This window comes from Streptomyces sp. NPDC005962 (assembly GCF_040629205.1).
Classification (GTDB): Bacteria; Actinomycetota; Actinomycetes; order Streptomycetales; family Streptomycetaceae; genus Streptomyces.
In genome coordinates, this window is sequence record NZ_JBEXVE010000002.1 from 460,367 (window position 1) to 574,599 (window position 114,233).

At 72.0% G+C, this 114,233-nt stretch carries 93 protein-coding genes, 4 pseudogenes and 1 riboswitch (2 of these 98 running past the window's edge); of the genes and pseudogenes, 50 read left to right on the forward strand and 47 right to left on the reverse strand.

The annotated features are described in order from the left end of the window. Positions 1-366, reverse strand: partial view of a SpoIIE family protein phosphatase gene (locus ABZ370_RS05575; RefSeq protein WP_358616833.1) — the 5' end (the start) only. It extends 2,334 nt beyond the left edge of the window; 366 of the gene's 2,700 nt are visible here — the first part of the coding sequence; it begins with the start codon at positions 364-366; its stop codon lies beyond the left edge, outside the window. A gap of 46 nt (positions 367-412) precedes the next feature. Further along, positions 413-1,144, reverse strand: coding sequence for a 2OG-Fe(II) oxygenase (locus ABZ370_RS05580; protein WP_358616835.1), 732 nt, complete (start codon positions 1,142-1,144; stop codon positions 413-415). A 355-nt stretch (positions 1,145-1,499) separates the two neighbouring features. Between ABZ370_RS05580 and ABZ370_RS05585 the strand changes: the two genes are divergently transcribed. From ABZ370_RS05585 to ABZ370_RS05605, 5 genes are all read left to right on the forward strand, one after another. Further along, positions 1,500-1,967: a hypothetical protein gene (locus ABZ370_RS05585; protein WP_358616839.1), complete on the forward strand. Its 468-nt coding sequence runs from the start codon at positions 1,500-1,502 to the stop codon at positions 1,965-1,967. 294 nt (positions 1,968-2,261) lie between these two features. Continuing rightward, complete coding sequence (locus tag ABZ370_RS05590; protein ID WP_358616841.1) at positions 2,262-2,627, forward strand: hypothetical protein; 366 nt, start codon at positions 2,262-2,264, stop codon at positions 2,625-2,627. Positions 2,628-2,757: 130 nt separating this feature from the next. Further along, positions 2,758-3,885 (forward strand): PLP-dependent cysteine synthase family protein, encoded by a 1,128-nt coding sequence (locus ABZ370_RS05595; protein WP_358616843.1) that lies wholly within the window; start codon positions 2,758-2,760, stop codon positions 3,883-3,885. Next, positions 3,882-5,180: an MFS transporter gene (locus ABZ370_RS05600; RefSeq protein WP_358616846.1), complete on the forward strand. Its 1,299-nt coding sequence runs from the start codon at positions 3,882-3,884 to the stop codon at positions 5,178-5,180. The genes ABZ370_RS05595 and ABZ370_RS05600 overlap by 4 nt, the downstream gene beginning before the upstream one ends. Before the next feature lie 238 nt (positions 5,181-5,418). Continuing rightward, positions 5,419-6,297: an SDR family oxidoreductase gene (locus ABZ370_RS05605; protein ID WP_358616848.1), complete on the forward strand. Its 879-nt coding sequence runs from the start codon at positions 5,419-5,421 to the stop codon at positions 6,295-6,297. Positions 6,298-6,310: 13 nt separating this feature from the next. Here the strand turns inward: ABZ370_RS05605 and ABZ370_RS05610 are convergent, their stop codons facing one another. Then, entirely contained in the window at positions 6,311-7,330 is a 1,020-nt protein-coding gene (locus ABZ370_RS05610; protein ID WP_358616850.1) for a DUF5954 family protein, read from the reverse strand. A 264-nt stretch (positions 7,331-7,594) separates the two neighbouring features. On the opposite strand from ABZ370_RS05610, the gene ABZ370_RS05615 reads away from it, so the two are divergent. Together ABZ370_RS05615 and ABZ370_RS05620 are read left to right on the forward strand one after the other, a co-directional pair. Beyond that, on the forward strand, positions 7,595-9,103 hold the full coding sequence (locus ABZ370_RS05615; protein ID WP_358616852.1) for a cryptochrome/photolyase family protein: 1,509 nt from the start codon (positions 7,595-7,597) through the stop codon (positions 9,101-9,103). Between the two features lie 106 nt (positions 9,104-9,209). Continuing rightward, on the forward strand, positions 9,210-10,004 hold the full coding sequence (locus ABZ370_RS05620; RefSeq protein WP_358616854.1) for an SDR family oxidoreductase: 795 nt from the start codon (positions 9,210-9,212) through the stop codon (positions 10,002-10,004). Positions 10,005-10,019: 15 nt separating this feature from the next. Here the strand turns inward: ABZ370_RS05620 and ABZ370_RS05625 are convergent, their stop codons facing one another. The 4 genes from ABZ370_RS05625 to ABZ370_RS05640 all read right to left on the reverse strand — a co-directional run bounded on the left by ABZ370_RS05625 (position 10,020) and on the right by ABZ370_RS05640 (position 17,600). Continuing rightward, a complete protein-coding gene (locus ABZ370_RS05625; protein ID WP_358616856.1) occupies positions 10,020-11,225 on the reverse strand; it encodes an alpha/beta hydrolase fold domain-containing protein in 1,206 nt (401 codons plus the stop codon). A 143-nt stretch (positions 11,226-11,368) separates the two neighbouring features. Next, positions 11,369-12,625 carry an alginate lyase family protein gene (locus tag ABZ370_RS05630; protein WP_358616859.1) on the reverse strand — a complete coding sequence of 419 codons (1,257 nt, stop codon included), beginning with the start codon at positions 12,623-12,625 and terminating at the stop codon, positions 11,369-11,371. Continuing rightward, positions 12,622-16,062 carry an alginate lyase family protein gene (locus ABZ370_RS05635; protein ID WP_358616861.1) on the reverse strand — a complete coding sequence of 1,147 codons (3,441 nt, stop codon included), beginning with the start codon at positions 16,060-16,062 and terminating at the stop codon, positions 12,622-12,624. The genes ABZ370_RS05630 and ABZ370_RS05635 overlap by 4 nt, the downstream gene beginning before the upstream one ends. After that, complete coding sequence (locus ABZ370_RS05640) at positions 16,059-17,600, reverse strand: glycosyl hydrolase family 28 protein (protein WP_358616864.1); 1,542 nt, start codon at positions 17,598-17,600, stop codon at positions 16,059-16,061. Before ABZ370_RS05640 ends, ABZ370_RS05635 begins: the two co-directional genes overlap by 4 nt. A gap of 231 nt (positions 17,601-17,831) precedes the next feature. Between ABZ370_RS05640 and ABZ370_RS05645 the strand changes: the two genes are divergently transcribed. The 6 genes from ABZ370_RS05645 (at position 17,832) to ABZ370_RS05670 (ending at position 24,560) form a co-directional block, all read left to right on the forward strand. Next, entirely contained in the window at positions 17,832-18,845 is a 1,014-nt protein-coding gene (locus ABZ370_RS05645) for a hydroxyacid dehydrogenase (RefSeq protein ID WP_358616866.1), read from the forward strand. Positions 18,846-18,962: 117 nt separating this feature from the next. Beyond that, complete coding sequence (locus tag ABZ370_RS05650) at positions 18,963-20,051, forward strand: LacI family DNA-binding transcriptional regulator (RefSeq protein WP_358616869.1); 1,089 nt, start codon at positions 18,963-18,965, stop codon at positions 20,049-20,051. Between the two features lie 207 nt (positions 20,052-20,258). Further along, positions 20,259-21,590, forward strand: a complete 1,332-nt coding sequence (locus ABZ370_RS05655; protein ID WP_358616872.1) for an extracellular solute-binding protein — start codon at positions 20,259-20,261, stop codon at positions 21,588-21,590. Positions 21,591-21,599: 9 nt separating this feature from the next. Then, positions 21,600-22,484 carry a sugar ABC transporter permease gene (locus ABZ370_RS05660; protein WP_358616874.1) on the forward strand — a complete coding sequence of 295 codons (885 nt, stop codon included), beginning with the start codon at positions 21,600-21,602 and terminating at the stop codon, positions 22,482-22,484. Then, positions 22,484-23,398: a carbohydrate ABC transporter permease gene (locus ABZ370_RS05665; RefSeq protein ID WP_358616877.1), complete on the forward strand. Its 915-nt coding sequence runs from the start codon at positions 22,484-22,486 to the stop codon at positions 23,396-23,398. The genes ABZ370_RS05660 and ABZ370_RS05665 overlap by 1 nt, the downstream gene beginning before the upstream one ends. 64 nt (positions 23,399-23,462) lie before the next feature. Next, a complete protein-coding gene (locus tag ABZ370_RS05670) occupies positions 23,463-24,560 on the forward strand; it encodes a LacI family DNA-binding transcriptional regulator (RefSeq protein WP_358616879.1) in 1,098 nt (365 codons plus the stop codon). Here ABZ370_RS05670 and ABZ370_RS05675 read toward each other — a convergent pair. Genes ABZ370_RS05675 through ABZ370_RS05690 form a run of 4 tightly spaced genes read right to left on the reverse strand, consistent with a single transcriptional unit; the run spans position 24,554 to position 29,653 of the window. Next, positions 24,554-25,444 (reverse strand): carbohydrate ABC transporter permease, encoded by an 891-nt coding sequence (locus tag ABZ370_RS05675; protein ID WP_358617429.1) that lies wholly within the window; start codon positions 25,442-25,444, stop codon positions 24,554-24,556. The genes ABZ370_RS05670 and ABZ370_RS05675 overlap by 7 nt on opposite strands. Positions 25,445-25,501: 57 nt before the next feature. Further along, complete coding sequence (locus ABZ370_RS05680; protein WP_358616881.1) at positions 25,502-26,422, reverse strand: sugar ABC transporter permease; 921 nt, start codon at positions 26,420-26,422, stop codon at positions 25,502-25,504. A gap of 34 nt (positions 26,423-26,456) precedes the next feature. After that, complete coding sequence (locus ABZ370_RS05685) at positions 26,457-27,761, reverse strand: extracellular solute-binding protein (RefSeq protein ID WP_358616884.1); 1,305 nt, start codon at positions 27,759-27,761, stop codon at positions 26,457-26,459. Beyond that, entirely contained in the window at positions 27,758-29,653 is a 1,896-nt protein-coding gene (locus ABZ370_RS05690) for a sugar-binding domain-containing protein (RefSeq protein ID WP_358616887.1), read from the reverse strand. Before ABZ370_RS05690 ends, ABZ370_RS05685 begins: the two co-directional genes overlap by 4 nt. 211 nt (positions 29,654-29,864) lie before the next feature. Between ABZ370_RS05690 and ABZ370_RS05695 the strand changes: the two genes are divergently transcribed. Beyond that, on the forward strand, positions 29,865-30,341 hold the full coding sequence (locus ABZ370_RS05695; protein ID WP_358616889.1) for a hypothetical protein: 477 nt from the start codon (positions 29,865-29,867) through the stop codon (positions 30,339-30,341). Between the two features lie 4 nt (positions 30,342-30,345). Here the strand turns inward: ABZ370_RS05695 and ABZ370_RS05700 are convergent, their stop codons facing one another. Further along, entirely contained in the window at positions 30,346-30,579 is a 234-nt protein-coding gene (locus ABZ370_RS05700; protein WP_358616891.1) for a hypothetical protein, read from the reverse strand. A gap of 171 nt (positions 30,580-30,750) precedes the next feature. Here ABZ370_RS05700 and ABZ370_RS05705 point away from each other — a divergent pair, with 171 nt between their 5' ends. From ABZ370_RS05705 to ABZ370_RS05725, 5 genes and pseudogenes are all read left to right on the forward strand, one after another. Further along, positions 30,751-31,401 (forward strand): GntR family transcriptional regulator, encoded by a 651-nt coding sequence (locus ABZ370_RS05705; protein ID WP_358616894.1) that lies wholly within the window; start codon positions 30,751-30,753, stop codon positions 31,399-31,401. An 88-nt stretch (positions 31,402-31,489) separates the two neighbouring features. Next, a pseudogene (locus ABZ370_RS05710) lies at positions 31,490-31,669 on the forward strand (PIG-L family deacetylase); the annotation flags it as partial. A 2-nt stretch (positions 31,670-31,671) separates the two neighbouring features. Continuing rightward, positions 31,672-31,998 (forward strand): annotated as a pseudogene (locus tag ABZ370_RS05715) (PrpF domain-containing protein); the annotation flags it as partial. A gap of 70 nt (positions 31,999-32,068) precedes the next feature. Further along, positions 32,069-33,019, forward strand: a complete 951-nt coding sequence (locus ABZ370_RS05720; protein ID WP_358616896.1) for a catechol 2,3-dioxygenase — start codon at positions 32,069-32,071, stop codon at positions 33,017-33,019. Between the two features lie 55 nt (positions 33,020-33,074). Continuing rightward, positions 33,075-34,376, forward strand: a complete 1,302-nt coding sequence (locus tag ABZ370_RS05725) for an MFS transporter (protein WP_358616898.1) — start codon at positions 33,075-33,077, stop codon at positions 34,374-34,376. A 7-nt stretch (positions 34,377-34,383) separates the two neighbouring features. Here the strand turns inward: ABZ370_RS05725 and ABZ370_RS05730 are convergent, their stop codons facing one another. The 8 genes from ABZ370_RS05730 to ABZ370_RS05765 form a co-directional block, all read right to left on the reverse strand. Continuing rightward, the gene (locus ABZ370_RS05730; RefSeq protein ID WP_358616901.1) at positions 34,384-35,313 is read right to left on the reverse strand and encodes an NADP-dependent oxidoreductase; all 930 of its coding nucleotides are present in this window, start codon (positions 35,311-35,313) and stop codon (positions 34,384-34,386) included. A gap of 31 nt (positions 35,314-35,344) precedes the next feature. Beyond that, positions 35,345-36,169, reverse strand: coding sequence for an IclR family transcriptional regulator (locus ABZ370_RS05735; protein ID WP_358616903.1), 825 nt, complete (start codon positions 36,167-36,169; stop codon positions 35,345-35,347). A 125-nt stretch (positions 36,170-36,294) separates the two neighbouring features. Next, entirely contained in the window at positions 36,295-37,341 is a 1,047-nt protein-coding gene (locus tag ABZ370_RS05740; protein ID WP_358616906.1) for an LLM class flavin-dependent oxidoreductase, read from the reverse strand. Then, positions 37,338-38,360, reverse strand: coding sequence for a 4-hydroxy-2-oxovalerate aldolase (gene dmpG, locus ABZ370_RS05745; RefSeq protein WP_358616909.1), 1,023 nt, complete (start codon positions 38,358-38,360; stop codon positions 37,338-37,340). Before dmpG ends, ABZ370_RS05740 begins: the two co-directional genes overlap by 4 nt. Continuing rightward, positions 38,357-39,304, reverse strand: a complete 948-nt coding sequence (locus ABZ370_RS05750) for an acetaldehyde dehydrogenase (acetylating) (protein ID WP_358616912.1) — start codon at positions 39,302-39,304, stop codon at positions 38,357-38,359. The genes dmpG and ABZ370_RS05750 overlap by 4 nt, the downstream gene beginning before the upstream one ends. Positions 39,305-39,307: 3 nt before the next feature. Next, the gene (locus ABZ370_RS05755; RefSeq protein WP_358616914.1) at positions 39,308-40,114 is read right to left on the reverse strand and encodes a fumarylacetoacetate hydrolase family protein; all 807 of its coding nucleotides are present in this window, start codon (positions 40,112-40,114) and stop codon (positions 39,308-39,310) included. Then, complete coding sequence (fdxA, locus tag ABZ370_RS05760) at positions 40,111-40,437, reverse strand: ferredoxin (RefSeq protein WP_358616917.1); 327 nt, start codon at positions 40,435-40,437, stop codon at positions 40,111-40,113. The genes ABZ370_RS05755 and fdxA overlap by 4 nt, the downstream gene beginning before the upstream one ends. A gap of 1 nt (position 40,438) precedes the next feature. Next, positions 40,439-41,461 carry an NAD(P)/FAD-dependent oxidoreductase gene (locus tag ABZ370_RS05765; protein WP_358616919.1) on the reverse strand — a complete coding sequence of 341 codons (1,023 nt, stop codon included), beginning with the start codon at positions 41,459-41,461 and terminating at the stop codon, positions 40,439-40,441. 135 nt (positions 41,462-41,596) lie between these two features. On the opposite strand from ABZ370_RS05765, the gene ABZ370_RS05770 reads away from it, so the two are divergent. Further along, positions 41,597-42,574 carry an ABC transporter substrate-binding protein gene (locus tag ABZ370_RS05770; protein WP_358616921.1) on the forward strand — a complete coding sequence of 326 codons (978 nt, stop codon included), beginning with the start codon at positions 41,597-41,599 and terminating at the stop codon, positions 42,572-42,574. Here ABZ370_RS05770 and ABZ370_RS05775 read toward each other — a convergent pair. The 7 genes from ABZ370_RS05775 to ABZ370_RS05805 all read right to left on the reverse strand — a co-directional run bounded on the left by ABZ370_RS05775 (position 42,571) and on the right by ABZ370_RS05805 (position 48,853). Beyond that, the gene (locus ABZ370_RS05775) at positions 42,571-42,996 is read right to left on the reverse strand and encodes an acyl dehydratase (protein WP_358616923.1); all 426 of its coding nucleotides are present in this window, start codon (positions 42,994-42,996) and stop codon (positions 42,571-42,573) included. The two genes, ABZ370_RS05770 and ABZ370_RS05775, sit on opposite strands and share 4 nt — an antisense overlap. Then, entirely contained in the window at positions 42,993-43,520 is a 528-nt protein-coding gene (locus ABZ370_RS05780) for a MaoC family dehydratase N-terminal domain-containing protein (RefSeq protein WP_358616925.1), read from the reverse strand. Before ABZ370_RS05780 ends, ABZ370_RS05775 begins: the two co-directional genes overlap by 4 nt. Beyond that, positions 43,517-44,302, reverse strand: coding sequence for an IclR family transcriptional regulator (locus ABZ370_RS05785; protein ID WP_358616927.1), 786 nt, complete (start codon positions 44,300-44,302; stop codon positions 43,517-43,519). The genes ABZ370_RS05780 and ABZ370_RS05785 overlap by 4 nt, the downstream gene beginning before the upstream one ends. Before the next feature lie 13 nt (positions 44,303-44,315). Further along, positions 44,316-45,179: an alpha/beta fold hydrolase gene (locus ABZ370_RS05790; RefSeq protein WP_358616929.1), complete on the reverse strand. Its 864-nt coding sequence runs from the start codon at positions 45,177-45,179 to the stop codon at positions 44,316-44,318. Continuing rightward, on the reverse strand, positions 45,176-46,138 hold the full coding sequence (locus ABZ370_RS05795) for a catechol 1,2-dioxygenase (protein WP_358616932.1): 963 nt from the start codon (positions 46,136-46,138) through the stop codon (positions 45,176-45,178). The genes ABZ370_RS05790 and ABZ370_RS05795 overlap by 4 nt, the downstream gene beginning before the upstream one ends. Beyond that, positions 46,135-47,496 carry a deacylase gene (locus tag ABZ370_RS05800; RefSeq protein WP_358616935.1) on the reverse strand — a complete coding sequence of 454 codons (1,362 nt, stop codon included), beginning with the start codon at positions 47,494-47,496 and terminating at the stop codon, positions 46,135-46,137. The genes ABZ370_RS05795 and ABZ370_RS05800 overlap by 4 nt, the downstream gene beginning before the upstream one ends. 115 nt (positions 47,497-47,611) lie before the next feature. Next, positions 47,612-48,853: a Rieske 2Fe-2S domain-containing protein gene (locus tag ABZ370_RS05805; protein ID WP_358616938.1), complete on the reverse strand. Its 1,242-nt coding sequence runs from the start codon at positions 48,851-48,853 to the stop codon at positions 47,612-47,614. A gap of 259 nt (positions 48,854-49,112) precedes the next feature. Here ABZ370_RS05805 and ABZ370_RS05810 point away from each other — a divergent pair, with 259 nt between their 5' ends. The 6 genes from ABZ370_RS05810 to ABZ370_RS05835 all read left to right on the forward strand — a co-directional run bounded on the left by ABZ370_RS05810 (position 49,113) and on the right by ABZ370_RS05835 (position 56,675). Next, entirely contained in the window at positions 49,113-49,967 is an 855-nt protein-coding gene (locus ABZ370_RS05810) for an ABC transporter ATP-binding protein (RefSeq protein ID WP_358616941.1), read from the forward strand. 31 nt (positions 49,968-49,998) lie between these two features. Continuing rightward, entirely contained in the window at positions 49,999-50,832 is an 834-nt protein-coding gene (locus ABZ370_RS05815; protein ID WP_358616944.1) for an ABC transporter permease, read from the forward strand. Then, on the forward strand, positions 50,829-51,782 hold the full coding sequence (locus ABZ370_RS05820) for a zinc-binding dehydrogenase (RefSeq protein ID WP_358616946.1): 954 nt from the start codon (positions 50,829-50,831) through the stop codon (positions 51,780-51,782). The genes ABZ370_RS05815 and ABZ370_RS05820 overlap by 4 nt, the downstream gene beginning before the upstream one ends. Positions 51,783-51,875: 93 nt before the next feature. After that, positions 51,876-52,742 (forward strand): alpha/beta hydrolase, encoded by an 867-nt coding sequence (locus tag ABZ370_RS05825; protein WP_358616948.1) that lies wholly within the window; start codon positions 51,876-51,878, stop codon positions 52,740-52,742. 34 nt (positions 52,743-52,776) lie between these two features. After that, positions 52,777-55,128: a CoA transferase gene (locus ABZ370_RS05830; RefSeq protein ID WP_358616950.1), complete on the forward strand. Its 2,352-nt coding sequence runs from the start codon at positions 52,777-52,779 to the stop codon at positions 55,126-55,128. Further along, positions 55,125-56,675, forward strand: coding sequence for an AMP-binding protein (locus ABZ370_RS05835; protein WP_358616953.1), 1,551 nt, complete (start codon positions 55,125-55,127; stop codon positions 56,673-56,675). The genes ABZ370_RS05830 and ABZ370_RS05835 overlap by 4 nt, the downstream gene beginning before the upstream one ends. On the opposite strand, the gene ABZ370_RS05840 is transcribed toward ABZ370_RS05835, so the two are convergent. Continuing rightward, positions 56,650-57,444, reverse strand: a complete 795-nt coding sequence (locus ABZ370_RS05840; protein ID WP_358616955.1) for an alpha/beta fold hydrolase — start codon at positions 57,442-57,444, stop codon at positions 56,650-56,652. The genes ABZ370_RS05835 and ABZ370_RS05840 overlap by 26 nt on opposite strands. A gap of 219 nt (positions 57,445-57,663) precedes the next feature. Between ABZ370_RS05840 and ABZ370_RS05845 the strand changes: the two genes are divergently transcribed. Together ABZ370_RS05845 and ABZ370_RS05850 are read left to right on the forward strand one after the other, a co-directional pair. After that, the gene (locus tag ABZ370_RS05845; protein WP_358616957.1) at positions 57,664-60,636 is read left to right on the forward strand and encodes a SpoIIE family protein phosphatase; all 2,973 of its coding nucleotides are present in this window, start codon (positions 57,664-57,666) and stop codon (positions 60,634-60,636) included. A gap of 79 nt (positions 60,637-60,715) precedes the next feature. Then, positions 60,716-61,471: an NPP1 family protein gene (locus ABZ370_RS05850; protein WP_358616960.1), complete on the forward strand. Its 756-nt coding sequence runs from the start codon at positions 60,716-60,718 to the stop codon at positions 61,469-61,471. A gap of 15 nt (positions 61,472-61,486) precedes the next feature. On the opposite strand, the gene ABZ370_RS05855 is transcribed toward ABZ370_RS05850, so the two are convergent. Both ABZ370_RS05855 and ABZ370_RS05860 read right to left on the reverse strand, forming a co-directional pair. Continuing rightward, positions 61,487-63,325, reverse strand: coding sequence for a glycoside hydrolase family 15 protein (locus ABZ370_RS05855; protein ID WP_358616963.1), 1,839 nt, complete (start codon positions 63,323-63,325; stop codon positions 61,487-61,489). A 106-nt stretch (positions 63,326-63,431) separates the two neighbouring features. Continuing rightward, on the reverse strand, positions 63,432-65,927 hold the full coding sequence (locus tag ABZ370_RS05860) for an FtsX-like permease family protein (RefSeq protein WP_358616965.1): 2,496 nt from the start codon (positions 65,925-65,927) through the stop codon (positions 63,432-63,434). Between the two features lie 205 nt (positions 65,928-66,132). Between ABZ370_RS05860 and ABZ370_RS05865 the strand changes: the two genes are divergently transcribed. Next, positions 66,133-67,326, forward strand: coding sequence for a histidine kinase (locus ABZ370_RS05865; protein ID WP_358616968.1), 1,194 nt, complete (start codon positions 66,133-66,135; stop codon positions 67,324-67,326). 43 nt (positions 67,327-67,369) lie between these two features. Next, a complete protein-coding gene (locus ABZ370_RS05870; protein WP_358616971.1) occupies positions 67,370-68,080 on the forward strand; it encodes a response regulator transcription factor in 711 nt (236 codons plus the stop codon). 11 nt (positions 68,081-68,091) lie between these two features. Here the strand turns inward: ABZ370_RS05870 and ABZ370_RS05875 are convergent, their stop codons facing one another. Genes ABZ370_RS05875 through ABZ370_RS05885 form a run of 3 tightly spaced genes read right to left on the reverse strand, consistent with a single transcriptional unit; the run spans position 68,092 to position 71,641 of the window. Next, positions 68,092-70,626: an ABC transporter permease gene (locus tag ABZ370_RS05875; RefSeq protein ID WP_358616973.1), complete on the reverse strand. Its 2,535-nt coding sequence runs from the start codon at positions 70,624-70,626 to the stop codon at positions 68,092-68,094. A gap of 2 nt (positions 70,627-70,628) precedes the next feature. After that, entirely contained in the window at positions 70,629-71,393 is a 765-nt protein-coding gene (locus ABZ370_RS05880) for an ABC transporter ATP-binding protein (protein ID WP_358616976.1), read from the reverse strand. Further along, positions 71,390-71,641 carry a hypothetical protein gene (locus ABZ370_RS05885; RefSeq protein WP_358616978.1) on the reverse strand — a complete coding sequence of 84 codons (252 nt, stop codon included), beginning with the start codon at positions 71,639-71,641 and terminating at the stop codon, positions 71,390-71,392. Before ABZ370_RS05885 ends, ABZ370_RS05880 begins: the two co-directional genes overlap by 4 nt. A 170-nt stretch (positions 71,642-71,811) precedes the next feature. Here ABZ370_RS05885 and ABZ370_RS05890 point away from each other — a divergent pair, with 170 nt between their 5' ends. The 8 genes and pseudogenes from ABZ370_RS05890 to ABZ370_RS05925 form a co-directional block, all read left to right on the forward strand. Further along, a complete protein-coding gene (locus ABZ370_RS05890; protein ID WP_358616981.1) occupies positions 71,812-73,128 on the forward strand; it encodes a sensor histidine kinase in 1,317 nt (438 codons plus the stop codon). After that, complete coding sequence (locus ABZ370_RS05895) at positions 73,116-73,775, forward strand: response regulator transcription factor (RefSeq protein WP_358616983.1); 660 nt, start codon at positions 73,116-73,118, stop codon at positions 73,773-73,775. The genes ABZ370_RS05890 and ABZ370_RS05895 overlap by 13 nt, the downstream gene beginning before the upstream one ends. Before the next feature lie 90 nt (positions 73,776-73,865). After that, a complete protein-coding gene (locus ABZ370_RS05900) occupies positions 73,866-75,572 on the forward strand; it encodes an IlvD/Edd family dehydratase (RefSeq protein WP_358616986.1) in 1,707 nt (568 codons plus the stop codon). 118 nt (positions 75,573-75,690) lie between these two features. Further along, complete coding sequence (locus ABZ370_RS05905) at positions 75,691-76,593, forward strand: triphosphoribosyl-dephospho-CoA synthase (protein WP_358616989.1); 903 nt, start codon at positions 75,691-75,693, stop codon at positions 76,591-76,593. Positions 76,594-76,605: 12 nt separating this feature from the next. Then, positions 76,606-76,701: riboswitch (TPP riboswitch) on the forward strand. Between the two features lie 57 nt (positions 76,702-76,758). Further along, on the forward strand, positions 76,759-78,099 hold the full coding sequence (locus ABZ370_RS05910; protein ID WP_358617431.1) for a cytosine permease: 1,341 nt from the start codon (positions 76,759-76,761) through the stop codon (positions 78,097-78,099). A 113-nt stretch (positions 78,100-78,212) separates the two neighbouring features. Next, positions 78,213-79,835, forward strand: coding sequence for an APC family permease (locus tag ABZ370_RS05915; protein WP_358616992.1), 1,623 nt, complete (start codon positions 78,213-78,215; stop codon positions 79,833-79,835). A gap of 122 nt (positions 79,836-79,957) precedes the next feature. After that, complete coding sequence (locus ABZ370_RS05920; protein ID WP_358616995.1) at positions 79,958-81,418, forward strand: serine hydrolase domain-containing protein; 1,461 nt, start codon at positions 79,958-79,960, stop codon at positions 81,416-81,418. A gap of 86 nt (positions 81,419-81,504) precedes the next feature. Beyond that, positions 81,505-82,566 (forward strand): annotated as a pseudogene (locus ABZ370_RS05925) (pectin esterase); the annotation flags it as partial. 43 nt (positions 82,567-82,609) lie between these two features. Here ABZ370_RS05925 and ABZ370_RS05930 read toward each other — a convergent pair. Then, complete coding sequence (locus ABZ370_RS05930) at positions 82,610-83,608, reverse strand: LacI family DNA-binding transcriptional regulator (protein WP_358616997.1); 999 nt, start codon at positions 83,606-83,608, stop codon at positions 82,610-82,612. Continuing rightward, the gene (locus ABZ370_RS05935) at positions 83,605-84,675 is read right to left on the reverse strand and encodes a LacI family DNA-binding transcriptional regulator (protein ID WP_358616999.1); all 1,071 of its coding nucleotides are present in this window, start codon (positions 84,673-84,675) and stop codon (positions 83,605-83,607) included. Before ABZ370_RS05935 ends, ABZ370_RS05930 begins: the two co-directional genes overlap by 4 nt. Positions 84,676-85,020: 345 nt before the next feature. On the opposite strand from ABZ370_RS05935, the gene ABZ370_RS05940 reads away from it, so the two are divergent. From ABZ370_RS05940 to ABZ370_RS05955, 4 genes are read left to right on the forward strand one after another with little or no spacing between them, the layout of a single operon-like run. Beyond that, positions 85,021-86,163 (forward strand): extracellular solute-binding protein, encoded by a 1,143-nt coding sequence (locus tag ABZ370_RS05940; RefSeq protein ID WP_358617002.1) that lies wholly within the window; start codon positions 85,021-85,023, stop codon positions 86,161-86,163. Beyond that, positions 86,160-87,092 carry a sugar ABC transporter permease gene (locus ABZ370_RS05945; protein ID WP_358617005.1) on the forward strand — a complete coding sequence of 311 codons (933 nt, stop codon included), beginning with the start codon at positions 86,160-86,162 and terminating at the stop codon, positions 87,090-87,092. The genes ABZ370_RS05940 and ABZ370_RS05945 overlap by 4 nt, the downstream gene beginning before the upstream one ends. Continuing rightward, positions 87,085-87,954 carry a carbohydrate ABC transporter permease gene (locus ABZ370_RS05950; protein ID WP_358617008.1) on the forward strand — a complete coding sequence of 290 codons (870 nt, stop codon included), beginning with the start codon at positions 87,085-87,087 and terminating at the stop codon, positions 87,952-87,954. Before ABZ370_RS05945 ends, ABZ370_RS05950 begins: the two co-directional genes overlap by 8 nt. Positions 87,955-87,956: 2 nt before the next feature. Next, positions 87,957-90,029, forward strand: coding sequence for a beta-galactosidase (locus tag ABZ370_RS05955; RefSeq protein WP_358617011.1), 2,073 nt, complete (start codon positions 87,957-87,959; stop codon positions 90,027-90,029). Positions 90,030-90,049: 20 nt separating this feature from the next. Here the strand turns inward: ABZ370_RS05955 and ABZ370_RS05960 are convergent. From ABZ370_RS05960 to ABZ370_RS05975, 4 genes and pseudogenes are all read right to left on the reverse strand, one after another. Then, positions 90,050-90,664: pseudogene (locus tag ABZ370_RS05960) on the reverse strand (calcium-binding protein); the annotation flags it as partial. Further along, positions 90,661-91,911 (reverse strand): UDP-N-acetylglucosamine 2-epimerase (non-hydrolyzing), encoded by a 1,251-nt coding sequence (gene wecB / locus ABZ370_RS05965; RefSeq protein WP_358617014.1) that lies wholly within the window; start codon positions 91,909-91,911, stop codon positions 90,661-90,663. The pseudogene ABZ370_RS05960 and the gene wecB, both read right to left, overlap by 4 nt. Positions 91,912-92,005: 94 nt before the next feature. Next, positions 92,006-93,247: a glycosyltransferase family 2 protein gene (locus ABZ370_RS05970; protein ID WP_358617017.1), complete on the reverse strand. Its 1,242-nt coding sequence runs from the start codon at positions 93,245-93,247 to the stop codon at positions 92,006-92,008. Beyond that, complete coding sequence (locus ABZ370_RS05975; protein ID WP_358617019.1) at positions 93,244-93,459, reverse strand: hypothetical protein; 216 nt, start codon at positions 93,457-93,459, stop codon at positions 93,244-93,246. Before ABZ370_RS05975 ends, ABZ370_RS05970 begins: the two co-directional genes overlap by 4 nt. A 397-nt stretch (positions 93,460-93,856) precedes the next feature. On the opposite strand from ABZ370_RS05975, the gene ABZ370_RS05980 reads away from it, so the two are divergent. The 3 genes from ABZ370_RS05980 to ABZ370_RS05990 all read left to right on the forward strand — a co-directional run bounded on the left by ABZ370_RS05980 (position 93,857) and on the right by ABZ370_RS05990 (position 97,118). Continuing rightward, complete coding sequence (locus ABZ370_RS05980) at positions 93,857-95,719, forward strand: polysaccharide deacetylase family protein (protein WP_358617022.1); 1,863 nt, start codon at positions 93,857-93,859, stop codon at positions 95,717-95,719. Positions 95,720-95,816: 97 nt separating this feature from the next. Continuing rightward, a complete protein-coding gene (locus tag ABZ370_RS05985; RefSeq protein WP_358617024.1) occupies positions 95,817-96,839 on the forward strand; it encodes a hypothetical protein in 1,023 nt (340 codons plus the stop codon). Between the two features lie 156 nt (positions 96,840-96,995). After that, on the forward strand, positions 96,996-97,118 hold the full coding sequence (locus ABZ370_RS05990) for a hypothetical protein (protein WP_358617027.1): 123 nt from the start codon (positions 96,996-96,998) through the stop codon (positions 97,116-97,118). On the opposite strand, the gene ABZ370_RS05995 is transcribed toward ABZ370_RS05990, so the two are convergent. Next, complete coding sequence (locus ABZ370_RS05995) at positions 97,115-97,960, reverse strand: LLM class F420-dependent oxidoreductase (RefSeq protein WP_358617030.1); 846 nt, start codon at positions 97,958-97,960, stop codon at positions 97,115-97,117. The genes ABZ370_RS05990 and ABZ370_RS05995 overlap by 4 nt on opposite strands. A gap of 561 nt (positions 97,961-98,521) precedes the next feature. On the opposite strand from ABZ370_RS05995, the gene ABZ370_RS06000 reads away from it, so the two are divergent. The 4 genes from ABZ370_RS06000 (at position 98,522) to ABZ370_RS06015 (ending at position 104,950) form a co-directional block, all read left to right on the forward strand. After that, positions 98,522-98,746 carry a type A2 lantipeptide gene (locus ABZ370_RS06000; protein ID WP_358617033.1) on the forward strand — a complete coding sequence of 75 codons (225 nt, stop codon included), beginning with the start codon at positions 98,522-98,524 and terminating at the stop codon, positions 98,744-98,746. Positions 98,747-98,881: 135 nt separating this feature from the next. After that, on the forward strand, positions 98,882-99,691 hold the full coding sequence (locus ABZ370_RS06005; protein WP_358617036.1) for an HlyD family efflux transporter periplasmic adaptor subunit: 810 nt from the start codon (positions 98,882-98,884) through the stop codon (positions 99,689-99,691). Between the two features lie 200 nt (positions 99,692-99,891). Then, a complete protein-coding gene (locus ABZ370_RS06010) occupies positions 99,892-102,021 on the forward strand; it encodes an NHLP family bacteriocin export ABC transporter peptidase/permease/ATPase subunit (protein WP_358617433.1) in 2,130 nt (709 codons plus the stop codon). A 1-nt stretch (position 102,022) separates the two neighbouring features. Beyond that, positions 102,023-104,950, forward strand: a complete 2,928-nt coding sequence (locus tag ABZ370_RS06015) for an NHLP bacteriocin export ABC transporter permease/ATPase subunit (protein WP_358617039.1) — start codon at positions 102,023-102,025, stop codon at positions 104,948-104,950. A 36-nt stretch (positions 104,951-104,986) separates the two neighbouring features. Here ABZ370_RS06015 and ABZ370_RS06020 read toward each other — a convergent pair whose 3' ends face one another. Then, a complete protein-coding gene (locus ABZ370_RS06020; RefSeq protein ID WP_358617436.1) occupies positions 104,987-105,802 on the reverse strand; it encodes an SAM-dependent methyltransferase in 816 nt (271 codons plus the stop codon). A 45-nt stretch (positions 105,803-105,847) separates the two neighbouring features. Further along, positions 105,848-106,723 carry a helix-turn-helix transcriptional regulator gene (locus tag ABZ370_RS06025; protein WP_358617042.1) on the reverse strand — a complete coding sequence of 292 codons (876 nt, stop codon included), beginning with the start codon at positions 106,721-106,723 and terminating at the stop codon, positions 105,848-105,850. A 351-nt stretch (positions 106,724-107,074) separates the two neighbouring features. Here ABZ370_RS06025 and ABZ370_RS06030 point away from each other — a divergent pair, with 351 nt between their 5' ends. Next, a complete protein-coding gene (locus tag ABZ370_RS06030) occupies positions 107,075-107,509 on the forward strand; it encodes a hypothetical protein (protein ID WP_358617045.1) in 435 nt (144 codons plus the stop codon). An 18-nt stretch (positions 107,510-107,527) separates the two neighbouring features. Here ABZ370_RS06030 and ABZ370_RS06035 read toward each other — a convergent pair whose 3' ends face one another. The 5 genes from ABZ370_RS06035 to ABZ370_RS06055 form a co-directional block, all read right to left on the reverse strand. After that, positions 107,528-108,883 carry a sugar ABC transporter substrate-binding protein gene (locus ABZ370_RS06035; protein ID WP_358617048.1) on the reverse strand — a complete coding sequence of 452 codons (1,356 nt, stop codon included), beginning with the start codon at positions 108,881-108,883 and terminating at the stop codon, positions 107,528-107,530. Between the two features lie 125 nt (positions 108,884-109,008). After that, positions 109,009-110,247, reverse strand: coding sequence for a sugar ABC transporter permease (locus ABZ370_RS06040; RefSeq protein ID WP_358617051.1), 1,239 nt, complete (start codon positions 110,245-110,247; stop codon positions 109,009-109,011). Beyond that, the gene (locus ABZ370_RS06045; RefSeq protein WP_358617054.1) at positions 110,238-111,017 is read right to left on the reverse strand and encodes an ATP-binding cassette domain-containing protein; all 780 of its coding nucleotides are present in this window, start codon (positions 111,015-111,017) and stop codon (positions 110,238-110,240) included. Before ABZ370_RS06045 ends, ABZ370_RS06040 begins: the two co-directional genes overlap by 10 nt. A gap of 15 nt (positions 111,018-111,032) precedes the next feature. After that, positions 111,033-112,136 (reverse strand): substrate-binding domain-containing protein, encoded by a 1,104-nt coding sequence (locus tag ABZ370_RS06050; protein WP_358617057.1) that lies wholly within the window; start codon positions 112,134-112,136, stop codon positions 111,033-111,035. Between the two features lies 1 nt (position 112,137). Next, positions 112,138-114,233, reverse strand: the 3' portion of a protein-coding gene (locus ABZ370_RS06055; RefSeq protein WP_358617059.1) for a SpoIIE family protein phosphatase. Its footprint extends 415 nt past the window's final position; 2,096 of the gene's 2,511 nt are visible here — the last part of the coding sequence; its start codon lies beyond the right edge, outside the window — the gene reads right to left on this strand; it ends in the stop codon at positions 112,138-112,140.

The following is a 114,233-nucleotide window of genomic DNA, read 5'->3' on the forward strand; positions in this document are numbered from 1 at the left end:
CTTGCCGATCAGTGCCGTCTGGGGGTGGGTGAGGCGCATTCCGTGCCGGTCGAAGACCACGATGCTGTCGACGCCGGTGCGCTTGCGCACCTCCTCGGCGCGGGGCTGGAGCAGCGATGTCGGGTGAGTACCGGTCATGGCCGCGCCGATCCCGGGCCCCTCCGCGAACGTTCTGGCGACGCTCAGAGAGCGCTCGCGAGCCTCTTCCGAGGCGTGGGCCCGCGCTTGCAGCGCAAGCGCGGCCACCGCCAGGGAGACCAGTACGAGGGTCAGCAGGACCTGCAGGATGAAGACCTGTCCGGCGACGCTCGGCGCCCGTGACAGCGCCCGTATACGGTCCCGGACCGTACGAGCAAAATTGCTCATGTCAGCATGTATAACATCTCTTTTCGGTCAGTCGACAGGGCCGGCCTCATGAGGCGTCGTGGAAGACCAGCCCGAGCGTGCGGCGGCGCCCGGAACGGACGGTGCTCACACCGTGCCGCATAGGGGTGGTCGACCAGCCTCGGCTGGAGGCCACGGGGCGGTCCCGGGTGGTGAAGACCAGCCCGTGGCCCTGGGGCAGGGTGGTGGACGAGCCCCTCGACTGCGCGCGGGGGCGCTGCTCGGTCATCAGGAACTCACCGCCCGTGAAGTCCTTGCCGGGGACGTCGAGGCCGACGACCACCTGGAGCGGGAAGAGCATGTCGCCGAACACGTCCCGGTGCAGTGCGTTCCAGTCGCCGGGTCCGTAACGCAGCAGGATCTGGGCGGACTTGGTCTGCCCCGCCTCGTGGCACATCGCCAGCCACGCGTCCAGGGTGTCGGGCCACGGTGCGGGCCGGTCCAGTGTGCGGGCCCAGTCGCGGGCGATGGGCAGCAGTCGCGGATAGAACGCCTCGCGCAGCTCGCGCACCGGGTCCGGGAGGTCGTGGGTGAAGTAGCGGTATTGCCCCGAACCGAAGCGGTGGCGGGCCATGTCGACGGTCGTGCGGAAGCGCTCGGTGTCGTCGTACAGCGCCGCGACGCGGCGGCACGCGCCGGGGGTGAGGAGGGGGCCGGTGAGCGCGCTGCCGTACGCGTTCAGCTCGTCGATGAGCGCGTCCCAGTCGACCGCCGCGACGCGGTCGGCCGCCTGGCCGGTGGGGTGGGTGGTAGCGGTCATGGTGGTGCGGTTCCTTCGCGGTGGCGGGCCGTGTGCGCTGGGGCTTTTCTGTGCGGTGGTGTCCCGTGCGCTTTCGTTCCGCTGTCCACGATGGGGTCCCGCCGCCCGGATCGCTGGCGGGATTCGGACGTCATGCTGGGCGCCTGCCCGCTGCGTCCGGAGGATCATGTTCCGGCCGATCCGTGGACGAGGGCGATCTGCCTGGTCATCCGGCGGATCGCCGCCGGTGCGTTCCGTCCGCCGCCCGGAGAGGTGCCGCGCTCCGCCTATCGCGCGTGTGCCGTGTCTGGCTTGTTAACGACATGTTCCCGAGCGGTGCCGCAGCGTAGCCATGTGAAGCGCTTAGGATCACCACATGATCACGGCCCGGTCGCTTTTCGGCATCCGGTGGGCCCGCGTGACGGCGAGCCCGCTGCGTTTGCTGTGCCTGGCCGCGCTCCTGTTCGGCTTCGTCTCCATGCACGCGGTGAGCGCCGAAGCCGTATCCGGCCACCTGACCGGCTGCGCGTCCGCTCCGGTGGCGTCCGCCGAGTCCGCCTCGTACGCCGAGACCGGCGAGACCGCAGAGACCGCCGCGTCGGCCGCGACCGCGGGGCCCGGGGCCGCGGGGGGTCATCACGACGACGAGGCGGCCCATTCCACGCACGAATGCGTCCTCGCCCAGCCGGAGCAGGGGCCCGAGATGACAGCCCCGTGTCCGGCCCTTTGGGATCAGGCCGTATCCGGTGGCGCGCCGCACACCTTGTCCGCGCACCCGGCCGCGACCACGGCAGCCGGTTCCCCGCCGCCCGACGCACAGAGGGCCGCGGTTCTGCGTATCTAGCACCGGCCGGTATCGGACCCGATCGACGCCCTCGCCACGTTTCCGGTCACCGCAGTCATCGCTGTTGTCGCTGCTGCCACCGCTGTCACCGGAAAACGATGCCCGGCGTGACGAGTCCCGCGCCGTGATGGCGTCGTAGCCCCACAGGCGCCCGTCTTCCGTCTCCTTGCCGATTCCTGTCCGCCCCTTCCCGCCCCCGCGGCGGGAGGGCGGCCGCCGTGCGGAGAACACGTGCCGATCCTCGCCCTACGTCCCCAGCCCCCGGCCGCTCGCGGTCCGTGGTGGCCTCGCCGGATGCTGGCGTTCGTCCTGAGCGCCCTGCTGCTGACCGGACCCACCTGCGTCGGCCACCTGGCCGGTGCCGAACAGACCCAGGGAGTGCGGGTCGCGGACGACGCACGGCAGTCCGCCGCCACCGGACCTGCCGCGCGGCCGTCCGCCGAGGGCCCGGCGGGCGCCGAGCACTGTGCGCCCACTCCCCGTGAAACGTCCGGCCGGGCCGCCCAGCCGTCGGCGCGTGCCCTGCCCGCCTCCGCTGTCGCCGCCGAGGCCGCCCGGACCGTGGTGCTCGAGGCGGTTCCGGACCGCCCGCGCACGCTCTCCCCACGAGCGCCGACGGTCAGATCCACCCTCTGCTCGACCAGTCGGTGGCGCATATAGAGGACGCCGTCGTGGCCCGCGCACCGGCTGCCGCCCAGCGGCACCGGACGCGGATCGGTGCCCGCGCCAGCGCGCCGCACCGTGCCCGAGATGAGCATCCGATGAGCCATCAACCACCGAAAGCGGACAGATGCGATCTCTGACCCTCAACGACGCCACCCCCACCGTCCCCGGCCTGTCCGGACTGGTCGGCAACACGCCCGTCCTGCGGGTGTCCGAGCCCCTGGCCCCGGCCGGCCGTGGCTTCTGGGCCAAGCTGGAGGGCTTCAACCCCGGCGGCATCAAGGACCGGCCCGGTCTGCACATGGTCGAACGGGCGCGCGCCCGGGGAGATCTGCGCCCCGGCGCGCCGATCGTCGAGTCGACCAGCGGCACGCTGGGGCTCGGCCTCGCCCTGGCCGGTCTGGTGTACGGCCATCCCGTCACCCTCGTCACCGACCCCGGTCTGGAGCCGTCGATGACCCGGCTGCTCACCGCCTACGGCGCCTGGGTCGACATGGTCACCGAACCGCATCCGGAGGGCGGGTGGCAGCAGGCCCGCCGCGAGCGGGTGACCGAACTTCTCGCCCTCCACGCCGGTTCCTGGTGCCCCGACCAGTACAACAACCCCGACAACACCGCCGCGTACACCCCGCTCGCCCTCGAACTGGCCTCCCGGTTCGGCCACATCGACATCCTGGTGTGCAGCGTGGGCACCGGCGGACACTCCGCCGGAATCTCCCGCGTGCTGCGCCAGCTCTACCCCGAGATCACGGTGGTCGGCGTGGACACCATCGGCTCGACCATCTTCGGGCAGCCCGCCCGCACCCGGCTGATGCGCGGCCTGGGGTCGAGCATCTACCCCCGCAACGTCGCCTACGACAACTTCAGCGAGGTGCACTGGGTCGCCCCGCACGAGGCGGTGTGGACCTGCCGCCAACTTGCCTCGTCGCACTACGCCACCGGCGGCTGGAGCGTGGGCGCGGTCGCGATGGTCGCCGGGTGGCTGGCCCGTACCCACCCCGTGGACGCCCGCATCGTCGCGGTGTTCCCGGACGGCCCGCAGCGGTATCTGGACACCGTGTACAACGACGACTACTGCGCCGCCAACGGCCTGCTGGACCAGCCGCCCGCGTCCGAACCCGACACGGTGGGACACCACGGCGAGCGCGAAGTGGCCCGCTGGACCCGCTGCACCGCCGTGGTCGACCCCCTCACCGGCCCGCTCACCGACCCGCTCACCGCGGGCGCCCCGGCCGCACCGGAGGCCGCCCGATGAAGGCGACACTCACCCAAGTGCGGTCGTACGAGCGCAGTGTCCAGCTGTTGATGGTGAACCAGTTCACCATCAACCTCGGCTTCTACATGCTCATGCCCTACCTGGCCGCGCATCTGTCCGGCACGCTCGGGCTCGCCGGGTGGCTGGTCGGACTCGTCCTGGGCGTACGGAACTTCAGTCAGCAGGGCATGTTCCTGGTCGGCGGTGCCCTCGCCGACCGGTTCGGCTACAAGCCGCTGATCGTGGCGGGCTGTGTGCTGCGCACCGCCGGTTTCACGACGCTCGGGCTCGTGGAGTCGCTGCCCGCGCTGCTGGCCGCCTCGGCGGCCACCGGACTCGCCGGGGCCCTGTTCAACCCGGCGGTCAGGGCCTATCTGGCCGCGGACGCGGGGGAGCGCCGGGTGGAGGCGTTCGCCCTGTTCAACATCTTCTACCAGGCGGGCATTCTGCTCGGCCCGCTGGTGGGCATGGTGCTGACCGGCGTCGACTTCCAGGTCACCTGTCTGGTCTCGGCCGGGATCTTCGCCGTGCTGAGCGTCGTACAGATCCGGGCGCTGCCCGCCCGCCGTGCCGATGACGTCCCGGCACCGGGGCAGGAGGGCCGGGAGCGGGTGCTGACCCAGTGGCGCGGCATCCTGGCCAACCGGCCGTTCCTGCTGTTCTCCGTCGCCATGATCGGCTCGTATGTGCTGTCCTTCCAGGTCTATCTGGCCCTGCCGCTGGAGGTACGACGGCTCGGCGGCGAGGGGGAGTTCGGCACCGCGGCGGTGGCGCTGCTCTTCGCCGTCTCCGGGCTGAGCACCATCGTCGGCCAGACCCGGGTGACGGCGTGGTGCAAGGCCCGTATGGCGCCCGGCCGGGCGCTGGGCTGGGGGCTGGCCGTCATGGGCCTGGCCTTCCTGCCGCTGCTGGTGGCGACCGCGCTGCCGGTGCCGGACGGCGGGCCCGGCCGGTGGGTGCTCGCGGCCGTGCCGCCCGCGCTCGCCGCGTTCCTGCTCGCGCTGGGCACGATGATCGCCTACCCGTTCGAGATGGACACCATCGTCCGGCTCTCGGGGGAGCGGCTCGTCGCCACCCACTACGGGCTGTACAACACCATCTGCGGGGTCGGCATCACCCTCGGGAACCTGCTCACGGGCGCGGCGCTGGACGCGGCCCGTGAGGCGGGTATGCCCGCCGTCCCGTGGGTCGTGCTGCTCGCGCTCGGGCTGGCCTGCGCGGCAGCGCTCTTCGGGCTGCACCGTACGGGCCGACTGGCACCGGCGGTGCCCGAGCCCAGCCCCGCGGCGGCCTGACCCGGCGAAGACCGGCGACGGCGCCCCCGCCGGTGGCCATGCCCGGCCACCGGCGGGGGTGTTCCGCCCGGCCCCCGGCGGGGGTGTCCCGCACTGCCACGCACGGTCCTCGGCCACCGCCGATCAGGTGCCGCCGCCCGGCGCCCGCGGCGGTGGTCGTACCCGGGTCCGGACCGGGCCCGTACGGTCGTCCGGGCGGGCACCCCTGTGCCCGCCCAGACGACCTCCGGAGCGCCACGTGCGGAATCCCAGCCCCCTGACCGGACGCCTCGCCGTCGTGACCGGGGCCGCCCGCGGACTGGGCGCGGCCATGGTCCGGGAACTGGCGGGGCGCGGCGCACGTGTCGTCCTCCTCGGCCGGGAGGAGGAAACCCTCGCGCAGGTGGCGGACTCGCTCGCCGCGGAAACGCACTGCTACGCGGCGGACGTGGCCGACGACGCGGCGATGGCCCGGGTGGCCGGGCAGATCCACGACCGCGTCGGCAGGCCGTCGGTCGTCGTCGCCAACGCGGGCGTGGCCGAGGGCGGGCCCTTCGGGGACTCGCCCCCGGCCACTTGGCGGCGCGTGGTCGAGGTGAACCTCATCGGCAGCGCGAACACCGCGCGGGCCTTTCTGCCCGGTCTGCTCGCCACCCGCGGCTACTTCCTCCAGATCGCCTCGACGGCCGCCTTCGGGTCCGCGCCCATGATGAGCGCGTACTGCGCCTCGAAAGCGGGCGCCGAATCGTTCGCCCAGTCCCTGCGCGCCGAACTCGCCCACCAGGGGGTCGCCGTCGGCATCGGCTATCTGAGCTGGACCGCGACCGACATGATCCGCGACGCGGACCGGTACGGGGTGCTGCGGGAACTGCGCGCCCATATGCCGCCACCGGCCAGGCGCGTCCACCCCGTCACCACGGTGGCCGCACGCATGGTGTCCGCCGTCGAACGACGCGCCGCCACCGTCTACGCACCGCCCTGGCTGCGCCTCGCCCAGCCGGTCCGCCCGCTGCTGCCGCCGCTGGTCACCTGGTTCTCCGCCCGGGAGCTGCCCCGGCTGGCCGAGCGGACCCGCTTCGAGGCCACCGGGCTGCTGGGGGCCGGGGGCCGCGCGGACCAGGCGGCCGCCGACGGGTGAGACGCCCCGGGGCTCAGCCGTTGTCGAGGATGGTGCCGTGCTCGTCCATGGTCGGGTGCATCTTCATGGGGCCGTAGTTGTCGAGGTCCGAGGGGCGGGGCGGCTCCGGCCCGTCGGGGCCGCTGCGCACCATCCGCTCGATGCGGCAGATCCGGAACAGACGGCCCTCCACGCGGGCTTCGTCGGCCCGCCGGGCGCGCCGGAATTCCTCGGCGGCCCGCGCGTACACCGCTCGCTTGTGGTCGTCGTACTCGTAGAGCAGCGGCCACATCTCGGCCATACCCTGGTAGAGCAGCCGCCGCGCGTCGTGCGGCGTGGGCATCAGGGCGCCCTGGGGGCTCCACCGCTGCCCGGCGCGCTCGGCCACGCCGAAACCGACGGGCAGCAGGACGATGTCGGGATGGGTGGTGACGGCCTGCTCGGAGTGCTTGCGGACGACGGTGGGGAAGCGCGGTCCGGAGTAGGCGAAGGTGCTCAGCGCCAGCTTCATGGCTCCCGCCATCAGCCCGGCCTCGTCCTGCTCGGGGTCCAGGACGAATCCGGTGTCGGGCGACCGGGCCTCGTGCCGCCCGTCCCAGGAGATGAGGGACGGCTCCGGGTCGGTGGGACGCGGCGGCTCCAGGTTGTGCTCGCCGGTACGGGCGAACTCGTCCCCGCGCACCACCCGGTAGCGCACGCCGAGCACGGTCATCTCGTTGAGCGGCTTCTTCTCCAGCTGGGCGACCGCCGCCAGCAGCTCGCGGCGGGTCGGGGCGTCGTCGGTGTCGTCCCTGGCCTTGAACCACAGGAGCGAGTTCAGATCGTCCCGGGCCTCCTGGGGGGTGCCGCTGGTCACCGGCTTCGCCAGCCGCCAGGGTGCTCCGGCACCGGGCTCCTGTATGGCCAGGCCGAAGACGGGGCCGCGGAGCGCGAGATGCGGATAGCGGGAGGACGCGTCCACGGCGTCGGCTTCGGTCACCCATTCGGCGGGGTCGTCGCGCCGCACCAGATCGGCGTGGAGCCGGTCCAGCTTTCGCTTCCAGTGTTCGGCCATGCGCACATTGTCGAGGGTTCCGGGCGGCGGACGGGGCGGAACGCCTCAAGTGATCAAAAGCCTTAAATCCGATGTCACTACTGTCATTCCGCCGGTCGCTGGACGGTCGGCAGGGTGGCGCGGGGGGCGGTGCGGGGGACGGTACGGGGCGGCCCGAGGGCGGTGCGGCAGCGGTGGGGCGGCGGCGCGTGGCGCGTCGCGAACGGGCGGATGGCGGCGGCGCATAGCCTGACATATCCGTGTCTGCCCGGAGGCGTTCGAACGATGACGGCACGTCAGCACTGGCTCTTCGGCGATCAGCTCGGTCCGCACTTCGCCGACCACCGCCACCACGGTCCCGACGCACACGCCCCGCTGATCATGATCGAGGCGCGGTCGGTGCTGGCACGCCGCCGCTTCCACCGCGCCAAGGCCCATCTGGTGCTGTCGGCGATGCGGCACCGGGCGGCCGAACTCGGCGACCGCGTGCGGTACGTCCAGGCCCGGACCTACCGCGAGGGGCTGGCCGAAGCCGCCGGACGGGACCGCGTGACGGTCTGCCACCCGACCTCCCGCCGGGCGCTGGAGCTGGTCGGGTCGCTCGACCAGGTCGAGGTACTGCCCGCGAAGGGTTTCCTGGTGACGATGGCCGACTTCGCCTCCTGGGCCGGTGAGCACGCCAGTGGCCGACTCCGGATGGAGGACTTCTACCGCTGGGTGCGCCGCGGCCACGAGTTGCTGATGGACGGCGACGAGCCCGCGGGCGGCCGGTGGAACTTCGACGAGGAGAACCGCGAGCCGCCGCCGCGCGGCGCGCGCACCCTCGACGTCCTCGGGCCGTGGCGCCCCGACGAGGACGAGATCGACGAGCGGGTGCGGCACGACCTGGACCGCTGGGAACGCGAGGGCACGGTCTCCTTTGTCGGCCGGGACGGCCCACGGCGGTTCCCCGCGACCCGGCGCGAGGCACTGGCGTCGCTGCGCCACTTCGTGACCCACCGGCTGCCCTGCTTCGGGCCGCATGAGGACGCGATGCTCGCGGCCGACCCGGCCCTGTGCCACAGCCTGCTGTCGGCGCCGCTCAACCTCGGGCTGCTGCATCCGGCCGAGTGCGTGGACCGGGCGGAGCGGGCGTGGCGCGACGGTGCCGCGCCGCTCGCCGGTGTCGAGGGGTTCGTACGGCAGATCGCCGGGTGGCGGGAGTACGTCTGGCAGCTGTACTGGCACTTCGGCGAGGACTACCGGGGCCGCAACGCACTGCGCCACACCACCCCGCTGCCCGGCTGGTTCCTGGACCTGGACGCCGACGCGGTGACCGCGCGCTGTCTCGCCACGGTCCTGGCCCAGGTCCGGGACACCGGGTGGACCCATCACATCCCCCGGCTGATGGTGCTCGGCAGCCGCGCGCTGCAGGACGGCTGGGACCCGGCGGCGGTCACCGACTGGTTCCACCGCTGCTTCGTCGACGGGTACGACTGGGTGATGCTGCCGAACGTCGTCGGCATGTCGCAGTACGCCGACGGCGGGCTCATGACGACCAAGCCGTACACCTCCGGCGGGTCGTACATCAACAGGATGAGCGACCTGTGCGGGCCCTGCGCCTACCGCCCGGGGGACCGGGCCGGTGAGCGGGCCTGCCCGTACACAGTCGGCTACTGGTCCTTCCTGCACCGGCACCGGCAGCGCCTGGCCGGGAACCACCGCATGGTGCGGGCGGTCCGGGGGCTGGACCGGCTGGGCGATCTGCCGGAGGTGCTGGAGCGGGCGGCGGAGCGGGGCGACGCGACGCCGTGAGCGCGGGGCGCGGGGGAGCGGCGCAGCCTTACGCGCTCTTTGCAATAAAGCGCGTCTGCAACTATTTTAGTCGCTGCACACCCGAACCGAGCCCGAAGGAATCACCGTGCGTATCGACCTTTCCGGAAAGACCGCCCTGGTCACCGGGTCCACCCAGGGCATCGGCCACGCCATCGCCGCCGGGCTGGCCCGGGCGGGCGCCCGCGTCGCCGTCAACGGCCGCCGGGCGGAGTCCGTCGCCGCCGCCATCGCGAAGCTGGAGCAGGAGGTGGGCGGCGGCGTCTTCCTCCCCGCCCCCGGCGACCTCACCACCGAGGACGGCGCCCGGCAGGTCGCGGAGGCCGTCCCGGACGTCGACGTCCTCGTGAACAACCTCGGCGTCTTCGGCGCCAGCCCGGCGCTGGAGATCAGCGACGCCGAGTGGCGCCGCTACTTCGAGGTGAACGTGCTGGCCGCGGTGCGGATGATCCGCACCTATCTGCCCGCCATGAAGGACCGCTCCTGGGGCCGGATTCTGAACATCGCCAGCGACTCCGCCGTCGTCATCCCGGCCGAGATGATCCACTACGGCATGTCGAAGACCGCCCTGCTGTCCGTCACCCGCGGCTTCGCCAAGGAGGCCGCGGGCTCCGGGGTGACGGTCAACTCGGTGATCGCCGGGCCGACGCACACCGGCGGTGTCGAGGACTTCGTGTACGAGCTGGTGGACTCCGACCTGCCGTGGGACGAGGCCCAGCGGGAGTTCATGGTCAAGCACCGGCCGCAGTCGCTGCTGCAGCGGCTGATCGAGCCGGAGGAGATCGCCCACATGGTGGTCTACCTCAGCTCACCGCTCGCCTCGGCCACCACCGGAGGAGCCCTGCGCGTCGACGGCGGCTACGTCGACTCCATCCTTCCCTAGGGTCCTGGGCGCGCCCTAGGCGCGGGGTGTCGTGCCGTTCAGGAAGCGCAGGAGGAGGTTGCGGCCGACCGCGCCCGCGATGCTGTGGTACGTGTCGTCGAAGGCGTGGTCGCTGTAGGGAATGGCGTTGAACTGGGCGTCGTCATGCGCCTGGCGCAGCCGGTCGGCGAGCCCGCGCACCCGGGACTCCCGGATGAGGTGGTCGGAGGCGCCGGTGACCAGCAGGGACGGCATCAGACCGGGGCGGACACGGTTGATGGCGGAGGCGTAGTCGTAGCGCTCGGGGTGCTGGGCGGGGGTGCCGCCCGTGTACTCCTCGGTGATCTCGCGCCCGTAGCCCAGGAGGCCGTTGTCCTGCCAGGTGCCCTTGAGGTCCGCGGCGGGGTAGAACCCGGCGACGGCGACCGGCGGGGCGGGCAGCCGTGCGGTGCAGCTGCTGGCGATACGGCCGGTCTCCAGCCCGTACGCGACGTTCAGCGCGAGGCTTCCGCCCGCGGAGCCGCCCACCAGCACGGTGCGGGAGGTGTCGACGCCGTAGGGGCGGGCCATCCTGGCGAGCCGGGACATGGCGCAGACCACATCGTCGGAGGCGTCCTTCCAGCGCGGCGGCGGCGTGAGCCGGTAGTCGATGGACAGGACCGGGTAGCCGTGGTTGGCGAGCCAGCGGTAGTCGCCCGCCCGCTGGTTCCGGCTGCCGGTGGCGAATCCGCCGCCGTGAATCCAGATCACCATGGGCTTGTCGCCCTGGCGGTGTTCCCCGCGCGGCGCCCACAGCCCGGCCTTGAGCGTGCGGCCCTCGACGTGGTCGTAGCCGAACACGTGGTCCGGCGGGGCCGTGGGCTGGTCGACGGCGAGGATGTCGGCGGCGGACAGCGGAACGTTCTGGGCGTGGGCGTAGAGCAGCTGCGTGATCAGGACGGTGGCCGCGCCGATGGCGGTGACCGCCGAGGTGAGGGTGGTCCACACCGCCGTCCGGCGCCTCCCGCGCCTCCACGCCACCACCGCGCCCACGGCGATGACCAGTCCGAAGACCACGTACCACAGCGGCCGGGGGCCGACCCAGGTGGTCGCGTAATACCCGAGCACGGGAATGGCCGGGACGACCGCGCCGAGTGTGACGAGCGCCACCAGCCCCGAGACCACCAGCCCCAGGCCGAGACCTGCGCGGCGCGCCCAGCGGGGCAGGGCGCTGGGGGTGGGTATGCGGACACGGGCGTTCATGTCGGGCCGTTCTCCTGTTCGCTGTCGTCGAGGTGGCTCAGGCGCCGTCAGCAGTGAGGAGGGCCCAGCTCGGGAATTCAGGGTAGCCACGAGGTGAACCGGCCCGGCCACGCGGGTCCCGGGCCGGGTCCGGGGGCGCGTGGCTACTTGGCGTACAGCAGTGTGCCGAAGCCGGTCTGGTCGAAGCCGCCGCTGGTCGAGCCGTAGTCACCGCCGCCGCCCTCGGGCCGGACACTCTCGGCGATGGCCTTGATGTACGGCACGTCCAGGCCCCGCCTGCGGCCGTAGTGGTAGTACAGCTGGTCCCAGACCGGCCGGGCCTGGCCGCGGCTCGCGGCGGAGATCACGGTGTGCGACTGCTGGGCGCAGTTCTGGCCGGAGCCCCAGGTGTAGGTGGTGAAGGGCACCTCCTGGCCGAGGTTGTACTTGGCGACGTACTGGGCGGCCTTCATGAAGCGGTTGCCGTCGTAGCCGTACAGATCCTCGCCCTGGGACCAGGCCATCTCGCAGAAGGCGCCGAGCTGGCCCATGCCCATCATGGTGTGGCCCTGGTCCCGGCCGGATTCCTGCCACTGCCCGAGGGCGTAGCCGTCGACGTTGTCGTACACATACGGGACGGCGTGGCGGAGGGAGCCGTTACCGGCGCCGCTCTTGAAGTAGGTGACGGCCTGGTCGTACTTCGCCGCGTCGTCGCACAGGATTCCGATGGCAAGGACCGAGTTCATGGTGCACAGGTCCCAGTTGGCCCAGTAGTTGGTGATACAGGCGTCGTTGTGGCCGGTGAGGAACTGGTTGTTGAGCGGGTAGAAGATGTTGCGCATCATCGTCTGGAAGCGGCCGAGGTCGAATCCGCTGTAGCCGCGCATCAGCTCGGCGGCGTTGGCGAACTGGTAGCCGTACAGCCCGGCGGCCAGGAAGCGGTCCGCGTTGCCGGTGAGCGTGGTGAGCGTGGCCGACCAGGCGTTCAGGATGGCGACGGCGGTGTCGCCGTTCGCGGTGGTTCCCGCGATCTTCCAGCGCAGGGCGTTCTGGTAGGCGGCGTGGATATCGTTGTAGAGGATGCCGTAGTTCTCGCCGGTGCCGCCGCGGATGATGGTCTTCTGGGGGTTGGGGGCCCAGGTGCTCGCGGAGTGGCGGTTGGCGACCAGGCGGTTCCACCCGGACAGCCACGGTTCGTTACCAGCGGCGACCCGCACCTTGGCGCGGTTGAGTTCGCCGTAGGCGTGCAGCATGCCCGGGTGGGTGAAGGTGGCGGGCGCGGCGTCCGCGGTGCCGCCGGTGGCAGCGGCCGCCGCGGCGCCGGTGGCGAGTGCGGCGGTGAGACCGGCCGCGGACCGCAGCAGGGTGCGGCGGGCCGGGCGGTGCGCGGGCGGGGGAGTGGGGATGTGGTCGCGGCTCATCGTGGGGTGTCTCCGCTCTGGAGGGGGGTGAGGTGGACGCGGTCGAACCGTGCGGTGGTGCGGGCCAGCGGATCGCGGGAGCAGACCACGAGGCCCACGTGGTACGGGGCGTCACCGAAGCCGGGGACGGTGCCCTCGGCGAGCGGGACCCAGGTGGCGCCGTCGTCGGTGGACACGGCCGCGGCGAAGACGGTCCCGGTACGCCTCAGCCGCAGCAGGCAGGGCGGGGCGAGGCGGCCGATTTCGGTGACGATGGACGCGCTGGTGATGATGGACGCGCTGGTGACGGCGGAGGCGTCGGTGACGGCGGACGGGCCCGCGACGGCGGAGGCGCCCGTGAAGGCCGACGGGCCCGCCACGATCGGGCGCAGCATGAGCTGCGCGGTGCTCCCGCCCGTGACGATCGCCCCGGCCGCCTGGTCGAACGGCGACAGGGACTTGGCCATCAGCAGCCCGACCCGGTCGGCGTCCGTGGCACCGGCCCGCGTCAGAAGCCGGGCGGTGATCTCGCAGTCGCCGCTGACGTATCTGCGGACGAACTGTCCCGTCATCCCCTGCCCGTTGACGCTGAGATCGCTCCCGGTACCGCGAACAGTGAACGTCCCCGCGTCGTACGCAGTGCTCCCGGGGGTGCGGACGGCCACCACGCCGCAGGTCCCGAGGGCGCGCTCGTCGAACACCACATCGCCGAGGTCGCCGTACGACCAGGGCGCGGGCGGCGGCGTGCCGACGTCAAGGGTCAGGGTGCCGGTGGCGGTGCCGGACGCGTTGGCCGCGTGAGTGGTGAGCGTGAAGGTGCCGGTGGCCGTGAGGCACCCGGAGATCAGCCCGGTGCGTTCGTCGACGCGCAGGCCACCGGGCAGGCCCGTGGCGGTGAACCGTACCGGCTCGTGGGTGGCGCGGAGGAGATGGCGGAATGGGACGCCGAGATTGGCGAACACCGCGTCGCTGGAGGTGAGTTGGGGCACAGAAGGGGTCGGCATACGGGCGCTCGCGGGCGGTGAGAGGGGCCCGCGCCCACCACGGTTCGTCTTCGCCACGGCGTAGTGGTACGTCCGCCCGGGGGTCCCGGTGGCGTCCGGGTACCGGATGCGGGTGCCGAAGCCGACCGGGCCGACGCCGGTGGCGACGGTCTCGTACGGGCCGTGGGCGCGCTCGCCCCGCAGCACCGTGTACCGGGCGGCGGGGTCCGGATCGGTCCAGGTCAGCTCGATGGCGTCGGCCGCCGTCCGTGCCCGCAGTCCGGTGGCGGTGCGCACCGGGCGGGGCACGGTCCACAGCGGTCCGGCCGGGGTGGTCACGGTGACGTTGTCGAAGGCGCCGGTACCGGTCTCGGCGTACGGCTCGTCGGCGCCCAGGCAGGAGGTCAGGGTGAGGCCCGCGTAGGTGGTGCGCCCGAGCCGGACCTCGGTGGAGCCCACCTCGGTCCACCGGACGCCGTCCGGGGAGATGGCGCCGGTGCAGCGGCCGCCCCGGCGGGTCACCCGCACCCAGTACGGGGCCCGCAGCCGGTAGCCGTCGCCCGCGCCTTCGACACAGGGCGCCTCCAGCGGGGTGGCCGACGCGGGCAGGGTGCCGAGGTCGGAGATCGGGAACGCCGCGTCGGCGGTGATGGCCTGCCGCTGGGACGGTGGCACGGGGGTGCCGCCGGTGGCCGATGCGGGGGCCCCGGCCGAGGGGCGCACGGTCCACACACCGCTCCAGGTGTGCAGCGGCAGGCCCTGGATCAGCATCGAGGCGTGCGGGGCGTCCGTGTCGAGGGAGCCGCGGACCGTGAGGCCGACCGCGGAGTACTGCGAGCTGAGCGGCCACACGATCCGCGCGGTGACCGTGCCGTCGCCGTGCAGCGGCAGATGCGTCAGGTGGCAGGTGTCCGCGGTGGTGCCCGCCTCCAGGACGAAGCGCTCGCCGTCGAAGGTGGCGGAGCCCGGAATCCGCGGTGTCCCCACGTCGTGGGCCGCCCACGGTCCGGGCAGCCCGGCCGTCGCCGCCACCTGGCCGGAACTGCCGCTCGTACCAGAGGTGTTGGAGGCGCTCACCGTGTAGTGGTAGGTCCGTCCGGTGCGCACGGCGCGGTCGGTGTACGCGGGTGTCGCGACCCCGGAGGCGATCCGCTCGTACGGGCCGTCGGGGCCGGTGGCGCGCCGGACCGTGTAGCCGGTCGCCCACGCGGACGGCAGCCAGGCCAGGGTGACGGAGTGGCGGGCGCCGGTGGCGGTGAGCCCGGCGGGTGGCGTCGGCGCGGCGGGGGAGGGCTGAGCCCCGGCGTAGGCGAGTGTGCCCCAGCCCGGCAGGTCGTCGTTGCCGCCCTCGACGGCGCGGGCGCCGCCGGTGCCGCGGAAGACCGCGCGCTGTGTGTGCGGGGGGCTAAGGCCGCGTACGCCCGCGTAGTGCGCGTATGCCATCTCGTAGACCGGTGGCAGGGTGCCGCGCGCCTTGTCCGACACCTGCGTCTTGAGGTATTTGCCGGTGCGGTCCAGGTCGGGGGAGAAGGGGACGTCGCCGCCGAGGTTGTAGCGGGCGGCGTATTCGACGTTCGCCAGGATTCTGTCGCCGTCGAAGCCCCACAGGTCGACGCCCTGGTTCCAGGCCACCTGGGCGGCGTCGCCGAGCAGGCCGACCGCGAGCTGCTCATGGCCCTGGTCACGGCCGCTCTCCTGGCCCTGGCCCGCGTCGGTGACGACGCGGTGGCGGACGCTGCCGTTGCCCGCACCGGCCGCGGCGTACCGCAGCGCGTCCTCGAAGAGCGCGGGTTCCTCGCAGAACACACCGATGGCCAGGATGGTCTGGACCGCGGTGAGGTCCCAGTTGCCGTTGGCGTAGAGCATGTAGCCGGACACCGCCGGATACCAGACGCGCAGGAAGGACTCCTCGCAAGCCGCGACGGCCGCCGGGTCCCAGCCGTCGTAGCCGGTGTGCCGCAGCAGCTCGGCCGCGTTGACGAACAGGAAGGCCTGCAGCCCGGCGCCGAGCGGTCCGTCCGCCCCGGTGATGGCGCTGAGCGACGCCGACCAGGCGTCCAGGATGGCGCGGGCCTTGTCGGCGTGGGCACGGTCGCCGGTGACACACCACATCAGGGCGTTCTGGTAGGCGGCGGCGGAGTCGGCGACGGCCTCGCTCATGAACCGGGCCGGGCCGCGGCCCCACGAGGTGATCTGGCCGGTGTTCCGCACGGTGTACGCGGCCGACGAGCGGGGGCTCGCCGCGAGCGCCAGGTAGCCGTCGTGGACCGGGGACTGCCGGGCGGCGACCGCGGCCTTCATCCGGGCCAGGTCGGCGGCGCCGTGCAGCAGCCCGGGGTGGACGAAGGCCCGGCCGGTGCCCCGGCCCGGCCGCGCCGCCGCGGCCACGGCCGGGCCGCTCGCGCCGCCCGACGCCAGCAGCAGGGCCGCGGCGCCGCCGAGGAAGCCCCGGCGGCCCGGTGCCGGGGCCGTCATGACGCGGTGGTCCCGGCGGTGGCCTCGGAGGTGGCCTCGGCGGTGGTGAGGAACCGGAGGTTCGTCACATGCTCGTTGGCGTGCAGGGGGACGAAGTCCGAGGCCAGGTACCAGGTCGGCTTCTTCATGCTGTCGGCGATGACCGTGCCGCCCACCGTGAGGTTCTCGAAGGTCACGTGTCTGATGGCGTGCTCGGCGTCGTAGCCGAGCAGCAGACACGGGCTGCCGTGGGTGCCGGTGTAGCTGAGGTCCTTGACGTACACGTCCTCGATGCCGCGTCCGACCGAGGTGTTGTACTTGGCGTTGTACATGACCCGCATATGGATGAGCTGGCCCTGCCGGAAGTCCTCGACGCGGACACCGTCGACGCGCACGTTTTTGATGAGGTTGCTGTCGCCAGGGTTGAGCGCGATACAGCCCTGGTAGCCCGTCTGGGGCTCGCGGTGGTCGCAGATGTCGAGGTTGCTGAAGGTCAGGTTCTCCAGGACTTCGGGCGCGTCGGTGTTGCCGTGCGTGCCCACGTTGATGGGATGCGCCACGTCGGCCCAGAGGGTGGAGTTCTTGACGGTGATGTCGCGGGTGTCGCCGTAGTAGTCCCAGCGGTGGGCGTAGATGGCCACGCAGTCGTCGGCGTTGCGCATGAAGACACCGTCGATCGTGACATCGGAGCTGGAGAAGACGTCGATGCCGTCGCCGTTGCCCTTGGAGCTGAAGGCGGCCATGCCGCTGAGGGTGATGTGCTCCGACTCGCCGATGGTGACGGCGTATCCGCCCGGGTTGAGCATCGTCACGGCGCCGATGGCGATGTGCTTCGACCCCTCGACGGTGACGCCGCCGCCGGGCGCCGCGTGGATGACACCGCGTCCGGTGAGCCGCGCGTTCTCGACGTCCTTGAAGATCACCCGGGACGTCAGGACCGCGCCGCCGTCCAGATGGACGGTCTTGCCGGACGGCACGGTCAGTGTGCCCCCGGGGGTGGTGTGCACCCCGGGGCCGAAGTGGATGACGTCCGGATCGCCGGCGGCGGGGCGGTCCGTCTCCAGGGGACGGGCGAGCAGATGCAGACAGTCGAAGATCTGGTCGTCGACCTGGACGATCAGGTTGCGCGGCTCGGTGAGCCGGAACCGGGCCGTGTTTCCGCGCACCTGGGGAGTGATGCCGTACGAGTCGGGCCGTATCCGCACCGTGCCGACGCCGCCCTTGAGGCGGGTCACCTCGACATCGACGCTTCCCGAGAAGTCGAAGTGCGCGAGCGTCGAGTTCTGCTGCCGCCCGCTCCCGGTGGTGGTGTCGACCAGGTTCAGCGTGGCCAGATAGGTGCCGAGCCTGCGCCATCTGCCGCCGGGGGTACGGACCTTGACGGTGAAGCTGTCGGTCTTCACGGGGGCTCCCGCGGGCACCGGATAGGTGACGAGCCGCGCCGCGCCACCGGCCCCGGCGGCCGTGGCGGTGGTGCCGGTGGTGCCGGTCAGGCCTGTGGCGAGGACGGTGGCGCCTGCCGCCTGAAGGGTGGCGCGACGGGACAAGGATGGATTCATGGCTGACTCCCTGCGCAGTGGAAATCGGAAACCGGTTACTGCGGCCAAGTGGCCAGAGCTTCCGCCCAGTCCGGAAACGGAGTCAAGGGTCTGGGTGCACTTTCGAAAGGATCGGTTCTCCTCGGCGGGGTACGGCCTGCCGATTGACCCGCCTTCCCGTCAGATCTACGTTAGAAGACGCTTTCTGGAAGTGTTTCTACAAGAGTGTTTCCCCGGCGCCTCAGGAGAGTCATGCCCAGTGCCCAGCCGCCGAGAGCCGTGTTCGTCATGGACCCGGTGCATCTGCCCTTGCTCTTCCCGCCGCCGCTCATGGAGCGGCTCCGGCAGGTGGCCGACATCGACACCGCGCTCGTCGTACGGGACCTCACCGACCCCGCCGCCGCCCCCGCGCTGGCCGGGGCCGAGGTACTGATCACCGGCTGGGGCTGCCCCCGCCTCGACGCGGACGCCCTGGTCGCGGCGCCGAAACTGCGCGCCGTCCTGCACGCCGCGGGCTCCGTCCGCTCGCTGATCGGCGACGCCCTGTGGGACGGCGGAGTCACCGTGTCCAGCGCGGTGACCGGCAACGCGCTGCCGGTCGCGGAATACACCCTCGCCATGATCCTGCTCGCGGGCAAGGGCGCCTTCGCCCACCGTGAACGCTTCCGCGCCACCCACACCCATCCGTCCCCCGCCGAGACCGCGGCCACCGGCAACCTCGGCCGCCGGGTCGGCGTCATCGGCGCCTCACGCGTGGGCCGCCGACTGCTGGAACTGCTACGGCCGTTCGACTTCGCCGTCTCGCTGTACGACCCCTACGTGGACCCCGCCGAGGCCGCCGCGCTCGGCGCCGAACCACTCCCCCTGGAGGACCTGCTGCGCCGCAGCGACATCGTGAGCCTGCACGCCCCCGACATCCCCGAGACCCACCGGATGCTGGACCGCGAACGGCTCGCCCTCATCCGGGACGGCGGCGTGCTGGTCAACACCTCACGGGGCGCGCTGGTCGACACCTCCGCCCTCACCGACGAGCTGGTCGCGGGCCGCCTGAGCGCGGTGCTGGACGTCACCGACCCCGAACCGCTGCCCGCCGCCTCCCCGCTGTACACGCTCCCCAACGTCTTCCTCACCCCGCACATCGCCGGCTCGCTCGGCAACGAACTGGCCCGCCTCGGCCGTGTCGTCACCGATGAGCTGGAACGCCTGGCGGCGGGGCTGCCGTTGGCCCACGAGGTGCGGCATGCGGATCTGGCCCGCGTCGCCTGACGGCCGCCCCGGCGGCCCGCCACCGGGGAGTAACGATGGGATACGGTTTCCGCACCGGTGCAGGGCGGGCCCCGGCCCGGCCGGTGGGGAAGTCGCTACGGTGAAGGAGCCGCTACGGTGAGCGAGCGCAAGGCGTCGGGCGGCGCCGGACGGGCCACCATCCGCGACGTGGCGGAGCGCGCGGGCGTCTCCGTCGCCAGCGTCTCGCGCGTCCTGTCCGGCAACTATCCGGTGTCGGAGGAGCTGCGCCGCCGGGTGATGAAGGTCGTCCGGGACCTGGACTACGTCACCAACGCCCACGCCCGCTCGCTGGCCGGGGGCGGCACGCCCACCGTGGCCATCCTCATCAACAACATCACCGGTGCCGCCTTCGCCCATGTGGCCAAGGGAGTCGAGGGCGCGGCCACGCTGCGCGGCTGGCTCTCGCTGGTCGGCACCACCGGGGACGACCCGGAGCGGGAACTCGCGCTGGTGAACCTCATGCGCCAGCAGGGTGTGGCCGCGGTGGTCCTGCTCGGCGGTGCGTACGACGTCGACGAGTACCAGCTGAGGATGGCCCGGTTCGCCCGCTCCCTCGACGCGGCCGGATCGCGCCTCGTCCTGGTCGGCAGGCCGCCGCTGGAGGGCGACGTGGCGGCCACCACGGTCGACTACGACAACGAGGGCGGCGCCTACGCCATGGCCAGCCATCTGCTGTCCGCCGGACACCGCCGGGTCCTCGTGCTGCCGGGCCACTCCGAACTCACCACCGCCCAGGGCCGGTTGAGGGGCGCCCGGCGGGCTTTCGAGGCGTACGGCGTCCCGTTCGACCCCGGCATGGTGCTCCACGGCCCGTACGACTACGGACACGGATACGAGGCGGTCGAGGAGGGCCTGCGCCGCGAGCAGGCCTTCACGGCGGTGCTGGCGGGAACCGATGTGGTCGCCGCGGGCGCCATGCAGGCACTGCGCGCCGCCGGGCTGAGGGTCCCCGAGGATGTCTCGATCGTCGGCTACGACGACATTCCGCTGGCCTCGCAGCTCACCCCGCAGCTGACGACCGTTCATGTGCCGTACGAGGAGATGGGGCGGGCCGCGCTGCGCGCGGTGGCCGACCGGCGCGAGGGTGGCGCGGGCCGCCGCGCGGGCGGCGACGGTGACCATCTGGTGCTGGGCACCCATGTCGTCGTACGGAAGTCCGTCCAGCCGCCCGCCCGCCGTTCCTGACCGCCGCCCCGGCGCACCACTGTCGTAACCGGTTCCGGCAACTCATCGCGTCCGGCCTCTTGTCGAGTGCAGACCAACCGGCCTACCGTCCACAGCAACCGGTTACTACCGTTTTCTCACGCCCGGCCTCCGTCCGCCGTTGCCGGCCATCACCGAGCCGCCGTCCTCGCGTTCCGAGAACGCCCACATTCAAAGGATCACGGTCAGATGAATGTCACCCTGCCCCGGAGAAGGTTCGCCCGCGCCGCCGTCGCGGGTCTCGCGCTGACAGGTCTGCTCTCCGCTTGCGGTGGCTCCGGCCCCGGGTCCTCCGGGGACTCCGGCCCGGTCACCCTCCCCTACTGGGGCTGGGCCAATGGCCAGGACGCCGTCGTCAAGGCGTTCAACGCGAGCCACCAGGACATCAAGCTCGACTACACCAAGGTCACCGACCAGCTGACGATGCAGAAGCAGCTGACCAACGCCGTCAAGGCGGGCAAGGCCCCCTGCCTGGTGCAGAACACCGCCGAATACGTGACCACCCTGGTCTCGCAGGGCGTGCTCGCCGACATCACCCGGTACGTCGGGTCCGCGAAGGAGAAGTTCAACGCCGGTGCGTGGGCGGGGGCCGGGGTGCAGGGCAAGGTCTACGGCGTCCCCACCGCCTCCGCGCCCGCCTTCACCATCCTGCGCACCGACATCTTCGCCAAGTACGGCCTGAAGCCGCCCGCGACCTGGGACGACTTCATCGCCGCCGGGAAGGTGCTGAAGAAGCACGGCATCCGCGTCACCAACTACGCGGGCGAGGACCCGAGCACCCTCGAAGTCCTCGCGATGCAGGCCGGGGCGCACTGGTACGCCATCGACGGCAACGCCTGGAAAGTGAACTTCCAGGACTCCGGCACCCTCAAGGCGGCGAAGGTCATCCAGCAGATCATCGACAACGATCTCAACTCCTCGCTCTCCTTCGCCGACTACGCGGCCGTGCAGCGCAACTACGACAACGGCCGCACCGCGACCCGGCACATCTCCACCTGGCAGATGGCCGGTATGGTCCAGAACTTCACCAAGTCGAGCGGCAAGTGGGCGCTCTCCCCGTGGCCCGCCTTCCCGGGCGAGCCCGCCAAGACCCCGGCCGGGACCAACCAGAGCGGCGGGCTCACCCTGGTGACCGAGAGTTGCAAGCACCAGGAGCAGGCCGCCGCCGCGGCGCTGTGGATGTCCACCGACACCGGTGCCGTGTCCACCATGGCGAGCCCGGAGACCGGCAACGGCGTCATGCCCGCGCTGGCCGACGGTGCGTCGTACGCCGAGAAGTCGCTCTCCGCCAAGCTGCTCGGGGACAACTACGAGCCGGGCAAGAAAGTGGTCACCGACAGCCTGAACACCGTCACCACCGACTGGGTCTTCGGTACCGACTGGACCGCGATGTTCACCGAACTGCAGACCGGCTGGGCCAAGGTCCTGAACAAGCGGCAGAAGGTCACCGACCTGCTGGCCCATATGCAGCGGTGGACGGTGGCAGACCTGAAGTCCCGTGGCATCAGCGTCAAGAACTGAGGGGCCCGCATGATCCGCTCCCAGCGCTGGAAGGGAGCCGCCTTCACGCTGCCCTTCCAGCTCGGCTTCGTCTTCCTCTACCTGATCCCGATCGGTTACGCGGTCCACCAGTCCCTCTACCGGGAGCAGCGGTCCGGACTCGGACTCGGCGGCGCCACGGTGACGTTCGCCGGACTGGACAACTACCGCCACGGCCTGACCGACCCGGCGTTCCTGGCCTCCGTCCTGCGGGTGGTCCTCTTCGCCTGCGTCCAGATCCCGGTGATGCTCGCCATCAGCCTGCTGCTCGCCCTGTGCCTGGACGCGCTCACCTCGCGCGCGGCCGGCCGGTTCCGGATGCTGCTGCTGATCCCGTACATGATCCCCGGGGTGGTGGCCGCCATCGTCTGGATCAACCTCTACAGCCCCGATGTCGGCCCGCTGACCTCGCTCGGCAAGCTCTTCGGGCTCTCCTGGAACTTCTTCGCGCCCTCGATGGTCTGGCCCTCCATCGGCAACCTGCTGACGTGGCACGGCATCGGCTACAACATGGTGATCATCTACGCGGCGCTCCAGGCGGTGCCCCGCGAGCTGTTCGAGGCCGCGCGGCTGGACGGCGCCTCCGAGGCGCGCATCGCACGGAGCGTCAAGGTCCCGCAGGTGCGCGGAGCGCTGGTGCTGACCGGCATGCTCTCCATCATCCAGATGCTGCAGATCTTCAACGAGCCCGCGCTGTTCCGGAACGTCACGCCGCAGACGGTCAGCGACAGCTTCACGCCCATCATGATCGTCTACAACCAGGCGTTCAACGCGGGCGACTACCACTACGCCGCCGCCCTGTCGGTGCTGCTCGCCCTCGTCCTCGGAGTGGCCTCCTTCCTCTTCTACCGGCTGACCTCGAAGGAGACCGACTGATGGTGATGACGGAATCCGCCACCGAACGGCCCGAGGCGCACACCGTACGACGGCTCGCCCGCCCCGACCGCGCCGCGCACGGGCGCGGCGGCCAGCGCTTCCTGCTGCTCGGCCTGATCCTGGGCGGGGCATACAGCCTCTTCCCGGTGTGGTGGCTGATCGTCGCCGCCACCAAGGACCGCACCGGGCTGTACCAGTCGGGCGGCCTGTGGTTCTCCGGCATGCACCTGTGGGAGAACCTGCGCCAGCTGGTCACCTACGACCACGGCATCTTCCTGCGCTGGACCGCCAATTCGTTCCTGTACGCCGGAGTGGGATCGCTCGGCGGCACCCTCATCGCCCTCGCCACCGGATACGGTCTCGCCCGCTTCGACTTCCCCGGGCGCGGGGCGGTGTTCGCGTGCGTCGTGGGCTCCTTCCTGATCCCGATCGCCCTGCTCACCCTGCCGCTGTACCTGCTGTTCTCGTCCATCGGGCTGGTCGACACCCCCTGGGCCATGCTCATCCCGTGCCTGATCAACCCGTTCAGCGTGTACCTGGCCAAGGTCTACACGGAGGCCACGATCCCCTTCGAACTCCTGGAGGCGGCCCGCCTGGACGGCGCCGGGGAACTGCGGATCTTCTTCGGCATCGTGCTGCGCATGATGACCACCGGTGGCGCCACCGTGTTCCTGCTCGCCTTCGTCAACACCTGGAACGCCTTCTTCCTGCCGCTGACCGTGCTGCGCGGCGAGGAGAACTGGACCCTCAACCTGGGCCTGTACAACTGGACCGGCAAACGGCTGGAGTCGGGCATCGACCTGACCAGCCTCGTCCTGACCGGCGCCCTGCTGTCGATCGTGCCGCTGGCCGTCATGATGACCGCGATGCGCCGCTACTGGCGGACCGGCGTCACCCTGGGAGCCCTGAAGTAGAGCACTCGGCCGCCCACGGGGGCCGTCGGTACCGTCCGCCACCAGCAGCGCCTAGTATCGCCCGGTGACCGCCGCGAACCAGCAGACCGGGAAGAGTGAGGCGTCACCGGGCGAGACGCGTGCGGGCGCGGCCCGGAGCGCCACCGTCAAGGACGTGGCGGCGCTCGCCGGGGTCTCTCCGAAGACCGTGTCGAACGTCATCAACGGCTTCGTGCATGTCTCGCCCGCGACCCGGGAGCGGGTCGAGCGGGCCATCGGGAAGCTCGGATACCGGCCCAACCGGGCCGCCCGCAATCTGCGCCGCGGCAGCACCGGCATGATCGCGCTGGTCCTGCCCGAGCTGGACGTCCCCTACTTCGCCGAACTGGGACGGCACTTCCTCACCACGGCCGAGGCGCACGGCCGCACCCTGCTCATCGAGCAGACCCTCGGCGACCGGGACCGGGAGGCGTCCGTCATCCACGGCCTCGGTGACAGCATCGTGGACGGCCTGGTGGTCAGCCCGCTCGCCCTGCACGGCCACGCGCTCGCGGGCCACCTCGGCGCCGTGCCGCTCGTGCTCATCGGCGAACGGCCCAGCGGCGGCCTCACCGACCATGTGGTCATCGACAACGTGGCCGCCGCCCGGGAGGCGGTGACCCATCTGATCCGTGGCGGCCGCCGCCGGATCGCCGCCGTCGGCCCGCAGCCCGAGCCGTACATCGGCACGCCGCTGCTGCGCAGGACCGGCTACCGCCAGGCGCTGGAGGCGGCCGGGCTGCCGCTGGACCCCCGGCTGGAGCGCGAGACCCCCCGCTACCACCTGCGGGAGGGCGCGCGGGCGATGGACGCGCTGCTGGCGGAGGCCGAACCGCCGGACGCCGTGTTCTGCTTCAACGACGCGCTGGCCCTCGGCGCGCTGCGCACCCTGTACGAGCGCGGGCTACGGGTCCCGGCGGACGTGGCCGTGATGGGCTTCGACGACATCGAGGCCACCCGCTACAGCACACCCAGCCTGAGCACCGTCGCCCCGGACAAGGGCGCCATCGCCCGGCACGCCGTCAGCCTGCTGCTGGAACGGATCGACGCGCCGGGCCGACCGCCCCGGGAGGTGGTCGTCGGGCACACGCTGCGCACCCGCGAGTCCACCGAGGGCGGCGGGAGGGACGGGGACGTTCACTGACCTCCCAGACCGGTGGTGGCCACCGACTTCACGATGCGGCGCTGGAAGAGCATGAAGACGATGAGCAGCGGGAGGGAGCCGAGGACCGAGGCGGCCGACTCCTGGGCGTTCCGGAGCCCGGTGGAATCCTTCACGGTCGACAGCCCCACCGGCAGCGTCATCAGCTGTGGATCGCTGGTGCTGATGAACGGCCAGAGGAAGTTGTTCCAGGTGTTGATGAAGACGAAGATGGCCACCGCCGCCAGGATCGGCCGGGACAGCGGCAGCACCACACTCCAGAACACCCGGAAGTTGCCCGCCCCGTCGATCCGGGCCGCCTCCTCCAGCTCGCGCGGGATGCCGTCGAAGAACTTCTTCAGGATGAACACCATCGCGGGCGCCACCACCTGCGGCAGGATCACCGCCGCGTAGGTGTCGACGAGGTTCATCGCGAGCATCTGCCGGAACAGCGGCACGATCAGGATCTGCGGCGGCACCAGGATCGAGGCGACGATGACGGCGAAGACCACCCGGCGGCCGCGGAAGAGGGTGCGCGAGAAGGCGTACGCCGCCATCGCCGACACCGCCACGGTGAGCGCCGTCACGCACACGGCGATCACCACGCTGTTCACCGCCCACACCGGAAGATTGCCCTGAGCGAAGATGGTCCGGTAGGCGTTCAGGGTGAAACCCGCGTCGGGGAGCCAGTCGACGCCCGACGTGCTCGCGTCGACCTCCGACTTGAACGAGGTGTCCACGCCCCAGCCGAACGGCACCAGCCACACCACCGCCATCAGCGCCAGCGCCAGCAGCGTCAGGATGCGGGGGAGGGGGCCGGTCCCGAGCGTGGGGTGCCAGGCGCGGTCACCGCCGTGGCGGCGGCGCCGGGCCACCTCCCGGGGCATGGTCGAGCGCGGCTTTCTCCGCGCGGCGGGGGAAAGTGTTCCGGGGGCCATGGGTGATCAGTCCTCCCTGCGCGAGAAGATCTTCAACTGGGCGAGCGAGAGGATGATGACGACTCCGAAGAACACATACGAGATGGCCGAGGCGTAGCCGAGCCGGTAGTTGGTGAAGCCGGTGTCGTAGATGTACTCCAGGATCGGCCGGGTGGCCCCGTCGGGCCCGCCCCTGGTCAGCAGGTAGATCTGGTCGAACACCTTCAGCGACGCCATCATCTGCAGCACCGCGATCATCACGGTGGTCCGGCGCAGCTGCGGCAGGGTGACGGACCACAGCCGGCGCAACGCCCCGGCGCCGTCGAGCGCGGCCGCCTCGTAGAGGTGGTCGGGGATGGCCTGGAGCGCGGCCAGGTAGAGCAGGAAGTTGAAGCCCACCGTCCACCACAGGGTCACCAGCGCCAGGGACCACATCGCGTACGACTCGTCCGTCAGCCAGCCGATCCCGTCGATGCCGACGAGGTCCAGCAGGCCGTTGAGCATGCCCCGGTCCGGCTGGAAGAGCATGTTCCAGACCTGGTAGACCACCGCGACCGGCAGCAGATGCGAGGCGAAGAAGGACAGCCGCCACAGCCACTGTCCCGGCATCCCCGTGTACACCAGCAGGGCCATCACGAGGGCGACGAGCACGAGGGGCACGGAGGACAGGACGGTGAACCAGACCGTGTTGCCCAGGGTCCGCCACACCTGGCTGTCGCCGATCGCCTCGGTGTAGTTGTCCAGGCCGACGAAGCTGCTGCCACCGGCCCCGGTCAGGCTCGTGTCGGTGAAGCTCATCCACAGGCCGATGCCGAGCGGCACGACGAGGAAGAGCCCGAAGAACACCAGGAACGGGGTGGCGAAGAACCACCCGGTGGAGCCCGCTTTGGCCTTGGCCCGCCGGGGGTCGGCCGCGGCCTGCCGGGCGGGGGTGGAGACGGACGTCATGACGATGCTCCTTTCCGTTGCGTTTCCGTCGCCATCAGGCCGGATTCGGCTGGGCCAGCAGGGTGTTGATCTGGGACACCATCGTGCGCACCGCCTTCGCCGGGGACGCGCCGCCGATCGCGGGGTCGAGCGCCTGGGACATCCGGGTCTGGAAGTCCGAGCCGGAGCCCGCGAACCACACCGGCGGGTCGAGCGCCAGCTGCTCGGCCGCGTCGGCGTACTCGATCTGCGGGCGCATCTTGGCGTACGCGGCGGACGAGACCGCCGGGGTGTACGCCGGGATATGACCGGCCGTCGCCCATCGCAGCCCCGACTTGACCAGCCCCGCGACGAATTGGTGGGTGCGGCGACGGCGCTCGGGGTCGGGGTTGTCCTGGTGCGGCAGCACCAGCGCGTGGCTGTCGGCCGCGCCCGCCGGACGCTCGTAGAAGGTGGGGATGGGGGAGCCGCCCAGCCTGTCCTTCAGGGTCGACTGGTAGGTGGCCATGTCCCACTCGCCCGAGAAGATCATCGGTGACCGGCCGCCCGCGAACGTGGCGATCGCCGTCGGGACGTCCATGGTGCGGCTGTCGCGTGCCAGGTCGGCCATGAAACGCACCACCTCGACGGCGGTGTCCTCGTCGATCTCTGCCCGCTCGCCCGTGAGGTCGAAGGTGGCGCCGGTCTGGCTGAACAGCGTCCAGAACATCCGCCAGCTCATCGCCGGGTCGTTGGAGTGGCCGAAGACGGGCCCGAGCTTGCCGCCGTCCTTGCGGAGCTTGTCCATCAGCTCCAGGGCGTGCCGCGGCGATTCGAAGGGCACCAGCCGCCCTTCGCCGGTCAGCAGGCCCGCCTTGTCCAGGACATCCCGGTCGAAGAAGACGACGAACGGGTGGGTGTCCAGCGGAATGGCGTACGGAGTCCCCTGGTACAGGCTCCGCTTGACGAGCGTCTGGTTGAGGTCCTCCCGCTTCAGGCCGAACTCCGCCAGCAGGTCCATGTCCCAGGGGTCGAGCAGCCCGCCGGGGGCGTAGCCCGCCAGCCGGGTGAGGTGCATGATGGCCACATCCGGCGAGCGGCCACCGGCCGAGGCCATCGCGAGCTTGGTGTAGTACGGCGGGCCCCACTCCAGCACCGTCGTCCTGACCTTGAGACCCGGTACGCGCTTCTCGACGTTCCGCGTCAGGGTCTTCATCAGCGCGCCGTCCGGGCCGGTGAACAGGTTCCAGTAACGGATCTCGTCCCCGCCCGCCACGGTTCCGGCGAGCGAACCGCAGCCGCCGAGCGCGGACGCGGTGGCGGCCGCTCCCGCGCCGTACACCGTCCCTCTCAGCAGACCGCGCCGCGTGAGGCCGGTCATCTTCCCTCCTCACCGGACGGGCGCTCGAACGCGGCGGGGCGCAGCTGGGCCGCGCGCACCCGCGCCACGTCCAGCTTGGGGCCGCGGTCGAAGCGGTAGACGCCGTTCTGTTCCTGGAAGACATCGGTGAGCTGGGTGTAGCAGTAGCCGAACATGTGGGGGTCGTCCAGCAGCGCCGCCGTCAGCCCGGCGAAGCGCTCGTGGAACTCCTCCTCGCTCCTCGGCGCCCGCCCGTAGCCCCAGGACACGTCGCGGTCGTCCCCGGCGGCGGCCGCGGCCTCCTCCGGATTCCACCAGATGCCGCCGAACTCGCTGCAGAAGTACGGCTGACCGCGGTACGGCAGCGACCACACCGCGTCGGTGTCCCGCTTCCCGGGATTGCCCGCGCGGTCGGGGTTGAGATACGGATCGTCCTTGGCCAGCCCCGCCATCTGGTGGCGGAACGCCTCCGGGTCCTGCTCATAGCTGTGCGAGTCGTAGACGTCGGTCTCGGCCACCCGGTGGGAGTAGCCGGAGGCGTCCAGCACCGGGCGGGAGGTGTCGGCGGCCTTGGTGGCCAGGAACATGGCCCGGGTGACGTCGTCCAGCACGGTCTGCCGGTCGTGGAGCTCCTGGTGGGTCTCGTTGAGCGGGCACCAGCCGACGATCGACGGATGGGAGTAGTCCCGCTCCACGGCCTCCAGCCACTGCGCGACGAAACCGGCGGTCGGCCGCTGGTTGTCCCCGGTGGTACGCCCCTGGCTCGCCCCCCAGTCGCCGAACTCGCCCCACACCAGATAGCCGAGCCGGTCCGCGTGGTGCAGGAACCGCTCCTCGAACACCTTCTGGTGCAGCCGGGCCCCGTTGAACCCCGCGGCCAGCGCCAGCTCGATGTCGCGGACCAGGGCGGCGTCGTCCGGCGCGGTCATCAGCCCGTCCGGGTACCAGCCCTGGTCGAGGACGAGCCGCTGGAAGACCGGTCGGCCGTTGAGCAGCAGCCGCTTGCCGTCGATGGCCACCGACCGCAGCCCGGCGGTGCACTCGGCGCGGTCGACGGTATGGCCGTCGGCGTCCCCCAGCTCGATCCGCACCCGGTACAGATGCGGGTCCTCGGGTGTCCACGGCCTGGCTTCGTCCTCGGGCAGCGCGAGCACCAGCCGGGGCGCCAGGTCCAAGTCGGCGCGCACCGTGGCCTCGGCCACCGTGGCGCCGTCCGCGTCGTGCGCCACGGCCGTGATCCGGTGGCCGGGACGGTTGGCGCTGAGCGGCAGTTCGAGATGGAACGCCCCCGAGGCGAGGTCGGGGGTGATCCGGGGCCTGCGCAGATGGACCTCGGGCACCGGCTCCAGCCACACCGTCTGCCAGATGCCGGTGGTGCGGGTGTAGTGGCAGTCGCTGTTGGCGTACGCGGTGGCCTGCTTGCCGCGCGCCTGCGGCCCGTGCCGGGCGTCCCGCGCCCGTACGACGATCACCACCTCGGCCTCGCCCCCGGCCGCGCCCGCCACATCGCCGAGGTCGGCGGTGAAGGAGGTGAACCCGCCGCTGTGCCGGGCCACTTCGCGCCCGTCGGCCCACACCGTGGCGTCGTGGTCGACCGCCCCGAAGTGCAGCAGCACCCGCCGCCCGGCCCAGGACCCCGGCACCCGGACGGTTCGCCGGTACCAGACGGCGGGGTGGAAGTCGGTGTCCCCGATCCCCGACAGTTCGGACTCCGGACAGAACGGTACGAGGATGCGCCCACTCAATTCCTGGTGCGGCAGCCCGCGTTCCAGGCCGCTGTCACCGGGGTCGAACGCGAACTGCCAGGTGCCGTTGAGGTTCAGCCAGTCCTCACGGACGAAACCGGGACGCGGGTATTCGGGTCGTGGAACGTCGTTCGGGATATCGGGCGGCGATGTGTCGGAGGCAGGCATGGTCAACTCCGTGGCGCGGAAGAGCGGTTCGGCGGGCAGGGGTATGCCATCACCCGCTTACATCGTTGTAAAGAGCTGGTGCACGGCGGGTTTCTGTGCATGAACGGGGTTTCATGGACACGCGGCGCATGCCGACGCAGACTGGCCCCGGGCTCCAGGACCCGCCCCGCACACTCCCCGGGGTGCGCCCCGGCCGACCGCTGGAGGCGTCGTGGCCGTGCGGATCTGTTCGTTGATCGTCACTGAACCGCAGGTGATCCCGCCCGGCGGATATCGCGTGGTGCGATTCCCCTTCGGCACCGCCGAGTCCTACGACGCGCTGGGCATGCATCAAGTGGTCCAGCCCGACGGCTATACGATCCGCAACTGGCGGACCGACAACCGCGCGGGACTGATCTGGCCCTCGGCCGATGGATGGGGTTCGCTGACCGCGATGATCCAGTGGGAGGCCGGGGGCTACAGCGAATTACGGGACCGGTTCGTACGCGATCCGCTCGGGCTGTCGACGGGCGCGGACTCGACCGCCACCGACCACCGGCCCCGGAGCCCCGGCGTGCAGTGTTTCACCAAGCACCACGAGATCTTCGTCCATCCGGGGACGCCACTGGCGCTGATGGTCTCTCACAACAGCAGCGCCTCGACGAGGCTGGTCCTCGCCGAGTTCAAGCTGGCCATCCATCCCATCTGAGGCGTCACGCCTCGCCCTTCTTCACCTTGTACAGCTCGATGTCCTCGTTCGCGAACAGGTGCACATAGCCGCAGTCCCAGCAGATCAGCCCGATGGCGGACTCATTGGCCCAGGCGAGGTTCATGAGTTCCATCCCGGTGCTGTTCAGCTTCACCCGGCGGTTCCGGAAGAGATCGCCCTGGCAGAACACGCACTTGATCCACCGGTCCCCGATGGCCGCACGCACAGGCTTGGACACGTTCCACCTTCCCCGCCACCGGGAGGTGGCCCGCTTCGTCGCGCCGATCAACGCGTGAGCAGCATAGCCAGGCGTCGCCTCCGAAGCTGTCGGCAATAAAGCGAACAGAATTGTTGACAATCTTGTTGGCCTAGATTTACCTTCGACACGCACTCACTCAGGGAGAGCACGATGCCGAAGGAAGCCCGTCCAGGCACCGGAGAACAGGCCAAGCAGCACGCGCTGACGCAGCTTCGGGAGGCGATCCTGCGCGGCGATATGGCGCCCGCCCAGCGGCTGGTGGAGAACGAACTCGCCGAGCAGTTCAGTGTGACCCGGGCCAGCATCCGCGCGGCCCTGATCGACCTGGCCGCCGAAGGGCTGGTGGAACGCATCCGCAACCGCGGATCGCGGGTGCGGGTGGTGACCGTCGAGGAGGCGGTGGCCATCACCGAGTGCCGCATGGCCCTCGAAGGGCTGTGCGCGGCCAAGGCGGCCGTCGCGGCCACTGAGGAGCAGCTCACCGAGCTGGCCGACCTGGGCGCGGCGATGTCCAAGGCGGTCGCCGACGGCGAACCGATGACGTACTCCGGGCTCAACCACGAGCTGCACGCCCGGATCAGGGAGATCTCCGGTCAGCAGGTGGCCGTGGAACTGCTGGAGCGGCTCAACGCACAGCTGGTGCGCCACCGTTTCCAGCTCGCCCTGCGGCCGGGGCGTCCCCAGCGGTCCCTGACCGAGCATCTGGCCATGATCGAAGCGATCAGGGCCCGGGACCCGCGGGCGGCCGAGGCGGCCGTCCGCACCCACCTCGCGGGTGTGATCGACGCGTTGCGTGCGTGACGCGTCGTGCGCATGGCGCGTCGTGCGCGTGGCGCGTCCGGGGTGGGCCAACGAGGTCAACGACTCGTCCACCGAGGGGAGTTCATCCATGACGCACGGCAAGGCGCCCACCGCCACCCGCTCGACACTGGTGATCAGCGCACACGCCGGTGACTTCGTCTGGCGGGCCGGTGGGGCCATCGCCCTGGCGGCCGCCCGGGGCGAAAGCGACACCGTCGTATGCCTGTCCTACGGGGAGCGCGGCGAGCCCGCCAAGGCCTGGCGGGAGTGACCCGCGCCTTCGTGCCGGTCCGCTGCCATCCGGCCATCGGTGTGCTGGGCGCCGCGAGCGTGGCGGCGGGGCTGCGCGTCCCCGGAAACGTCGGCGAGGACATCGCCCGGCTCCCGGTGGCGGGGGAGCGGCTGCGCGTCGAACACCCCACGGGATTCCTGGACGTCGAAGCCGATAGCGCCACCGATAGCGCCACCGATAGCGCCACCGATAGCGCCACCGATAGCGACACCGCCACCGACACCGTGCCCGTCGTCCGCCGTACGGCTGTCGTCCGTACCGCACGCAAGCTCATCGACGGCACGGTCTTCCCCCGTCCCGTCTGAATCACCCCTCACCCCTCACCCCTCACCCCTCACCCCTCACCCCTCACCCCTCACCTCAAAGGAGTTGCCGATGGCCCCGCCCCTCGGGGACATCGCCCACCTCGGGCATGTCGAACTGCTCACCCCCGACCCGGACCGCAGCCTGTGGTTCTTCACCACCATCCTCGGCCTCACCGAGAACGGCCGCTCCGGTGACTCGGTCCACCTGCGGACCTGGGACGACTACGAACACCACAGCCTGACCCTCACCGCACACCGGACTTCCGGCATCCGCCGCACCGCGCTGCGCGTAGTGAGCGAGGCGGCCCTGCGGCGCCGGGTCGAGGCGCTGGAGAACGCCGGACACGGCGGCCGCTGGGCCGAGGACGAACCGGGCATCGGCCCGCTCTACCTCACCCGTGACCCCGACGGCCATGAACTCGCCCTGTACTGGGAGAGCGAGTGGTACGAGGCGCCGCCCGAGCTGAAGCCCGGCCTGAAGAACCAGCCCCAGGCCAAACCCGGCCACGGCGTGGGCGTCCGCCGCCTCGACCACGTCAACTTCCTCGCCGCCGACGTCGAACCCAGCGCGGTCTTCACCCGCGACCTCCTCGGCGCCCGCCCCACCGAGCAGATCGTCCTGGACAGCGGACGGCTCGCCGCCCAGTGGCTGACGTTCACCAACAAGTCGTACGACGTCGTCTACACCGAGGACCGGTCCGGCTCCCACGCCCGGCTGCACCACATCGCGTTCGCCACCGACACCCGCGAGGACATCCTGCGCGCCGCCGATCTGTGCCTGGACAACGGCGTCCACATCGAGACCGGCCCGCACAAGCACGCCATCCAGCAGACGTTCTTCCTCTACGTCTACGAGCCGGGCGGCAACCGCGTCGAGCTGTGCAACCCGCTCACCCGCCTCGTCCTGGCCCCCGACTGGCCACTGATCACCTGGACCGAGGCCGAGCGGGCCAAGGGCCAGGCCTGGGGCCTGAAGACCATCGAGTCCTTCCACACCCACGGCACACCGCCCCTCGACTGACCCTCCCCCCTCATCCCCTCAAGGGGCCTCGCCTCCCCGGACGAGAGGAAACCCCATGTCCCCGTTATCCGCCCCCGCCGGTATCCGCGGCACCCGCGGCACCAGACTCGCCGCCGTGGTCGTCGGCCTGTGCTGGATGGTCGTCCTCTTCGACGGCCTCGATCTGTTCCTCTACGGCGCCGTGCTGCCCGGCATGCTCGACGACCCGGACCTCGGACTCACCCCCGGCCGGGCCGGTGACCTCGGCAGCTACGCCACGTTCGGCATGCTGCTGGGCGCCCTGTCCGCGGGCACGCTCACCGACCGGGCCGGACGCAAATCGGTGATCATCGGTTGCACCGTGGTGTTCTCGCTCGCCTCGGCCCTGTGCGCGGCGGCCCCCACCCTGGGTGTCTTCGGGCTGGCCCGGTTTCTCGCCGGGCTCGGCCTCGGCGGTCTGCTGCCCACCACCATCACGCTCGTCGCCGAATACGCCCCGCGCGGCCGCTCCAACCTCATGATCGGACTGCTCATGACCGCCCACCAGGCAGGTGGCATCCTCGCCGCCTGCCTGGGCCTGTGGGTGGTGGAGCCGTTCGGCTGGCGCTCCGCCTTCTGGATCGGGGTGGCGCCGCTCGTCATCGCCGTGCCACTGGTGGCGAAGTTCCTGCCCGAATCCCTCGGTTTCCTCATCGCCCGCGGCCGTACCGACGAGGCGCGACGGCTCGCCCGCCACTACGAGGTCGAGCTGCCCGCCGCCGCCCACGCCCCCACGGCCCCGCCCGGCCGCTGGAGCGCCCTGGCCGCGCTCTTCCGCGACGGCCGCCTGCCGCAGACCGTGCTCTTCTGGGGTGCGTCCTTCGGCGGGCTGCTCCTGGTCTACGGCGTCAGCACCTGGCTGCCCACCATGATGCGCGGCCAGGGCTATGAACTCGGCTCCGCGCTGTCCTTCCTCATCGTCATCAACCTCGGTGGCATCGTGGGCATGCTGGTGGCCGGCCGCACCGCCGACCGCTTCGGCGCCGCCCGTGTCGCGGCCGTCTGGTTCGGCTGCACCGCCCTCGGCATCTATCTGCTGGGCGTGCACATGCCGCTCGCACTCACCTATGCCGTCGTCTTCCTGACCGGTCTGTGGCTCTTCAGCGCCCAGACCATGGTCTACGCGACGGTGGCCGGGCGCTCGACCACCGAGAACCGGGCCACCGCCGTCGGCTGGACCTCCGGGATGGGCCGCTTCGGCGCCGTCTTCGGCCCCTGGCTCGGTGGCCGGCTCGTCGACGGCGATGCGGAGGGCTATGGATTCACCGTGTTCGCCGTCACCGCGCTGCTCGCCACCGTCCTGATGGCCCTGACCGGCGCCCACCGGACCGACGGCTGAGGGAGCGTCAGACGCGGCGCATCTCCAGCACGACCTTGCCCCAGGGGTGGCCGGACTCCACTTCGCGCAGGGCGGCTTCGGCCTCCTCGAAGGGGAAGACCCTGGACACCCGCGGGTCCAGGCGGCCCGCCGCCACTTGGCGTGCCAGCTCGGTGAGGGTCCGCGGCGAGCTCTTGCGGGTCAGCGGCCGGGCGCCGAACCGGGCCGCCGTTTCCGTGTCGGCCACCGTCAGCACCCGGCAGCCCGGCGGGATGAGCGCCGCGACGCCGTCCAGCGCCGCGCCGCCCACCAGGTCCAGAATCATGTCGGGGCCCTCGGGCAGGGCCGCCTTCAGCTCCTCGCCGAAGTGGCCGCTGTCGTAGGGGACCGCGGTGGCGCCCAGCGAGGTGACGAACTCCCGCTTGGCCGTGGCCGCGGTGCCGACGACCGACACCCCGGCCGCGCGGGCGATCTGTGCCGCCGCGACGCCGACACCGCCCCCGATGCCCAGGATCAGCAGGGTCTCGCCGGGCGCCGGACCGAGCAGGCCCACCGCGTCGTAGCCGGTCCCCGCCGCCACGGGCAGCGCCGCGGCGTCGGTGAAGGAGACCTCGGCGGGCTTCGGCGCCGTCTGGTCCGCGGTCAGGACGGCGAACCGCGCGTAGCCGCCGCGGCCCGCCGCGCTGCTGCCGAACACCGGGTCGCCGACGGAGAAGCCGGTGACGCCCTCGCCGACCTCCTCGACCACGCCCGCCGCCTCCCGGCCGAGCACGGCCGGGAGGTCGAGGGGGAGGAAGCCGCGGTGCATCCCGGCACGGACCTTCCAGTCCACCGGGTTGACTCCCGCCGCGTACACCGCGATCAGCAGCTCTCCGGGGCCGGGCACGGGTTTCGGCGGATCGAGGAAGGCCTGTGTCTCCGGTCCGCCGTACCGGGTGAATCCGTAGGCGTCGGGCACCGTTATGTCTCCTTGCTGTGCTACGGGATCGTCAGAGCGGCGCGCGGTGGGCCTCGAAGACGGCGAGGCGTGCGGTGATGTCGCGGGACGCCTCGGTCAGCGCGGTGTGCAGCCGGGGAATGCTGCTGCCCGCCGTGGGGGCGATGACCGCCAGGGCGGCCAGGTACGCGTGGTCGAGGCCGCGTATCGGCACCGCGACGGCGAGATAGCCGCGGCGGGCCTCCTCGACCTCCACGGCGTAGTCCTGCTCCCTGATCCGGGCCAGCTCGGCGGGGAGCCGGGCGGGGGTGAGGGTGTGGGGCGTACGGCGGTCCATCAGCGGGATGACCCCGGAGAGCGGGTACTGCTCGGGGAGCATCGCGACGGTGAGTTTCCCCGCGGCGCTGCAGTGCAGCGGAAGGCGCCGGCCGCCCGCGGTGGACCGGGCCCGGTTGCGGTGCCGCCCCGCGTTCTCGATGCACAGCAGCTCCGGGCCGCTCGGCACGGCCAGGTTCACGGCGTTGTCGAGCCGCTGCGCGAGATTCTCGATGACGGGCCTGGCGGCCTCGCGCAGGGTGCGCTGGCGGGGCGCGCGCAGGCCGATCTCGTAGAGCTGGAGCCCGAGCCGGTACTTGGCGCCCTCCCGCTCCAGGAGATTTCCGGCGACGAGTTCCTGGCACAGCCGGTGGACGGTGGCCTTGGCGACCCCGGTACGGGCCGTCAATTCCGCGAGACTGAGAGCGAAGTCGTTGTCCCGGAAAGCGGACAGAATAAGGCCGACCTTACCGAGAACCGATTTGGGGGTCTCGCTGATCTGCCGCGGTTCTTTGTCCTTTTCGGCATACACGTACCCAGTCACTGCGTTCGACCTCCTCATCTGTGTGGCGCACCGGAATCGGTGCGCCACCAGAGCCGAGGAAGGAAACGATAGGCGCTTTTCAGGAAGGCCGGAAGAGAGCGTGATCGACATCCGGCGATGGCTTTTTGTCAATACCCGTGTCACTATCCGGAAAGGCCGTCGAGGGCGGGCAGCACCTCGGACCCGACCGCCTCGATCAGTTCGGTGGGCGGATCGTAGGACCCCACATGCTGGAGGAAGACCCCGGACACTCCGGTGGTGTGCAGGGCCGTGAGCCGCTCCGCGATCTGCGCGGCGGTGCCGAACAGACAGAACTCCCGGGCGAACCGCGTGGCCGCCTCGTCGCTGATCCACTGCGAGCACACGGCGACGGCCGCGTCCCAGTCCTCGGCGTGCACCAGATCCGGGTAGACCCCCTCCACCGTGGCGGGGACGTCCACCTCGATGCCCGCGAGGGCGAGGAAGGGCGCCCCGCCGTTCTGCGCGATCGACGCGCAGATCGGTTTGATCAGCCGCGCCTCGGCCTCGACGTCGTCGGTCACCGCGCAGAACGCGGACACCGTCAGCGGTACCGCGTCAGGCCCCCGGCCCGCGGCCTCGGCGCCCTCGCGCACCCGGGCGGCGGCCCCGGCCAGGGGCTTCGGGGACACGCCGCTGAGCAGGATGGCGCCGTCGGCGATCTCCCCGGCGAGCCGCAGGTTCTTCGGCCCGCTCGCCGCGAGGTGCACCGGAATACGTGGCCCCGGATCGCGCAGCCGGGAGCGGACACCGCCGCCGAAGTCCCATTCCCGCCCGTCCAGCAGCGCCCGCAGCATGGCCACGCCCTCACGCATCGCCGCCGAGGTGGTCTGCCGCATGCCGATCGGGCCGACCGAGCTGTTGCCCACGCCGAGACCGAGGGTGAACCGGCCGGGGGCCAGCTCGGCCACGCTGCGCGCGGCCGACGCGACGACGGCCGGATGCCGGGTCGCCACATTGGTGACCGCGGTGCCCAGGCCGATGCGCTCGGTGGCCAGCGCGGCGGCGGTCAGGGTGGTGAACACATCCCGCCACAGCAGCTGGGAGTCGGGGAACCACACCTCGTCGAAGCCCAGCTCCTCGGCCCGTCGCACGGTCCGGGCCACCCGGTCCGCCCGGTCGCACGGCGGTACCCGTATCCCGATCCGCGGCCGCGCCGCCCCGGCGCTCATGCCCGCTCCTCCGCCAGGTCAAGGGCCACGTCCGTGATCATGTCTTCCTGGCCGCCGACCATGCCGCGGCGCCCGACCTCGACGAGGATGGAGCGGGTGTCCAGGCCGTAGCGGGCCGCCGCCGTCTCGGCGTGGCGCAGAAAGCTGGAGTACACGCCCGCGTAGCCGAGGCTCAGGGTCTCCCGGTCCACCCGCACCGGCCGGTCCTGGAGCGGCCGGACCAGATCGTCGGCGGCGTCCATCAGCGGGAACAGATCGCAGCCGTGGGACCAGCCCTGCAGATCGGCCACCGCGATGAAGGCCTCCAGCGGGCAGTTTCCGGCGCCCGCGCCCTGCCCGGCCAGCGAGGCGTCGACGCGGGTGACGCCGTTCTCCACGGCGACCACGCTGTTGGCCACGCCGAGCCCCAGGTTGTGGTGGGCGTGGATGCCCAGTTCGGTGTCGGGCGAGAGGACGTCGCGGTAGGCGCGGAAGCGGTCGCGCACCCCGTCCATGGTCAGCCGTCCGCCGGAGTCGGTGACATAGACGCAGTGGGCGCCGTAGGACTCCATGAGGGCGGCCTGCCGGGCGAGCTCGGCCGGGGGCGCCATGTGCGACATCATCAGGAAGCCCGCGACGTCCATGCCCAGCTCGCGGGCGGCGGAGATGTGCTGGGCGGAGATGTCGGCCTCGGTGCAGTGGGTGGCGATGCGCACCGAGCGGATGCCCAGCGCGTGGGCCTGCCGCAGATCGCGCAGGGTGCCGATGCCCGGCAGCAGCAGAGTGGTGGGCACGGCGTGGTGGAGGGCGTCGGTGACCGCCTCGATCCACTCCCAGTCGGTGTGCGCGCCGACACCGTAGTTGACGCTGGACCCGGACAGGCCGTCGCCGTGGGCGATCTCGACGGCGCCGACGCGGGCGGCGTCGAGCGCGGCCGCGATGGTGCGGGCCTGGTCTGTGGTGTAGCGGTGCCGGAGGGCGTGCATGCCGTCCCGCAGGGTGACGTCCTGGATGTACAGGGCCGCCTCTGGCGTGGTCACTTGGCTGCCTCCATGGTCCGGTGCGCGGCCAGGCGCTCCGCGGTGCGCAGCGCGGCCGAGGTCATGATGTCGAGGTTGCCCGCGTAGGCCGGGAGGTAGTGGGCGGCGCCCTCGACCTCCAGGAACACCGACACCTTCACCGCGCCCCGGCCCGCGTCCGCGGGTACGAGGGTGCGCAGCGGGTCGTCGTCGGCGATCCGGTCGAACTGCACCTTCTGCTTGAGGCGGTAGCCCGGGACGTAACGCCGGACGCGGTCCACCATGGCCTCGATGGAGGCGGTGACCGCCGCGTCGTCGCACTCCGAGACCAGACAGTGCACGGTGTCCCGCATGATCAGCGGCGGTTCCGCCGGGTTGAGGACGATGATGGCCTTGCCCCGGCCCGCCCCGCCGACCCGCTCGATGGCGGAGGCGGTGGTCTCGGTGAACTCGTCGATGTTGGCCCGGGTGCCGGGACCGGCCGAGCGGGAGGCGATGGAGGCGACGATCTCGCCGTAGTGCACGGGGGTGACGGCCGAGACGGCGGCCACGATGGGGATCGTGGCCTGTCCGCCGCAGGTCACCATGTTGACGTTGGGGCTGTCCAGATGGGCGTCGAGGTTCACCGGCGGCACCACGTACGGGCCGATGGCGGCCGGGGTGAGGTCGACCACCGTCCGTCCGAGGGCGCGAAGCACCTCGTCGTGGCGGCGGTGGGCACCGGCCGAGGTGGCGTCGAAGACGATCCGCACATCGGCGAACTCGTCCAGCGCGACCAGCCCGTCCACGCCCTCGTGGGTCGTGGCCACCTTCAGGCGGCGGGCCCGGGCGAGGCCGTCGGAGTCCGGGTCGATGCCCGCCACCGCGGCCACCTCCAGGGTGTCGGACAGCCGCAGCACCTTGATCATGAGATCGGTGCCGATGTTGCCGGAGCCGATGACGGCGACCTTGGTACGACCGCTCATGGCCTACTCTCCCTCCGTCGCGAACTCGACCGTGACCCGGCCAAGTTGGGTGATGTGTGCCTCGAACCGGTCTCCGGGGCCAGCGGGCACCATCGGGCCCAGCGCCCCGGTCAGCAGGGTCTCCCCGGCGCGCAGCGGATCGCCCTGGGCGGCCAGGGCCGAGGCGAGCCAGGCCGCGGCGTTCAGCGGGCTGCCGAGGCAGTCGGCGCCGGTGCCCTCCGAGACCACCTCGCCTTCGCGGCTCATCGTCATCCGCGCCCCGCGCAGATCGAGCCCGGTCAGCGGCACGGGGGTGCCGCCGAGCACATACAGCCCGCAGGAGGCGTTGTCGGCGACGGTGTCCACGATGCCGATGTTCCACCCGGCGATACGGCTGTCCACGATCTCCAGCGCGGGCAGCGCGAAGTCGACCGCGCGCAGTACGTCGGCCACCGTGCAGTCGTGGTGCGGCAGATCGGCGCCGAGGACGAGGGCCACCTCGGCCTCGACCTTGGGCTGCAGCAGCCGCCCGGCCGCCACCACACCGCCCTCGGGAACCGCCATGTCGGCGAAGAGCGTCCCGAAGTCCGGCTGATCCACGCCCAGTTGGGTCTGTACGGCCGGTGAGGTCAGGCCGATCTTACGGCCCGCGATCCGCCGCCCGGCGGCCACGGCGCGCCCGACGTTCACCCGTTGCACCGCGTACGCGGCCCCGATGTCCCCGTCGGCGAGGAGCGTACGCACCGGCGGGCACACCACACCGGTCCGCGTGGCCTCCAGCAGCGTGTCGGCCGCCTTGTCCACCTCCGGGGGAAGCCCCTGGCCGGTCATGAGGCGGCCCCGGCGACCAGCGGGGTGTCGGCGCCGACCGGACCGAGACCGGTGGCGCCGCCGGGGGTGCCCAGCGGCTCCGTACGGCCCGGCAGCGGCTCGGTGAAGAAGCGGCGGTTGTCCTCGCGGTGCTCGGGCTTCGCCAGCCGGTCCACCGCGATGGCCTGCTCGGGGCAGGCGGTTTCGCAGGCGCCGCAGTCGATGCACTCCACCGGGTTGATGTAGAGCTTCCGTGTCCCCTCGTAGATGCAGTCGACCGGGCATTCCTCCATACAGGAGCGGTCCATGATGTCGACGCAGGCCGGGCCGATGACGTAGGCCATGTCAGTTCTCCTTCTCTGTGGAATGCCCGGGGAACAACATCGCCTCCGGATCGATGACGGTGGCCGCGTTGTTCACCGCGGTGGCGACCTCGCCGAACCCCACGGAGATCAGCCGCACCTTGCCCGGGTAGTCGGTGATGTCCCCGGCGGCGAACACCCGCGGCACATTGGTGGCCATCCGGGTGTCCACGGCGATCCGCCGGGCCTGCAGCTCCAGGCCCCAGTTCTGCAGCGGGCCGAGATCGGCGGTGAAGCCGAGGGCGGCGACGACGGTCTGCGCCGGGAGGGTGCGGGTGTCCTTGGTGAGACGGTGGCGGATGGTCACCTCTTCGAGGTGTTCCGTTCCGTGCAGCCCGGTCACCTCGGTGTCCGTGATGATCTCGATGCCGAGGGAACGCACCTTCTGCACGGTCGCGCCATGGGCCCGGAATCTTTCTCGGCGGTGGACCAGGGTGACGGACCGGGCCAGCGGAGCGAGGGTCGCCGCCCAGTCGAAGGCGCTGTCCCCGCCGCCGACGATCACGATGTCGTGGCCGGTGTGGCCGGACGGGTCCGGTACGAAGTACACCTGCCCGCGGCCGAGATAGTCCTCGCCCGCCGGGAGCGGCCGGGGAGTGAACGTCCCCACCCCGCCGGTGATCACGACGGCCCCGGCCCGGACCGTGGTCCCGCCGTCGCCGCGCACCACGGGACGTCCGTCCTCCCCGTGGGACAGCTCGACCGCCCGCTGACCGAGGAGATAGACCGGGTCGTACGGCTCCGCCTGGGCCACCAGGCTGTCCACCAGGTCGCGGCCGCGCACCGAGGGGAAACCGGCGATGTCGAAGATGGGCTTCTCCGGGTACATCGCGCTGATCTGGCCGCCGCACTGCGGAAGGACGTCCATGACGGCCACGCGCAGCCCGCGGAACCCCGCGTAGTACGCGCCGTAGAGTCCCGACGGACCGGCGCCGATGATGAGGATGTCGGTGTCCACCATGTCCGGGACGGACGGGGTGGCCGGAACATCGGTAAGAACGCTCATGGCCCGGGAGCGTAGGCACCGCCCATGGCCGGGCCCAATGAAACCGTTCCGCCTGGCGGGACACCTCGCTTCGGCGGAGGCACCCGTCACTGGGAACGTGGCGCGACCACAGGCCGCAATGGGAGGTCGCGACTCATGAACCCGGACAACAGCAGAGCGGGGCGGCTGCTCGTCGCCTGTACGGCGCTCCTCCTCGTCCCCGCCTGCATGGCGGGGACGGTGGACTCCGACGCGGGGGAGGTGAAGGGCGGGCCCACGGTACGTGTCGCCCTCGGCGTCGACGCCTCGTACGCGCCGTTCTACCTGGCGAAGGAGCGGGGGATGTTCGCCAAGGCGGGCGTGAACGTCGAGCTGATGCGCACCGAGGGCGGCCCCACGGCGGGCCAGGCGGTGACGGCCGGCACCGCGCAGCTGGCGGCCAACGCCGACTCCACCGCGCTGTCGCTGATGGCGGGCGATCCGGGGCTGCGGTCGCTGGGGGTCTTCCAGTCCTCCGGCCGCTATCTGAAGGTCGTCATGCGGGACGGCATCACCTCGCCTCGGCAGATCAAGACGATGGCGTCCATCCCGGGCCTCGGCCTGTACGCGACCCACGCGTATCTGCGCCGCCACGGCATCGACCCCGGGTCCGTGACGATCCACCAGAGCTCCCCGCCCGAGATGCCCGGGCTGCTCCAGCGCGGCACCATCGACGCCTACGTCCTCTACGAGCCGTGGGCGGCCAAGGGCGCCGCGTCGGGCGGCCATATCGCGGGCCACAGCGGCGACTTCGGGGTGACCTATGTGCAGTGGCTGCTGGCGGAAGAGAGCTGGCTGAAGAACAACCGGGAGGTCGCGGCCAAGATCTTCAAGGTCCTCGCCGAGGCGGACCGGCTGGTGACCCGCGACCCCGGCGCCGCCGCGAAGGCCACCAACCAGCAGGTGAAGCTGCCCATGGATCAGACGCGGAAGGTGCTCCCGGAGATCACCTTCCGCGTCCGCGGACTGACCGGCGCCGACGTCGCACAGTCCGCCAGGATCACCGACTTTCTCACCGGGCAGAAGCTCATCAAGAAGTCGCCCGATCTGCACCGCGCCCTGCTGAAGGGCTGGTACGAGCGCTACGCCGGTTAGGGCGCGGGCGCCGGTCCGCCGGGGCGGGTCAGCTCGACCGTCCCGGTGACACACGCGGTGCCGTCGTCCTTGAGGACGGACACCTCAAGGGAGACGCGCTGTCCCTGGGCGGCGGGTTCGACCGCGGTGACCGTCGCGGTCCAGGTGAGCGGTTCACCGGCCACCGCGGTCGCCCGGTTGCGCCAGCTCACCCCCTCCAGCCGCGCGCCAGGGCCCGACCAGTCGAGGGCGCACCGGACCAGCATCTCGCCGTGCAGGGTGGACTGCACGACCACATCGGGGAACCCCTCCGAGGCGGCGAACTCCCCGTCGTAGTGGATGCGGTGGGCGTTCCAGGACACGGCGCTGAACCGGAACAGCGCCACCCTGCTGTGGGTGTAGCGGCGTGGCGGGCAGACCTGCCCGGCGGCGGGGGAGTTCACGCGGCGGCCTCCCCCGGAGCCGTTTCCCCGTCCAGCACGACGATCGTCTCGTCCACGGCCATCAGCTCCTTCCCGCTCTCCGCGGTGAAACGTGTCGTGACGCCCAGCAGGACGAACTCCCCCGAGCGGCCCCCCTTGCGGTCCACCGAGGTCACCGCCCGGGACGCGGTGATCCGGACGCCCGCCACCGGGACCCCGGCGAGCCGCACCGACTGGCCGCCGTGCACCTGGCGCACCGGCAGGCCCTGGGTACACGGGGACTCCCGGGCGGCCAGGCCGTCCGGGCGCAGCGCGTCCTCGGCCGGACCGTCCTCCCAGCTCATCATCGCCGCGAGGAACAGCGGGGGAGCCTCGACGGGCTCCCCGGCCGCCTCCCGGTCGCGGGCCCGGGCCGCGTAGGCGTCATCGCCCACCGCGGCGGCGTACCGGCAGAACTCCTTGACGCCCAGCACACCACAGTCCTCGGTCTCCCACCGGCCGATCAGCGTCCGGGCCCGCGCCACCACCTCCTCCAGCGCCGTCACAGGGCGGCCCGCAGCGCCCGGCTGATGCCCAGCCCCGCAGTGCGCAGCGCGCCCGCGTGCGCACCGGCGTCGAAACGGTAGGTGGGCGCGGTGATGGACAGCGCGCCCGCCAGCGAGCCGCCACGGGCGAAGACCGGTACGGCCATGCTCAGATAGCCCAGCCGGATCTCCTCCGCCTCGGTCGCGATGCCCTGCTCCCGGACCCGCTCCAGCTGGGACAGCAGCCGCGCGGGCGAGGTGATCGTGTACCGGGTGAAGGGCTTCAGCCCGTTGCCGATCACCTCACCGGCCAGCGACTTCGGCGAAAACGCCAGGATCGCCTTGCCCGTGGCGGTGCAGTACAGCGGAAGCCGCCCCGCCACCCGGGACTCCTCGCTCAGCCCGCGATGCGGCAGGATCTTCTCCAGATAGACGACGTCGAGGCCGTCGTGGATCGCGAAGTGGATGGTCTCCCGGGTGGCCAGCAGCAGATCCTCCATGTACGGCTGCGCCACCTCGCGCAGGATGCGCTGCCGGCGCACCCGCTGGCCGATCTCGAACAGGCGCAGCCCCAGCCGGTAGTCGCAGCCCGCCCGCTCCAGCAGCCCCCAGACGACCAGCTCCTGGGCGAGCCGGTGCACGGTGGCCTTCGCCACGCCCGTACGCCGCACCAGGTCGGCGAGGGAGAGGGTGTCGTCGTCGGCGGTGAACGCCTCCAGGATCGGACGCACCTTGCCCAGGACGGAGTTCATCGGGTCGCCAGACGGCGGCGCCGCCGCGTGGTCGAGCGGGACGACGGTCATGCCGGACACCCCCTCATGCCGTCGCCTCGTCGAGGAACGCCAGGCTGAGCGGGTTGTACACCTCGGCCTTCTCGTGCTGCGGCCAGTGCCCGCACTCGTTGAAGATCTCCAGCCGGGCCCCGGGGATGGCGGCGGTGATGGCCTCGGCCTCCGGCACGGCCCCGAACGGGTTCTTGTTGCCCCACACCACCAGGGTCGGTGCCTTGATCCGCGCCATCCGGTCCGGCAGCAGCAGATTGCGTGTCCGACGGTCGACCTCCTGGAGCGCCAGCAGGTTGTCCACGTTGGCCTGGAAGTCGGGGTGGTGGTAGATCTCGTAGCGGACCTGGGTCAGCTCATCGCCCAGCTCCTCGTCCCAGTGCGCCCACAGCAGCTCCAGCCGCTTCCGGGTGGCGGAGACGTCGTCGCTCAGGACGGCGTTACGGGTCGAGGTCTTCAGCCGCTCCATCACCTCCGGGTTGACCTTGGTGCCGCCCATGCAGAGCAGCTGGAGCGAGGCAACCCGGTCCGGGTGCTCGCTCGCCAGCCAGGACCCCACCCAGCCGCCCAGGGACTCGCCGACCAGATGCGCGCGCCGCGCCCCCACGGCGTCGAGGTAGGCGATCAGATGGTCGACGTAGGCGGGGATCTCCGCGGGGTGGTCCGGCTTGCCGGTGTAGCCGTGGCCGAGCATGTCGATGGCGTGGCAGCGGTAGCCCCGCTCGACGTACGCCGGGATGTTCCGTACGAACGCCTCCAGGTGGCCGGTGGTGCCGTGCAGGAACACCACGTGCTCGCCGTCCTCGGGACCGGCCTGCAGCGCCCGGGTGGTGATGTCGCCGGTCTCCACATAGGCGTGCCGGTAGTCGATGCCGGAGAGTTCCGTCCAGATGCTCATGGCTGCCTTTCGCTGGTGTGATGCTGTGCGGGGTCGAGGACGGCGACGCCCATGCCGGTGAGCCACTCGGGCAGGGATTCGTAATTCAGCCGCCGTCCGGGGACGTGGTCGAGCAGGGCCGCCATGAGCAGCCAGGTGCGCACCTCCTGGGCGCCGTTGCCCGCCACCTTCTCCAGTTCTTCGGTGGTGTACCGGGCCACTTCATGGGTCCGGCCGCTTTCCACCAGGCTCAGGAACTCCTCGTCGAAGTCCTCGTTGATCGCGGCCTCGGCGGCCCGGATGATCTCGCGGCGCCGGACGTCGTAGTCCTTCCAGTGGTCGCGGCCGTTCAGCCACGCGCCCACCATGAACTCCTCGTCGTCGCCCCGCGGATCGCGCCAGTCCGGCCAGGGCAGCCGGTGCGAGAGCCCGCCGGAGCCGATCACCGCCACCCGGCGGCCCTCGGGATACGCCAGCACCGCGTCCCGGATGGCCCGGCCCAGCTGCTCGCAGCGCTCCAGGGTGGGCAGCGGATGGGCGAAGACGTTCACCACGATGGGCACGATCTCCACGTCCAGCCCGTCCAGCAGATACTGGATGGCGTGCGACTGGCCGTGGTCGATCTGGAGCCTGGCCGAGTACGCCAGGTCGAAACGGCCGCCCTCCACCACGGTGTTGGCGATGTGCCGGGCGAGCGGCACGTCCACCGGCTGCGGACCCTCCGGGGTGCCGGACTCACCGCTGGCCACGCACTCGCCCACGCCGATGGTGAAGCTGGGGATGAGGTCCAGCCAGAAGCCGCGGAAGTGGTTGGAGCCCACCACGATCACGGTGTCGGGCCGGGCCGCCGCGATCTCGTCGCGCGCCTCCCGCAGCGCGTCGCGGAACCGCTCGGCGCGGTCCTTGTGGAAGGTCTCCTCCCAGTGGGTGTTCATGAGCGTGCTGTGCGACGCGCCCACACCCAGGACGATGTCGGTCATTCCGGCTCTCCTTCCACCTCGCCGCGTGTGCGGGTGACGGTGTCGACGGCGGTACGGACCAGATGGCGGGTCAGCCGCTCCATGGCCCGGACGTCGACGGTGTTCATGCCCCTGGCGAAGTCGATCTCGAAGGGGGCCTCGGTGACCTTCGGCATGCCGACGCGCACCGTGGGCACGCCCCGGCCGCGCAGGATGTTGGCGTCGGTGGCGCCGCTGTTGCCACGGATCACCTCATGCGGACGGCCCTCCAGGGCCTCCCAGCCCCCGATCGCGCTGCGGCACACCCAGCTGTCCGGATCGGTCCGGGTGCCGGGGATGGCGAGGATCATCTCGGCGCCGACCTCGATCCCGGTGTCGTCCCGGATCGTGTCGAGCGCGGCCAGGAATTCCCGCTTGGCCCGCATCGGGGTGGTGTCCGGGCCGATCCGCAGATCCACCCTGAGGGTGCAGGCCGCCGGGGTGGTGGCCGCCATCCGCGGCCATCCGCCGCGCACCGAGGCCACCACGCCCTGCGGCGCGACGGTGCCACCGGTGTGGCGGAGCGCGTACTTCTCGAACCACTCCTCCAGGCGCAGCGCGACCGTGCCCGCGTTCGCGATGGCGTTGTCGTACGGCAGGCGGTGGCGCGAACCCACATAGGTGTGCAGTCCGCCCACGGTGACCTCGAACCAGACGAGCCCGACCTCGTCCCAGGACACCGTCCAGCCGGGTTTGGCGATCACCGCGTAGTCGGTCCACACGCCCTGCTCCAGCAGGAACGAACAGCCCGCGCCCTGGCCCGTGTTGTACCGGACGCCGCCCGGCCGGGCGTTGGTGGGCATGCCGCCCGCGCCGAACGCCGCGACGAGATCGCCGGTGAGCGGGACACCGGCGCGGCGGATGGCCTCGGCGGCCATCATCACGCATGCGGCGTGGCCCTTCGGATTGGACGCCCCGAGCCCGGTCACCAGATCGCCGTGGACGGTGGCGCGCGGGCGCATGTCGTCCCGCAGCTCGGGGCCGATCCAGGGCAGGTCCTCGCTCTCCTCGCCGACCGTGAGGGTGTCGATGGGCGCGTAGAGCATGAGGTCGGGGCCGGTGCCGTCGCCGGCCAGCCGGGCCCAGGCGTTGGCCTGCCGGTCGTCGACCGGCTGCACCCGGGCGTGGCATCCGGCGGCGTCGAGGGTGTCCGCGATGTGTGCGGCGAGCGGCCCCTCGTCGCCCGTCGGGCTCGGGATGTCGACCAGCCCGGTGATCAGCTCGCGCAGCCGGTCGGTGGTGATGTGGCGCCAGGCCTCGGCGGCCCAGGCGCGCCGCCTCTCGTCCAGCCCGGCCAGTTCGTCCAACTCGGTGAGCCCTTCCGGGCCGCCGCCGGTCATTGGTTGATCCTGTGGACCTGGGTCATGGTGGTGCGCGCGACGCGCTTCCGGGCCAGGGGGAGGCCCACGGCGATCGCGGCCCCGGCCAGCAGGGTGAGCAGTGTGCGGCCCATGGTCATGCCTTCTTCTCGCGGGTGGGCTTGGCGGCTTCCGGGGAGTCGGCTTCGGTGCCGAGCGCGGCCAGCTTCTTTCCGTACTCCTCCTCGCTGAGGTTCCGCCAGGAGGTCAGCGAGACATCGGGGCGGTAGAGCTTCTCCGGCGGCGCGTCGGTGACGTCGACCATCCAGGCGTCCTGGCCGGAGAACTGCCCGTGGAAGAGCCAGCGGACGGCGCCCAGGTATTTGGCGTAGAAGCCGAGCGTCTGCCAGCCCTCGGTGAAGTTGACCATCACCCCGACGTAGCGGTGGTTGTCCTCGTCCACCGGCACGTAGAACTCGTAGTGGATGAACTTGGGGTAGGCGATGCGCAGCACACCCGGCATCGACAGGGACGCGAAGCCGGGGAACTCCTGCGCCTCGATCGTCGGATTGATCGTGTCGGCCTTGCCGGTGTTGCCGATGTTGAAGGTTTCCTTCGGCGGCTGCATCTTCCACCAGCGCTTGTTGGACCAGTGGCCCACGCCGGGGTAGTCGGCCTCCCAGTGCACCTCGTCCTGCACCCGGAAGATCCAGCGGCCCTTGGGCACGATCCGGGTGATGTTCCAGGTGGGCATGGGCTTGAACAGCCGCCACAGCGCGGTCCGGTGGAGATATTTCGCGTGGCCCTCGTCGAAGCCGTTCTCGCAGGCGAAGCGCCAGTTGCCGCCGCGCGGCTCGATCCGGCCGCCCATGACGAACCCGTTGCCGACGAGCTCCTCGGGGAGCTGTGAGTCGATGGAGTGCGGCTCCTCGTCGGCGAGCGGGATGTACACCCACACCATGCCGAGGCGCTCTTCCACCGGGTACGTCCGCACCCCGACCTTGCCGGTCAGCCTGCAGCCGGGCCCGTCGGTGATGACCGCGGACAGCTTGCCGGTGGGCAGATCGAACGTCCACCCGTGGTACGGGCAGCTCACGGTGCCCGGAAACTGCTGGTCGCCCTCCGAGAGCGGCACCCCGCGGTGCGGGCAGCGGTTGTGCAGCGCGTACGCCGTACCGCCGTCCCGGATCAGGGTGATCTTCTCGCCGCAGAGAGTGAACGGGAGCGGCTTTCCGGTGATGTGGCTGGACCAGGTGACCGGGTACCAGTACCCGCGGAAGCCCGCGCCCGCCGCGTCGTAGTGGGGCCATGAGCTCCAGTCCTGGCGGCCGGGTTCTCCCGCTGGTCTGGCGCGGCCCCGGCCGGTGTGCTTGGTATCGGGCGAGCCCTCGACCGTCATCGTGCGTGTCCTCCCGCTGCCGTAGGAACGTGGCACCGAGCATGCGCGGACCCGCCGCGTTCGCCTACGGACTCGTCCCGCTCAGCAGAACGCCCGGTGTCGCGGGAGGCGCGCGGAGGTGGCGGCGGAGGTGGCGTCCACCTGGCGGGTCACCCCGTCGAAAGGCGCGGGACGGGGCGCGTCCCGCTCAGCGGAACCCGCTCCATGCGCGGGCGCGCCGCCGCGTTCTACCGTGCGCCAATTCGGTGAAGGGAGCACGATGACGAAGACCATCGCAACCCCCCGGCCCCCGGACGGCTCGGTGCCCGGGAGCGGCGGAACACGCGGCGCGGCCCTGTCCGCCACCGGGGTCGGTATCCGGTTCGGCTCCTTCGAGGCCGTACGGGACATCTCGCTCGACATCGCGGCCGGTGAGTTCCTCTGCCTGCTCGGGCCGAGCGGCTGCGGCAAGTCCACTCTGCTGTCCGCCATGGCCGGGTTCGTCCCGGTGGCCGAGGGCGGCCTCACCGTCGACGGCGACCCGGTCGGCGGTCCCGACCCCGACCTCGGGATGGTGTTCCAGAGCAGCGAGGCCCTGTTCGACTGGATGACCGTACGGCAGAACGTGGCTTTCGGCCCCCGGATGCGCGGACAGTCCCGGGCGGCGCGGGCCGAACTGGCCGACACCTACCTCGGCCTGGTGGGGCTGCGCCACTGCGCCGACCGGTTTCCCGGCCAGCTGTCCGGCGGTATGCGCCAGCGGGTGCAGATCGCCCGGGTGCTGGCGGGCGGGCCGCGGGTGGTGCTGATGGACGAGCCGTTCGGCGCGCTCGACGCCCAGACCCGCCAGGTGATGCAGGACGAGATGGGCCGCATCTGGAAGGCCTCGGGCTGCACCGTCGTCTTCGTCACCCACGACATCGACGAGGCGATCCTGCTGGCCGACCGGATCGCGGTGATGACCGCGGGCCCGGCCGCCTCGGTCAAGGCCGTCTACCCGGTGGACCTGCCCCGGCCCCGCGACCCGGCCGATCCGGCCGCCGCCGAACTCCGCCGCGGTCTGCGCGAGGACATCGGTGAAGAAGTGCGCAAGTCCCTGCGCGACCAGGGACTCGACCTCGAGGAGACCCGATGACCGGGGGAGACCCGATGACCGAGGAGATCCGATGACCATCGTGACGGCGGGCACGTCCGCCACTCCGCGCCCCGGGAGACGCCCCGGGCGGCGCACCGGCCGCGCCACCGCCGGGCGGCTGCGCGCGGCCGGGCTGTACACGGTGTCCGTCCTGGCCGGGGTCGCCGTGTGGCAGCTGCTGGCGGTGACGTACGGCTCCGCGCTGGTCGCCTCCCCGAGCGAGACCCTGTCGGCGGCCCGGGAGCTGGCGGGCGACGGCACCCTGTTCAACTCGGTCGTCGCCTCCGGCCGCCGCATCCTGATCGGCTGGGGGCTCGGCCTGGCCGTGGGTGTTCCCGTCGGCCTGCTGATCGGGCAGATCCCGCTCGTGCGGCATCTGCTCGACCCCTATATCGAGTTCTTCCGGTTCATCCCCCCGGTCGCGTTCGTGACCCTGGCGGTGGTGTGGCTGGGCATCGGCGAGTCGTCGAAGGTCGTCCTCATCTTCTACACGTCGGTCTTCATCGTCACCCTGAACACCAGCGCCGGCGTCATGGCCGTGAACGAGTCGAAACTGCGCGCCGCGGCGAGCCTGGGCGCGAACCGCCGCCAGATCCTGCGATGCGTCGTGCTGCCGTCGACCGTGCCCCATATCGTCACCGGGGCGCGGCTGGCGATGGGCAACAGCTTTCTGACCATCGTGTCCGCGGAGATCGTCGCCTCGCAGGTCGGCCTGGGATCGCTCATCTGGACCTCCCGCAACTACGGTCGCATCGACTGGGTATTCGTCGGGATCATCACCCTGGGCATCCTCGGGTTCGTCTACGATCGCGTGCTCCGCATCGTCGCCTCCCGTGTCCTGAGTCGTTATGGAGTGAAACTGTGAGCAGCCAGACGTCCCGTGCCCTCGTCCTCGGGAGCTTCGGCACCCTGCCCCGGCTGTCGGAGCGTCCGGTGCCGGAGCGGGGACCGGGCCAGACCCTCGTACGGGTGCGTGCCGCGCAGGTGGGCCACCTCGACCTGAACATCGTGGACGGCGCGTTCGGCATCCTGCCCGATCTGCCCACCGTGCCCGGCACCACCGGATGCGGTGTCGTCGTGGCCTCCGACACCCACCCCGAGGGCGCCCTGGTCAAGATCAACGGCAAGGGGCTCGGGATGCGCCGGGACGGCAGCTGGGCCGACCACGCCGTGGTGCCCGACGCGGCCGTGTCCCCGGTGCCCGAGGGCACCGACCCCGCCCTGGCGTGCAGCTACTTCTCCCCGGCGGGCTCGGCCTGGGCCGCGGTGCACTCGGTCGCAGGCGTACAGCCGGGGGAGCGGGTGATGGTGACCGGCGCGGCGGGCGCGGTCGGCGCCCTGACGGTGCAGGTCGCCGCGCGGGCCGGGGCGGAGGTCATCGGCGTGGTCGGCCGCCCGGCCAAGCTCGCTCACGTCCCGGCGCCGGCCAAGGCGGTCCTGGCAACGGAGCTGTCGCCCGAGGCCGTGGGCGGCCCGGTCGACGCGCTTATCGACACCGTCGGCGGCCCGGTGCTGCGCGACGCGCTGGGGCTGGTCCGGCCGCGTGGCCGGGCCGCGCTCGTCGGCTACACCGCCGGGCGGGAGCTCGCCGTCGACCTCGCGGACTGGCTCCTGGCCGACGTGGCGCTGCTGCCCGTCAACCTGATGTCGCGGGGCAGGGAGGTCGCCGCCGACACCGACGCGATGCTCGGCGACCTGATGTCCGGGGAGCTGACGCTGCCGATCGAGCGCTACACCCCCGACCGGCTGGCCGAGGCGGTGGAGCGGCTGCGTACCGGAGCCGCGGTGGGCAAGGTGGCGCTCGACCTTTCCTGACCCGTCCCACCCGGCTGAGCGGGCTGCCCCGGCGGCCCGCTCAGTGGACCGGATCGCTTGGGCGGGACACCCCGGCCACCACACCATCGGTGCATGGACCTCATGGACATCCAGGCACCCCCGGCGGGCGCCTCCGCGGAGGCGGACGGCGTCACGTACCACTACATCGAGACGGGGCAGGGCAGCCCCACCGTCTTCCTCCACGGAGGCGGCCCCGGGTGCACCGGCTGGTCGGACTTCGGTCAGGTCTCGCGGCTCTTCGCCGCGGACCGCCGGTGCCTCCTGGTGGACATCCTGCAGTACGGCAAGTCCGCGAAGCCGGTCATCAAGGGCCCCATGTGGGACTACCACGCCGCCAAGACCGTGGCGCTGATGGACACCCTCGGCGTGGAGCGCGCCGACTTCGTGTGCAACTCCTGGGGCGGCACCATCGCGCTCAACCTGGCCGCCCTGTACCCCGAGCGGGTCCGGTCCCTCGTCATCACCGGCAGCATGCCCGTCTTCCACGGCCCGCTGGCCCCGCTGCCGGAAGGCGGCCGCCGCGGACGCAACGCCCGGGACGTGTACTACGGGGGGACCGGCCCGTCGTGGCAGAAGATGCGCGAGCTGATGGCACGCCTGGAGTGGTACGACCCGGACGCCATCCCCGACGCCACGGTGACGATGCGCCACGAGCAGAGCCTCGACCCGGAGGAGAGGGCGCTCGCCGGAGCCTCCGACAACCCGCGCGGCGACTGGCAGGACCTCACCGGCACACTCGGCCGCATCCAGGCGCCGACGCTCTTCATGTGGGGCATGTACGACGCGTTTCTCACCCCGGACTATCCGCTGATGCTGGCCCGCATGATCCCCCGGGGCAATCTGCACGTGATGAACGACGTCTCGCACCACCTCCAGGAAGAACGCCCCCACGACTACTACACCGTCGTCTCCGCCTTCCTGAATCAACAGCACGCCTGAACCAGCAGAACACCTGACACAGCGCGGAGGAAACGTGAGCGAGCCTGCTCTGCGGGTCGTCGAACTGTCCAGCCCGTTCGCCCGGTTCGCGGGCAGGCTGCTGGTCGGACTGGGCTACGAGGTCGTGCTCGTCGAACCGCCCGAAGGCGACGCGACCCGGCGCGAGGAAGGCGGTGACGCGTTCGCCCACTGGCACGCCGGGAAGCGTGCCGTGACCCTCGACCCGGCCACCCCCGACGGCGCGGCCGGGCTGCGCCGCCTGCTGGAGGGCGCCGACATCCTGCTCGACGGAACCCCCGGCGGCGCGGAGGCGAGCGCCGAAGGCCTCGACCACCTGGTGCACGTACGCGTCACCCCCTTCGGGCTGACCGGGCCGCGCGGCGGCTGGCAGGGCAGCGACTTCGTGGTGGCGGCGCTGGGCGGGATGCTCGCGCAGGTGGGCGACCCGGACGGCCCGCCGCTGCGGATGCCGGAGGGGCAGGCGGAACACCTCGCGGGCGTGGGCGCGGCCATCGCCGCCCTGCTCGGGCTGCGGGCCCGGCGGCGCGGCCCGGGCCAGCTCGCCGACGTCTCCGCGCAGGCGTGTGTCGCGGCCGCCCTGGAGGCGGGCTGCCTCGCCTACCTCCATGAGGACCGGGTCCCGGGCCGCCCGGGGCGGGTGCATCCGCTGGTGCCGCACGGGCTGTTCCGGGCCGCCGACGGCTATCTGGGCGGCGGGCTCGGGGGCAGTCCGCGCATGTGGGACGCACTGCTGGAGTGGCTGCGCGAGGAGGGCGCGGAGGCCGATCTCGCCGAGCCCCGGTGGCAGGACCCCGTCGAGCGCAAGAAGTACCAGGAGCATGTGTTCGCGGTGGTCCAGGACTTCCTGAGCCACCGGCCCAAGGCCGACTTCGCGGAGCGGGCCCAGGCCAGAAAGCTGCCCTGGGCGGCCGTCGACCTGCCCCATGAGCTGCCGGACAACCCGCAGCTCGCCGCGCGCGGCTTCTTCACCCGGCTGCGGACCCCGCAGGGGGAGCGGACCGACATCGGCTTCCCGTTCGCGTTCCCCGAGGGCCACCGGCCCGGGAAGCTCGACGTCCCCGGACCCGGCGCCGATCAGGGGCTGCTCGATGAGCGCCGCCCGGCCCGCCCGGTGGCCGCCGCCGCTGTCGACGAGCCCGTGCGGCCCGCGCTGCACGGCGTCCGCGTCCTGGATCTGACCTGGGTGCTGGCCGGTCCGTACTGCACCAAGGTGCTGGCCGACCACGGCGCCGAGGTCATCAAGGTCGAGTCCGCTGGCCGCCCCGACCCCACCCGGTTCGCCCCCTTCATGCACCTCTCCCGGGGAGACCACACCGACCCGAACACCAACGGCTACTTCAACGAGGTCAACCGCAACAAGCAGAGCGTCGCCCTCGACACCCGCACCGAGGACGGCCTCGCGGTGCTCCGCGAACTCATCGCGTCCTGCGATGTCCTCGTCGAGAACTTCAGCTCCACGGTCATGAAGAAACTGGGCCTCGGCTACGACGCGCTCCGCGAGATCAACCCGGGCATCGTGTACGTCAGCATGTCCGGGATGGGCCACACCGGGCCGCGCAACGGCTGGGTGTCGTACGCGGACACCGTATCCGCGAGCAGTGGACTGACCGGCCTCACCGGCTGGGGGCCGGACGACGTGGTCGGTGTGATCTACGGCCACGGCGACATCGTCGCGGGCCTCCAGGCCGCGCTGGCCACCGTGGCCGCGCTGGAACACCGCGACGAGACCGGGCGCGGACAGCACATCGACCTGTCCCAGCTGGAGGCGATCGCCGCGCACATGGGCACCAGCCTCCTCGCCGCCTCGCACCCGGAGCGGGAAGTGGCCCGGCCGAGGGGCAACACCCACCCCCGGTGGAGCCCCCAGGGCGTCTACCGGTGCCTGGGCGCCGACCGGTGGCTGGCCCTCAGCGTCCGCGACGACACGGAATGGGCGGCCGTGTGCGAGGTGATCGGGCGCCCGGAGCTGGCCACCGACGAGCGGACGGCCACCGCCGAGGCCCGCCGCCGGGCCGCCGACCTGGTGGACACCGCGCTCGGCGGCTGGGCGCGGGGCATGCCCGCCGACGCCGCCGCCGAGCTGCTCCAGGAGCGGGGCGTACCGGCCGGAGCCGTGCAGGACGGCCGCGAACTCGTCGAGCACGACCCGCAGTTGCGGGCGCGCGGCTTCTATGTGCACGCCCAGCACCCGGTCGCGGGCGGCTTCCTCCACGAGGGCCTGCCGATCCGCCTCACCCGCACCCCCGGCTCCCTCCGCACACCCGCGCCCGTACTCGGCGCCGACACCGACACGGTGCTGCGCGATGTGGCCGGGCTGACCGCCGAACGCATCCGGCAGCTGCGCGAGGCGGGGGTTCTGCGGTGAGCACACCGGGCGCGGCCATGACGCTCCCCGCTCTCCTCGACGCCGCCGCGGCCAAATTCGGCGACCGGGTGTTCCTGCGGGCCGACGGGGTGACCCGCACCTACCGGCAGTCCCGCGAGGCGGCGGCCACCATGGCGGGAGCGCTCGCCGCGCGCGGCTGCCGCCCCGGCGACCGGGTCGCGGTCATGTCCGGCAACCGCGTCGAGTTCACCGATCTGATCCTCGGCTGCGCCTGGCTCGGCGCGGTGCTGGTGCCGCTGAACACCGGGCTGCGCGGCGAGGGCCTGCGACACATCCTGCGCCAGGCCGAGCCGTCCTTCCTGTGCGCCGAGGAGGAGTTCACGGGACGTATCACGGCGGCGGGTTTCCGCGGCCCGGTGTGGACCATCGGCGGCGACGGCGCCCCGGCCCCAGGCGAGGCCGGGGCGCTGCCGCCCGCGACCGTGGGACCCGCGGACACCGCCGCCATCCTGTTCACCTCGGGCACCACGGGCGTCGCGCGCGGGGTGCGCTGCCCGCACGCCCAGTCCGTGTGGTGGGGCCGTAACGTCGCCGACTCCCTGCGCCTCACCTCGGACGATGTGCTCCACACCTGTCTGCCGCTGTTCCACACCAACGCCCTCAACACCCTGGCGCACGCCATGACCGTGGGCGCCGCGTGCGTGCTCGGGCGGCGGTTCTCCGCGGGCGGGTACTGGGCCGAGGTGGCGGAGGCCGGTGCCACCGCCGTGTATCTGCTCGGCGCGATGGTGCCCATGCTGCTGGCGCGGCCGCCCGGCCCCCACGACCGTGCGCACCGGGCCCGGCGCGGGCTGTCACCGGCCACCCCGGGCCCGGCGTACCAGCCGTTTCTGTCCCGTTTCGGCGTCACGCTGGTGGACGGATTCGGCTCCACAGAGACCAATCTCGTCATCGGGTCGACCCCCGCCCGCCACCGGCCCGGCTACATCGGCACCGTGCGCGACGGCTTCTCCGCGCGGGTGGTCGACGAACGGCTCGCTCCCGTCGCGGACGGCATGGCGGGTGAGCTGGTCGTCCGCAGCCACCGGCCGTTCGCCTTCTCCACCGGCTACCTGGGGGACGACCCGCCCCCGCCGCCCGACGCCTGGCGCCGCACCGGCGACCGGGTGATCCGCGAACCCGACGGATGGTTCCGCTTCGTCGACCGGATCAAGGACGTCATCCGGCGGCGCGGTGAGAACATCGCCTCGGCGGAGGTGGAGTCGGCGGTCCGCTCCCATCCGGCGGTGGCCGGGGCCGCGGCCTTCCCCGTGGCGTCGGAGCTGGCCGAGGACGAGGTCATGGTGGCGGTGACGGTCCGCCCTGACCGGGCGCTGGACCCGCTGGAGCTGGTGCGCCACTGCGAGGACGAGCTTCCGCCGTTCGCCGTGCCCCGCTACGTCGACATCGTCCCCGAACTGCCGCTCACCGCGACCGGCAAGATCCGCAAGGCCGTGCTCCGCGAGCGCGGGGTCACGGCGCACACCTGGGACCGTGCCGGTCAGCGGGGGGCGTCCCCGGTCAGCCGCCCGTCACCCACTCCGTGATGACCTTGGCGTACTCCTCGGGCAGCTGCTCCGGCGCGGGGACGTGTCCGCCGGGTACGACCCGTGTGTCGCAGCCGAGCGCCGCGGCGAACTTCTCCAGGGCGGGCAGCGAGTAGTGGTCCCCGTCGGCGCACACCGCGAGCGTCCGCGCGGTGATGTGCCGCAGACGCTGCTCCATCGCGTAGCGCCGGACCGCCACATGGCCTTCCTCCACCCGGTCCAGCACCGTCACCGCGTCGATCACATAGCGGTGCAGCGCCGCCTCCTCCCCCTCCCGGTAGAAGCCGCGCCGCCGGTTCCACAGCTCCAGCAGATGGGAACCGTCGGGCCGGGGGTCGACGTGGTCGACCGGCTTGCGCCGGTCGGCGGTGCGCCGCTTCTCGTCGTCGACGAAGGGCGTGGCGGAGAGCAGCAGGCTGGCGACGCGGTCCTGGTAGCGGGCGGCCAGCTCCACCGCGACGACACCGCCCGTGTGGTGCCCCACCAGGTGGAATCGCTCCAGGCTCAGCGCCTCGACGAGGGCCCCGGCGGCGTCGGCGAAGCGCTCGATCGTATGCGGCTCCTCGGGCTTCGCGGAGGCGCCGAAGCCCAGGGTGTCCATGGCGATGCCCCGGTGCACGGCCCCGACCAGCGGCAGCACCTGAAGGTACTCGGTCCAGGAACGCGGTGTCTGATGGAGCATCAGCACCGGCTCGCCCGTACCCGATTCGACATAGTGCAGCTGCCCGAAGGGGCTGGGCACATAGCCGCGCAGCAAGGAGTCCGTCATGAGTGACCTGCCTGTTCCATCGGACGGGAGGGAGCGGGAGGCGCGCCGATGGTGAACACTGTGGAGGCCCCGCACGCCGGGCACCAGGCAACCGGTCCGCTCTGCGAACCGCCGGCCGGGGCGTTCGGCATGGCCGATCGGGCGCTAAGAATGCGATAGGCCGCCTCATGACTCTCGATTGCGGCGCGAGGACGCCTTAGGGTATATGCCGATATGTCGATGGACTCGGCAGGTCGCGTACGCACCTGGTGCGATGAGCGGCTTCCCCTGCTCTCGGCGGTCGGTGTCCAGCTCACGGACCGCGAGGTGATGGAGCACGCGCTGACGCAGGCGGTGTCCGAACTGGGCGGTATCGCGGGAGCGGTGCACTGGTCGTGCGGGCCCGCGGGCAGCCACGAACTGCGTCTGGTGCTCGCGGGCGGGCTGCCCCGGTCCGCCCTCCAGGAGTGGGAGGAGATCCGGGAGGACGACCCGGCGCTCGCCCCCGCCCGGGCCGTACGGGACGGCGCGTTCGTCTGGCTGCCCGCCGCCGACGGGCGCGTTCCGGGCGCGCGCTGCCCGGACACCGAGCGTGTCCGTCCGTACGCGCACGGCAGACTTCCCGAGGCGACCATGGTGGCCGCCGTCCCCCTGTTCGGCGAGGACACCCCCGTCGGCGCGCTGTCCGTGTTCACCGGGCCCGGCGCGCCCACCGCGGAGCAGCGCGGCTTCCTGCTGGAGATGGCCCGCTGGGCCTCCGGGCGGCTGTCGCGGCCCGCCCCCGTGGCGGGCCGGGCCCCTCCGTGGTGGCAGGTGCAGCCCGCCGGCTCCGGGCTCCGCCAGGCCCTGGTGGCGGCGAAGGTCGGTTCCTGGGAGTGGGACATCCGTACCGGCGAGATGGTCTGGGACGCGGCGGGGCTCGCACTCCTGGGCATACCGGAGGACTACGAACGCCGCATCGAGAGCTGGGTCGGCCTGATCCACCCCGAGGACGTACCGCGGGTCATGGCCGCCACGCAGGAGGCGCTGCACGGGCGCGGTGTGTACGAGGCCGAGTACCGGGTGTGCCGCCCGGACGGCACCACCGGCTGGGTCCAGAGCCGTGCCCACCTGGCGGTCGACGGGCGCGGCGAACCCGTCCGCATGATCGGCCGGGTCTGGGACACCACCGAGAGCCGCATCGCGCGGGAGTCCGTGGGGCAGGCGCTGCGCTTCATGAGCGACGCGTTCTGGGCGGTGAACCGGGAGTGGCGGATCACCTTCCTCAACGTCGAGGCCGAGCGCCTCGTCGGACCGTCCGTGGACGTGCTGGGCGGGCCGCTCTGGGACGGCCCCGCGGGCCTGGTCCCCGAGCTGGAGGCCCGCTGCCGGCACGCCGCGCTCGACGGCACACCGGCGGGGTTCGACATCCGGTGGCCCACCGACGGCCGCTGGTACCACATCCGGCTGGTCCCGGTGCCCGACGGGTTGACCGCCTACCTCACCGATGTCACCGACACCCGCACCCGGGCGGCGCGGCGGGAGGCGGCCGAGCGGTCCGCCGCCGAGCAGGCGGCGAGGATACGCGGGATGACGAGCGCGCTCGCCGAGGCGGTGACCACCCACGACGTCGTCGAGGTGGCCGCCGCCCACATGCTGTCCCCGTTCGGCGCCTCGGGCCTGCTGGTCCAGGTGCTGGAAGGCGAGCGGCTGCACGTGGTCGGGGCCGTCGGATATCCGCAGACGTTCCTGCGCAAGATCGACGGGATCGCGGCGGCCGACAGCCACCCGCTCCTCCACGAGGTGATCGCCTCGCGCCAGCCCCGCTTCATCGCCTCGGCCGCCGAGTACGTCGAGCTGGCCCCCGGCCTCGCCGACTACCCGGCCCTCGCGGAGAAGAACGCCTGGGCCCTCCTGCCCCTGATCGCCTCCGGCGATCCCAGCGGCGTGTGCGTCGTCGCCTTCGCCGAGCCCCGCCGCTTCTCCGCCGACGACCGCACCCTGCTGACGGCCCTGAGCGGCATGGTCGCCCATTCCCTGTCCCGGGCCCGGCTCTACGACGCCGAGCACGCCCGCGCCCAGGCGCTGCAGCGCGGTCTGCTGCCCCAGGACCTGCCCACGCCGTCCGCCGTCACCGCGGCCGTGCGGTATCTCCCGGCCAGCAGCGGTACGGAGGTCGGTGGCGACTGGTACGACATCATCCCGCTGTCCGCGGAGCGGGTGGCGCTCGTCATCGGCGATGTGATGGGCCACGGGCTGGCCGAGGCCGCCACCATGGGACGACTGCGCACCGCCGTGCACACACTGGCCAACCTGGAGCTGCCCCCCGAGGAGGTCCTCGCCCACCTCAACGACATCGTCAGCGACCTCGGCGACGACTCCTTCGCCACCTGCCTGTACGCCGTCTACGACCCGGTGTCCGGGGTCTGCTCCATGGCGCGCGCGGGCCACCCTCCGCCGCTCCTGGTGCGCCCCGACGGGGTCGTGGAGTGCCTGGACATCGAGCCCGACCCGCCGCTGGGCGCCGCCGAACCCCCGTTCAGTACGGCCGAACTGCGACTGCCCGGCCACGGCCTGCTGGTGCTGTACACCGACGGCCTGGTCGAGTCCGCCACCCGCGACATCGACGTGGGCATCGCCGAGTGCTCCCGGGTCTTCACCACCGACGCCGGACGGCGCCTGGCGGGCCCCGGCGATCCGCCCCCGGCCTGCGGTCCGGGCGAGGACCACCGCGAGGAGCGCGGACGGCTCGACCGCCTCTGCGACACCCTTCTCGACGCCATGCTGCCCGCCCAGCAACTGACCACGGACGACACCGCCGTGCTCGTCGCCCGGCTGCACCGCACCGCCCCCGAGAACATCTCCGTCCGGCGGCTCCCCGATGAGCCGGTGGCGGCCTCCCTCGCCCGCGAACACGTCCGCGATCAGCTGACGGCGTGGCATCTGGACGAGCTGGTCACGACCACCGAACTCCTCGCCAGCGAGCTGGTCGGCAACGTCGTCCGGCATGCGCGGGGCCCCGTCCGGCTGCGCCTGATCCGCGGCTGGACACTCATCTGCGAGGTCTCCGACGGCAGCGCCACCACACCGCGCATCCGCCGGGCCGCCGAAATGGACGAGGGCGGACGCGGTCTGCAACTGGTCGCCGCGATCTCCCAGCGCTGGGGCACGCGCTACACCGCCGACGGCAAGTGCATCTGGACGGAACAGCCCATCCCGCCCCGGCGCTCCTGAACGTCCCCTCCGTGAAGGTCAGTTGACGTAACCTCCTGGTTGACATGTCCGCCTCCACAAGGCCAACCAGGAGGACACAGTGCGGCCAAGCTCCCGCATCCGCAAGGTCTCGTTCATCCTCGGCACCGCCATCGCCCTGGTCGTCGCATTGCCCGGAAGCGCTCTCGCGGACCCGCCGAAGGCCCTGCCCGGCAACGCGGAGGCGCTGGAGCAGACGTTCCAGCCCGCCTACGACTACGACACCGACGGCTGCTACCCCACCCCCGCCATCGGCCCCGACTCCACGCTGAACGGTGGACTCAACCCCTCCGGGGCGCCCAACGGGCAGTGCCGCGACGCCCCGGACCTCGACAACACCAACGGATACGCGCGCTCCAAGTGCAACAACGGCTGGTGCGCCGTCATGTACGGCCTCTACTTCGAGAAGGACCAGGCGTCGGTCGGCGGACACCGCCACGACTGGGAACACGTCGTGGTGTGGGTGCAGAACGACCAGGCCCAGTACGTCTCCACCTCCGCCCACGGCGGGTTCACCACCTACGGCCGCGACCAGGTCCGGTGGGACGGAACCCACCCGAAGATCGTCTACCACAAGGACGGACTGAGCACCCACGCGTTCCGCCTCGCCAACACCAATGACGAACCGCCGGAGAACCACTACCACGCCTGGCAGTTCCCCACTCTGGTCGGCTGGAACGGCTACCCCGCGGGCCTGCGCGACAAGCTGAGCCAGGCCGACTTCGGCAGCGCCAACTTCGGCCTCAAGGACGCCGGCTTCGCCGACCACCTCCAGAAGGCCAAACCGTCGGGCATCCCCTTCGACCCTGCCGCGTGACCGGATAACCCCAGTTCAGCCCAGGGCACGGTCGAGGTTGAAGGCCGCGCTGATGAGCGCGAGATGGGTGAACGCCTGCGGGAAGTTGCCGATCTGCTCACCGGTGCGGCCGATCTCCTCCGCGTACAGCCCGCAGTGGTTGGCGTACGTCAGCATCTTCTCGAACGCGAGCCGCGCCTCGTCCAGCCGTCCGGCCCGGGACAGCGCCTCGACGTACCAGAACGAGCAGATCGAGAAGGTGCCCTCTTCGCCGCGCAGCCCGTCCGGGCTGGCCTGGGGGTCATAGCGGTAGACCAGCGAGTCGGACACCAGCTCCTCGCCCAGCGCGTCCAGGGTGGACAGCCACTTGGGGTCGGCCGGGGAGATGAACTTGGCCAGCGGCATCATCAGTACGGAGGCGTCGAGCACATCGTCGCCCTCGTGCTGCACGAACGCGTGCCGCCGCGGTGACCAGCCGTTTCGCATGATCCGGCGGTAGATCCGGTCGCGGGTCCGCGACCAGCGGGGCATGTTCGCGGGCAGGCCGCGGTGGGTGGCGATGCGCATCGCCCGCTCGATCGCGACCCAGCACATCAGCCGCGAGTACAGGAAGCACTGGGGGCCGGCGCGGGTCTCCCACACGCTCATGTCCGGCTGGTCCCAGTGGTCGCAGACCCAGTCGACCAGTTCGCACACGGTGTCCCAGTGGTCGCTGGCCAGTGGCTTCCCCCATTTGTCGTAGAGGTAGAGGGAGTCCACCAGCGCGCCGTAGATGTCCAGCTGGAGCTGGTTGACGGCCCCGTTGCCGGCCCGGACCGGGGCCGAGCCCAGATGGCCCTCCAGATGGGAGAGTTCCTCCTCGGTGAGTTCGCTGCGGCCGTCGATGCCGTACATGATCTGCAGCGGCCCGCCGGGGCCCTCCCGCAGTCGGATGTTCTCGGACAGGAAGCGCACGAAGGCTTCGGCCTCGTCGGTGAATCCGAGCCGCAGCAGCGCGTAGACGCAGAACGCGGCGTCACGAATCCATACGTACCGGTAGTCCCAGTTGCGTTCCCCGCCGATCTGCTCGGGCAGACTCGCCGTCGGCGCCGCCACGATGGCGCCGGTCGGCGCGTAGGTGAGGAGCTTGAGGGTGAGCGCCGAGCGGTGCACCATCTCCCGCCAGCGTCCGCGGTAGCGGGACTGGGAGAGCCAGCGGCGCCAGTACCGCACCGTGGTGTCGAACAGCTGCTCCGCCTCGGCCAGCGGACAGGGCCGCGGTCGCACCGGGCCGCCGATCCGGTCGAGCGCGAACACCGCGGCCTCGCCCTCGGCCAGCTTGAACGAGGACACCGCGTCGAGGCCGTCGGTCTCCACCGTGACGCTGCACGTCAGCGCCAGGGACAGATCGGGGGAGTCGAACACGGTGAGGCCGCCCTGCCGGACGCTCACCGTATGCGTCTGCCGTCCGTAGTCGAAGCGGGGTGCCACCCGTGCGGTGAAGGGCAGCGAACCGCGTACGCACAGCACCCGGCGGATCATCCGGTGGCGGTCGGCCTCGCGGGAGTCGTCCTCGACCGGCATGAAGTCCTGCACCTCGGCGACACCGTCGTCCGCGAAAAAGCGGGTGATGAGGATGTTGGTGTCGGGGAAGTAGAACTGCTTCGTCCGGGCGGGCGCGTCCGGGGCCAGCTCGAACGCACCGCCACGGTCGGCGTCCAGGATCGACGCGAACACACTCGGCGCGTCGAAGCGGGTGGGGCAGTACCAGTCGATCGTGCCGTTCGTGCCGACGAGCGCGGCCGTCCGCAGATCGCCGATCAGGCCGTGTTCCGCGATGGGCAGATACCGGGGGGTGTCCGCCCTGCAGGGGCGAAGGCTCTCGGCGACGGTCATCGCTACCTCCCGCGCTCGCCGGTCGCGGTACCTCGGATTTCAGGATACGTCCGTAGCGATACGCGTGTGGATACGGACGTACGGCACCGCCCCGCGCGGGCCGCCGTCACTGCCCGTCGGTGGCGATGGCCTTCAGCATCGGCACCCGCGCGGCTTGGCGCCCCGGCCACAGGGAGGCGAGCACACCGATCACGGCGGCCGCGACGAAGAAGAGGGCCGTCCTGACCCACGGGATGACCAGGGGGATGTCCTCGCCGAGGACGGCCACCGCGCCGAGGACACTGCCGACGCCGACACCGAGCGCGGAGCCGAGGAGGGAGATGGTCACCGATTCGATGCGCAGGACGGAGGCGACACCCCGGCGGTCCAGGCCGATGGCGCGGAGCATGCCGATCTCCCGGACCCGTTCGAAGACGGCCATGCCCATGGTGTTCACCACTCCGAGGGCGCCGATCAGCACGGTGACGCTGAGCATGGCGTACATGATGTTCAGGAACGGGGCCGTCTGCGCGGTGGCCGCCGCCCGCGCGTCGGCGCGGTCCTCGACCAGCAGCGCGGGGTTGTCCAGGGCGCGCCGGATCTCCCGCTGAAGCGCGTCCGTACGGCCGGGGGCGGCCTTGACCAGGACCGATCCGACATAGGGCCGGTCCCCGGCGGCTGCCGGGCGCGGCAGGGACCGGTCGGACACCAGGGCGGACGCCATGCTCTCCGGGCCGTCGTAGACCGCGACGACGGGCAGACTGGTCCGCCCGCCCGTGCCGGTGAAGGCGCCGCTGACGCGGGAGCCGAGCCGCCAGCCACGCTCGGCGGCCAGCTCCTCCGTGATCGCGATGCCCCGGCCGAGGCGGTCCAGCGAGCCCTCCCGCACGGTGATCGGCGCCAGCCGTTCCACCGTGGCGGGGTTGACGGCGGTGACCCCGATGGAGTCGTGGCCGGACAGGTCGAGATAGGTGTTGACGACAGGCGAGACGGCTTCCGCGTCGGCGAGCCGGGCGACCCGGGTGGCGGTGTCGTCGCCCACCTCCGCGAAGGGGACGGCCGTGATGCGCAGGTCCGACGTCATGGACTGGTCGACCTCCTGCTCGTCGTGGCGATTCACCGACGTCACGGCCACCGTGACCGCGGTGATCATCGCCAGGCCGACCATGAGGGTGGTCGCGGTGGCCGCCGTACGCCGTGGGTTGCGGCGGGCGTTCTCCACGGCGAGCTTGCCGCGGATGCCCGCCAGCCGGGTCAGCGGGGAGCGCAGCAGCGCGGTGACGCCCAGGGCGAGCAGAGGCGTGAGGACGATCAGGCCGATGAGGAGGACGGGTACGGCGGCGTAGAGCAGGTCCGCCTCGCCGACGGCGGCACCCAGCAGCAGCGCACCGCACACCGTCACGGCCACGCCGATGACACTGCGGCGGCGCAGCGAGGCGGCCGTCGAGGGCTCGACCGTACGCAGCGCCGCCACCGGCGGCACCCCCGCCGCACGGCGGGCCGGAAGCCACGCCGACAGGACGGTGACGCCGACGCCGACCGCGAACGCCGCGGTGAGGGGCGTGGCGGACAGCAGCCGCACCGGGGCGGCCGGTCCTCCGGTGGCACCGAACAGGCTGCCCAGCAGCGTCGCGACACCGGTCCCCAGCGCGTATCCGGCGATCGAGGCGACCGTCCCGACCAGGGCGGCTTCCGTCAGCACCCGGCGCATCACCTGGCCCCGGGTGGCGCCGACGGCCCGCAGCAGCGCGTGTTCCCGGGCGCGGGCGGCGCTGAGCATGGTGAAGGTGTTGGCGACCAGGAAGGTGGAGACGAACAGGGCGACCCCGGCGAAGCTCAGCAGCAGCTGCGTGAGCTTGTCGCCGTCCCCGGTGGCGGCGGCCGCGGACTCCAGCTCTGCCCGGGTGGCAGCCTTGACACCGGACGGCAGCACCTTCCGCGCCTCCTGCGCGAGCCGGGTGTCCGACGCGCCGTCGGCCGCGGTCAGGGTGATCGCGGAGTAGCTGCCCCGGGCGGGCGCGAAGTACCGCTCGGCGGTGGCGGAGTCGAAGGCGGTGAGCGTGCCGTCGGCCTCCAGCCCGCTGTCATGGGCGGTGAAGAGCCCGACCAGCTCGGCGCTTCGGGCCGTACCGCCCACCACCACGCGCGCCCGGTCACCCACCCGGTACCCGGCTCGCTCGGCGGTCCGCCGGTCCATGGCGACCTCCCCGGACGTCACCGGGCCACGGCCCGAGGCGAGCGGATAGCGGATGTCCTCGCCACCGTCGCCGGGCACGTAGTTGACGCCCGCCGCCCGGGACAGGTCACCCACCAGGGAGCCATCGGAGCCCGCCACGAAGGAGGGGCCCTCCACCACACCGCGCGCAGCGGCCGCCGAGGGCAGCTTCCGCAGCCGGTTCAGCAGTGCGCCGTCGAGCAGGGAGGCCTCGTCGGGGGAGTACGGTTCGATCCGCACCGACACATCGGGCTGGGAGTCGGTCTGTGCGCGGGCGACGGCCGCCTTCACCGAGTCGCCGTAGAGCAGCGAACCGGTCACGAACGCCACACCGAGCAGGACGGCGAGGGCGGGCATCGCGAAGCGGAGCCGGTGGGAGCGGAGGGTGCGCAGAGCGGTGCGGAGCATCGACGGCCTTCGGGATCGGTTGAGCGGTGCGGTTCGCGCCGTGTGAGCGGGGCGAACGGCGTGAGCGGTTGGAGCGGTTCGATCCTGTCGCTGCGGCCCGGGGCGGCGAATCCACTGGATGGCCGAAACGGCCGGTGCCCCGCCCGCCTGCCCTCGGCCGAAAGGCTGATGTGGCGCGGGCCGCACGGCCGTACCGTGAACCGTCATGATCACCGAGTTCCGGGCCCGCTCCCGCCCGCGGCGAATCCAGCTGTGCCTGGGCGGCGCCGTACTGGTCGCCCTCGTGGCTCTGGAGGCGCTGAACACCCCGTATCCGCCGACGGCGTTGGCGACGGTGGTGTCCGGGACGCTGTGTCTGCTCGCCCTGGCCGTGCCCGAACGACTCTTCGTGCGGTACGCCCTGCTCGCGACGGCCGCGTCCTGCGCGCTGACCCTGGTGGAGACGGGGTTGTCCCGGCGTCCCGAGAACACCCCGGGCATGATCGAGCTGTGCGCCCTGCTGTGGCTCATCACCCGCGCCGTGCGGCGCTGTTCCCCGCTGATGGCCGTCCTGCTCCCCGCGGCCCCGGCCCTCGCCGTCGTCGTTCTTCCGCTCCGGATCGCCGAACGGGGCGAAAGCCTCAACAACGTGATCACCGTGACCGCGGTGTGTGTGCCGTTCATGGTGGTGCTGGGGCTGTGCCTGCGCCTGTACGACGCGCTGCGGGACCGGCAGCGCGAGGCGATTCTGCAGACACAGCGCCTGGAACACGCCCGGGAGCTGCACGACTTCGTGGCGCACCACGTGACCGCGATCGTCGCCCAGACCAAGGCCGCGCGGTTCACCGCGGCGGCCGGTCACGCCCAGTCCCCGGAAGATCTGGACCAGATGCTCGCCCACATCGAGCGGGCCGGATCGCAGGCGCTCGGGTCGATGCGCGCCATGGTCTCCAGCCTGCGGGACACCACCGCGCCCGCCGCCACCAGCCCCACCGGCGGCCTGACCGGACTGCGGGACCTCACCCGGGAGTTCTCCGCGCTGGGACCGTCCGCCGAACTGACCCTCGACCCGCGGCTCACCGGCCGCCCGCTGCCGCCCGAGATCACCACCGCCGTCCACCGTGTGGTGCAGGAGTCCCTGACCAACGTCCGCAAACACGCCGCCGGAGCGGGCCGGGTCGACGTACGGATCGGGCTGCGCCCCGGCGCGCCCGAGGAGTTGGAGGTGTCGGTGGCCGACGACGGCCGCGGCGGCGCCCCGGCCGCCCGCGCGGAGGCGGGCGGCGCGTGGAACGGGGGCGGCTACGGCCTCGTCGGCCTGACCGAGCGGATCGAGCGGGCCGGTGGCCGTCTCGCGGCCGGACCGGGCGAGGGCGGCGGCTGGCACGTCCTGGCCCTCCTGCCGCTGGACGCCGTCTAGTGTCCTCCGGAGGACGGGCGGGGCGCCTGCGATCATGGACGATATGACGATCCGGGTACTCCTCGCCGACGACCAGGAGATGGTCCGTGCCGCGTTCCGCATGATCATCGACTCCCAGCCGGACATGCGGGTGGTCGCCCAGGCGGCGGACGGCGCCGACGCGGTCGATCAGGCCCGGTCCTTGCGCCCCGACGTCTGCCTCCTGGACATCCGCATGCCCCGGCTGGACGGTCTGGAAGCCACCCGGCTGCTCGCCGGACCCGACGCTCCCGACCCGCTGAACGTCCTCATCGCCACCACCTTCGACCTCGACGAATACGTCTACCGCGCGCTGCGCAACGGCGCGTGCGGTTTTCTCCTCAAGGACGGCGCCCCCGGACTGCTCACCGAGGCGGTGCGGGCCGCGGCGGCGGGCAACTCGCTGATCTCCCCCTCGGTGACCGTCCGCCTCCTCGCCCAGATGGCTCCCCACCGCCCCGGCCCCGCCGCCCCCTCCGAGGTCCGGCCGGACCGTAGGGCAGGGGGCGGCGGGCGTCAGGCGCCGACCGAGCCGCTGACCCAGCGCGAGCTGGACGTCGTACGCCGGGTGGCCCGGGGCCGCACCAACGAGGAAGTGGCCGCCGACCTCTACATCACCCTGTCCACCGTCAAGACCCACCTCGGCAACGTGCAGCGCAAGCTCGCCGCGCGCAACCGTGTCGAAATCGCCGCCTGGGCCTGGGAGAACGGGATCTGCCAGGGCGACGCGGGCTGACCGGGCCCGGGTCAGCCACGGGCGAGCGCGTGCGCGGGCGGGATGCGCAGCGCCTGACGGGTCGGCAGCTCGACGGTGAGGAACGCGATGCCCGCCACCACCACCGCGACGACCGGCGCCAGCCACGGCGGACCCGCGGGCCACGGGCGGTGCAGGAAACCGGCGGACAGCAGCACCAGGGGGACGACGGACAGCGCCAGCCCCGTGACGAGCGCCAGCCCGGAGATCAGCGCCGCCTCGCGCCGCATCATCGCCAGGATCTGGCGCGGTGTGGCGCCGATCAGCCGGAGCGCGGCGAGTTCGGTGCGCCGCTGCGTCGTGGTGGCGATCAGCTTGTTGGCGATCCCGAGCAGCAGGTAGCCGAGCAGCACCGCCAGCACCGCGATGTTGATCCACAGCTCGGGCGCGGTGCCGCCCACACCCCCGAGCCCGGGCCCGGAACGGTCGTCGTCCAGGGCCAGGCCCGGCCGGGACGCGGCCAGCGCGGCCACCTGACGCCGGGTCTCCTCGGCGCCGTCGGTACGGATCAGCACGCTCTGGTCGAGACCGGCCGTGGTGTGTCCGGCTGCCAGGTCCCTGGAGAGCACCACGGGACCGAAGCCGAGGCCGCGCGCGTACGTGGCCACCACCCGGGCGGTGACCCGGGCCCCGTCGCCGAGCACCAGGTCCACCGTGTCGCCCACGGCCGCGCCGCGTGACCCGGCGGCATCGGTGGAGACCGCGACGGTGGCGCCACTGAGTTTCGCCAGGCTGCCGTCGCGCACGTCCAGATCGAGGACGCCCGGCGCCTCCGGGGTCAGCACCAGCGCGGAGCTGCTCTCGATCTCGGGTTCGCCCAGCATCCGGTACGGCCACAGGACGGTGGTCGAGGTGACCGGGGCCGCCGCCCGTACACCGGGGGTGTCGCGCAGCGCGGGAAGCACATCGCCGGGCATGCCCCCGAGTCCGGGCGCGCTCATCCCGAGCTGCGCCCGGGTGGCGTCGCGGAGGTCACCGGACGTGGCCGCCATCACCGTGGTCTGGGTCAGGGTGTAGGTGAGGGTGAACACCACGGCCATCGCGAGGGTGCTGATGGCCGCCGCGGAACGCAGCGCGTATCCATGGCTGTTGGCCACGGCCAGCCAAGTCGGCGCCGAGGCGTCGGCCGGAAGCCTCCTCGCCAGCAGTCGGCCGACGCCGCCCACCAGGGCGGGACCGGCCAGCGCGAGCCCGATCGCCGCGATGAGACCGGCCAGGGCGGTGGCCGCCGCCCCGGCCTGCGACCGGGCCAGCAGCGGTGTGACCGAGGCCCCGGTGCCCGCGACGATCATCGCCAGACCGGCCTGGGCGCGCGCCTTCGAGGGGGTGCGCGGTTCGCTGCGCGACTCGGCGACCGCCTCGGTGGCCGGTCTGCGCGACGTACGCCACGCGGCGGACCGGGCCGCCACCCATACGACGCCGACCAGCAGCAGCACGGCCACGATCGCCGGAAGCGGGCCGAGGGTCAGCGGCAGTGCGTCCGGGAGCATCCCGTTCGAGACCAGCAGCTCGCGGAACCGTTCGGCCAGCGGATAGCCGAGGGCGGCACCGGGGACGGCCGCGACGACCGCGATGATGACGGCCTGGCGGGCCGCGAGTTGACGGATCTGGCGCGGTGTCGCGCCGACGGCGCGCATCAGGGCGAGTTCCCGCCGCTGGGCCCCGATCGACACCGACAGCGCGCCGCCCACGATGAAACCGACGACCAGCACGGTGACCCCGGCCAGCGACCCCGCCAGGGTGGGCAGCAGGGAGCGGGCGGCGGACGTACCGGGCGCCTCGGCGTCACCCCGGTCCGCCCCGGTGGACACGGTCAGCCCGCTGCCCCGGACGGCGCGGCGGACCTCGGCGGCGACCGAGTCACCGGCGCCCGGTTCGGCGCGTACCGCGATCAGGTCCACGCTGCCGGGACGGGGGTGGTGGCCGGTCAGCCGCGCCGCCGTGGCGTCGGCGAACCAGAGACCGCTTCCGGCGGCGTCGACCACGGCCGAGACCCGGTAGCGGGCCGAGCGCCCGGCGGCGGTCACCGTGACCCGGTCACCGGCTCGTGCGCCCGCGGCCTTGGCGGTGCCATGGTCCAGGGCCACGTCACGCGGACCGGCCGGGGGTGTGCCGGTGATACGGGGGTGCGCCAGCAGGGCGGTCGAGGACCAGCCGTGTCCGGTGGCACCCGGATCGTCCGCCGGTACGGCCCCGCCCTCCGGGGTGACGACCGCGGCGGGGAAGCTCCGGTCGCCGACCGCGTCGGCCACACCGGGCAGCTTCGCCACCCGGTCGACGAGTCCGCCCGGCACCCTGGCCCGTTCCGGCAGCGCGATGGGCAGGTCCCCCTCCGGGTGGAAGGTCTGGCTGCCGGACACCACGACATCGGCACCGGCGAGCCGCTCCACCGGCGCGTGCGAACGCCAACCCGACTCGGCCAGCACACCGATATCGGTGACCATCGCCGCGCCGCCCAGCGTCGCGCACGTGACGGCCAGCAGCGCGGCGATCCTGCGGCGCACCATGTGCCACGCGAGGTACAGCATCGTCACTCCGTTTCCAGGCTGGTCACGCACTGGGCCAACTCGGCCGCGGTGGGCGCCTTCAGCGTCTCGACGACCCGCCCGTCGGCCATGACCATCGCGAGGTCGGCCCGCGCGGCGGCGGCCGGGTCGTGGGTGACCATCACCACCGTCTGGCCGAGGCCGTCCACCAGGTCGCGCAGCAGCCCGAGCACCTCACGGGCGGTCTTCAGATCCAGCGCGCCCGTCGGCTCGTCGGCGAACACCACCGCGGGCCGGGACACCAACGCCCGTGCGATCGCGGCGCGTTGCTGCTGGCCACCGGAGAGTTCGGCCGGACGGTGCGCGAGCCGCCCCGTCATCCCGACCCGCTCGATCAGTCCGCTCACCCACCCCCGGTCGGGTTTCTCACCGGCCAGCCGCAGCGGCAGCAGGATGTTGTCCTCGATGGTCAGGGACGGCACCAGGTTGTAGGACTGGAAGACGAAGCCCACGGAGCGTCTGCGCAGCTCGGTGCGGTGTGCCTCGTCCAGCCCGCCGATCTCCGTACCGTCGATGAAGGCACGTCCGCCGGTCGGCGAGTCCAGCCCCGCGGCGCAGTGCATCAGCGTGCTCTTGCCGGAGCCCGAGGGCCCCATCACGGCGACGAACGTGCCGCGCTCCACGGTCAGCGACACCTCGTCCAGGGCGCGGACACCGCCGGGGTACGTCTTGGTGACACCGGCCAGCTCCACCGCCGGTGTGTGACGGGACGTCAGAGCTTCGTGATGCCGGGTACGGATGAGCCTCATGAGCGCCGCCCATGCCTGCGGTGGTGGGCGACGAGCGCGACGGCACACGCCAGGGTGGCCACGCCGAAGCCGATGCCGACGAACACGCTCAAGCCCCCGATGGACGACGTCACCATGTTGCCGACCGCGAAGACCACCAGCAGCAGCCACAGCACGGGACGGACGAACCCGGTCCCGTCACGCCCGTCATGCGCGGATTGCGGCCGTGGTGTCTCCGGGCCCGCGAAACCGCGGTAGGGATCGGTCACGTAAAACTCCTCGTACGTCGGGGCGTTGGGCACGGAACGACGCTACGAACCGGCGGCGCCACCGGCGATCCGGCCAGCGGGAGACCCGGGGTACAGCAGGCTGTACCTCGCCCCGGGGCGAGGTGACGGCAGCTCGCGGGTGCCTTATCGTCCCGGTCCAGGAGGTGGGGATGGACACACACGGGGTGACGGCGCGGACCGACGCCACACGGGCCGGTCCGGGAGCCGCGCCACGGTCCGGTCCGGGGCCCACCCGCCCGTGGGACGCGTTCGCCCGCGGCCGGACCGTCCTGGACGCCTTCGACCAGCTCGCCGGGGGACTCGCCACCTCGATCCTGGCCGTGGTCATGCTGGTGTGGCTGGTCGCCACCGCGCTCGCGTGCCTCGTCGGGGTGGGGCTGCCGCTGGTGCCCGTCACCCTGCGCGGGCTGCGTGCCGTGGCCAACCGGGAGCGCGCCCGGCTGTCCCGGTGGGGCCCGGAAGTCCTGGTACCGGAGCCGGGTCCGACGCGGCTGCGGGCTGCCGCCGCCGACCCCGCCGTCCGGCGGGAGACGCGCTGGCTGGTCTGCCACGCCACCGCCGGGCTGCTGCTCGCGCTGACCGGCCTGACGCTGCCGCTCTCCGCGGCCACCGACGCCACGTTCCCGCTGTGGTGGCGGCTGGTGCCACCGGAGCAGGCCGCCCCGTCCCCGCTGCCGCTGTGGACCGTGCACGACTGGCCCGGCGCCTTCGCGGTCTGCCTGCTGGGGCTCGGCTGGATCGCCGTCGTCGCGGGCGTGGCACCGGGCATGGCGTGGCTCCAGGCGTGGCCGGGGCGGCGGCTGCTCGCGGCCGCCCCGGGCACCGATCTCGCCCTGCGCGTCGCCCAGCTCACCGCGACCCGGGCCGCCGCCCTGGACGCGCACGCCACCGAACTGCGGCGGATCGAGCGGTCGCTGCACGACGGGACGCAGAACCGCATGGTCGCCGTCACCGTCCTGCTCGGCGCGGCCCGCCGCGCCGTGGCCCGCGACCCGTCCCGCGCCGACGCCATCCTCGAACAGGCCCAGAGCGCCGCCGAGCAGGCGCTCGCCGAACTCCGCGGCGTCGTCCGCACCATCCTGCCGCCGGTGCTGGCCGACCGGAGCCTGACCGACGCGCTCACCGGCCTGGCCGCCGACTCCCCGGTGCCCTGCCGGATCGACGCCGACGTACCCGGCCGGTGCGCCGTGTCCGTCGAGGCCACCGCCTACTTCGTGGTGGCCGAGGCGCTCACCAACGTGGCCAGGCACAGCCGCGCCCGCCACGTCACCGTCACCGTCCGCACCCACGACGGCCGACTGCGCCTGCGCGTCACCGACGACGGGCGCGGGGGAGCGGACGAACACGGCGGCTCCGGGCTCGTCGGCATCCGCCGCCGCACCGAAGCACACGACGGGACACTCGTCCTCACCAGCCCACCCGGTGGGCCCACGACCCTGGAGGTAGACCTGCCATGCGGATTGTGATCGCCGAGGACGATCCGCTGCTGCGCGAAGGGCTCGCGCTGCTGCTGCGCGCGGAGTCCCTCGACGTGGTGGCCACCACCGGCACCCCCGACGGCTTTCTGGACGCCGTCGCGGCCCATACGCCCGATGTCGCCATCGTGGACGTCCGGATGCCGCCGACCCACACCGACGAGGGGATCGCCGCGGCCGTGGAGGCCCGCCGCCGCCGCCCCGACCTGGCCGTCCTCGTGCTGTCCGCCTACGTCGAGCAGGCCTTCGCCACCGATCTGCTCGCCGAGGGCAGCGCCCGGCTCGGCTACCTCCTCAAGGAGCGGGTCGGCCGGGTCGAGGAGTTCCTGACCGCGCTGCACCGGGTGGCGGACGGCGGCACCGCCATCGACCCCGAGGTCGTCGCGCAGCTCTTCGCCCGCACCCGGCCCGACACCCGGCTGGACCGGCTCAGCCCGCGCGAACGCGACGTCCTGGCCCTGATGGCCGAAGGGCTGGGCAATACCGCCATCGCCGAGCGGCTCGTCGTCACCGAGGGCGCCGTCCACAAACACATCCGTAACATCTTCGCCAAGCTCGGACTGGCCCCCGCCGACCGCACCGACCGGCGCGTGGCCGCCGTGCTGCACTACCTGGAGGACGCCCACCGCCGCGTCTGACGACCCCGTGTTGTGGGCAGCGTTCCCCCGCACGGCACAGCACGGCACGCACGGCACAGCACGGATCGTCGAGGAGATCGGAAGGTTCGTATGAGTGACACGCATCGGTCGCGGCAGTGGTACGAGGGCGAGTCCCGCGACGCGTTCATCCACCGCGCCTGGATGCGGCGCGGCCTCCCCGACCACGCCTTCGACGGACGCCCACAGATCGTCATCTGCAACACCTGGTCCGAACTCACCCCCTGCAACAGCCACTTCCGCGAAATCGCCGACCATGTGAAACGGGGCGTGTGGGAGTCCGGCGGGGTGCCGCTGGAGCTTCCGGTGCCCTCGCTGGGCGAGACCCTGCTGCGCCCCACCGCGATGTTCTTCCGCGACCTCGCCGCGATGGTGACCGAGGAACTCATCCGGGCCAACCCCGTCGACGGGGTGATCCTGCTCGGCGGCTGCGACAAGACCGTACCGTCCCTGCTGCTGGGCGCCGCGTCGGTCGACCTGCCCACTCTGATGGTCACCGGCGGCCCCATGCTGAACGGCTCGTGGCAGGGCCGCCCGCTGGGCTGCGGCACCGGGGTGTGGGAGCTGAGCGAGGAGGTGCGGGCCGGGCGGATGGAACGCTCGGAGCTGCGCCGGGCCGAGTCGGCGATGATCCGCAGCCGGGGACACTGCAACACCATGGGCACGGCGTCCACCATGGCCTGCGCCGCCGAGGCGCTGGGCATGACCCTGCCCGGCAACGCGGGGCTCCCGGCCCCCGACAGCCGACTGCTGGAGCTGTCCCACGCCGCGGGCAACCGCGTCGTCGACATGGTGCGCGAGGACCTGCGGCCCAGCGCGGTCCTGACCGCGCAGGCGCTGCGGAACGCGGTGCGCGCGGTGGCCGCCATCGGCGGTTCCACCAACGCGGTCGTCCATCTGCTGGCCCTCGCCCGCCGGGTCGGGGCGGACTTCGGCCTGGACGACATCGACCGCGCGGGCCGGGGCGTCCCCCTGCTCGCCGATGTGCAGCCCGCGGGCTCCCACCTCATGGAGGACTTCCACCGCGCCGGTGGCCTGGACGCCGTCCTCGGGGAGATCAGGGACCAGCTGGAACCGGCCGTCACCGTCTCCGGCCGCTCCCTCACCGCGCAGCTCTCCGGCCTGACCAGCACCGACCTCACCGTCATCCGCACCGCGAAGGAGCCGATCGCCCGGCACGCCGGGCTCGCCGTGCTCCGCGGCAACCTCTGTCCCGACGGAGCCGTCATCAAGCCCGCCGCCGCGACACCGGAGCTGCTGCGCCACCGGGGCCGCGCCCTGGTGTTCGACGGGATCGAGGACTTCCGGACCCGGATCGACGACCCGGACCTGGACGTCGACGCCTCCGATGTGCTCGTCCTGCGCGGCTGCGGACCGCGCGGCTACCCCGGCATGCCCGAGGTGGGGAACATGCCGCTGCCGCCCGCGCTGCTGCGGGCCGGGGTGCGGGACATGGTGCGGATCAGCGACGCCCGCATGAGCGGAACCGCCTTCGGCACCGTCGTCCTGCACATCGCGCCCGAGTCGGCGGCGGGCGGCCCGCTGGGGCTGGTGCGCTCCGGCGACTGGATAGAGCTGGACGTCGAGCGGCGGCGCTTGAGGCTGGACGTACCGGACGACGAACTCGCCGCACGGCAACCGGTGTCCGCCGCCGCGCCACCGGCCACCGGCGGATGGGAGCAGATCTACCGCGACCACGTCGAACAGGCCGACCTCGGTGCCGGACTGGACTTCCTCACCGGCACCCGCGGCTCGTTCGTCGCCCGCGAATCACACTGAGGGCGGGACACCGCGGCCGCCCGGACACGCACAGTGCGTGCCCGGGCGGGACGGGCCCCACAGCGGGGTCACAGGAACGGCCCAGGTCCGGGAAAGGTTCGCCCCCTACCCTCCGGGCATGCCCACGACGCGTTCCACGGACGAGGCCCTGGCGCAGACCGCCGTACGAGCCCTGATCTCCCAGGCGGAGCTGACCCCCAAACCGGGCCTCGCGGACACCCGCGATCTGCAGGCCCGCGCCACCGGCACCGATCTGCTCGCGCTGCGCTGGTCGGCCAAGGCGCTGGCGCCCGGCTTCGCGGCCATGGCCGCCGCCGCACGCCGCCCCGGCGAGCCGACGCGTGCGCTCCGTGAGGAGCTGGGCGCCATCGGCCGCTGCGCCGAGTGGACCATGGCGCGGGCCGGTGGCGACCCGGCCGGTGACCGCGCCGGTGGCGGTCCGGCCACCGGCCGTCTCCACTATGGGGCGCTGTGGGTACTGGGGCTGCTGGTGGCGGCCGCCGCCCTGGAACCCGGCGCCGCCCCCTTTGAGCTGACCGCCACCGCCCGGCAGCTCGCGTCCCACGCCGACCGCGGCGCCCCGCGCAGGCCGTCGGCGGGCTCGCAGGTCTCCGCCACCTACGGGGCGGCGGGTGCGCGTGGCGAGGCGCGGGCCGCCTTCCCGCATGTGCGCCGCGCCCTGGACGTCCTGTCCCGGACCCGTGCGGCGGGGGCCACCGAGACCCAGGCCCGCCTCGACGCGCTGCTCACCGTGATGAGCACCCTCCAGGACACCGGACCGCTGTACCAGGCGGGGCCGCCCGCGCTCCGGCGGGTGCAGGACGGCGCCCGCGGTGTGCTGGAGGCGGGCGGCGCCACGTCCGCCCAGGGCGCGGCCGCCCTCGCCACTCTCGACGCCGAGCTGCGCGGGACCGGTGTCGCGCCGCGCGGCAGCGCCGCGGTGCTGGCGGGGGCGCTGTTCCTGGACGCGCTCCCGGCGACGGGCCGCCCCCGGGACCGGGTCGCCGGGGCGAGGGGTTAGCCTGGGGGCGCTCCACCGGACACGGGGTGCCCCCACACGGGGGCTGAGATCACACCCGTCGAACCTGAACCAGTTAGCACTGGCGGAGGGATGTCATCGATGCCATTGCCGCATGCTGCCACCGACCCGGCCATCACCGGCGCGGAATCCGTCTTCGACGGGCGGATGCCCGCCGCGCCCGGCGATCTGCGCGTCGAGGCGCGCGGTATCGCGCCGGTTCCGGAAAGCCACCGCTACGGCGGCCCGGGGCGCCTGTTCACCGTGTGGTTCGCCCCGAACCTGACCATGACCGGTGTGTTCACGGGCACCATCGGCATCGGCCTCGGCCTGGACTTCGCCACCGCGCTGGCCGCCGTCGTGCTGGGCACCCTCATCGGCGCCGTACCCACCGCGTATCTGGGCACCTGGGGCAGTCTGACCGGGGCCGGGCAGCTGCCCCTGGCACGGCTGGCGTTCGGCCGGGGCGTGGCGGTGCCCGGTGTTCTGCAGTGGCTGTCGTCGATCGCCTGGGACGCGCTCATCGGCCTCTTCGGCGGTGACGCGCTGGCCCGGCTGTGCGGGCTGCCGTTCTGGCTGGGTGTGCTGCTGATGATGGCCGGGCAGGGGGCGCTCGGGGTGCTGGGCTACGAGGCCGTCCACCGGATGCAGAAGCTGATGACGTTCGTCCTCGCCGCCGCCTTCGCCATCCTGGCCGTCAAGCTGCTCGACGGTGTCCACCCCGCCACCACCGGGTCCGCGCACGGGCCCGACCGTATCGGCGCCTTCGTCCTGACCAGCACGATCGCCCTGAGCCTGGCGATCTCGTGGGCGCCGTACGCCAGCGACTTCAGCCGCTATCTGCCCCGCGCCACCTCCCGTACCCGCATGTTCTGGTGCACTCTGCTCGGGGTCACCGTGTCCTTCGTGGCGGTCCAGGCGCTCGGGCTGTGGGGGGCCTCCATCTTCACCGACCAGACCGCCCGCGGCGTCGAGACGGCGCTGGGCGGCGGGGTGCTCGGCGCGTTCGGGCTGCTGGCCGTGGCGCTCGCCGCGCTGTGCAGCAACGCCATGAACGACTACAGCGGCTCGCTGGCCCTCCAGACCGCCGGTGTCCGCATCCCCCGCCCGCTCGCCGCGGCGCTCGCCGCCGTGCTCGGCTTCCCGCTGGTGCTGTGGATGCACGCCGCCGACACCACCGCCCGCTTCCAGAACGTGCTGCTGTTCGTGGGCTACTGGATTCCCGGCTTCGTCGCGGTCGTGGCCGTCGACTGGTTCGCCCGCGCCCGGGAACGTGGCGGCGCGCCCGTCGACCTGGCCGCCGAGAGCGCCCGCCCGCAGCCGTGGTGGCCGGCGCTCCTGGCGTTCGGCGCCGCCTTCGCCGCCGCGGTGCCGTTCATGGACACCAGCCTGTACACGGGCCCGGTGGCCGCCGTGCTGCACGGTGCCGACCTCGCCTACTACGCCGCCTTCCTCGCGGCGCTCCTCGTCTACGCCCCGCTCAGGATGCGCCGCCGCACCGGCCGCTGAGGCCGTTTCGCCCTGTACGCGCACGTCAGGCGGCATCCGGAAACCGAGTCCCGGGGTATGCGTGGCACCCTGGGCTCTCGTACCTTCCGCACCACCCCGAGGAGACGTGCCACGTGCCGCAGAACCAGCCGGTGGAGTCCATCGCCGCCCCGGCGGTGCTCGCCGAGGAACGCAGACTCCGCAAGGACCTCGGTTTCTGGGGCCTGACGGCGATCGGTTTCTCCAACATCCTCGGCTCCGGCTGGCTGTTCGCGGCCCTGTACGCGGCCCAGACCGCCGGACCCGCCGCGCTGCTGTCCTGGATCGCGGCGGGCGCGCTGTGCGCCCTGATCGCCCTGGTCATGGTGGAGTTGGGCGCCACCCGCCCGGAAGGCGGCGGCACCGTGCGGTGGCCGCTGTACGCGAGCGGGCGGCTGGTCGGCACGATGGTCGGCTGGTCCGTCGTGCTGTCCGTGGGCGGTACGGCCGCCGAAATCAGCGCGATCATGCAGTACGCCGCGCACTATCTGCCGGGGATCTACGACGGCGGCAGGCTCACCCTCCCGGGTCTGGGCGTGGCCGTCGTGCTGAGCGTCGTGCTCACCGCGCTCAACTGGTTCGCGGTGCGGATATTCGCCCGGCTCAACAACCTGGTGTCGGTGTTCAAGGTCGTCGTCCCCGTCGTCACCGTCATCGCGCTGTTCCTGTCCGGCACCCACTCCGGGCGCCTGACCGAACACGGCGGTTTCGCACCGTACGGCTACGCGGCCTGCCTCACCGCCCTCGCCGGCGGTGGCATCGTGTACTCCGTCAACGGGTTCCAGGCCCCGCTGGACTTCTCCGGCGAGGCCCGCAATCCGCGCCGTTCCGTACCGGCCGCGGTGCTCACCGGGATCGGCCTCGCCGTGCTGGTCTACCTCGGGCTCCAGCTGGCGTTCCTGTACACGGTGCCGGAATCGGCGCTGGGCAACGGCTGGCACGGGGTCAACTTCGAGTCCCCGTTCGGCCAGCTCGCCCTCATCCTCAATCTGCACTGGCTGGCCACGCTGCTGTACGCGGACGCCGTGATCTCCCCGGGCGGCTCCGCCTACGTCGGGGTGGCGATCAACGCCCGGCACACCTACGCCCTGGCCAAGAACGGCCTGCTGCCCCGCTTCTTCATGCGCATCGACCCCGGCTCCGGCGTGGCCCACCGGGCGCTGCTGTTCAACCTGGCGGTCATCGTCGTCTTCATGCTGCCGTTCGGCGGCTGGCAGGACATCGTGAGCGTGATGGGCGTCATGTATCTGCTCGTCTACACGGCCTCGGCGGTGGCCGTCGCGGTGTTCCGGGCCCACGACCGGGAGCGGGGAGTGCCCCGGGCGGACGGGCAGGTGCCGGGGGTGCGCTGGATCGCCCCCCTCAGCTTCGTCGTGGCCAGCGAGTTCGTGTTCTGGTCCGGCTGGGACGACCTGCGGCTCGCGCTGCCCCTGGTCCTGGTCGGGGTTCCGCTGTTCCTGCTCCAGCGGCGCGGCGCCGAAGGCCTCCCCGCCCTGGCTGAGCTGCGGCACGGCGCCTGGCTGGTCTTTCACCTGGCCGCGCTGACCCTGCTGTCGTGGCTCGGGTCCTTCGGCGGCTCCGGCCGTCTGCCGGCGCCGTACGACACGGTCGCGGTGGGCGCCCTCGCGCTCGGCGTGTTCGGCTGGGCGGTGCGCTCGGGCGTCGCCCACCTCAGGACGGGGGCCGCGGACGCGGCACCCACGGCCCCGCCGGTCTGAGCGCCACCCGTCGCGCTGTCCCGGGGGAGCCGTATCGCGCTCTGGCGCGGTGCGGCTCCTTTCATCGATGATCGCAGCACCACCGGCCGTGCACGACCACCGCATACGGAGGATGACGCGCGATGAGTGCTCGCAGTGCCCGACCCCTGCCCGGGAGCACCCCTGCCGCGAAGGGAGTGGACGCGCGAGGCGTCGGCGCGTTCCTCGACGCGCTGGAGGCGGCGCCCGGTATCGAGCCGCACAGCCTGATGATCGTGCGCCATGGGCATGTGGTCGCCTCCGGCTGGTGGGCGCCATACACCCCGGACCGGCCGCATCTGCTCTACTCGATCAGCAAGAGCTTCACCGCCACGGCGGCCGGATTCGCGGTGGCCGAAGGGCTGCTGAGCCTCGACGACCCGGTGATCTCCTACTTCCCCGAGTTCGACGGCGACATCACCGACCCCCGCAGCCGGGCCATGCTCGTCCGGCACGTCGCGTCCATGGCCAGCGGGCATCTGACCGAGACCCGGGAGCAGGCGTTCACCCGCGACCCGGCCGAGCCCGTACGCGGGTTCCTGCTGACCCCGCCCGACCGCGACCCGGGGTCCGTCTTCGCCTACAACCAGCCCGCCACGTACAGCCTCGCCGCGATCGTCCAGCGCGTGACCGGGCAGTCGCTCACCGACTATCTGCGGCCCCGGCTGTTCGACCCGCTGGGCATCGGCGAGACGGCCTGGCTCCAGCGTCCGCCCGGCCGCGACCTCGGGTTCAGCGGCATGTACGCCACCACGGACGCCCTCGCCAAGCTGGGCCTGCTCTACCTCGGAGACGGGGTCTGGGAGGGCCGCCAACTGCTGCCCGCCTCCTGGGTGGCCGAGGCGACCCGGGCGCACATCTCCAACGCCGACGGCACCCCGGAGGGCGCGGTGTCCGACTGGCAGCAGGGATACGGGTTCCAGTTCTGGCGGTCCCGCCACGGCTACCGGGGCGACGGGGCCTACGGGCAGTTCTGCCTGGTGCTGCCCGAACACGACGCGGTGGTCGCCATGACCGCGGACACCGAGGACATGCAGGCGGTGCTGGACCTCGTATGGCGGCATCTGCTCCCGGCGTTCGGCCCCGCGCCCCTCGGCGGCCGCGGGGACGACGACGCGGCCCTGCGGCGGCGGCTCGACGGCCTCCAACTGCCGCCGACGCATGAGAAGTTCACCTCACCCGCCGAGTCCGGGGCCCTGACCTTCACCCCGGCGGGCGGCACCTGCGCGGACCAGTCCCGGCTGCGGGAGGTGACGGTCGCCGCCGACGGCGACGGCGGGTGGACGCTCTCCCTCACGGAGGGCGCGTCCCGGCTCGATGTGCGGCTCGGCGCCCCGGGATGGACCGTCGAGGAGGGTACGGACGGGCGGGTCCCGACTGCGGCGAACGGCGGCTGGACCGATCCGGACACCTTCGTGGCGGACCTCGCGTTCCTGGAGACCCCGCACCACCTCGACGTGATCTGCTCGCGGGCCGACCGGACGTTCACCGCGCGCTGGCGCACGACGCCGCTGCACTCGGCGCCGCTGTCCGCGATGGGAGCTCCCCGCCGCGCCCGGGGGTGAACCCGGCGCGGTGCCCCGGCAACCATTGCCCGCAGGGTGGCGACTGTCGCATGGACGGTTCCACCGAGCTGAGGAGTGGTGTGGTCATGGCGGCCCAGTGGCGGCGCATACGAGGACATGGCGGGCGCGGATCGGGTGCGGTGATGTGGGGGGTGCCGCTGGCAGTGGCCCTGACGGTCGGTCTCGCTCCCCAGGGACCCGGCTCCCCGGCGGACACGAGCCCGGCGGATACCAGCCCGGCGGCCGCGGCCTGGGCCGATGGCGTCGCCGACGGATTCGCGTCGGTCGACGCGCTCGGCCAGAACGGGACATACGGAGGCCGTGACGGCAAGACCGTGACGGTGCGGACCCTGGCCGACCTGGAGAAGTACGCGACGGCCGCCGAACCGTACGTCATCGTGGTGGCCGCGGCGATCACGATGGACCCCAAGGGCAAGGAGATCAAGGTCGCCTCGGACAAGACGATCGTGGGCCAGGGCACCTCGGGCGAGATCGTCGGCGGCGGCTTCTTCCTCGGGCAGGGCGTGCACAACGTCATCATCCGCAATCTGACGATCCGCGACTCGTACATGGGTACGTGGAACGACAAGGAGCACGACTTCGACGCCATCCAGATGGACGGCGCCCACCATGTGTGGATCGATCACAACGACCTGAAGCACATGGCCGACGGCCTGATCGACAGCCGCAAGGACACCACGTACCTCACGGTCTCCTGGAACCGGTTGGAAAACCACAACAAGACGTTCGGTATCGGCTGGACGGAGAACACCACGGCCGACATCACCATCCACCACAACTGGTTCCGGGACACGGAACAGCGCAATCCGTCCGCCGACAACATCGCGCACGCGCACCTCTACAACAACTACCTCCAGGACATCCCGGGGACGGACATCAACTCCTCCTACGGCAACTACTCGCGCGGCAACACCAAGATGGTGCTGGAGAACAGCTACTTCGAGGGGATGAAGAACCCCGTCATCAAGGATGCCACCGCCTCGATCGTCCAGCGGGGCAACGTGTTCACGGGCACCAGCGGCCGCAACGAGAGCGGCGGCACCGCCTTCGACCCCAAGGCGTACTACCCCTACACCCTCGACCCCGCCGCCAAGGTGCCGTCGGTCGTGAAGTCCGGCTCCGGACCCGGCGGCACCCCGGCGGGCTAGCGGGACGCGGTGGTGGGACGCGTCAGCCCCGGCGAGCCGGGCCCGTGGACTTCCGGACGACGAGGTCGACCGACATGTCGAGCCGGATCGGCGCCCGGTCCGGCTCACCGGTGACGGCGCCGAGCACCCGGATGGTCTCGGCCGCCATGTCCTCGAAGGGCTGACGCACCGTCGTCAGCGCGGGTGCGGCGCACCCGGCGGCGTCGATGTCGTCGAACCCGACGACCGAGACGTCTGAGGGGACCCGCAGCCCGCGCTCCGCACACGCCTCGATGACGCCGAGCCCTTGGAGGTCGTTGCCGGTGACGAAGGCCGTCGGCGGATGCCACAGGTCCAGCAGGGCGTGGGCGGCGCGACGGGCGGGCTCGGCCTGGAAGGGCTCCGCCCGGATCAGTTCGCGGTCCGGGCGGAGCCCCGCGTCCCGGAGGGCGGCCAGATATCCGCCGAAGCGTGCCCGGCAGCAGGTCAGTTCCAGGGGCCCGGAGACCAGGGCGATCCGCTCGTGGCCGAGTCCGGTGAGGTGGCGGGCGGCCATCGCGCCGCCCCGCCACTGGGTCGCCCCGATGGCGTTCATCCCGGCGGGCGCGTCGCCGATCGTGTCGAGCACGACCACCGGGATACGGGCGTGCGCCAGCCGCTCCGTGACGACCGGCGGGACGGGGGAGAGGACGAGCACGACACCGCTCGGACGGTGGGCGAGCAGGGCGTCGAGCCAGCGCGGATCGCCCTCGGCGTGGCGCACCGTGAGCACGTACCCCAAGGAGCGCAGGCCCGTGGAAAGGCCGCGGATGAGGGGTGCGTTGACGGCGCTGCCGGCGCAGCCGAACACCACCTCGACCGATCCGTGGCGCGGTCCGCGCGGGCGCCACCGGTATCCGGTGGCCCGCACCGCGTCGAGGACACGGCGGCGCACCTCGGCCGACACCCCGGGCCGTTCGTTGAGGACCTTGGACACCACGCTCTGTGAGACGTTCGCGGCTTCCGCCACCGCCGTCATGCGCACCGCGGAGCGTACCGTCATCGTTGCCTCCTCCCGTCCCGGTGGGCCGGGCGGGGCGCGGTGCTCTGCCGCACCACGAGCGAGGTCGCCAGTTCGACGCCGCGCCCTGCCGAGGAACCGCGCCCGGTGGAGGAACCGCGCCCGGCCGGGGAACCGCGCCGGGCCTGCTCCTGGTCGATGAGCCGCACCGCCTCGGCGGCCATCTCCGCCAGCGGCTGACGGACCGTGGTGAGCGGTGGCGTCAGCATCGCGCAGATCGCCGTGTCGTCGAACCCGACCACCGACAGGTCCTCCGGTACCCGCAGCCCACGCGCCCGCGCCGTCTGGTACGCCCCGGCCGCCAGCACATCGGAACCGGCGAAGACGGCGGTCGGCGGGGCGGCCAGGGCGAGCAGGGCCGCGGTGCCCTCCGCCCCGGCGGTGACGCCGAGTTCGCCGTACCGGGTCAGGGCGGGGTCGGGGGCGAGGGAGCACTCGCGGTGCGCCGCGAGGTAGCCCTCGTACCGCTCCCTGGTGCACGGGGCCTTGGCGGGCCCGCCGAGGAACCCCACCCGCCGGTGGCCCAGTTCGAGCAGATGACGGGTGGCCGCGGCGCCGCCCGACCAGTTCGTCGCTCCCACCGTCGGGACCTCGGACCCCTGCGCACCGACCGGGTCGAGGAGGACGAGCGGCACCGGCAGCTCCGCCAGCGCGGCGATCTCGTCGTGGCCGGGCCGGGCCAGGGCCAGCAGGATGCCGTCCGACGGCCGTGCGCGGCGGGTGTCGATCCAGTCGTGGAGCCGGAAGCGCGGATGGGCCACGGGGGTGAGCGCCAGGGTGTATCCCAGCCCGAACGCCGCGCGCTGGGCCCCGTCGACGAGTTCCGCCGCCCAGGGGGTGGCGGTCTCTTCGACGAGCAGGTCGAGAATGCCGCCGAGTTGTCGGCGGCGCTCCGTGCGGAGCACATATCCCGTCGCCCGCGCCGCCTGAGTGACGCGGTCCCGGGTCTCCTCCGAGATATCCGGCTTGTCGGCGAGTACCCGGGACACCGTGGATACCGAGACGCCCGCGGCCTTCGCGACTTCCGCCATCGTCGCACGCGTTGACATGCTGATTCCCTCCCGCCGGGCATCGCGACCGCACTGCTCTGCCGCAAATTCCCGCAAAAGATGGTCGAATATTCCGCCAGGACTGCATGCAAATAGCCGATGAGCCGTGTGTTCGGTCTCTTGCCTTGACAGTGGTTTTTACCCACCTTTAGCGTCACGGTCGCTGAAGTTCCGCAATGTTTTGCGTCTCATTGCAGAGGAGACCGTATGCATAAGGAATCCAGCCCCCGGCGTCTGGCCGCGGTGGCCGCCGTGACGGCGCTGCTCCTGGGCGGTTGCGCCGAAGGGTCCCCGGACAGTGAAGGGTCCGGCAGACAGACGCTCACTTTCTGGGGGTGGTCGGACATGACGAAACCGGTCGCCCTGTGGAACAAGACCCATCCCGATGTCCAGGTGAAGTTCCAGGCGATCACCTCGAATTTCTTTCCCAAGCTCCGGGCCGCCCTCACGGGTAAGTCCGGCGCACCGGACATCACCCAGGTGGACTACCCCAACCTCACCTCGACGATCGTCGCCGGAAACCTCAAGGACGTCACGGCCGAAACTCGCGATCTGAAAGGCGAGTTCGCGCCCGCCGTATGGGACCAGGTCGTGGTGGACGGAAAGGTCTACGGGGTGCCGCAGGACATCGGCACCCAGGTGCTCTACTACCGGTCCGACCTGTTCGAGAAGGCGGGCCTGGCCGCCCCCGCCACCTGGGACGCCTACCGGGAAGCGGCCGCCACGCTCAAGAAGAAGTATCCGAAGGCATACACCACCGCGCTGCCCGCCAACGGCGGCATCTGGCTGGCATCGCTCGCGTGGAACGCCAAGGCCAAGTGGTTCACCACGGACGGCGGCGCCTGGAACGTCGGGCTGGACGACGGGCCCACCGAGAAGGTCGCCGCGTACTGGCAGTCCATGCTGGACAAGGGGTACGTCAAGGGGGACCAGCACTGGCAGCCCACCTGGTTCAAGGGGCTGGCCCGCTCCACCTATCTGACCTGGATCGGACCGGCGTGGGGAAGCTCGGCGCTGAAGAAGAACGCCCCCGGCCTCGCCGGGAAGTGGGCCATCGCCCCGCTGCCGCAGTGGTCGCGCGGGGAGCGCGCCCCGGTGTACTGGGGCGGCTCCCTGACGGCACTGACCAGCGCCACCAAGAAGACCGGCACGGCGCTGAAGTTCGTGAAGTGGCTCAACACCAGCACGGAGAGCGCGAAACTGCTCGCGGCCGATGTCCTGCCCGCCTCCGAGCGCGGCCAGCGCGTCCCGGCCCTCACCCGGCCCGACCCGTATTTCGGCGGCCAGGTGCCCGGCGAGGTGTTCACCGTGCGCGGCACCGCGTCGACCCCGTGGACCTGGGGGCCGACGATGACGGACACCACCAACTACCTCAATGACGCGATGCAGTCCGCCCTCAACAAGTCGACGACACTGCCGGAGGCCGTGCGGAAGGTCGACCGCGAGACCGTCGCGCAGCTGAAGCGCAAGGGCCTGTCCGTCCGATGACCGTGACCGCGCCGCCGTCGCGAGCGCGCCGCAACCGGCTGCGCCTCGGCGCCGACTGGAAGATGGCGTGGGGTTTCACGGCGCCGTTCCTCGCGGTGTTCCTCGTCTTCACCCTGCTGCCGGTGGTCTTCGCGCTATGGCGCAGCTTCCACGGCGCCCGGAAGTCGGGCCTGGGATTCGGCACCTCCCGTGTGGTCTTCGTCGGGCTCGACAATTACGCGGACACCTTCACCAACCGGGAGTTCCTCCTCTCGATCGGACGCGTCCTGCTCTACGGCGTCGTCCAGGTGCCCGTCATGCTGGGGCTGGCCCTGGTGATGGCCCTCATCTTCGACACCGCGATCGTCCGCCTGCGCGGCCTGTTCCAGCTGGCCGCGTTCCTGCCCTACGCGGTGCCGGGCGTCATCGCGTCCATCCTGTGGGCCTTCCTCTATCTGCCCGGAGTGAGCCCGGTGGTGGAGCTCCTCGACGGGATCGGCGCCCATGTCGACTTCCTCGCCAAGGGCACCGTCCTGTGGTCGATCGCGAACGTCTCGACCTGGCAGTGGACCGGCTACAACATGATCATTATCTATGCGGCGCTCCAGGCCATCGACCGCGACATGTTCGAGGCCGCCCGCATCGACGGGGCGAGCGACTGGCACATCGCCTGGCTGATCAAAGTGCCGCTGGTGACCCCGGCGATCCTCATCACCGGGCTGTTCTCGGTGGTCGGCACGCTCCAGCTGTTCTCCGAACCGACCGTGCTGCGCGCCATTACCGGCAATGTGTCCTACGACTACACACCGAACATGATCGTCTACAACCTCGCGTTCGGGTCGGACCAGCCGTACTACTCGGCCGCCGTCGCGGTCGTCATCGCCCTCGGTTCGTTCCTGCTGTCCTTCGGCTTCCTGCGGCTGCTCCAGAGAAGGAGCCCCGATGAGTGACGCCCCCGGCCCCGCCCGGTCACGGCGCGCGCCCCGCTCCACCCGGTTCATCCTGACCGCGACGATCACCGCGCTGACGGCCTACTTCCTCATCCCCGTGGTGTGGATGCTGATCGCCTCGACCAAGTCGACCGCCGACCTCAACACCACGTCCGGCTTCTGGTTCGCCCGCTTCGACCTCGTCACGAACCTGGAGGACCTGTTCGCCTACCGCGACGGCGTCTTCCGGCGCTGGGTGCTGAACTCCCTCCTCTACTCGGGCGGCGGCGCCCTCGGCGCGACGTTCCTGGCCGCCCTGTGCGGATTCGCCCTCGCCAAATACCGTTTCCGCGGCCGGAACGTGCTCATGGGCCTCATCTTCGGCGGGGTGCTCATCCCCGGCACCGTCCTCGCCCTGCCGACCTACCTCCTCCTCAACTCCCTCGGGCTGATCAACACCTACTGGGCGGTCATCCTGCCGAGCCTGTCCAGCGCGTTCGGGGTGTTCCTCGTCCGCGTCTACGCGGCCGCCGCCGTCCCCGACGAACTGCTGGAGGCCGGACGCCTCGACGGCGCTCACGACCTGCGGGTCTTCTTCACCGTCGTGCTGCGCATCCTGCTGCCGAGCCTGGTGACGGTGTTCCTCTTCTCGTTCATCTCCATCTGGAACAACTTCCTGCTGCCGCTCATCGTCCTCAACGACCAGTCGCTGTGGCCGGTCACCCTCGGGCTCTACTCCTGGCAGCTGAACGCGATGAGCGAACCCGACCTCGTCCGGATCGTCGTCACCGGTTCCATGGTCGGCACCATCCCCCTGGTCATCCTCTTCCTCGCGCTCCAGAAGTACTGGCGCGGCGGTATCACGACGGGAGCGATCAAGTAGCCATGAACAGTCGCATGGACACCTTCCGCGCGCGCGTCGGCGGCTTCGCCTTCGGCGGGGACTACAACCCCGAGCAGTGGGACCGGCCGGTGTGGGACGAGGACGTCGCGTTGATGCGGCGCGCCGGGGTCAACCTCGTCACCCTCGGCGTGTTCGCCTGGGCGTCGCTGGAGCCCGAGCCGGGCCGCTTCACCTTCGGCTGGATGGACGAGGTGATGGACCTCCTCCACGGGAACGGCATGGCCGTCGACCTCGCCACCCCGACCATGGCGCCACCGGTGTGGCTCACCCACGGCCACCCGGATGTGCTGCCGGTCATGGAGGACGGCGAGACGTTCGGCTTCGGCAACCGCCTCCACTTCGACCCCGCCTCGCCCCGCTACCGCGAACACGCCGCCCGCATCACCACCGCCCTCGCCGAGCGCTACTCCCACCACCCCGCCCTCGCGATGTGGCACATCAGCAACGAGTACGGACCCACCTCGTACGGCGGCCACAGCGCGGTCGCCTTCCGCGACTGGCTCAAGGAGCGCTACGGCAGCCTGGAGGCGCTCAACGACGCCTGGTACACCCGCTTCTGGTCCCAGCGGTACACCACCTGGGACCAGATCGACCCGCCCGAGGTGCCGCGGACGTGGTCCAACCCCACCCGCCGCCTGGACTTCAAACGGTTCGTCTCGGACGCCAACCTCGCCTGCTTCCGAATGGAACGCGACATCGTCCGCTCCTACCGCGACGACATCCCGGTCCTCACCAACTACATGCGCTTCTACAAGCACGCCGACTACTGGACATGGGCCGCCGAACAGGACGCCGTGGCCCTCGACATCTACCCCGACCCCGGCCAGGACGACGCCCATGTGGCCGCCGCGCTCAACTACGACCTGATGCGCTCGCTGCGCGGTGAACCCTGGATGCTCATGGAGCAGGCGGCCGGCGGGGTCTCGCAGTGGAAGGTCAACAATGTGAAGCGGCCCGGCCGGATGCGGCTGGGCTCCTACCAGGCCATCGCGCACGGCGCCGACAGCGTCCTGTACTTCCAGTGGCGCGCGAGCCGCGGCGGCCACGAGCGGTTCCACTCCGCGATGCTGCCGCACTCCGGTACGGGCTCCCGCACCTGGCAGGAGATCGAGGCACTCGGCACCGAACTGCCCAGAATCGCCGAAGCGGCCGGTGCGGTCTCGCACGCCGACATCGCGGTGCTCTTCGACTGGAACGCCTGGTGGGGGCTGACCGAAACGGGCGGCCTGCCGCGCAACGACTTCGACTACCCGCGGATCGCGACCGACCACTACCGGCCGCTGCTGGAAGCACATCACGCGGTCGACACGGTGTCCCTTGGCTCCGACCTCAGCCGCTACCGGGTCGTCGTCGTACCCAACGCCTACCTTGTCGACGACGCCTTCACCGACGCCCTCACCCGCTTCACCGAGAGCGGTGGCACCCTGGTCTGCTCGTTCTTCTCCGGCGTCGTCGACGCGCACAACCACGTCCGGCAGCCCGCCTACCCCGGCGCCTTCCGCGGTCTCATCGGCGCGTACATCGACGAGTACTGGCCCGCCCGCCCCGGGGAGTCGTATCTCCTCACCCGCGCCGACGGGTCCACCGCCACCTCCGACTGGTGGCAGGACAGCATCCACCCCGAGGGCGCGCGTGTGCTGGCCTCCTACACCACCGGCGCGCTGCGCGGACGGCCCGCGATCCTGGAACACACGGTCGGCCGGGGCCGCGTCGTTTACATCGGAACCCGGCTGGAGGCCGACGCGCTGCGCGACACCGTGCTCGACGCCGTGGCCGCCGCGGGCGTCGCACCGCTCCTCGACCATGCCCCGGCCCATGTGGAGGTCACCCGGCGGACCGGCGACGACGCGGAATTCCTCTTCCTCCTCAACCACTCCGGGACGGAGACCGTCCGCGTCCCCCTCCCGGCGGACGCGGCGGACGGGATCGACCTGGTCTCCGGCGCGAAGACGGACGGGGCCGTCGAGCTGGCGCCGCTCGCCGTCGCGGTCGTACGGACCGAGCCGGGGCGGGCCGCGATGTCGCGGAACTCCACGCGGGCGTCCTCCGTGTAGGCGCCCACACTGCCCGCCGGGTACGGGCGTTCCCGGTCGGTGAAGGCGACCACCTGACGGTCGTCCACCGACACCGTCATCCGGGGCCCGTCCTGGCGGGCCCGGACCTCGGACCACTCGCCGACCGGGAACGAGGAGGTGCCGGTGGCCAGGAAGCGCTGGCCACCGCGGTACGCCGGGTCGCGCTTGCCCAGCTCCCAGCCGTTGGGCTTGAGCGCCAGATAGTAGAAGTGCTCCGGGTCGGTGTACGCCCAGACCAGCCACGCCACTTCCCACGGATTGGGGTCGGGGGTGCGCAGCTGCTCCACGGTGCGCATCCGGACGGAGTAGTCCAGGCGTTCGTAGCGGGCGGTGGAGACCACCAGACAGGCGTGGGTACGGTCCTTGCGGCGGGCGGCGCGCGGGGTGAGCGTCAGCTCGTCCGCCCCGCCGACGTTGCTCCCGTAGCCGTGGAACACCGACCGCCAGGGGCCGTGCACCTCGCCGTCCCGCCAGGACTCGACCGGCGCGGGCGGCCGGTCCTCGTCCCATACGCCGCTCAGCTCCAGCGCCCCCGCCACCAGGGCGACGGCCAGCGCGAGCCCCCCGATCCGCCACCGCCACCGCCACCCTGTGCGCCCGCGTAACGACGTCATGCCACCGGATCATACGAGCCGGACGCGGTGCGCGGCGCGGTATTCACCGCCCCTTCGCCGCCGAAGTCCCCGAAGTCCTCGGTGAGGCGGGCCACGATCCGTTCGGCGGCCCGGCCGTCGCCGAACGGATTGCCCGCCGTGGCCATCCGCCCGTACTGCTCCGCGTCGTCCAGCAGCTCCCCGGCGGCGGCCAGGATGGTGTCCGGGTCGGTACCCACCAGCCGGGCCGCCCCCACCTCGACCGCCTCCGGGCGTTCGGTCGTGGTCCGCAGCACCAGGGCGGGCTTGCCCAGGCTCGGGGCCTCCTCCTGCAGCCCGCCGGAGTCGGTCAGCACCAGATCGCAGTCGGCCAGGGTGGCGGCGAAGTCCAGGTAGTCCAGCGGGTCCACCACCCGCACCCCCGGATGGCCGTCCAGCTCGGGCAGCAGCGCCTCCCGTACCGCGGGGCTGCGGTGCAGCGGCAGCACGACCTCCACATCGCCCCGGTCGGCGAGGTGCCGGAGCGCCGCGCCCATGGACCGCATCCGGGCCCCCTGGTTCTCCCGGCGGTGCAGCGTCAGCAGCACCTTGCGCCGGTCGGTGCGGAAGGCGCTGCGCCCGGCGCCCTCTGCCAGCACCCACAGCAGGTTGTCGACGACGGTGTTCCCGGTGGTGATCACCTGCTCGGGCGGTACGCCCTCGGCCCGCAGATGGCCGGCGGACCGGGTGGTGGGGGCGAAGTGCCAGCGGGCCACCCGGCCGATCATCCGGCGGTTCAGCTCCTCCGGGAACGGGTTGTCCAGCACACCGGTGCGCAGGCCCGCCTCGACATGGGCGACCGGGATGTGTTCGTAGAAGGCGGCGAGCGCTCCGCACAGCGCCGTGGTCGTATCGCCCTGGACCACCACCAGGTCCGGCTGTTCGGCCCGGATCACCGTGCCAAGACCGTCCACCAGCCGGGCGGTCAGCTCCGACAGCCGCTGCCGGTCGCGCATCACCGCCAGGTCCGTCTTCACGCCCACGCCCAGCAGGCCGAGCATCTGCTGCAGCATCTCCCGGTGCTGACCGGTGGTCACCACCACGGGCTGGAACAGCGCGGAGGCGGCCATCGCCCGGACCACGGGGGCCAGTTTGATCGCCTCCGGCCGGGTGCCCAGGACGAACATGGTGCGTACGGCGCCGGGGCCGGGCGGCCGCGGCACCGCCGCCACGGAGGCGGGCACGGACATCGGACGGGACGTGGACACGGGTCTGCCTGATGTGGACATGGGTCTCCCTGGGCAAGGCGAACGGACAGGGCACGAGCGGGTGGCACGGAGGTGCGGGTGACACGGACGTGCGATGAACCGAGCCGTACGGGAATCAGCTGCGGGCGGTCTTGAGCCAGGTGCGCTTGCCGGTGACGGTCCGCCACAGTCCCCACCAGCCCGCGGCGAACCAGATGTAGCCGTAGAACACGAAGACATGGCCGAGCAGCACCGCGTGGAGCACACCGAGCGACGTTTCGCGGCGGCGGTATACGAAGCCGTAGATATAGGCCGCGGTGAACGAGAGCAGATACGGGCCGAGGAACCACATAGTGGAGACCAGTGGCCGCCCGGCCTGGACGGAACCGACGACCGTCCCGATGACGGCCACCATGAAGGACAGCGGCAGCAGCGAGGTGAGCAGGATCAGCACCGGGCTGGACAGGTGGTAGATCAGGTCCATCGCGGCCCGGCCGGGCACCTCGCGCAGTATCAGCGGGACGAGGTTGGCCGACTGCAGGTGGCCCTGGAACCAGCGGGAGCGCTGCCGGATCAGCCGCCGCAGATCGAGGACGGCCTGCTGGGACACGGCCGCCGTGGTGCAGTGCTGGTTGGTCCAGCCGCGCGCGATCAGCCGGACCCCCAGGTCGAGGTCCTCGGTGAGGCTGTCGCTCCAGGGGGTCTCGCCCAGCGAGTCGAGCGCGGACAGCCGCATGAACTGGCCGTTGCCGCCCATCCCGACGCTGCCGATGAAGCGGCGGGCGCTCTGGAAGATGTCGCCGTAGACGACGAACTCCATGTCCTGCAGCCGGGCCAGCAGCCCCGCCCGGCGGTTGTACATCCGGACGCCGATCTGGGTGGCGCCGGTCAGCCGGTCGTTGAAGAACGGGTCGACCGCCTCGATCACATGACGGTCCAGCCGCCCGTCCGCGTCCACCACACAGACGATGACGTCATGCGGATCGCGGCCGCCGAGCATGCCGGACGCGCGTAGCAGACGGACACCGTCGTTCAGCGCGGCGCCCTTGCCGCGCCGGGCGTCCGGCAGATGACGCTGATGGAGCCACACCCGCTCCGGGTCCGCGGTCCGCGCGATCTCGGCCGTACGGTCGTCGGAGGCATCGTCGATGACCAGGGCCACGCAGTTCCCGGCGGGCAGCGCGGTGATCCGGGCGAGGCTTTCGCCCAGCACCCGTTCCTCGTTGAGGCAGGCCAGGAGGAAGACGTAGAAGCGCTCTTCGCCGGAGCCGGAGTGGTGTGGCAGCCGCCGCCGGGAGAGCAGGAACAGCCCGAAGTTGTAGGTGCCGGCCATCACGATGATCGCGATGCTGGCCCATATCAGGAGTTCATCGCTCACGGCCGGTCCACCGCGGCGAGATCCTCCCGCCCGGCGGCACTCGGATCGGTCGCGGTGGCCCCGGCGCGCAATCGCCAGCGCGCCACCAACAGGCCGAAAACAACAAGGCAGTACAACAGGAAACCCGCCCCGGCGGTCGCCTGTAACGCCCTGGCAACCGGAATTCCCGGGACCATTTCCGGTGCCGCCGCCAGGCCCACCAAGGGCAGCACTGATCCCACAGCAGACCTACCGTACATCGGTCCCCCCACTGTCAGTTGGCGCAGGAGAGCCGGTCGCCTCCCCAACGGGCCGACCCCTGCGCGCTTACGGAAGGTACCAGACCCAACACGGTCGGAGGAGTTCTTCAGTTGAACTCTCATGAACCTCAAAGACACAACTTCGGACCCGTAGGCCCCATTGACAGCCGGTGGGAATCGTCAGAACAATCACCGGGATTATTGAGCTCCGTGATCCCGCTCGTGGAATTCCATGATGAATCGGCCATGATCAATGCGCCGAGCCCGGCCATGATTCCACACCGGAATCGGCCATGATCCGCTGCTTTCCGAGTTCCTCGTTCCATGCAGTTCCACACAATGCGGGACCCGAATGAGGGGGGTACAGAGTATGACCGAACCCTGGAGAAGATCACGGCCGGCCTGGCTGGCGCTGATCGCTCTCGCCGTCGCAGCCCTGCTGGCGGGCGGCTTCCTGGCACCGGCGGCCTCGGCCGCGGGTGATGCCCGAGGGGGCGCCGACCGTCCGGCGACGGACACCGCCGCCACCGGTTTACGCGCCAAGGACCTCAAGGGCTGGGCCGCGGCCCAGCGGTCCGGCGAGGCCGAGCGCCGCGCCGAGGTGGCCAAAAGCCGCACCGGCGAAAAGCGGACGCTCGCGCAGCGGCTGAGGGCGGCCAAGTCGACCGGCCCGAAGGCGAAGAGCGCGCCGCGGGCCGCCGAGCCCGGCAAGGCCAAGACCCTGGTCCTGTACGACACGGCGGGCCCGTTCGGACACCTCGGTGAGCTGTACGCGATGGGCGTGGCCAACCTCGGCGGCCACTTCGGCACCGTGACCGCCAAGCCGGTCCAGGAGTACACCTCCGGGATGCTGGAGGACTACGACGCCACCGTGTACATCGGCTCCACCTACTACGGCGACGATCTCCCCGACGCCGTCCCGGACGACTTCTACCTGGACACCCTGCTCTCCGAGCGCCCGGTGACATGGATCGGCGACAACATCTGGAACATGGCGAACTCGGTGAGCCTCCAGGAGTTCGAGTACCGCTACGGCTGGGACCCGACCAACTCCTTCAGCCAGGTCGACGGCAGCGTCGGCCAGATCACCAAGGTCACCTACAAGGGCCAGGACCTCACCCGCACCCAGCCGGCCGGCCAGGACGCGGGTGTCATCCACCCCGCCGTCAAGACCGGGTCGCAGGACGCGCCGGTGACCACGCTGGCCCAGATGACCGACACCGCCGGGGGCACCGAGAAGACCTCGCCCTACGCGATCCGCTCCGGCAACCTGACGTACATCGGTGAGATCCCCTTCACCTACGTCAACGAGACCGACCGGATCATCGTCCTCCAGGACCTGCTGTTCGACGCGCTGGCCCCGGACACCGCCGAGCAGCACCGGGCCATGGTGCGGCTGGAGGACATCACCCCGCTGTCCGACGCCACCAGCCTGCGGGCCGTCGCCGACTACCTGAAGTCGCAGAACATCCCCTACGGCATCAACGTCATCCCGGTGTATTCCGACCCCAAGGGCGTGCAGAACAACGGGGTGGCGCGCACCGTCAAGCTCTCCCAGCGGCCCGCCCTGGTGAACACTCTCAAGTACATGCTGAGCAACGGCGCGGTGCTGATGGACCACGGCTACACCCATCAGTACGGCAACGTCGACAATCCGTACAACGGCCTGACCGCCGACGACTTCGAGTTCTACCGGGCTCATGTGGACGCCACCGACACCGTCGTCTACGACGGCCCGGCCACCGAGGACTCCGCCGAGTGGGCGCAGAGCCGGGTCACCGCGGCGCTGGCCGAGTTCGCCCGGGTCGGCCTGCCGGTGCCGAAGCTGTGGACCACCCCGCACTACGCGGCCTCGGCCACCGACTACAAGGTGTTCGCGCAGAACTTCGCGGCCCGCATGGAGCGCCCGCTGTACTTCTCCGGCACCCTCTCCGGCGCCCCCACCGACTCCAGCCGCTACCTCGGGCAGTTCTTCCCGTACCCGGTCACCGACGTGTACGGCACCAAGGTGCTCCCGGAGAACCTGGGCAGCTACGAGCCCGAGTCCCACAACAACAACCCGCCCCGGCTGGCCGCCGACCTCATCAAGAACGCCAAGGCCAACCTCGCCGTCCGGGACGGCTTCGCCAGCTTCTACTACCACCCCTACCAGCCGGTCGAGCCGCTGAAGGAGACCGTCGAGGGCATCCAGGCGCTCGGCTACACCTTCGTCAGCCCCGAAAGCCTGATCTGATCCCCTGTCACATCACCGCCGCCGTTCCCGGTCCGCTCCGCGCGGGCCGGGAACGGCGCGCGTCACCCGGGCCCCGCCCGAGGGAGGCTCCGCCCCGATGAGTGCGCTGAGGCGGGCGGCCGCGGCGTTGACCGCCGCCGTCGCCGTTCTGACCGGATGCTCGACCGGCGGGGACGACCCGCCCGCGCCGCACCGCGTCCAGCTGCGGGGGATCACCCTGCCCGCGTGGAACACCGACGACTACGACCGGCACGAGGCCCGGCACTATCTGCGGCAGATCGCCGCCACCGGCGCCCGGTGGGTGGTGTTCACCCCCACCTGGTACCAGAACGGCGTCCGGGACTCCGCGATGCACACCACCGGGGAGACGGCGAGCGACCGAGGGGTGCGCCGGATCGTCGGCCTCGCCCACGCCGCCGGGCTGAAGGTGATGCTCAAACCGCATGTGGACCTGGTGGACGGCGGCGACCGGGCCGGTATCCGGCCCGCCGACCGGGACGCCTGGTTCACCGCCTACGAACACTTCATCACCCACTACGCCGAGCTGGCCGAGGACCTGGGCGCCGAGCAGTTCTCCGTCGGCACCGAACTGGCCGGGACCTCTGCCGACCGCCGCCGCTGGACCCGGGTCATCGCCGCGGTCCGCGACACCTACCGCGGTCCGCTGACGTACGCCGCCAACTACGACGAGTACGCCCGCATCCGCTTCTGGCGCTCCCTCGATGTGATCGGCATAGACGCCTACTGGCCGCTGACGGACTCCGCCACGACCGACCCGGAGCGGCTGGCGAAGGGCTGGGAGCCGATCGTGGCCGAACTCGCCGCGTTCGCCGCCCGGCAGGACCGGAAGATCCTGTTCACCGAGGCCGGATACGCCAGCCAGCGCGGCACCACGGCCGCCCCGTACTCCTGGACCGTCAGCGAGCACCCCGCGGCCGACGAGCAGTCCGCCGCGTACCAGGCCCTGCTGACCGCGTTCGACGGCCGGTCGTGGTGGGCCGGGGTGTGCTGGTGGATGTGGGACGACTGGCCGGACTCCGGCGAGACCGCGCCACGGCTGGCCTACACCCCGCACGGCAAACCCGCCGAGAAGGTGCTGCGCCGCTGGTGGCGGGGGTGAGACGGCGCTGACGTGCGGTTCGGTCGGTTCCGCCTGGGCTCGGCTGTGTGACGTGGCGGCGGTCGCTGATGGACACCGTGCGTTCCGGGCTGACGATCGAGCGCGCCCGGCTCGAACCGCTGGCCGCGCTGCGGGCGGCGGGACCGGCCGCCGGAGTTGACGACCGCCGTGGACCGGGCGCCACTGGAACGGGACACCGAGGCGGCACTGGAACGGGACACCGAGGCGGCCCGGGGACGGGACACCGAGGCGGCACGGCAGGCGCGGCCCACGCGCTAGCCGTGGAACCGTTCGGCGAGCGGGGCCATCGCGTCGAGCCGGGCGAGCGTCTCGCCCTCCGGCCGCGTCGGCAGGTACAGCAGCACCCGCTCCACGCCGAGCCGCCGATACCCCTCCAGCGCCTCGGGGGTGTCGAGGGCGTCGGGGGCGCCGGGCACCCCGTACACCGTCACCGGCACCTCCCGCCCGGCCACCTGCCGCAGCCGCTCGATCCGCGGGCCCAGGGCGTCGGGAGGCAGGCCGCCCGGCAGCCAGCCGTCCCCGAGGGCGGCGACCCGGGGGAACGCGGCCTCGCCGCCGCCCACATAGATGGGCGGATGCGGACGCTGGACGGGCTTGGGCCACTGGTAGACGGGGTCGAAGTCCACGAACTCACCGTGATATTCCGCCTTCTCCTTCGTCCACAGCTCACGGATCGCCTCCAGCCGCTCGTTCACCAGACGGCCACGCGTGGACGGGTCGGTCCCGTGGTTCTCCATCTCCTCGCGGTTCCATCCGACGCCCACCCCGAACACGGCCCGCCCGCCGGAGACCACGTCGAGGGAGGCCACCTCCTGCGCGGTGGTGATCGGGTCCCGCTGCGCCACCAGGGCGATTCCGGTGCCCAGCAGCAGCCGTGCGGTGACGCCCGCGACGGTGCCCAGCGTGACGAACGGGTCGAGGGTGCGGTAGTAGATCTCCGGCAGTTCGCCACCGCCCGGGTAGGGCGAGCGGCGTTCCACCGGGATGTGGCTGTGTTCGGCGACGAAGAGCGCGTCGAACCCCCGCTCTTCGAGGGCGCGCCCCAGGGCGGCGGGTCCGACGCCCTGGTCGGTCACGAAGGTCGATACGCCAATTCTCACGGCGACTCCTCGGTCGGCGACTCCACGCAGGGTTCAGCGGGTGCGGGGCACAGGAGTAGCCGACGGGTACCCCCTCGGCGGCCCGTCACACCTGATGGACCGGTGAGTCCGCACCGGACCCGGAATGCGACCGGAGGTCGGCAGGTCTTCAAGCGATCGGCACATCCATTCCACAGAAGCCGCGTGTACCGCACGCCGTCGGCGCCCGCGCGGCCCGGTGTGCGGCGTCGGTGCCCGGGAATGCGCGGTTTCCGCGCGAGGCGGCGGGCGGCACCGCGCGAGTGGTGACGCTCGTGTGTGGAGGCCGTGCCGGTCACGTGGGCGGGTGTGCACGCCATGTGATCGGAAAGTTGACGGAATGCGTAGTTCCGGATGAGCCGCCGTTCGAAGGTGGCGAGCCCCCCGTGGTTACATCCTTCCGCGCCGAGACGTTCCCGGAAGCCAGGGTTCCGGCATCACGGGAACGTGCCGCGGTGGCCGGTGGAGAAGCCGTACGCATGTCGGCGACCACCGGCCGTTTACAAGCTCATTTCGAGATACGTATCCAAGGGAGACGCAGTAATGAACAACGCACCCAAGGTCGCGACCCAGGAGATCTCCGACGCTGAGCTGGACAACGTCGCCGGCGGTCTCGGCGCTGTGGGCGACGCCCTGGGCACCGTGCAGGCCGTCGCCGGTCCCGTCACCGGCCCGGTCACCGGCGTCGTGGGCACCGTCACCGGCACCGTTGACGGCGCGACCGGCCTGAACACCTCCGGCATCGTCGGCACGGTCGCCGGTCTCTGAGCCGAGCGCTCCCCATGCCCCGGGCCTGCCTGGTCCGGGGCATGCGCGGTCTCCGGCACCCGTCCTACGGGCCGCCCGGGCCGCGCCCCCGACCCGTTCCCTCGCGCCCCCCCGGCCGGTTGAGGAAAGACTCCCGTGCAGTTCCGCCAGCAGGCCCTTTCCAAGCTGCGGTCGGCAGACGACATCGACCTGCCGGTCCGCTACGCCCGCCCCCAGGGCTGGCTCGCGCTGACGGTCACCCTCGTCGTCATGGCCGCGGCCGCCGTCTGGGCCGTCACCGGCACCGTGGCGGACACCGTGAGCGCCTCCGGAATCCTCACCCATGGCCAGGGCAGCTATGTGCTGCAGAGCCCGGTCAGGGGACAGGTCACCGCCGTGCTCGCCGAGGAGGGCGGCACCGTGCGCGCGGGCGCACCGCTGGTGAAGGTCCGTAACCCCGGAGGCGGCAGCACAGTCGTGCGCGCACTCGCCGCCGGGCGGCTCACCACCCTCTCCGTCTCGATCGGCGCCGTCCTCGACACCGGCGGGGAGGTCGCCTCCGTGGAGCGCGTCCGCGACTCCCGCGACCCGCTGACCGCGACCCTGTACGTCCCCGCCGAGCGGGCGGCGTCGGTGCCCGCGGGCGCGGCGGTCGACCTCGATGTGCAGTCGGCGCCCTCCCGGACGTACGGCGTGCTGCGCGGCCACGTCCAGGCGGTCGGCCGGACCGCCCAGTCGAGCCGTCAGATCGGCTCCTTCCTCGGCAGCGCACAGCTCGGCGAGGAGTTCTCCAAGCACGGCCCGCCGGTCGCGGTGGCGGTACGCCTGGACCGGTCGTCGGCCACCCGCTCCGGCTACCGCTGGTCCTCGCCGAAGGGCCCGCCGTTCGCCCTCGGCTCCATGACCCTGGCCACCGGCACCGTCCACCTGGCCGCCCGTCACCCCGTCGATTGGCTGCTCCCGTGACCTCGACGAACCCGGCGAACCCCTCGGCGAATGCGGCGAACGCGGCGCACGAGAGCGGCGGACCGCCCCGCCCCGCACCCGCCGGGACCAGCGGACGCCGCCGCCCCGAACCGGCCCGTGGACGGCGGCGCGCCCCGCGCCGCGGGAGCGGCCCGAAGAAGCCGGGGCGGCGGACCGTACGCACCCCCACCGTGCTCCAGATGGAGGCGCTGGAGTGCGGCGCCGCCTCGCTCGCCATGGTGCTCGCCCACTACGGACGCCACGTACCGCTGGAGGAGCTGCGGATCGCCTGCGGCGTCTCCCGCGACGGATCGCGCGCCAGCAACCTGCTGAAGGCCGCCCGCGGTTACGGGCTGCGCGCCAAAGGCATGCAGATGGAGCCGGAGGCACTGGCGGAGGTCCAGGCCCCGGCGATCCTGTTCTGGGAGTTCAACCACTACGTCGTCTACGACGGCACGGGACGGCGGTTCGGCAAGCGCGGCGTCCACATCAACGACCCCGACAAGGGGCGCCGTTTCGTCACCACCGAGGAGTTCGGGGCGAGCTTCACCGGGGTCTGCCTGGTCTTCGAACCCGAGGACTCCTTCCGCCGCGGCGGAAGGAAGCCCGGTGTCCTGGACGCCCTGCCCGCGCGGCTGCGCGGCACCGGCGGCACCCTGCTGGCCTCGCTGCTGGCCAGTCTGCTGCTGGTGGCGGTGGGCGCCGCGGTGCCCGCGCTCGGCCGCACCTTCATCGACACCTTCATCGTCGGCGGCCAGACCTCGATGCTGCCACCGCTGTTCGCGTCGATGGCCGTGGCGGTGGTGCTGACCGCGGTGCTGACCGGCGTCCAGCAGGCGAATCTGCTGCGCGGACGCATCATCTCCTCCACCCTCGGCAGCGCCCGGTTCCTGCGCCATCTGCTGCGGCTGCCCGTCACGTTCTTCGCCCAGCGCAGCCCCGCCGACCTGGTGCAGCGCCTGCGGTCCAACGACACCGTCGCCGAGACCCTCGCCCGCGACCTGGCCGCGGCGGCGGTCGACGGCATCGTCGTCGTCCTGTACGCGCTGCTGCTGTGGACCTACGACCCCCAGCTCACCCTGGTGGGCGTCGGGCTGGCGTTGCTCAACGTGGTCGCGATGCGCGTCGTCATACGGCTGCGCGCCACCAGGACCCAGAAGCTGCGCGCCGACTCCGCGCGGCTGACCACCACGGCGTACACCGGCCTCCAGCTCATCGAGACGATGAAGGCCACCGGCGGGGAGAACGGCTACTTCCGCCGCTGGGCCGGTCAGCACGCCATCACCCTGGAGGAACAGCAGCGCCTCGGCGTACCGAGCGCGGTGCTGGGCGTCGTGGCGCCCACCCTCGCCACCCTCAACAGCGCGCTCATCCTGTGGATCGGCGGGCTGCGGGCCGTCGAGGGCCATCTCTCGGTCGGCCTGCTGGTGGCTTTCCAGGCGCTGGTCACCCGCTTCACCGCGCCCATCACCCGGCTCAACGGCGTGGCCGGGCGCATCCAGGATTTCTCCGCGGACGTGGCCCGCCTCAAGGACGTGGAGCGCTTCCCCGCGGACACCCTCCACACCCGTGACGAGGGGCAGCCGGATGCCGACGGCGCCCGCCGCCTCACCGGCCATGTGGCCCTGGAGAACGTCACGTTCGGCTACAACCCGCTGGACGAACCGCTGCTGCGCGACTTCTCGCTGACCGTCGGCCCCGGCCGCCAGGTGGCGCTGGTCGGCGGCTCCGGCAGCGGCAAGTCCACCGTGTCCCGGCTGGTCTCCGGCCTCTACAGCCCGTGGGAAGGCGCCATCCGCATCGACGGGCAGCGGCTGGAGGACATCCCGCGCGGGAGGCTCGCCGCCTCCGTGTCCTTCGTCGACCAGGACGTGTTCCTGTTCGAGGGGACGGTGCGGGACAACGTGGCGCTGTGGGACCCCTCGATCCCGGACGACGCGGTGGTGGCCGCCCTGCGGGACGCCGCGCTCCACGACGACGTCATCGCCCGCCGCCCCGGCGGCATCCACTGCCGCGTCGAACAGGACGGCCGCAACTTCTCGGGCGGGCAGCGGCAGCGGCTGGAGATCGCCCGGGCCCTGGTCCGCCGCCCCAGTGTGCTGGTCCTGGACGAGGTGACCAGCGCCCTGGACGCGCAGACCGAGCAGACCGTCATGGACAGTCTGCGCCGCCGAGGCTGCGCGTGTGTGGTGATCGCCCACCGGCTCAGCACCGTCCGGGACAGCGACGAGATCCTCGTCCTGGACCGTGGCACGGTCGTGGAACGCGGACGGCACGAGGACCTCGCGGTCGCCGGGGGCCCGTACGCCGAGCTGATGAAGGAGCACTGACATGGCGTCCGTACACCCGGCAGCGGACGATGCCATGGACACCGCCGCCCCCGGCGGCGGCGACGCGGTGGTGCGGGCGCTGGGCGCCCTCGGCACACCCGTCGACGGCGCCGGGCTGCGCAGCCTCCCGCTGGAAGGCCCGCAGGTGCTCTGGCTCGTCACCGCGGGCGCCCTCGACCTCTTCGCGGTCGACGCCGCCGAGGAGGGGCAGTGGCACTTCCTCGGCCGCCTGGAGACGGGCGCCGCGCTCCCCGGGCCCGTCGAGGGCCCGCGCCACACCCTGCTGGGGCGGCCCTCGCAGGACTGCGCGGTGCGCCGCATCCCGCTGCGCGAGCTGTACCGGCCGGAGCGGTACGACGCGTACGGCGCGGCGTACGACACCACGTACGGGACCGAGGGCGCGTACCCGGACGGCGGCGGGTTCCAGGACCCGGCGCCGACACCGCTGGAACACGCCGTGGCGCTCGGCGTCAGCCGCAGCCTCGGTGTGCTGTTCCAGGCCCCGCTGGACGGGGGAGCGCAGCTTGGCGAGGAGGCGGCCGACGAGGACCTGCTGTGGCTCCCGGTGCCGCCCGGCAGCGTGCGCTACGGCGCCGAGTACAGCGCCCAGGCCGCCGGTGACCTGCTGATCGACGGTGCGCTGTGGCAGCGGATGGTCAACCAGCAGTACCGGCTCGGCACCGCCGTGGACCGCTGGATCGACACCCTGGAGCGGGCCCACGCGGACCGGACAGCCGCCGGTATCCGGGCCGGTGAGGCCGTCCGCTCGCGCGCCGACGAGGCGCTCATCGCGTCCATCGGCGGCCTGCGGCGCTCGCCCGGGGTCCCGGGGCGGGCAGCGCACGACGGCGGTGACAGCACCGGCAGCACCGACGACGCCGTGTACGCGGTCTGCCGGGCCGTGGCGGACGCCGCCGGGATCACCCTCGCCGAACCGCCGAAGGGCCCCGCCCCGGACGACCGTACCGACCCCGTGGAGCGCGTCGCGGCCCACGCGCGCGTCCGCACCCGCGCCGTCCGGCTGGAGGGCCGCTGGTGGCGCGAGGACGCGGGCCCCCTGGTGGGCTACCGGGCCCTGTCCGGGTCACCGGTGGCGCTGCTGTGGCGGCGCGGCCGGTACGAGGCCGTCAACCCTGCCTCGGGCCTGCGGATACGTATCGGCCGTGGCACCGCGGACGAGTTCGAGCCGCGCGCCGTGATGTTCTACCGCCCGCTGCCCGAACGGTCGATGACGATGTGGCGGCTGCTGCGCTTCACGGCCCGCGGCGCCGGGCCGGATATGCGCAGCCTGTTCGCCGCCGGGCTGGTGACGGTGGCGCTCGGCGCGCTGGTGCCGGTCGCCACCGGCCAGGTGCTCGGCGGGTTCGTACCCCGTGCCGAGAAGAGCCCCATCGTCCAGATCGCCCTGGCGCTCATCATCTCCAGCGTCGTGGCCGCGTCCTTCCTGCTGCTCCAGAACCTGACCCTGCTGCGGCTGGAGGGGCGGCTGGAGAGCACACTGCAGCCCGCCGTCTGGGACCGGCTGCTGCGGCTGCCCACCACGTTCTTCGCCGAGCGCTCCACCGGCGAACTGGCCAGCGCGGCCATGGGGATCAGCACCATGCGCCGGGTGCTGTCCGGCACCGCCCCGGTGGTCCTCCAGGCGGGCACCGTCGGCGCGATGAACCTCGCCCTGCTGATGTACTTCAGCGTGCCGCTCGCGCTCGCCGTCATGGCCATGCTGCTGGTCATCTGCGGCATCTTCCTCGCCATGGGCCTGTGGCAGGTGCGCTGGCAGCGGCGGCTGGTGGAGACCGAGAACAAGCTCAACAACCAGGCGTACCAGACCCTGCGCGGACTGCCGAAGCTGCGGGTCGCCGCGGCCGAGAACTACGCCTACGCGGCCTGGGCCCGCGGCTTCGCCCGCTCCCGCGATCTGCACCAGCGCACCGGGCGCATCAAGAACCTCACCCAGGTCCTGGACGCGGTCTACCTTCCGCTGTGCTCGCTCGTGGTGTTCATGCTGCTGGCCGGTCCGGCCCGGGGCAGCATGTCGGCGGGCGGCTTCCTGACGTTCAACACCTCCGTGACCATGCTGCTGACCTCCGTCACCCAGCTGACCAACTCGCTGGTCTCGGTGGTCGCCGTGCTGCCCATGTTCGAGGAGGTCAAGCCGATCCTGGACGAGCCGCCCGAGGTGCGCGGCGGCAGCGTCCAGCCCGGCTCCCTCTCCGGCGCCCTCCAGGCCAGGAACCTCACCTTCCGGTACGGCGCCGACGGCCCGCTGGTCCTCGACGATGTGTCCCTGGAGATCCGGCCGGGCGAGTTCGTGGCCGTCGTCGGCCCCAGCGGCTGCGGCAAGTCCACCCTGCTGCGGCTCCTCATCGGGTTCGAGCGGCCGGTGTCCGGCAGCGTGCTCTACGACGGCCAGGACCTCGCCGCCCTCGACCAGGCCGCCGTACGCCGCCAGTGCGGGGTGGTGCTCCAGAACGCGCAGCCGCTGGGCGGTACCGTGCTCGACTGCATCCGCGGCGCCGAGCCGTTCACCCCCGAGGAGGCCATGGCGGCCGCCGAACTCGCGGGCCTGGCCGAGGACATCCGCCAGATGCCCATGGGGCTGCACACGATGATCTCCGGCAGCGGCGCCATCTCCGGCGGCCAGCGCCAGCGCCTGATGATCGCCCAGGCGCTCATCCGCCGCCCGCGCGTCCTCTTCTTCGACGAGGCCACCAGCGCCCTCGACAACGAGACCCAGCGCATCGTCATCGACAGCACCCGCCGCCTCCACGCCAGCCGGCTGGTGATCGCCCACCGGCTGTCGACCGTCATGGACGCCGACCGGGTGCTCGTCATGGAGGAGGGCCGGATCGTCGAACAGGGTGCCCCGGCCGAGCTGATGGCCAGGCAGGGCGGAAAGCTCCATGAGTTGGTGCGGCGCCAGCTGAGCTGACCGGCTGCCGCCGCTCCAACAGACCACCGCGGAGCGCTACGGCTTGCGGGCGACCGCCCCGTACATCGCGATGTCCTCGTCCTTGACGACCTCGGTGCCCTTGCCGTCCGGATGCCACTTGTGCACCTGGGCGACACCGGGCCCGACCAGGTCGAGCCCGTCGAAGAACCGTGCGGCCTCGGCCTCGGTACGCAGCCGCATGGGCATGTCGCGCGCCGCGTACTCGCGGGCGACGCGGCCCACCTCCTCCGGGGCGAAGTCGGCGGTGCCGACGGACATCGCCAGATAGCTGCCCGAAGGCAGCGGTTCCAGCAGGCGGTTGACGATTCCGTAGGCGTCGTCCTCGTCGAGGACGAAGTGGACGATCGCGATGACCGTCAGGGCGACCGGCTTGCCGAGATCGAGGGTTTCGCGCAGCTCCGGCGCGTCCAGGATCGCGGCGGGGTCGCGCATGTCCGCCTCGACGTAGGTGGTCTTGCCCTCGGGCGTGCTGGACAGCAGGCCCTGGGACAGGGTGAGGACGATCGGGTCGTTGTCCACGTACACGACCCGCGAGTCCGGGGCGACCGTCTGGGCGATCTCGTGCAGGTTGGGGGAGGTGGGGATGCCGGTTCCGATGTCGAGGAACTGACGTATGCCCGCCTCCTCCGCCAGATAGCGCACGGCCCGGTTCATGAAGTCGCGGTTGGCCCGCATGTGGACCGGCAGGGCGGGCCACTCGCGGGCCATGGCGTCGCCCGCCTCCCTGTCGGCGGGGTAATAGTCCTTGCCACCGATGATGTAGTCGTAGATCCGCGCCGAATGTGCGCTCTCGGTGTCAATCCGTTCGGCCGGCCATCCGTTGTCGCGCAACGCCTGCCCCTCCCATCGCTCGTCGGTCAACTGTCCGGGCCCACGTCACAGCTCCTCGCGGATCTCGCCGAGCAGGGCCTCGGTCTTCTGGGCGGGCGCCGACTGGGCGCTCACCCGGTCCAGCGCCTCGCGGTACACCACCACGTCGTCCGCCTTGTCCAGGTAGACCGCTCCGATCAGCCCGTCCAGGTAGACGATGTCAGGCAACTCGGCGGCCCGGAACCGGAAGACATGGAACGCGCCGGCCGGCATCGCCGGATGCGGGCCGTTGCTGAACGGCATGATCTGCAGGGTCACATGCGGCAGTGCGTTCAGGGCGATGAGGTGGTCGATCTGGGCGCGCATCACGGCGGCGCCCCCGACCGGCCACCGCAGCACGGTCTCGTCCATCACGACCCACAGCCGGGGAGCGGACTCGCTCGACAGCAGCTCCTGGCGCCGCATGCGCAGGGCGACCCTGCGCTCGGTGGCCCCGGCGGGGATGTGCGGATTGCCCGAGCTCAGCAGGGCGCGGGCGTAGTCCTCGGTCTGCAGCAGGCCATGGACGAACTGCGGCTCGTACGCGCGGATCTGGAGCGCCGCCTGTTCCAGGCTCAGATACGCGGCGAACCAGTCCGGCATCACATCGCGGTAGACGTGCCACCAGCCGCGCTTGTTGGCCTCGCGGACCGACTTCAGAAAGGTGTCGAGCTCGTGCTGGTCCGTGACGCCGTATGTCTGGAGCAGCTTCTCGACGTCCGCGAGCCGGAGCCGGGCCACCTTTGCGGCCTCCATCCGGCGGATCGTCGAATGGCTGACGCCGATCGCCGCGCCCGCCTCGTCGTAGCTGAGCCCGGTCCGGGTCCGCAGCTCCTCCAGCTGCTTGCCGAGGATCATGCGGAGGACGGAGGGAGCGCCACCCCATGCGGATTCCGCCGCCACTCCCTGCCTCCTCACGCCGCGTTCCACGGTCGCAGTCTGTCATGATCACCGGTCGCCGCCGCACCTGCATCCAACGACTTGCAAATTTCAAGTTACCTCTTGCAACCCGTTCATAGCAGATGACACAGTGGACATGCCGTCACCGTCCGTGTGACTCCGCGGGAGTTGGCCCGCGGTCCGGGGGAAACGTCGGACGGGCCGGACCGATTCGCGGCCCCGTGACGGCGGAACGTTCGCGTGTGTACGTCGGTAGGCACCGGGCAGTGCAGGACCGGCGCTGCCCACAGTGCGCAGGCAGACGAAAGGCGACCGATCGTGGTTCCCCCCACCCTCCCCCTGCCTTCGGCTCACATGCCGCGGAAGAAGTCCCCGCATGCCGCGAGCGGCCCGCCGGGGCTCCCGCGCGGTGCGCGCCGTGGACGGCTGGTTCTTCCCGCGGGCCTGTCCGCCGAGCTGGGCTACGACGCGGTCGGGATGTCCGCGGAGCACGGCAAGCGGGTCATGGACCGGCTTCCCCACGTCGGCTGTGTCTTCGCCTGCGATGACCTCTGGTGGTGGATCGTGCCCGCCGGATCGCACATCGGACTGGTGTGGCCGGCCGTCACCAGCTACTCGATCGGGGCGTACGTGGGCCCTCCGGGCGGTTCACGCACCGGCAGGACGCCCCGTAACCTCCGCCTCGTCCACCGTCCCGAGGGCGACTCCCCATACACGCCCCCGATCCCGCTCTACTTCCTGGCCTGCCACATCGCCGGCGTCATGCCGTGCTGGTCGGTCACCGAGTAGCGGCCCGTACCCCGGCGGTCAGTGGCGGTAGCCCGCCACCGCGTCCTGGGCGAGCTTCTGGGAGATCCGCAGGGCCGCGCGCACCGACTGCTTTCCGGCGATGGCCGCGCTGATCTGCGCGGAGACCTTGGTGCCGAGGTCGGCGAACTGCGGGATGCCGACGAACGAGATGCCCTGGTAGGGGCGCGGCTCGACGCCGGGGTTCCTGGGGTCGGCGGAGTTTTTCACCGCCGCGTACTCCTGCCGGTACCAGGCCGCCGCCGCCCGCTGGTAGTTGGGGTTGGCGTAGAGCGACTGCCGGCTGCCGGCCGGGGCCTCGCTCCAGCCGAGCGTGTTGCCGATCTGCGCCTGGTACTCCTTCGAGGAGGCCCAGGAGATGAACTTCCAGGCGGCGTCCTTCTTCTTGGAGGCGTTCTCGACGCCCCAGGCCCAGGTCCACAGCCACCCGGCCCGGCGGGTCTTCTCGTGCGGGGCGGGGACGTAGCCGACCTTGCCCTTGACCGCCGAGCCGTCGGCCTCGACCGACGTCGCGAGGGAGCTGGCGTCGTACATCATGGCGCATTTGCCCTGGGTGAAGTCGGCGAGGATTTCCAGGACGCCACTACGCGCGGCGCCGGGCTCGCCGTACTTGCGGACCAGGCCGACATAGAACTGGATCGCCTTCGTGAACTCGGGCGAGGTGAGCTTGGCGTTCCACTGCATGTCGTACCAGGCGCCGCCGAAGGTGTTGACCACGGTGTTGATGGGGGCGAGGTTCTGGCCCCAGCCGGGCAGACCGCGCAGACAGATGCCGCTCGCGCCGTCGGTGCCGTCGATCTTGGCCGCGAGCGAGGCGACCTGCTTCCAGGTCGGATCGCGCGGCATGGTCAGGCCGGTCTTGCGGAAGAGGTCCTTGCGGTACATCAGGAAGGAGCCCTCACCGTAGAAGGGCTCGGCGTAGATCTTGCCGTCGGCGCCGGTCACGGCCTTGATCAGGCTGGGGAAGATATCGCGCTGGTCGAAGGCCTTGTCCTTCTTCTCATAGGAATCCAGCGGGGCGAGCCAGTGCTTCCTGGAGTAGATCGGCACCTCGTACGCGCTCACGCTCGCCACGTCGTACCGGCCCGCCTGCCGGGCGAACTCCGTGTTCATCCGGCTCCGTGTCTCGTTCTCCGGAAGCAGCGTGTAGTCGACGGTGATGCCGGTCCGCGCGGTGAAGTACTTCTGCGTGTACTGCTTCAGGGTCTCCATCTGGGGATTTTTGACGGCGAGCACATGGATGGTGTGCTTCCCTTCCCGGGAAGACCGCACGCCCGTGCCCTGGCAGCCGGAGACCGCCAGAGCCGCGGCGAGCGCGGCCGCCATGGCCGCGCGGGTGAGGAGAAGACGTTTCATCGCACTCCGATGGTCACGGTGAGAGCATCGGATCATCCTTGTAGAACATCGGTAAGATGTCTGGCTTGCCCGAAATGGGAAGCTCTTTTGTGCAGCATAGCGTCACGCCCGGACCGTGACGACCATCAGGTGGGGCCGCGCGCCTGTGCGGAGCGCCGGGCGAGCGAGTCCGCGGCCACCGCGGCCAGCAGCACCCCGCCGGTGACCATGAACTGGACGGCGTCCTGGATGCCCAGCAGCGCCATGCCCGAGGCGATCGACTGGATGACCAGCGCGCCGAGCAGCGCCGACCAGGCCGAGCCACGCCCCCCGAACATGCTGGTCCCGCCGATGACCGCCGCGGCGACCGCGTTGATCAGCAGCATGCCGGAGCCCGCCGCGCGGGCCGTCGTGGGGCTGGCCGAGGTCAGCCCCGACGCCACGAACAGCCCGCCCACCGCCGCCAGCGTCCCCGACACCATGAACATCGTGATCCGCACCCGCGTCACATCGACCCCGGCGCGGCGGGCCGCCTCCACACCACCGCCCACCGCGAACACCTTCCGCCCGTAGCGGGTGCGGCGCAGCAGCAGATCCGAGCCGATGATCACGGCCAGGAAGATCAGCAGGGCGAGCGGCACGCCCTGGAACCGGTCGAGCATATGGGCGGTGGCGAACGCGATCACCGCCAGGGCGGCCGTGCGCACCCCGATCTCGGCCAACGGCCGGTACGGCATCCCGGCGTCCCTGCGCCGCCGCCGGGTCCGCCGCGCGGCCAGGAAGTACCCGGCGGTGCCGAGCGCGGCCAGACCGTACGCGATGATGGCGCCGCTGAAGTAGAGGCTGGTCAGCGCGGCGACCAGACCGCTCTCATCGATGTTGATCGTGCCGCTCGCGCCCAGCAGGTAGAGGGTCAGCCCGTTCCAGGCCAGCAGCCCCGCGAGGGTCACCACGAACGCGGGCACCCCGACCCGGGCGAAGAAGAACCCGTGCACGGCGCCCACGGCCGTCCCCGCGGCCACCGCCACGATGACGGCGAGCCATTCCGGCATGCCGAGGTACACGTTCAGCACGGCGAACGCGGCCCCCGCCAGCCCGCTGACCGAGCCCACCGACAGGTCGATCTCGCCGATCAGCAGCACGAACACGATGCCCACCGCGACCAGCCCGGTGGCGGCGATGTCCACGCTGAGGTCGGACAGATTGCGCGGCGAGAGGAAGTTGGCGTTCAGGCCCTGGAACACCAGCCAGATCACGACGAGGCCGAGGATGACCAGGAGCGGACCGCGCTCACCGACCCGCAGCCCGCGCCGGGCCGCCTCGCCGCCGCGCAGCCGGTGCCGGACGGCGTCGGCGTACCCCCGGATGTTCTGTCCTACGGCCATGCCCCCTCCTCACCCGTCGTGCGGTGGGCCACGGCGTTGTCGGCGGCGCCGGTGATGGAGGAGATGATGCGTTCCTGAGTGGTGGTGGGCACCTCGAAGAGCCCGTTGTTACGGCCCAGGCGCAGCACCGCCACCCGGTCCGCGACGGCCTTGATGTCCCCCATGTTGTGGCTGATGAGGAGCACGCCGAGACCGCGGTCGCGCAGCTCCTCGATGAGGTCCAGGAGCTGGCTGGTCTGCTCGACGCCCAGGGCGGCGGTGGGCTCGTCGAGCAGGAGGACCTTGGGCTCGCCCAGCAGCGAGCGGGAGATCGCGACGGCCTGCCGCTGGCCGCCGGACAGGATGGCGATGGGGGCCCGCACATCGGGGATGCGGATGGACAGCGTGTGCATCAGCTCGCGGGCGCGCCGCTCCATCTCCACCTCGTCGAGGATTCCGGCGCGGGAGACCTCGCGGCCGAGGAAGAGATTGCCGACGACGTCGAGGCTCTCGCACATCGCGAGGTCCTGGTAGACGGCCGCGATGCCCAGGGCCTGCGCGTCGTGCGGCCGTCTGATCTGGACGCAAGTGCCCTCCCACTCGATGACGCCCTGGTCGGCGGGGCCGACCCCGGCGATCACCTTGACCAGGGTGGACTTGCCCGCGCCGTTGTCGCCCACCAGGGCGACCACTTCACCGGCCCGGATCTGCAGGTCGACGTCCATCAGCGCCTGGACGCCGCCGAAGCGCTTGGAGACGCCGCGCAGCGCCAGCAGGGGAGGGGCGGCCATGGAACATCACCTCCGTCAGCGGGCGGGGCCGGAGCGGGTGAGGCCGGCCTTGTCACAGGCGGGCCGGAGCTTGGGCGTGCAGATCTCCCGGACCGTGTACACACCGTCCTTGACCAGGGTCTTCTTGATGTTGGTGGCCGTCACGGCGATCGGGGTGAGCAGGGAGGCCGGGATGTTCTCGGTGGTGGGGCTGTCGACCGTCGTCCGGGCGATGGAGCGCAGGCTCCGGCCGTGCCCCAGGGCGACGGCCATGGCGGCGGCGGCGTGCGCCTCGGCCTTGAAGGGCTTGTAGACGGTCATGTACTGGTCGCCGCTGACGATGCGCTGCACGGCGTCGAGGTCGGCGTCCTGGCCGGTGACCGGCGGCACCGGCCTGATCCGCGCGGACTTCAGCGCCGAGATGGCACCGGAGGCGACGCTGTCGTTGACCGCCAGGACGCCGCCGATCCGGTGCGGGCCCAGTGCGGTGACGGCGGCCTCCATGTCGTCGTACGCGTTGTCCGGCCGGTATTCGATGACGTCGTACGACTTGCCGATCCGCACCTTGTCCTTGAGGACGGACATGGCGCCCCGCTTGAACCAGCCCGCGTTGGGGCTGCTCGGATCGCCGTTCATCATGACGATCTGGCGGCCGTCCCCCCTGGCCCGCATGGCGTCCAGGAGCGCCCTGGCCTGGAGCCTGCCGACCTGTCCGCCGTTGAACGAGGCAAAGCCCGAGATCGGACCCTGGGCGAGCCGGTCGTAGGCGATGACCGGGATACCCGCCTTGTGTGCCGCCTGGACCGAGGAGCGCAGCGCCTTGGCGTCGACGGGATCGAGGATCAGCGCCCCCACCCCTCTGGTGATCATGGAGTTCATCTGCCGCTGCTGGCTCGCCACGTCGTCCCCGGCGTTGGCGTGGGCCACGGTGCAGCCGGGGCACAGCTCCTTGACCCGCTTCTCGATCATCGGCCGGTCGGCCTTCTCGTACCGGGTGACCTGCTGGCTCGGCAGCAGCAGGCCGACCGTGAAGGCGTTCCCGTCCTGCTCCCCGCCGTTGTTTCCGCACGCCGCCAGGGACGCGGCCAGCAGCCCCGCGGCCACGGCGGCGACGGCACTCCGGGTACGGGGCATCCTCATCTCACCCACCCCCTTGCCGGACGCGGGGCCCGGGTCCGGTGTCACCGGGCCCGGCGACATCCGCCTCACGCGGCGGTACGACGATCTCGCTCCACACCTGCTTGCCGCCGCCGACCGGTACCGAGCCCCAGGACGCCGACATCGCCTCGACCAGCAGCAGCCCCCGGCCCCCGGTCGCCTCCCAGTCGGTGATCACCGGCTTGGCGGGCGCCCGCGGGGAGGAGTCGCTCACCGCGACGCGCAGCCGGTCGATGGCGTACGTGAGGTCGAGGCGGACCGTGCCGTGGGTGTGCATCAGCGCGTTGGTGACCAGTTCGGAGACGACCAGCAGCGTCACATCGGTCTGGTCCGACAGGCCCCACGAGCGCAGTGTGCGCGCGGTGAAACGGCGGGCGTGCATGACGGCGTCGGGCAGCCGCCACACCAGCCAGCCGGCCCGGATGGGCCGCACCCGCATGCCGTCGTACCGCAGGAGCAGCAGCGCCACGTCGTCGTGACGCTGGTCGGCCACCGAGAGCAGCGCGTCCGCCATCCGGCCCAGATCGGTGGGGGCGGCGGCCAGCGCGCGGCGCATCCGGCGCATGCCCTCGTCGAGATGGAGCGTCGAGGACTCGACCAGACCGTCCGTGAGCAGCGCGAGGACCGTGCCCGGCGCCAGCGGCTCCGCCGTCATGGGGAACTCCGCGTCCGCGACCACCCCCAGCGGCAGCCCGCCCTCGACCACCACCTCCTCGGTGGTGCCGTCCGGGCGGCGCACCAGCGGCGCCAGATGCCCGGCCCGGACGAACCAGGCGTTGCCCTCCTCCATGTCCAGCTCGACATAGGCGCAGGTGGCGAACAGATCCGCCTCCATGCCCACGAGCAGCCGGTTGGCGTGGGACACCACCACATCCGGCGGATGCCCTTCCACCGCGTACGCGCGGACCGCCGTCCGCATCTGGCCCATGATCGTCGCGGCGGCGGCGCTGTGCCCCTGCACATCGCCGATGACCAGCGCCACCCGGCTCTCGGAGAGCGCGATGACGTCGTACCAGTCGCCACCCACCTGGAGTCCCCGCATCGCGGGCAGATAGCGGGCGACGGCCACCCCGCCGGGCAGTGGCGGCAGGCTGCGCGGCAGCAGACTGCGCTGGAGCATCGTGGCCAGCTCCTGCTCGGCGTCGTAGGTGTGCGCCCGCATCAGGGTCTGGCCGACCAGCCCCGCGGTCGCGGTCAGCAGCGACCGTTCCTCGGGGCCGAACGGATGGGGAGCGTCCCAGCCGATCAGGCACACCCCCGCCACCTGGCCGTGGGCCGGGAGCGGCAGCACGGCCAGCCCGCCGGGGCCGATGCCCGCGAGCCCCGGCTCCAGCGCGGCACCCGCGGGCCACAGCCGCGGACGGCCCTCGCGCAGCGTGGCCCGCAGGCTCGGCAGGGCGTGCAGCGACGCGTCGGGCCACTCGGAATGCCACTCCGAACGCCACAGCTCCGGCCACGCGTCGGCCTGCGGCGGATCGAGACCCACCACCACCAGCCGGTCCGCCTGCAGCTCGGCGAGCGCCACCCGGTCCGCTCCCAGCGGCTCGCCCAGGGCGGCGACCACCACCCGGCTCACGTCCCGGACCGTCATCGCGTTGTCCAGCGCGGTCGTCAGCCACTGCACCCGGGACACGTCGTCGGCGCGCGGGCGCAGCGCGGCAGCGCTGGTGACCACGCCCACGACGCGCTCCGGCCGTCCCGTGGCGTCGGTTCCCACCCGGCAGCTCAGCCGGAGCCAGCGCACCTCGGTGGTCGACCGGCGGATACGGAACTCCAGCTCGCGGTCCCCGGCCGCCTGCGCCGTGGGCTCGACGACCGACAGCAGCGCGGGCAGATCCTCCGGCACGGTGCACGCGAGCAGCGTGTCCACCGTGCCGTCGAAGTCGTCCGGCGCGATACCGACCAGGTCCAGCAGGGTCGGGTCCGCCTCGATCAGGCCCGTGCCGGGCAGCAGGACGAACGATCCGACGCGCAGACTCCGCAGCGCGGGACCCAGCAGCGTGGTCGCCCCGGTGCGGGCCGCGGGGCGGGACGCACCGGCCGCCCGGAGCCGGGTGGCGATCGCGTCCGCGTAGCGCA

What these genes read in the sequence shown, in the direction of transcription:
- ABZ370_RS05935 (WP_358616999.1), bottom strand. Translation starts at nt 84,675, where the DNA reads ATGTCAACGCGTGCGACGATGGCGGAAGTCGCGAAGGCCGCGGGCGTC.
- ABZ370_RS05950 (WP_358617008.1), top strand. Translation starts at nt 87,085, where the DNA reads ATGAGTGACGCCCCCGGCCCCGCCCGGTCACGGCGCGCGCCCCGCTCC.
- ABZ370_RS05875 (WP_358616973.1), bottom strand. Translation starts at nt 70,626, where the DNA reads ATGCTGTACCTCGCGTGGCACATGGTGCGCCGCAGGATCGCCGCGCTG.
- ABZ370_RS05680 (WP_358616881.1), bottom strand. Translation starts at nt 26,422, where the DNA reads ATGACGTCCGTCTCCACCCCCGCCCGGCAGGCCGCGGCCGACCCCCGG.
- fdxA (WP_358616917.1), bottom strand. Translation starts at nt 40,437, where the DNA reads ATGGCCTACGTCATCGGCCCGGCCTGCGTCGACATCATGGACCGCTCC.
- ABZ370_RS05940 (WP_358617002.1), top strand. Translation starts at nt 85,021, where the DNA reads ATGACGAAACCGGTCGCCCTGTGGAACAAGACCCATCCCGATGTCCAG.
- ABZ370_RS05805 (WP_358616938.1), bottom strand. Translation starts at nt 48,853, where the DNA reads ATGACGGTCGAGGGCTCGCCCGATACCAAGCACACCGGCCGGGGCCGC.
- ABZ370_RS05655 (WP_358616872.1), top strand. Translation starts at nt 20,259, where the DNA reads ATGAATGTCACCCTGCCCCGGAGAAGGTTCGCCCGCGCCGCCGTCGCG.
- ABZ370_RS05815 (WP_358616944.1), top strand. Translation starts at nt 49,999, where the DNA reads ATGACCATCGTGACGGCGGGCACGTCCGCCACTCCGCGCCCCGGGAGA.
- ABZ370_RS05980 (WP_358617022.1), top strand. Translation starts at nt 93,857, where the DNA reads ATGACCGAACCCTGGAGAAGATCACGGCCGGCCTGGCTGGCGCTGATC.
- ABZ370_RS05580 (WP_358616835.1), bottom strand. Translation starts at nt 1,144, where the DNA reads ATGACCGCTACCACCCACCCCACCGGCCAGGCGGCCGACCGCGTCGCG.
- ABZ370_RS05645 (WP_358616866.1), top strand. Translation starts at nt 17,832, where the DNA reads ATGCCCAGTGCCCAGCCGCCGAGAGCCGTGTTCGTCATGGACCCGGTG.
- ABZ370_RS05880 (WP_358616976.1), bottom strand. Translation starts at nt 71,393, where the DNA reads ATGAGGCTCATCCGTACCCGGCATCACGAAGCTCTGACGTCCCGTCAC.
- ABZ370_RS05860 (WP_358616965.1), bottom strand. Translation starts at nt 65,927, where the DNA reads ATGCTCCGCACCGCTCTGCGCACCCTCCGCTCCCACCGGCTCCGCTTC.
- ABZ370_RS05585 (WP_358616839.1), top strand. Translation starts at nt 1,500, where the DNA reads ATGATCACGGCCCGGTCGCTTTTCGGCATCCGGTGGGCCCGCGTGACG.
- ABZ370_RS06010 (WP_358617433.1), top strand. Translation starts at nt 99,892, where the DNA reads ATGGAGGCGCTGGAGTGCGGCGCCGCCTCGCTCGCCATGGTGCTCGCC.
- ABZ370_RS06035 (WP_358617048.1), bottom strand. Translation starts at nt 108,883, where the DNA reads ATGAAACGTCTTCTCCTCACCCGCGCGGCCATGGCGGCCGCGCTCGCC.
- ABZ370_RS05640 (WP_358616864.1), bottom strand. Translation starts at nt 17,600, where the DNA reads ATGAATCCATCCTTGTCCCGTCGCGCCACCCTTCAGGCGGCAGGCGCC.
- ABZ370_RS06040 (WP_358617051.1), bottom strand. Translation starts at nt 110,247, where the DNA reads ATGGCCGTAGGACAGAACATCCGGGGGTACGCCGACGCCGTCCGGCAC.
- ABZ370_RS06000 (WP_358617033.1), top strand. Translation starts at nt 98,522, where the DNA reads ATGAACAACGCACCCAAGGTCGCGACCCAGGAGATCTCCGACGCTGAG.
- ABZ370_RS05945 (WP_358617005.1), top strand. Translation starts at nt 86,160, where the DNA reads ATGACCGTGACCGCGCCGCCGTCGCGAGCGCGCCGCAACCGGCTGCGC.
- ABZ370_RS05625 (WP_358616856.1), bottom strand. Translation starts at nt 11,225, where the DNA reads ATGAACGCCCGTGTCCGCATACCCACCCCCAGCGCCCTGCCCCGCTGG.
- ABZ370_RS06015 (WP_358617039.1), top strand. Translation starts at nt 102,023, where the DNA reads ATGGCGTCCGTACACCCGGCAGCGGACGATGCCATGGACACCGCCGCC.
- ABZ370_RS05910 (WP_358617431.1), top strand. Translation starts at nt 76,759, where the DNA reads ATGCCCGCCGCGCCCGGCGATCTGCGCGTCGAGGCGCGCGGTATCGCG.
- ABZ370_RS05895 (WP_358616983.1), top strand. Translation starts at nt 73,116, where the DNA reads ATGCGGATTGTGATCGCCGAGGACGATCCGCTGCTGCGCGAAGGGCTC.
- ABZ370_RS05590 (WP_358616841.1), top strand. Translation starts at nt 2,262, where the DNA reads ATGCTGGCGTTCGTCCTGAGCGCCCTGCTGCTGACCGGACCCACCTGC.
- ABZ370_RS06050 (WP_358617057.1), bottom strand. Translation starts at nt 112,136, where the DNA reads ATGAGGATGCCCCGTACCCGGAGTGCCGTCGCCGCCGTGGCCGCGGGG.
- ABZ370_RS05615 (WP_358616852.1), top strand. Translation starts at nt 7,595, where the DNA reads ATGACGGCACGTCAGCACTGGCTCTTCGGCGATCAGCTCGGTCCGCAC.
- ABZ370_RS05740 (WP_358616906.1), bottom strand. Translation starts at nt 37,341, where the DNA reads ATGAGCGCCGGGGCGGCGCGGCCGCGGATCGGGATACGGGTACCGCCG.
- ABZ370_RS05705 (WP_358616894.1), top strand. Translation starts at nt 30,751, where the DNA reads ATGCCGAAGGAAGCCCGTCCAGGCACCGGAGAACAGGCCAAGCAGCAC.
- ABZ370_RS05720 (WP_358616896.1), top strand. Translation starts at nt 32,069, where the DNA reads ATGGCCCCGCCCCTCGGGGACATCGCCCACCTCGGGCATGTCGAACTG.
- ABZ370_RS05800 (WP_358616935.1), bottom strand. Translation starts at nt 47,496, where the DNA reads ATGACCGGCGGCGGCCCGGAAGGGCTCACCGAGTTGGACGAACTGGCC.
- ABZ370_RS05790 (WP_358616929.1), bottom strand. Translation starts at nt 45,179, where the DNA reads ATGAGCATCTGGACGGAACTCTCCGGCATCGACTACCGGCACGCCTAT.
- ABZ370_RS05985 (WP_358617024.1), top strand. Translation starts at nt 95,817, where the DNA reads ATGAGTGCGCTGAGGCGGGCGGCCGCGGCGTTGACCGCCGCCGTCGCC.
- ABZ370_RS05870 (WP_358616971.1), top strand. Translation starts at nt 67,370, where the DNA reads ATGACGATCCGGGTACTCCTCGCCGACGACCAGGAGATGGTCCGTGCC.
- ABZ370_RS05900 (WP_358616986.1), top strand. Translation starts at nt 73,866, where the DNA reads ATGAGTGACACGCATCGGTCGCGGCAGTGGTACGAGGGCGAGTCCCGC.
- ABZ370_RS05930 (WP_358616997.1), bottom strand. Translation starts at nt 83,608, where the DNA reads ATGACGGTACGCTCCGCGGTGCGCATGACGGCGGTGGCGGAAGCCGCG.
- ABZ370_RS05845 (WP_358616957.1), top strand. Translation starts at nt 57,664, where the DNA reads ATGGACTCGGCAGGTCGCGTACGCACCTGGTGCGATGAGCGGCTTCCC.
- ABZ370_RS05810 (WP_358616941.1), top strand. Translation starts at nt 49,113, where the DNA reads ATGACGAAGACCATCGCAACCCCCCGGCCCCCGGACGGCTCGGTGCCC.
- ABZ370_RS05635 (WP_358616861.1), bottom strand. Translation starts at nt 16,062, where the DNA reads ATGACGGCCCCGGCACCGGGCCGCCGGGGCTTCCTCGGCGGCGCCGCG.
- ABZ370_RS05825 (WP_358616948.1), top strand. Translation starts at nt 51,876, where the DNA reads ATGGACCTCATGGACATCCAGGCACCCCCGGCGGGCGCCTCCGCGGAG.
- ABZ370_RS05750 (WP_358616912.1), bottom strand. Translation starts at nt 39,304, where the DNA reads ATGAGCGGTCGTACCAAGGTCGCCGTCATCGGCTCCGGCAACATCGGC.
- ABZ370_RS05610 (WP_358616850.1), bottom strand. Translation starts at nt 7,330, where the DNA reads ATGGCCGAACACTGGAAGCGAAAGCTGGACCGGCTCCACGCCGATCTG.
- ABZ370_RS06045 (WP_358617054.1), bottom strand. Translation starts at nt 111,017, where the DNA reads ATGGCCGCCCCTCCCCTGCTGGCGCTGCGCGGCGTCTCCAAGCGCTTC.
- ABZ370_RS05675 (WP_358617429.1), bottom strand. Translation starts at nt 25,444, where the DNA reads ATGCCCCGGGAGGTGGCCCGGCGCCGCCGCCACGGCGGTGACCGCGCC.
- ABZ370_RS05905 (WP_358616989.1), top strand. Translation starts at nt 75,691, where the DNA reads ATGCCCACGACGCGTTCCACGGACGAGGCCCTGGCGCAGACCGCCGTA.
- wecB (WP_358617014.1), bottom strand. Translation starts at nt 91,911, where the DNA reads ATGTCCACATCAGGCAGACCCGTGTCCACGTCCCGTCCGATGTCCGTG.
- ABZ370_RS05890 (WP_358616981.1), top strand. Translation starts at nt 71,812, where the DNA reads ATGGACACACACGGGGTGACGGCGCGGACCGACGCCACACGGGCCGGT.
- ABZ370_RS06030 (WP_358617045.1), top strand. Translation starts at nt 107,075, where the DNA reads ATGCCGCGGAAGAAGTCCCCGCATGCCGCGAGCGGCCCGCCGGGGCTC.
- ABZ370_RS05770 (WP_358616921.1), top strand. Translation starts at nt 41,597, where the DNA reads ATGAACCCGGACAACAGCAGAGCGGGGCGGCTGCTCGTCGCCTGTACG.
- ABZ370_RS05685 (WP_358616884.1), bottom strand. Translation starts at nt 27,761, where the DNA reads ATGACCGGCCTCACGCGGCGCGGTCTGCTGAGAGGGACGGTGTACGGC.
- ABZ370_RS05920 (WP_358616995.1), top strand. Translation starts at nt 79,958, where the DNA reads ATGAGTGCTCGCAGTGCCCGACCCCTGCCCGGGAGCACCCCTGCCGCG.
- ABZ370_RS05855 (WP_358616963.1), bottom strand. Translation starts at nt 63,325, where the DNA reads ATGACCGTCGCCGAGAGCCTTCGCCCCTGCAGGGCGGACACCCCCCGG.
- ABZ370_RS05725 (WP_358616898.1), top strand. Translation starts at nt 33,075, where the DNA reads ATGTCCCCGTTATCCGCCCCCGCCGGTATCCGCGGCACCCGCGGCACC.
- ABZ370_RS05595 (WP_358616843.1), top strand. Translation starts at nt 2,758, where the DNA reads ATGCGATCTCTGACCCTCAACGACGCCACCCCCACCGTCCCCGGCCTG.
- ABZ370_RS05690 (WP_358616887.1), bottom strand. Translation starts at nt 29,653, where the DNA reads ATGCCTGCCTCCGACACATCGCCGCCCGATATCCCGAACGACGTTCCA.
- ABZ370_RS05795 (WP_358616932.1), bottom strand. Translation starts at nt 46,138, where the DNA reads ATGACCGACATCGTCCTGGGTGTGGGCGCGTCGCACAGCACGCTCATG.
- ABZ370_RS05630 (WP_358616859.1), bottom strand. Translation starts at nt 12,625, where the DNA reads ATGAGCCGCGACCACATCCCCACTCCCCCGCCCGCGCACCGCCCGGCC.
- ABZ370_RS05735 (WP_358616903.1), bottom strand. Translation starts at nt 36,169, where the DNA reads ATGAGGAGGTCGAACGCAGTGACTGGGTACGTGTATGCCGAAAAGGAC.
- ABZ370_RS05660 (WP_358616874.1), top strand. Translation starts at nt 21,600, where the DNA reads ATGATCCGCTCCCAGCGCTGGAAGGGAGCCGCCTTCACGCTGCCCTTC.
- ABZ370_RS05785 (WP_358616927.1), bottom strand. Translation starts at nt 44,302, where the DNA reads ATGACCGTCGTCCCGCTCGACCACGCGGCGGCGCCGCCGTCTGGCGAC.
- ABZ370_RS05865 (WP_358616968.1), top strand. Translation starts at nt 66,133, where the DNA reads ATGATCACCGAGTTCCGGGCCCGCTCCCGCCCGCGGCGAATCCAGCTG.
- ABZ370_RS05665 (WP_358616877.1), top strand. Translation starts at nt 22,484, where the DNA reads ATGGTGATGACGGAATCCGCCACCGAACGGCCCGAGGCGCACACCGTA.
- ABZ370_RS05765 (WP_358616919.1), bottom strand. Translation starts at nt 41,461, where the DNA reads ATGAGCGTTCTTACCGATGTTCCGGCCACCCCGTCCGTCCCGGACATG.
- ABZ370_RS05955 (WP_358617011.1), top strand. Translation starts at nt 87,957, where the DNA reads ATGAACAGTCGCATGGACACCTTCCGCGCGCGCGTCGGCGGCTTCGCC.
- ABZ370_RS05840 (WP_358616955.1), bottom strand. Translation starts at nt 57,444, where the DNA reads ATGACGGACTCCTTGCTGCGCGGCTATGTGCCCAGCCCCTTCGGGCAG.
- ABZ370_RS05600 (WP_358616846.1), top strand. Translation starts at nt 3,882, where the DNA reads ATGAAGGCGACACTCACCCAAGTGCGGTCGTACGAGCGCAGTGTCCAG.
- ABZ370_RS05755 (WP_358616914.1), bottom strand. Translation starts at nt 40,114, where the DNA reads ATGACCGGCCAGGGGCTTCCCCCGGAGGTGGACAAGGCGGCCGACACG.